General features: G+C 69.8%; 101 protein-coding genes and 1 CRISPR repeat array (2 of these 102 only partly in view). Of the genes, 51 read left to right on the forward strand and 50 right to left on the reverse strand.

The window, feature by feature from the left end:
- Positions 1 to 178: the beginning of a toxin-antitoxin system, toxin component gene (locus tag J7E87_RS23690; protein ID WP_215096622.1), read on the reverse strand. Its footprint begins 353 nt before the window's first position; 178 of the gene's 531 nt are visible here — the first part of the coding sequence; the start codon lies at positions 176 to 178; its stop codon lies off the left edge, out of view.
- A gap of 93 nt (positions 179 to 271) precedes the next feature.
- On the reverse strand, positions 272 to 904 hold the full coding sequence (locus J7E87_RS23695) for a helix-turn-helix transcriptional regulator (RefSeq protein WP_215096502.1): 633 nt from the start codon (positions 902 to 904) through the stop codon (positions 272 to 274).
- 371 nt (positions 905 to 1,275) lie between these two features.
- On the opposite strand from J7E87_RS23695, the gene J7E87_RS23700 reads away from it, so the two are divergent.
- The 3 genes from J7E87_RS23700 (at position 1,276) to metK (ending at position 5,364) form a co-directional block, all read left to right on the forward strand.
- Positions 1,276 to 2,223 (forward strand): transcriptional regulator, encoded by a 948-nt coding sequence (locus J7E87_RS23700; protein ID WP_308313048.1) that lies wholly within the window; start codon positions 1,276 to 1,278, stop codon positions 2,221 to 2,223.
- Between the two features lie 105 nt (positions 2,224 to 2,328).
- Positions 2,329 to 3,813: a M20/M25/M40 family metallo-hydrolase gene (locus J7E87_RS23705; protein WP_215096504.1), complete on the forward strand. Its 1,485-nt coding sequence runs from the start codon at positions 2,329 to 2,331 to the stop codon at positions 3,811 to 3,813.
- Between the two features lie 339 nt (positions 3,814 to 4,152).
- Positions 4,153 to 5,364 carry a methionine adenosyltransferase gene (gene metK / locus J7E87_RS23710; protein WP_215096505.1) on the forward strand — a complete coding sequence of 404 codons (1,212 nt, stop codon included), beginning with the start codon at positions 4,153 to 4,155 and terminating at the stop codon, positions 5,362 to 5,364.
- A gap of 156 nt (positions 5,365 to 5,520) precedes the next feature.
- On the opposite strand, the gene J7E87_RS23715 is transcribed toward metK, so the two are convergent.
- From J7E87_RS23715 to J7E87_RS23725, 3 genes are all read right to left on the reverse strand, one after another.
- A complete protein-coding gene (locus J7E87_RS23715) occupies positions 5,521 to 5,814 on the reverse strand; it encodes a hypothetical protein (protein ID WP_215096506.1) in 294 nt (97 codons plus the stop codon).
- A gap of 65 nt (positions 5,815 to 5,879) precedes the next feature.
- Positions 5,880 to 6,308, reverse strand: a complete 429-nt coding sequence (locus J7E87_RS23720; protein ID WP_215096507.1) for a hypothetical protein — start codon at positions 6,306 to 6,308, stop codon at positions 5,880 to 5,882.
- Positions 6,302 to 6,892, reverse strand: a complete 591-nt coding sequence (locus J7E87_RS23725) for an ATP-binding protein (protein ID WP_308313049.1) — start codon at positions 6,890 to 6,892, stop codon at positions 6,302 to 6,304. The genes J7E87_RS23720 and J7E87_RS23725 overlap by 7 nt, the downstream gene beginning before the upstream one ends.
- A 124-nt stretch (positions 6,893 to 7,016) precedes the next feature.
- Here J7E87_RS23725 and J7E87_RS23730 point away from each other — a divergent pair, with 124 nt between their 5' ends.
- Together J7E87_RS23730 and J7E87_RS23735 are read left to right on the forward strand one after the other, a co-directional pair.
- Positions 7,017 to 7,877, forward strand: a complete 861-nt coding sequence (locus tag J7E87_RS23730; RefSeq protein ID WP_215096509.1) for a helix-turn-helix transcriptional regulator — start codon at positions 7,017 to 7,019, stop codon at positions 7,875 to 7,877.
- Positions 7,878 to 8,114 carry a DUF397 domain-containing protein gene (locus J7E87_RS23735; RefSeq protein ID WP_175296981.1) on the forward strand — a complete coding sequence of 79 codons (237 nt, stop codon included), beginning with the start codon at positions 7,878 to 7,880 and terminating at the stop codon, positions 8,112 to 8,114. It begins immediately after the preceding gene.
- Between the two features lie 22 nt (positions 8,115 to 8,136).
- On the opposite strand, the gene J7E87_RS23740 is transcribed toward J7E87_RS23735, so the two are convergent.
- Complete coding sequence (locus J7E87_RS23740; RefSeq protein WP_215096510.1) at positions 8,137 to 10,050, reverse strand: M64 family metallopeptidase; 1,914 nt, start codon at positions 10,048 to 10,050, stop codon at positions 8,137 to 8,139.
- A 162-nt stretch (positions 10,051 to 10,212) separates the two neighbouring features.
- On the reverse strand, positions 10,213 to 11,619 hold the full coding sequence (locus J7E87_RS23745) for a glycosyltransferase family 87 protein (protein ID WP_215096511.1): 1,407 nt from the start codon (positions 11,617 to 11,619) through the stop codon (positions 10,213 to 10,215).
- 162 nt (positions 11,620 to 11,781) lie between these two features.
- Between J7E87_RS23745 and J7E87_RS23750 the strand changes: the two genes are divergently transcribed.
- From J7E87_RS23750 to J7E87_RS23760, 3 genes are all read left to right on the forward strand, one after another.
- Positions 11,782 to 12,936, forward strand: coding sequence for a molybdopterin-dependent oxidoreductase (locus tag J7E87_RS23750; protein WP_215096623.1), 1,155 nt, complete (start codon positions 11,782 to 11,784; stop codon positions 12,934 to 12,936).
- Entirely contained in the window at positions 12,936 to 13,325 is a 390-nt protein-coding gene (locus J7E87_RS23755; protein ID WP_215096512.1) for a hypothetical protein, read from the forward strand. Before J7E87_RS23750 ends, J7E87_RS23755 begins: the two co-directional genes overlap by 1 nt.
- A 110-nt stretch (positions 13,326 to 13,435) precedes the next feature.
- Positions 13,436 to 13,957, forward strand: a complete 522-nt coding sequence (locus J7E87_RS23760; RefSeq protein ID WP_215096513.1) for a hypothetical protein — start codon at positions 13,436 to 13,438, stop codon at positions 13,955 to 13,957.
- On the opposite strand, the gene J7E87_RS23765 is transcribed toward J7E87_RS23760, so the two are convergent.
- Complete coding sequence (locus J7E87_RS23765; RefSeq protein WP_215096514.1) at positions 13,954 to 14,514, reverse strand: GNAT family N-acetyltransferase; 561 nt, start codon at positions 14,512 to 14,514, stop codon at positions 13,954 to 13,956. The two genes, J7E87_RS23760 and J7E87_RS23765, sit on opposite strands and share 4 nt — an antisense overlap.
- Before the next feature lie 22 nt (positions 14,515 to 14,536).
- Positions 14,537 to 15,886: a hypothetical protein gene (locus J7E87_RS23770; RefSeq protein ID WP_251017889.1), complete on the reverse strand. Its 1,350-nt coding sequence runs from the start codon at positions 15,884 to 15,886 to the stop codon at positions 14,537 to 14,539.
- Between the two features lie 338 nt (positions 15,887 to 16,224).
- On the opposite strand from J7E87_RS23770, the gene J7E87_RS35960 reads away from it, so the two are divergent.
- From J7E87_RS35960 to cas2e (J7E87_RS23805), 7 genes are all read left to right on the forward strand, one after another.
- Positions 16,225 to 16,641, forward strand: coding sequence for an ATP-binding protein (locus tag J7E87_RS35960; protein ID WP_308313056.1), 417 nt, complete (start codon positions 16,225 to 16,227; stop codon positions 16,639 to 16,641).
- A gap of 403 nt (positions 16,642 to 17,044) precedes the next feature.
- Positions 17,045 to 17,248, forward strand: coding sequence for a DUF5999 family protein (locus tag J7E87_RS23780; RefSeq protein WP_215096516.1), 204 nt, complete (start codon positions 17,045 to 17,047; stop codon positions 17,246 to 17,248).
- Between the two features lie 916 nt (positions 17,249 to 18,164).
- Positions 18,165 to 18,584 (forward strand): hypothetical protein, encoded by a 420-nt coding sequence (locus J7E87_RS23785; RefSeq protein WP_215096517.1) that lies wholly within the window; start codon positions 18,165 to 18,167, stop codon positions 18,582 to 18,584.
- Between the two features lie 88 nt (positions 18,585 to 18,672).
- Positions 18,673 to 19,500 (forward strand): hypothetical protein, encoded by an 828-nt coding sequence (locus J7E87_RS23790; protein ID WP_215096518.1) that lies wholly within the window; start codon positions 18,673 to 18,675, stop codon positions 19,498 to 19,500.
- Positions 19,463 to 20,272 (forward strand): type I-E CRISPR-associated protein Cas6/Cse3/CasE, encoded by an 810-nt coding sequence (locus J7E87_RS23795; protein ID WP_251017890.1) that lies wholly within the window; start codon positions 19,463 to 19,465, stop codon positions 20,270 to 20,272. The genes J7E87_RS23790 and J7E87_RS23795 overlap by 38 nt, the downstream gene beginning before the upstream one ends.
- A gap of 4 nt (positions 20,273 to 20,276) precedes the next feature.
- The gene (cas1e, locus tag J7E87_RS23800) at positions 20,277 to 21,245 is read left to right on the forward strand and encodes a type I-E CRISPR-associated endonuclease Cas1e (protein ID WP_215096626.1); all 969 of its coding nucleotides are present in this window, start codon (positions 20,277 to 20,279) and stop codon (positions 21,243 to 21,245) included.
- Positions 21,242 to 21,592: a type I-E CRISPR-associated endoribonuclease Cas2e gene (gene cas2e, locus J7E87_RS23805; protein ID WP_215096519.1), complete on the forward strand. Its 351-nt coding sequence runs from the start codon at positions 21,242 to 21,244 to the stop codon at positions 21,590 to 21,592. The genes cas1e and cas2e (J7E87_RS23805) overlap by 4 nt, the downstream gene beginning before the upstream one ends.
- 758 nt (positions 21,593 to 22,350) lie before the next feature.
- On the opposite strand, the gene J7E87_RS23810 is transcribed toward cas2e (J7E87_RS23805), so the two are convergent.
- From J7E87_RS23810 to J7E87_RS23830, 5 genes are all read right to left on the reverse strand, one after another.
- Positions 22,351 to 22,509 carry a hypothetical protein gene (locus tag J7E87_RS23810; RefSeq protein ID WP_215096520.1) on the reverse strand — a complete coding sequence of 53 codons (159 nt, stop codon included), beginning with the start codon at positions 22,507 to 22,509 and terminating at the stop codon, positions 22,351 to 22,353.
- A 651-nt stretch (positions 22,510 to 23,160) separates the two neighbouring features.
- Positions 23,161 to 23,595, reverse strand: a complete 435-nt coding sequence (locus J7E87_RS23815) for a hypothetical protein (protein WP_215096521.1) — start codon at positions 23,593 to 23,595, stop codon at positions 23,161 to 23,163.
- A gap of 3 nt (positions 23,596 to 23,598) precedes the next feature.
- A complete protein-coding gene (locus J7E87_RS23820) occupies positions 23,599 to 27,285 on the reverse strand; it encodes an ALF repeat-containing protein (RefSeq protein WP_251017891.1) in 3,687 nt (1,228 codons plus the stop codon).
- A gap of 294 nt (positions 27,286 to 27,579) precedes the next feature.
- On the reverse strand, positions 27,580 to 29,136 hold the full coding sequence (locus J7E87_RS23825) for a trypsin-like serine protease (RefSeq protein WP_308313050.1): 1,557 nt from the start codon (positions 29,134 to 29,136) through the stop codon (positions 27,580 to 27,582).
- 621 nt (positions 29,137 to 29,757) lie between these two features.
- On the reverse strand, positions 29,758 to 30,276 hold the full coding sequence (locus J7E87_RS23830) for a hypothetical protein (protein WP_251017892.1): 519 nt from the start codon (positions 30,274 to 30,276) through the stop codon (positions 29,758 to 29,760).
- A gap of 571 nt (positions 30,277 to 30,847) precedes the next feature.
- Between J7E87_RS23830 and cas2e (J7E87_RS23835) the strand changes: the two genes are divergently transcribed.
- Positions 30,848 to 31,198, forward strand: a complete 351-nt coding sequence (gene cas2e / locus J7E87_RS23835; protein ID WP_215096629.1) for a type I-E CRISPR-associated endoribonuclease Cas2e — start codon at positions 30,848 to 30,850, stop codon at positions 31,196 to 31,198.
- A 93-nt stretch (positions 31,199 to 31,291) separates the two neighbouring features.
- A CRISPR array of direct repeats spans positions 31,292 to 32,005; the repeat unit is 28 nt; unit sequence CTGCTCCCCGCGCCCGCGGGGATGGTCC.
- Between the two features lie 283 nt (positions 32,006 to 32,288).
- Here the strand turns inward: cas2e (J7E87_RS23835) and J7E87_RS23840 are convergent.
- From J7E87_RS23840 to J7E87_RS23855, 4 genes are all read right to left on the reverse strand, one after another.
- On the reverse strand, positions 32,289 to 32,936 hold the full coding sequence (locus J7E87_RS23840) for a methyltransferase domain-containing protein (RefSeq protein WP_215096523.1): 648 nt from the start codon (positions 32,934 to 32,936) through the stop codon (positions 32,289 to 32,291).
- Entirely contained in the window at positions 32,933 to 33,679 is a 747-nt protein-coding gene (locus tag J7E87_RS23845; protein WP_215096630.1) for a DUF2064 domain-containing protein, read from the reverse strand. The genes J7E87_RS23840 and J7E87_RS23845 overlap by 4 nt, the downstream gene beginning before the upstream one ends.
- A 227-nt stretch (positions 33,680 to 33,906) precedes the next feature.
- Positions 33,907 to 34,596, reverse strand: a complete 690-nt coding sequence (locus J7E87_RS23850) for a glycosyltransferase family 2 protein (protein WP_308313051.1) — start codon at positions 34,594 to 34,596, stop codon at positions 33,907 to 33,909.
- Entirely contained in the window at positions 34,593 to 35,648 is a 1,056-nt protein-coding gene (locus tag J7E87_RS23855; RefSeq protein WP_215096524.1) for an NAD(P)-dependent oxidoreductase, read from the reverse strand. Before J7E87_RS23855 ends, J7E87_RS23850 begins: the two co-directional genes overlap by 4 nt.
- A gap of 215 nt (positions 35,649 to 35,863) precedes the next feature.
- Between J7E87_RS23855 and J7E87_RS23860 the strand changes: the two genes are divergently transcribed.
- Positions 35,864 to 39,178 (forward strand): NACHT domain-containing NTPase, encoded by a 3,315-nt coding sequence (locus tag J7E87_RS23860; RefSeq protein ID WP_215096525.1) that lies wholly within the window; start codon positions 35,864 to 35,866, stop codon positions 39,176 to 39,178.
- Between the two features lie 24 nt (positions 39,179 to 39,202).
- On the opposite strand, the gene J7E87_RS23865 is transcribed toward J7E87_RS23860, so the two are convergent.
- Positions 39,203 to 40,993, reverse strand: a complete 1,791-nt coding sequence (locus tag J7E87_RS23865; RefSeq protein ID WP_215096526.1) for an FAD-dependent oxidoreductase — start codon at positions 40,991 to 40,993, stop codon at positions 39,203 to 39,205.
- 113 nt (positions 40,994 to 41,106) lie between these two features.
- Here J7E87_RS23865 and J7E87_RS23870 point away from each other — a divergent pair, with 113 nt between their 5' ends.
- Positions 41,107 to 41,541: a YchJ family protein gene (locus J7E87_RS23870; RefSeq protein WP_215096527.1), complete on the forward strand. Its 435-nt coding sequence runs from the start codon at positions 41,107 to 41,109 to the stop codon at positions 41,539 to 41,541.
- A gap of 184 nt (positions 41,542 to 41,725) precedes the next feature.
- Here J7E87_RS23870 and J7E87_RS23875 read toward each other — a convergent pair whose 3' ends face one another.
- Both J7E87_RS23875 and J7E87_RS23880 read right to left on the reverse strand, forming a co-directional pair.
- A complete protein-coding gene (locus tag J7E87_RS23875) occupies positions 41,726 to 41,986 on the reverse strand; it encodes a hypothetical protein (protein WP_215096528.1) in 261 nt (86 codons plus the stop codon).
- Between the two features lie 601 nt (positions 41,987 to 42,587).
- The gene (locus J7E87_RS23880; protein ID WP_215096529.1) at positions 42,588 to 43,649 is read right to left on the reverse strand and encodes an ATP-dependent DNA ligase; all 1,062 of its coding nucleotides are present in this window, start codon (positions 43,647 to 43,649) and stop codon (positions 42,588 to 42,590) included.
- A 55-nt stretch (positions 43,650 to 43,704) separates the two neighbouring features.
- On the opposite strand from J7E87_RS23880, the gene ligD reads away from it, so the two are divergent.
- Positions 43,705 to 44,718, forward strand: a complete 1,014-nt coding sequence (gene ligD, locus J7E87_RS23885; RefSeq protein ID WP_215096530.1) for a non-homologous end-joining DNA ligase — start codon at positions 43,705 to 43,707, stop codon at positions 44,716 to 44,718.
- 47 nt (positions 44,719 to 44,765) lie between these two features.
- Here the strand turns inward: ligD and J7E87_RS23890 are convergent, their stop codons facing one another.
- Together J7E87_RS23890 and J7E87_RS23895 are read right to left on the reverse strand one after the other, a co-directional pair.
- The gene (locus tag J7E87_RS23890; protein ID WP_215096632.1) at positions 44,766 to 46,910 is read right to left on the reverse strand and encodes an OmpL47-type beta-barrel domain-containing protein; all 2,145 of its coding nucleotides are present in this window, start codon (positions 46,908 to 46,910) and stop codon (positions 44,766 to 44,768) included.
- Between the two features lie 56 nt (positions 46,911 to 46,966).
- Positions 46,967 to 49,450 carry a ThuA domain-containing protein gene (locus tag J7E87_RS23895; RefSeq protein ID WP_215096531.1) on the reverse strand — a complete coding sequence of 828 codons (2,484 nt, stop codon included), beginning with the start codon at positions 49,448 to 49,450 and terminating at the stop codon, positions 46,967 to 46,969.
- A gap of 197 nt (positions 49,451 to 49,647) precedes the next feature.
- Between J7E87_RS23895 and J7E87_RS23900 the strand changes: the two genes are divergently transcribed.
- The 4 genes from J7E87_RS23900 to J7E87_RS23915 all read left to right on the forward strand — a co-directional run bounded on the left by J7E87_RS23900 (position 49,648) and on the right by J7E87_RS23915 (position 55,692).
- On the forward strand, positions 49,648 to 50,643 hold the full coding sequence (locus J7E87_RS23900; RefSeq protein WP_215096532.1) for a multicopper oxidase domain-containing protein: 996 nt from the start codon (positions 49,648 to 49,650) through the stop codon (positions 50,641 to 50,643).
- A 131-nt stretch (positions 50,644 to 50,774) separates the two neighbouring features.
- Complete coding sequence (locus J7E87_RS23905; protein ID WP_215096533.1) at positions 50,775 to 51,569, forward strand: VOC family protein; 795 nt, start codon at positions 50,775 to 50,777, stop codon at positions 51,567 to 51,569.
- A gap of 93 nt (positions 51,570 to 51,662) precedes the next feature.
- A complete protein-coding gene (locus J7E87_RS23910) occupies positions 51,663 to 51,908 on the forward strand; it encodes a WhiB family transcriptional regulator (RefSeq protein ID WP_215096534.1) in 246 nt (81 codons plus the stop codon).
- Between the two features lie 355 nt (positions 51,909 to 52,263).
- Entirely contained in the window at positions 52,264 to 55,692 is a 3,429-nt protein-coding gene (locus J7E87_RS23915; RefSeq protein WP_251017894.1) for a hypothetical protein, read from the forward strand.
- Positions 55,693 to 55,721: 29 nt separating this feature from the next.
- Here J7E87_RS23915 and J7E87_RS23920 read toward each other — a convergent pair whose 3' ends face one another.
- The 3 genes from J7E87_RS23920 to J7E87_RS23930 all read right to left on the reverse strand — a co-directional run bounded on the left by J7E87_RS23920 (position 55,722) and on the right by J7E87_RS23930 (position 59,540).
- Positions 55,722 to 56,696 carry an acyl-ACP desaturase gene (locus J7E87_RS23920; RefSeq protein ID WP_215096535.1) on the reverse strand — a complete coding sequence of 325 codons (975 nt, stop codon included), beginning with the start codon at positions 56,694 to 56,696 and terminating at the stop codon, positions 55,722 to 55,724.
- A 117-nt stretch (positions 56,697 to 56,813) separates the two neighbouring features.
- Positions 56,814 to 57,590, reverse strand: coding sequence for a dimethylargininase (gene ddaH / locus J7E87_RS23925; protein ID WP_215096536.1), 777 nt, complete (start codon positions 57,588 to 57,590; stop codon positions 56,814 to 56,816).
- 306 nt (positions 57,591 to 57,896) lie between these two features.
- Positions 57,897 to 59,540, reverse strand: a complete 1,644-nt coding sequence (locus tag J7E87_RS23930) for an ABC-F family ATP-binding cassette domain-containing protein (RefSeq protein ID WP_215096537.1) — start codon at positions 59,538 to 59,540, stop codon at positions 57,897 to 57,899.
- Positions 59,541 to 59,832: 292 nt separating this feature from the next.
- On the opposite strand from J7E87_RS23930, the gene J7E87_RS23935 reads away from it, so the two are divergent.
- The gene (locus J7E87_RS23935; protein WP_215096538.1) at positions 59,833 to 60,510 is read left to right on the forward strand and encodes a GPP34 family phosphoprotein; all 678 of its coding nucleotides are present in this window, start codon (positions 59,833 to 59,835) and stop codon (positions 60,508 to 60,510) included.
- A gap of 57 nt (positions 60,511 to 60,567) precedes the next feature.
- Here the strand turns inward: J7E87_RS23935 and J7E87_RS23940 are convergent, their stop codons facing one another.
- The gene (locus J7E87_RS23940) at positions 60,568 to 60,984 is read right to left on the reverse strand and encodes an SsgA family sporulation/cell division regulator (protein WP_215096539.1); all 417 of its coding nucleotides are present in this window, start codon (positions 60,982 to 60,984) and stop codon (positions 60,568 to 60,570) included.
- A gap of 98 nt (positions 60,985 to 61,082) precedes the next feature.
- Positions 61,083 to 61,496 (reverse strand): (4Fe-4S)-binding protein, encoded by a 414-nt coding sequence (locus J7E87_RS23945; RefSeq protein WP_215096540.1) that lies wholly within the window; start codon positions 61,494 to 61,496, stop codon positions 61,083 to 61,085.
- Positions 61,497 to 61,649: 153 nt separating this feature from the next.
- On the opposite strand from J7E87_RS23945, the gene J7E87_RS23950 reads away from it, so the two are divergent.
- The 5 genes from J7E87_RS23950 (at position 61,650) to J7E87_RS23970 (ending at position 66,429) form a co-directional block, all read left to right on the forward strand.
- Entirely contained in the window at positions 61,650 to 63,266 is a 1,617-nt protein-coding gene (locus J7E87_RS23950; protein ID WP_308313052.1) for an IS1634 family transposase, read from the forward strand.
- A gap of 223 nt (positions 63,267 to 63,489) precedes the next feature.
- Positions 63,490 to 64,002: a hypothetical protein gene (locus J7E87_RS23955; protein ID WP_215096541.1), complete on the forward strand. Its 513-nt coding sequence runs from the start codon at positions 63,490 to 63,492 to the stop codon at positions 64,000 to 64,002.
- A 55-nt stretch (positions 64,003 to 64,057) separates the two neighbouring features.
- On the forward strand, positions 64,058 to 64,561 hold the full coding sequence (locus J7E87_RS23960; protein WP_215096542.1) for a hypothetical protein: 504 nt from the start codon (positions 64,058 to 64,060) through the stop codon (positions 64,559 to 64,561).
- Between the two features lie 20 nt (positions 64,562 to 64,581).
- Entirely contained in the window at positions 64,582 to 65,889 is a 1,308-nt protein-coding gene (locus J7E87_RS23965) for a hypothetical protein (RefSeq protein WP_215096543.1), read from the forward strand.
- Positions 65,890 to 65,931: 42 nt separating this feature from the next.
- Positions 65,932 to 66,429 carry a hypothetical protein gene (locus J7E87_RS23970; RefSeq protein WP_215096544.1) on the forward strand — a complete coding sequence of 166 codons (498 nt, stop codon included), beginning with the start codon at positions 65,932 to 65,934 and terminating at the stop codon, positions 66,427 to 66,429.
- Between the two features lie 24 nt (positions 66,430 to 66,453).
- On the opposite strand, the gene J7E87_RS23975 is transcribed toward J7E87_RS23970, so the two are convergent.
- The 3 genes from J7E87_RS23975 to J7E87_RS23985 all read right to left on the reverse strand — a co-directional run bounded on the left by J7E87_RS23975 (position 66,454) and on the right by J7E87_RS23985 (position 68,537).
- Entirely contained in the window at positions 66,454 to 66,780 is a 327-nt protein-coding gene (locus tag J7E87_RS23975; protein WP_215096545.1) for a DUF4333 domain-containing protein, read from the reverse strand.
- Positions 66,781 to 67,482: 702 nt separating this feature from the next.
- Positions 67,483 to 68,130, reverse strand: coding sequence for a dihydrofolate reductase family protein (locus J7E87_RS23980; protein ID WP_215096635.1), 648 nt, complete (start codon positions 68,128 to 68,130; stop codon positions 67,483 to 67,485).
- A 161-nt stretch (positions 68,131 to 68,291) separates the two neighbouring features.
- The gene (locus J7E87_RS23985) at positions 68,292 to 68,537 is read right to left on the reverse strand and encodes a DUF4277 domain-containing protein (RefSeq protein ID WP_215096546.1); all 246 of its coding nucleotides are present in this window, start codon (positions 68,535 to 68,537) and stop codon (positions 68,292 to 68,294) included.
- Positions 68,538 to 68,742: 205 nt separating this feature from the next.
- Here J7E87_RS23985 and J7E87_RS23990 point away from each other — a divergent pair, with 205 nt between their 5' ends.
- Entirely contained in the window at positions 68,743 to 69,840 is a 1,098-nt protein-coding gene (locus J7E87_RS23990) for an oxidoreductase (protein ID WP_215096547.1), read from the forward strand.
- A gap of 15 nt (positions 69,841 to 69,855) precedes the next feature.
- Here J7E87_RS23990 and J7E87_RS23995 read toward each other — a convergent pair whose 3' ends face one another.
- Positions 69,856 to 70,155 (reverse strand): YciI family protein, encoded by a 300-nt coding sequence (locus J7E87_RS23995; protein WP_215096548.1) that lies wholly within the window; start codon positions 70,153 to 70,155, stop codon positions 69,856 to 69,858.
- 56 nt (positions 70,156 to 70,211) lie between these two features.
- Here J7E87_RS23995 and J7E87_RS24000 point away from each other — a divergent pair, with 56 nt between their 5' ends.
- Both J7E87_RS24000 and mmpA read left to right on the forward strand, forming a co-directional pair.
- Entirely contained in the window at positions 70,212 to 70,904 is a 693-nt protein-coding gene (locus J7E87_RS24000) for an endonuclease V (RefSeq protein WP_215096549.1), read from the forward strand.
- Positions 70,905 to 71,000: 96 nt separating this feature from the next.
- Positions 71,001 to 71,141 (forward strand): morphogenic membrane protein MmpA, encoded by a 141-nt coding sequence (mmpA, locus tag J7E87_RS24005; protein ID WP_215096550.1) that lies wholly within the window; start codon positions 71,001 to 71,003, stop codon positions 71,139 to 71,141.
- A gap of 35 nt (positions 71,142 to 71,176) precedes the next feature.
- Here the strand turns inward: mmpA and J7E87_RS24010 are convergent, their stop codons facing one another.
- Entirely contained in the window at positions 71,177 to 72,376 is a 1,200-nt protein-coding gene (locus J7E87_RS24010; protein WP_215096551.1) for a trans-acting enoyl reductase family protein, read from the reverse strand.
- A gap of 277 nt (positions 72,377 to 72,653) precedes the next feature.
- On the opposite strand from J7E87_RS24010, the gene J7E87_RS24015 reads away from it, so the two are divergent.
- From J7E87_RS24015 to J7E87_RS24030, 4 genes are all read left to right on the forward strand, one after another.
- Positions 72,654 to 73,793, forward strand: coding sequence for a CaiB/BaiF CoA-transferase family protein (locus tag J7E87_RS24015; protein WP_215096552.1), 1,140 nt, complete (start codon positions 72,654 to 72,656; stop codon positions 73,791 to 73,793).
- Positions 73,790 to 74,932, forward strand: coding sequence for an acyl-CoA dehydrogenase family protein (locus J7E87_RS24020; RefSeq protein ID WP_215096553.1), 1,143 nt, complete (start codon positions 73,790 to 73,792; stop codon positions 74,930 to 74,932). The genes J7E87_RS24015 and J7E87_RS24020 overlap by 4 nt, the downstream gene beginning before the upstream one ends.
- Positions 74,933 to 74,954: 22 nt before the next feature.
- Positions 74,955 to 76,169 carry an acetyl-CoA C-acetyltransferase gene (locus tag J7E87_RS24025; RefSeq protein ID WP_215096554.1) on the forward strand — a complete coding sequence of 405 codons (1,215 nt, stop codon included), beginning with the start codon at positions 74,955 to 74,957 and terminating at the stop codon, positions 76,167 to 76,169.
- Positions 76,170 to 76,270: 101 nt separating this feature from the next.
- Positions 76,271 to 78,448, forward strand: coding sequence for a 3-hydroxyacyl-CoA dehydrogenase NAD-binding domain-containing protein (locus tag J7E87_RS24030; protein WP_215096555.1), 2,178 nt, complete (start codon positions 76,271 to 76,273; stop codon positions 78,446 to 78,448).
- Between the two features lie 63 nt (positions 78,449 to 78,511).
- Here J7E87_RS24030 and J7E87_RS24035 read toward each other — a convergent pair whose 3' ends face one another.
- The 4 genes from J7E87_RS24035 to sph form a co-directional block, all read right to left on the reverse strand.
- Positions 78,512 to 79,249: a MerR family transcriptional regulator gene (locus J7E87_RS24035; RefSeq protein ID WP_215096556.1), complete on the reverse strand. Its 738-nt coding sequence runs from the start codon at positions 79,247 to 79,249 to the stop codon at positions 78,512 to 78,514.
- Between the two features lie 252 nt (positions 79,250 to 79,501).
- A complete protein-coding gene (locus J7E87_RS24040; RefSeq protein WP_215096557.1) occupies positions 79,502 to 80,563 on the reverse strand; it encodes a S1 family peptidase in 1,062 nt (353 codons plus the stop codon).
- A gap of 162 nt (positions 80,564 to 80,725) precedes the next feature.
- Positions 80,726 to 81,646 carry a cation diffusion facilitator family transporter gene (locus J7E87_RS24045; protein ID WP_215096558.1) on the reverse strand — a complete coding sequence of 307 codons (921 nt, stop codon included), beginning with the start codon at positions 81,644 to 81,646 and terminating at the stop codon, positions 80,726 to 80,728.
- Between the two features lie 78 nt (positions 81,647 to 81,724).
- On the reverse strand, positions 81,725 to 82,714 hold the full coding sequence (gene sph / locus J7E87_RS24050; RefSeq protein WP_215096559.1) for a sphingomyelin phosphodiesterase: 990 nt from the start codon (positions 82,712 to 82,714) through the stop codon (positions 81,725 to 81,727).
- 216 nt (positions 82,715 to 82,930) lie between these two features.
- Here sph and J7E87_RS24055 point away from each other — a divergent pair, with 216 nt between their 5' ends.
- Positions 82,931 to 83,806: an oxygenase MpaB family protein gene (locus tag J7E87_RS24055; RefSeq protein WP_215096560.1), complete on the forward strand. Its 876-nt coding sequence runs from the start codon at positions 82,931 to 82,933 to the stop codon at positions 83,804 to 83,806.
- Here the strand turns inward: J7E87_RS24055 and J7E87_RS24060 are convergent.
- The 4 genes from J7E87_RS24060 to J7E87_RS24075 form a co-directional block, all read right to left on the reverse strand.
- On the reverse strand, positions 83,778 to 85,178 hold the full coding sequence (locus J7E87_RS24060; protein WP_215096561.1) for a GH1 family beta-glucosidase: 1,401 nt from the start codon (positions 85,176 to 85,178) through the stop codon (positions 83,778 to 83,780). The genes J7E87_RS24055 and J7E87_RS24060 overlap by 29 nt on opposite strands.
- A gap of 47 nt (positions 85,179 to 85,225) precedes the next feature.
- Entirely contained in the window at positions 85,226 to 86,131 is a 906-nt protein-coding gene (locus J7E87_RS24065; protein WP_215096562.1) for a carbohydrate ABC transporter permease, read from the reverse strand.
- Entirely contained in the window at positions 86,128 to 87,084 is a 957-nt protein-coding gene (locus J7E87_RS24070; protein WP_215096563.1) for a carbohydrate ABC transporter permease, read from the reverse strand. The genes J7E87_RS24065 and J7E87_RS24070 overlap by 4 nt, the downstream gene beginning before the upstream one ends.
- Positions 87,085 to 87,231: 147 nt before the next feature.
- Positions 87,232 to 88,536, reverse strand: coding sequence for an ABC transporter substrate-binding protein (locus J7E87_RS24075; RefSeq protein WP_215096564.1), 1,305 nt, complete (start codon positions 88,534 to 88,536; stop codon positions 87,232 to 87,234).
- A gap of 253 nt (positions 88,537 to 88,789) precedes the next feature.
- On the opposite strand from J7E87_RS24075, the gene J7E87_RS24080 reads away from it, so the two are divergent.
- Entirely contained in the window at positions 88,790 to 91,627 is a 2,838-nt protein-coding gene (locus J7E87_RS24080; protein WP_215096565.1) for a glycosyl hydrolase, read from the forward strand.
- A 30-nt stretch (positions 91,628 to 91,657) separates the two neighbouring features.
- On the opposite strand, the gene J7E87_RS24085 is transcribed toward J7E87_RS24080, so the two are convergent.
- Positions 91,658 to 92,698 carry a LacI family DNA-binding transcriptional regulator gene (locus J7E87_RS24085; protein WP_215096566.1) on the reverse strand — a complete coding sequence of 347 codons (1,041 nt, stop codon included), beginning with the start codon at positions 92,696 to 92,698 and terminating at the stop codon, positions 91,658 to 91,660.
- 220 nt (positions 92,699 to 92,918) lie between these two features.
- Positions 92,919 to 94,418, reverse strand: a complete 1,500-nt coding sequence (locus tag J7E87_RS24090) for a M1 family metallopeptidase (RefSeq protein WP_215096567.1) — start codon at positions 94,416 to 94,418, stop codon at positions 92,919 to 92,921.
- 476 nt (positions 94,419 to 94,894) lie between these two features.
- Between J7E87_RS24090 and J7E87_RS24095 the strand changes: the two genes are divergently transcribed.
- From J7E87_RS24095 to J7E87_RS24130, 8 genes are all read left to right on the forward strand, one after another.
- Positions 94,895 to 95,266, forward strand: coding sequence for a hypothetical protein (locus J7E87_RS24095; protein WP_215096568.1), 372 nt, complete (start codon positions 94,895 to 94,897; stop codon positions 95,264 to 95,266).
- Positions 95,267 to 95,277: 11 nt separating this feature from the next.
- The gene (locus J7E87_RS24100) at positions 95,278 to 96,861 is read left to right on the forward strand and encodes a peptidoglycan-binding protein (protein ID WP_215096569.1); all 1,584 of its coding nucleotides are present in this window, start codon (positions 95,278 to 95,280) and stop codon (positions 96,859 to 96,861) included.
- Complete coding sequence (locus J7E87_RS36210; RefSeq protein WP_215096570.1) at positions 96,821 to 97,363, forward strand: protease inhibitor I42 family protein; 543 nt, start codon at positions 96,821 to 96,823, stop codon at positions 97,361 to 97,363. The genes J7E87_RS24100 and J7E87_RS36210 overlap by 41 nt, the downstream gene beginning before the upstream one ends.
- Before the next feature lie 46 nt (positions 97,364 to 97,409).
- On the forward strand, positions 97,410 to 97,823 hold the full coding sequence (locus J7E87_RS24110) for a hypothetical protein (RefSeq protein ID WP_215096571.1): 414 nt from the start codon (positions 97,410 to 97,412) through the stop codon (positions 97,821 to 97,823).
- A 32-nt stretch (positions 97,824 to 97,855) separates the two neighbouring features.
- Positions 97,856 to 98,095, forward strand: coding sequence for a hypothetical protein (locus J7E87_RS24115; protein ID WP_251017897.1), 240 nt, complete (start codon positions 97,856 to 97,858; stop codon positions 98,093 to 98,095).
- 92 nt (positions 98,096 to 98,187) lie between these two features.
- Positions 98,188 to 100,164: a Xaa-Pro dipeptidyl-peptidase gene (locus J7E87_RS24120; RefSeq protein WP_215096572.1), complete on the forward strand. Its 1,977-nt coding sequence runs from the start codon at positions 98,188 to 98,190 to the stop codon at positions 100,162 to 100,164.
- Positions 100,161 to 101,441 carry a M14 family metallocarboxypeptidase gene (locus J7E87_RS24125; RefSeq protein WP_215096573.1) on the forward strand — a complete coding sequence of 427 codons (1,281 nt, stop codon included), beginning with the start codon at positions 100,161 to 100,163 and terminating at the stop codon, positions 101,439 to 101,441. Before J7E87_RS24120 ends, J7E87_RS24125 begins: the two co-directional genes overlap by 4 nt.
- An 81-nt stretch (positions 101,442 to 101,522) precedes the next feature.
- On the forward strand, positions 101,523 to 103,247 hold the full coding sequence (locus J7E87_RS24130; protein ID WP_215096574.1) for a BCCT family transporter: 1,725 nt from the start codon (positions 101,523 to 101,525) through the stop codon (positions 103,245 to 103,247).
- 78 nt (positions 103,248 to 103,325) lie between these two features.
- Here J7E87_RS24130 and J7E87_RS24135 read toward each other — a convergent pair whose 3' ends face one another.
- Positions 103,326 to 104,297 carry an FAD-binding oxidoreductase gene (locus tag J7E87_RS24135; RefSeq protein WP_215096575.1) on the reverse strand — a complete coding sequence of 324 codons (972 nt, stop codon included), beginning with the start codon at positions 104,295 to 104,297 and terminating at the stop codon, positions 103,326 to 103,328.
- 76 nt (positions 104,298 to 104,373) lie between these two features.
- Between J7E87_RS24135 and J7E87_RS24140 the strand changes: the two genes are divergently transcribed.
- From J7E87_RS24140 to J7E87_RS24150, 3 genes are all read left to right on the forward strand, one after another.
- Positions 104,374 to 105,405 carry an oxidoreductase gene (locus tag J7E87_RS24140; protein ID WP_215096576.1) on the forward strand — a complete coding sequence of 344 codons (1,032 nt, stop codon included), beginning with the start codon at positions 104,374 to 104,376 and terminating at the stop codon, positions 105,403 to 105,405.
- Between the two features lie 163 nt (positions 105,406 to 105,568).
- Positions 105,569 to 106,102 carry a TrmH family RNA methyltransferase gene (locus J7E87_RS24145; protein ID WP_215096577.1) on the forward strand — a complete coding sequence of 178 codons (534 nt, stop codon included), beginning with the start codon at positions 105,569 to 105,571 and terminating at the stop codon, positions 106,100 to 106,102.
- Between the two features lie 75 nt (positions 106,103 to 106,177).
- On the forward strand, positions 106,178 to 107,815 hold the full coding sequence (locus J7E87_RS24150) for an ABC-F family ATP-binding cassette domain-containing protein (protein WP_215096578.1): 1,638 nt from the start codon (positions 106,178 to 106,180) through the stop codon (positions 107,813 to 107,815).
- Positions 107,816 to 107,900: 85 nt separating this feature from the next.
- Here J7E87_RS24150 and J7E87_RS24155 read toward each other — a convergent pair whose 3' ends face one another.
- From J7E87_RS24155 to J7E87_RS24165, 4 genes are all read right to left on the reverse strand, one after another.
- A complete protein-coding gene (locus J7E87_RS24155; protein ID WP_215096579.1) occupies positions 107,901 to 110,420 on the reverse strand; it encodes a Tex family protein in 2,520 nt (839 codons plus the stop codon).
- 91 nt (positions 110,421 to 110,511) lie between these two features.
- Complete coding sequence (locus J7E87_RS35375) at positions 110,512 to 110,643, reverse strand: LPFR motif small protein (RefSeq protein WP_251017898.1); 132 nt, start codon at positions 110,641 to 110,643, stop codon at positions 110,512 to 110,514.
- A gap of 61 nt (positions 110,644 to 110,704) precedes the next feature.
- Positions 110,705 to 111,568, reverse strand: a complete 864-nt coding sequence (locus J7E87_RS24160) for a hypothetical protein (protein WP_215096580.1) — start codon at positions 111,566 to 111,568, stop codon at positions 110,705 to 110,707.
- Positions 111,569 to 111,709: 141 nt separating this feature from the next.
- Positions 111,710 to 112,471, reverse strand: coding sequence for an enoyl-CoA hydratase/isomerase family protein (locus J7E87_RS24165; protein WP_215096581.1), 762 nt, complete (start codon positions 112,469 to 112,471; stop codon positions 111,710 to 111,712).
- Positions 112,472 to 112,537: 66 nt separating this feature from the next.
- Between J7E87_RS24165 and J7E87_RS24170 the strand changes: the two genes are divergently transcribed.
- Entirely contained in the window at positions 112,538 to 113,116 is a 579-nt protein-coding gene (locus J7E87_RS24170) for an HdeD family acid-resistance protein (protein ID WP_215096582.1), read from the forward strand.
- 174 nt (positions 113,117 to 113,290) lie between these two features.
- Positions 113,291 to 113,764, forward strand: coding sequence for an ATP-binding protein (locus J7E87_RS24175; protein WP_215096583.1), 474 nt, complete (start codon positions 113,291 to 113,293; stop codon positions 113,762 to 113,764).
- Positions 113,765 to 113,782: 18 nt separating this feature from the next.
- Here J7E87_RS24175 and idi read toward each other — a convergent pair whose 3' ends face one another.
- Positions 113,783 to 114,376, reverse strand: coding sequence for an isopentenyl-diphosphate Delta-isomerase (gene idi / locus J7E87_RS24180; RefSeq protein WP_215096584.1), 594 nt, complete (start codon positions 114,374 to 114,376; stop codon positions 113,783 to 113,785).
- Between the two features lie 143 nt (positions 114,377 to 114,519).
- Positions 114,520 to 115,343 carry the 3' portion of a bifunctional class I SAM-dependent methyltransferase/N-acetyltransferase gene (locus tag J7E87_RS24185; protein WP_215096585.1) on the reverse strand. Its footprint extends 424 nt past the window's final position, so 824 of the gene's 1,248 nt are visible here — the last part of the coding sequence; the start codon falls outside the window, past its right edge; its stop codon occupies positions 114,520 to 114,522.

Genomic DNA, 115,343 nt, shown 5'->3' on the forward strand with positions numbered 1-115,343 from the left:
CCGTCATGTCGAGCCAGAGCCCGCTGGCCGTGCCGGGCGGGAACGTCGCCATGCGGTACCGGACGGGCCGGCCGCGGCGCTTGCTCATTCCGCCGCACAGGGAGGCATAGAGATCGGCGGGCTCGGCCGGGGCGGGCAGATCGATTCCGGCTACCAGCTCGCCGCACAGCCGTCGCATCTCCTTGCCTATGCTCACCGTTCTCCTCTCCCCTTCAGCGGTTGCGTGCACACGCGTGAGTCCAACCCTGTCCTGAAATCAGGGTTCCCTACGTCAAAGTTCGGTCGGCTTGACGCTCTCCAGGAGCATGTCGAGCCACTCGGTGACCTTGTCCCGGTGTTTGTCGGTGGGCAGTTGAGCGGCCCGCCAGGCGATGCCCCGTACGCCATGGTCCTGCAGCAGCCGCTCCAGCGGGTCGCCCTCGCCCGCGTAGTCGTGCAGGAGCCGCTGCTCGGTGCGCTGGAGTGCGCCGTTGAGCGCGTCGGCGTCCTCGGCGGTGAGGAATCCGGCGTGCACCTTGAAGAACCTCTGAATGGCATCGCAGTGCTCCATGGTCGGCCGGCGGTCCCCGTTGATGAGAGCCCCCGCCTGCTGCCGTGACATGCCGGCGCCGTCGGCGATCTCCTGCTGGGTGTACCGGCGGCCGTTGGGCTTCAGCCGGGTCCTGCGCAGCAGGTCGAAGCGTTGCAGAAAGCGCGCCTGGAGGTCGGGTTCACCGGCGGGCCGGCCGTCCAGCAGGGCGGTGACCACGTCGGCGGGAACGCCCGACGCCTCGGAGAGCTGGTGTACGTCGAAGATCTCGCCGTAACTCAGTCCGAGCTTGCCGGCGAGTTCGGCGACGCGGGCGACGGACGCCGCCAGGGGGCCTGTGGCCGTCGGGCCCGGAACCAAGAAGCCGTCTGTCACCAGTAGGTCTCCTAGATCACGCGAGGTCGCTCCGCACACAGTGGGCTGCGGGGAGGTTAACCGTTTCCGGGGAGTAGAGCCAGGTCTTGCCACAGCTGTGGCGCGATTTGAGCGCTCAGCGGCGTGGAATGCCACGATAGTTGACATGGCCGCGTTTGCGGTAGCAGGATCGCCACGCGGTGTGAAGATCCAAAGGGCGCTGCCGCAGCGGGACTTCGAGAAGGGTGGCGTTCTCGATGACACATGAGGCAGGCGTTGAACGGCCTGGTGTCCACGGGCGTCGAGGGTGCGCGGGGACGACCCGTGGCGCGCTCCGGGCGAGGCGGCTCACCGATGTCCTCAGACGGCGCCGGGAGGAACTGGGCCTGAGCGTGGAGGACGTGGCCGCGCGGCTCGACATCAGCACCGTCACGTACGGCAACTGGGAGCGCACACCCGCCCACGACTGGACCGACGAGAAACTCTACGCCCTGGTCGAAGCCCTGGAGATGAGTGACCAGCAAGGTGGCTGGCTCTTCCGCCTCGCCGTCGACCGGGACCCGCCGCAGGCCTGGAACGGGCCCGTCGGATCCTCCATGCCTGCGCCCCCGCTCGGTCCCGCGCGGCCGTCCGGACCGGCTTTCCCGTCCGGCCCCGCGCGCCCGTTCGCGCCCGTCGCCGCGCCCGCTTCGCCGGTGGAGCCTGCCGACCCCTCGGAGCCGGCGGGCCCGGACCACCCGGACCCCGAGACGCAGGCATACCTGCGCGACTACGCCGCGATGATGGACGCCGTGCCGCTGCCCTCGGTGCTCTTCGACCGGCGCTGGGACGTGGCACACGCCAACCCCGCCTTCGAGGCGCTGTTCCACGGGGTCGGACCGCACCCCACGGCGATGCCGGCCCAGAACTTCCTCAGGTTCGTGCTGTTCCATCCGGACGCGGGCGCCGTGCTCGGCGACCGCGAGACGAGCTGGTGCCTGCCTCTGCTGGCGCAGTTGGACGCGGCCACGGCGTGGTACCCCGAGGATCGAGTCCTTCAGGCCATTCGCGACGAAATCGCCGACGACCCGATCATGGACGTCGCCTACCGGTGCGGACTGCCGCACTGGATGCGGGCCATGGGAGCGGCGGCGGTGCACCACGACGGAGCCTTACGTCCGCTGAAACACCCGGATCCGCGCTGGGGACGCACCGAGTGCCGCATCGTCGACGAGACCCCGGCGACCCTTCAGGACTCGGGGTTCACACGGATGACGCTGGTGCTGCGGGAGACCCGGGGCGCCGTGCCGCCCGGTGTGCGGCGCGCCAAGTCGCATCTGAGGGCGGTCTCCAGCGGCTGACCCGGGATCCGGGCGGCGATTGCCGACGAATCGACGGCCGGCGAATCGACGGCCGCGAGGGGACGCTCCCTTGTCAGGAGTTGGCGCGTCCATGACCATTACCTCATGTCGCAGCAGACGCCTGGAAACACCGACGGCCCCGCCGACCCCGCCAACTCCCGAGGCACCGGCCGCAGAACGGTCCTCACGGCCGCGGCCGGAACCGCGGCGCTCGGTTCCGCGCCGGCCGCGGTGGGTGCACCGCCCGCGGTGGCCGCCGCGCAAGCTCCCGGTCGGGAGCGCACCCCCGACCGGGAGCGCCCCGCGACCGCCCAGGCTCCCACCCGTGAACTGCGCGCCCTCCTCGCCGAGATCGACCGCGACCGCATCGAGGCGACCGTGCGCACCCTCGCCTCCTTCGGCACCCGCCACACGCTCTCCAGCCAGGACGACCCGAAGCGGGGAATCGGCGCGGCCCGCGACTGGATCCACGCCGAGCTGAAGCGGTACGCGGCGCGCAGCGGCGGCCGGATGACCGTCGAGCTGCAGAGCTACATCCAGGAGCCGGCGCCGCGCATCCCCGTGGCGACCCGAATCACCAATGTCGTCGCGACCCTGCGCGGCTCCACGGCCCCCGACCGGGTCTACGTCGTCTCCGGGCACTACGACTCACGCGCCACGGACGTCATGGACGCCGTCAGCGACGCGCCCGGCGCCGACGACGACGCCTCCGGAGTCGCCCTCGCCATGGAACTGGCCCGAGTGATGGCAACTCGGCGTCCGGCGGCGACCATCGTCTTCGCGGCCGTCGCCGGCGAGGAGCAGGGCCTGTTCGGCGCGGCCCACATGGCGCAGACGTTCGTGCAGGCCGGCGTAGACCTCCAGGGCATGTTCACCGACGACATCATCGGCAGCCCCACGGCCGACGACGGGACCAGGGACCCGCGCAGCATCCGGCTCTTCGCCGAGGGCGTGCCCACCTCGGAAACCCCCGCACAGGCCGCGACCCGCCGCTCGGTCGGCGGCGAGAACGACTCGCCCTCCCGCCAGCTCGCCCGCTTCGTACGCGACGTGGCCGACAACGACGCGACCGGCATGCATGTCCGCGTCGTCTACCGCCGTGACCGCTATCTGCGCGGCGGCGACCACATCCCGTTCCTCGAACGGGGCTTCCCCGCGGCCCGGTTCACCGAGCCCGCCGAGGACTACGCGCACCAGCACCAGGACGTGAAGGTGCTGGACGGCAAGCAGTACGGGGACCTGCCCGAGTTCTGCGACTTTCGCTACATCGCACGCGTCGCCAAGGTCAACGGCGCGGCCCTGTGGACCCTGGCCCAGGCCCCCGGCACCCCGAAGGGCGCGAAGATCCTCACCAGTGCGCTCACCAACGCCACCGAGCTGGTGTGGGAACGCGGTACGGAGCCCGACCTCGCCGGGTACGAGGTCGTCTGGCGCGAGACCACGGCGCCGGAGTGGACTCATGTCGTCAGCGCCGGTGACACCGCCCGGCACACCGTGGATCTGTCCAAGGACAATGTGTTCTTCGGCGTCCGCGCGGTGAACCGGGCCGGCCTGCGCAGCCCCGTCGCCTTCCCCGCTCCCCAGCGCTGATTCCGGATCGCCGGGTTCGGCAGTGCGCCGAGACTTAGGTGTCACGAGTAACCGGCCCGAACCCCCGTTCCGCGGGGGAGTCGGGGTGGCGATACGGCCCTGGCGGCGTTGAGCTACGCGTCCTCGACTAGGTGCGCCGCGAGCCCGCCGCGGCCGCCGGCGGGGCTCCCTATGGTCCGCGCCGGCTTTCGCCCCGAACGCGGCGCACAGCCGATGGCCGAATGACCGTCGTTTAGCCGCCTTCGAGCCCCCTTGCAGGGCCGAAGCGCAGCCTGACCGCAATACGCGCACCAGGACAGCAGGACAACACGGCCACCACGCCCGGTATTTGGAGGATTTGTGTCCCTTCGCCTGTTCACCTCGGAATCAGTGACCGAGGGCCATCCCGACAAGATCGCTGACCAGATCAGCGACGCGGTCCTCGACGCGCTGCTGGCGCAGGACCCCAAGTCGCGGGTCGCCGTCGAGACGCTGATCACCACCGGCCAGGTCCACCTGGCCGGCGAGGTCAGCACCAATGCGTACGCCGACATCCCGCGGCTGGTCCGCGAGACCGTGCTGAAGATCGGCTACGACTCGTCGGCGAAGGGCTTCGACGGCGCTTCCTGCGGCGTCTCGGTCTCCATCGGCGCGCAGTCGCCGGACATCGCGCAGGGCGTCGACACCGCGTACGAAAAGCGCGTCGAGGGCGACGAGGACGCGCTGCGCGAGCAGGGCGCCGGCGACCAGGGTCTGATGTTCGGCTACGCCTCCGACGAGACGCCCGAGCTGATGCCTCTGCCCATCACGCTCGCCCACCGCCTCGCGAAGCGCCTCACCGAGGTCCGCAAGAACGGGACCGTCCCCTACCTGCGCCCCGACGGCAAGACCCAGGTCACCATCGAGTACGACGGCGACAAGGCCGTCCGCCTCGACACCGTCGTGGTCTCCTCGCAGCACGCCCCGGACATCGACCTGGACTCGCTGCTCATCCCGGACATCCGCGACCGCGTCGTACGCCCGGTGCTCCAGGAGCTCGTCGACGACGGCGTGCAACTGCGCACCGAGGGCTACCGGTTATTGGTCAACCCGACCGGACGGTTCGAGATCGGCGGCCCGATGGGCGACGCCGGCCTCACCGGCCGCAAGATCATCATCGACACCTACGGCGGCATGGCCCGCCACGGCGGCGGCGCCTTCTCCGGCAAGGACCCGTCCAAGGTGGACCGTTCGGCGGCGTACGCGATGCGCTGGGTCGCCAAGAACGTGGTCGCCGCTGGCCTCGCGCACCGTTGCGAAGTGCAGGTCGCATACGCGATCGGCAAGGCGGACCCGGTCGGTCTGTTCGTCGAGACCTTCGGCACGGAGACCGTGCCGGTGCCGCGCATCCAGCTGGCCATCGACCAGATCTTCGACCTGCGCCCGGCGGCCATCATCCGTGACCTCGACCTGTTGCGCCCGATCTACGCGCAGACAGCGGCGTACGGCCACTTCGGCCGCGAACTGCCCGACTTCACCTGGGAGTCCACCGACCGCGCGGAGAAGCTGCGCCAGGCAGCCATCGCCGAGTGAGCGGCGAGTGAGCGCCGAGTGAGCGCCGACTGAGCGGCGGCCGGCCAACGCATCATCACCGCAGGCTCGAGGAGCAGCGACCGTATAGCCGTAACCGGGTCGATCGCAACGGACCGCCTGATGCCCCCGCTTCCCTCCGGCGGGGGCCCGAGGCGTTCAGCGCATGGATGCGACGGCCCACTCGGCGGCGACGGCCACCGCGACACCAACCCCCAGAACCGCGGTGGCCACCCGCGTACGTCCTTGCCGGCTCAGGACCAGCGCGCTGCCGCTGAGGATCAGCGCAATGCCGTAGAAGCCCATGGTCAGCACCGAGTGCGTGCTGCCGAGCCGCAGCACGAGGGTGACGCCCACGGCGATCATGATGACCGCGGAGAGAGCTATCCGTACGCCGCGTGCCTGACGTGGTGTGAGCCCCTGCTGCTCCGGGCTCGAATTGGCTTCTGACATGGTCGGAAGATTAGCCGTCCCGTCCGGGCGCGGAGTGCCGGGGCCGACCTGTTACCCACTCGTGCTCACGCGCCGCGCGCGCTGCCGACGCCGACCGTCCACAGCGGAGCGGTTCCGGTGAGCTGGCAGGCCATCAGATAGAGCGGTATGGGCGGGGTGTAGGGGCTGGTGTTGTCGGGCCGGCGGATGAGGCGGGGATTGGTCGCCGGTACGTATGCCCCGCGGGCGTAGTGCGACGGCAGCGGCCAGGTCAGCTCCAGGTCCGAGCCGGCCGGCACGATCCACCACCACCAGTCGTTGTCGGCGAAGACACAGCCGTTCCGCGGCAGCCGCCCGAGCATGCGGAAGCCGTACCGCGCGGGAACGCCCACGGCGTCGCAGCCCAGATCGGCCGAAAGCGCGGGTGGCACTGCGAGCCGGGTCATCCGGGCCTCGCCGGTCTCGCTGTGGTGGCGGCCGCTCCGCCGGAGGAGCGTCGTCAGGCCCCTCAGCACAGCCTCTCCGGTCCCGGCTCATGGCCCGCCCCGCGGGGAAAGCCCGCCCCGCGCGCAAGGTCCCCTCCGAACAGGTCATCTCGGAAGGGAAGGTCCCCGCCGGACGGAAGCGCCGCCCCGAACGGAAGCTCCGCGTGCGGCCGCTCAGCCTGTGGCAGCTCCGCCCAGACGATGCGGCCGGTGCAGTGCTTCGACTCGTACGCGCCCCAGGCGCTGCTCACGGCCTCGACCAGCAGCAGTCCGCGTCCGCGTTCCTCCTCGACGGCGTGGCAGACGCGCGGGCCGACGGGCGCGGACCCCTGGTCCTGCACGGTGATGCGCAGGCGCTCCGCGCCGTTGAGGAGTTCGCAGGCGACCAGGTGGCCGTCGGTGTGCACCACCGCGTTGGTGACCAGCTCGGAGACGACGAGCATCGCCGTGTCGTGAACATCCCCGCCTATGCCCCAGCAGTGGAGCCGCTCGCGGGCGAGCCTTCTCGCCCTGCCCACGAATTCTGCACGCGCGGGCAGCTCGAATCCGTATCGGTGGTGGTCGGCCCCCGAGCACGGGTCCAGTCGCTGGGCAGTGAGCGCGTCACGGTTCACCGGACCACTCTCCCGCCGCAATGGACACCTTGGCAAGGCCCACTCTGAAATATGCAGAGTGGGCATATTCATCGCTGCGGGGCCGTGGCACACTGCTCGCAACAGCACGTGGGGAGGTCTCGAAGTGAGTGAACCGCGGTCCGCCCCCACCGTGGGGCAGGTCGTTCTCGGCAAGCGCTTGCAGGATCTGCGTGAGCGGGCCGGGTACAGGCGCGAGGAAGCCGCAAAGGTCCTTCGCGTTGCCGCGGGCACCATCCGCCGGATGGAAAACGCCGAGGTCGCGCTGAAGATCCCGTATGTCCAGCTGTTGCTGGAGGCGTACGGGATCACGAACGACGAGGCGCGCGGTTTCATCGAGCTGGCCGAGGAGGCTAATAAGCCCGGCTGGTGGCAGCGCTTTCACGACGTTCTGCCGGGCTGGTTCAGCATGTACGTCAGCCTGGAGGGCGCGGCCGGTCTGATCCGCGCCTATGAGCCGCATTTCGTGCCCGGTCTGCTGCAGACGGAGGACTACGCCCGCGCGATCATGCGCGGCGGAGCCGTCGGCCAGACCGATCCGGCCGACATCGAGCGCCATGTGGCGCTGCGGATGGAACGCCAGGCGCTGCTCACCCGCCCCGACGCACCCAAGCTGTGGGTGATCATGGACGAGACGGTGTTCCGCCGGCCCGTCGGCGGCCCCGGCGTCATGAGAGCGCAGATCGACCGGCTGCTCGAAGGCGCCCAGTTGCCCCATGTCACCCTGCAGATCGCGGAGTTCGCGACCGGACACCACCCCGGCACCTACGGGCCGTTCGTCCTCTTCCGGTTCGCCGTCCCCGAGCTCCCGGACATGGTCTACAGCGAGTACCTCACCGGCGCCGTCTACCTCGACGCGCGCCCCGAGGTCGCTTCGCATCTGGAGGTTCTGGACCGCATGGCGGCTCAGGCCGCGACTGCACAACGCACGAAGGAGATCCTCAAGGATCTCCGCAAGGAGCTGTGAATGGTTTACATATACAACGGCATGCCGGCCGCCGCCCTGGGCAGCGAGGGCTGGCGCAAGCCGTGGAGCGGCGGCAACGGGGGCAACTGCCTGGAGACCATGAAGCTGGCCGACGGCCGGGTCGCGGTGCGCCAGTCCGCGGACCCCGACGGCCCGGCGCTGATCTACACCTCCGGCGAGATCGCCGCGTTCATCGAAGGAGCCAAGTCCGGCCAGGCGGACTTCCTGCTCACCTGACCGGGAACCTGGTCCGCACCTGTCAGCCCGTCGCGGCCCCAGGCGGAAGCAGCGTCGCCAGGAACTTCTCCGGGGCCGAGACATTCCCCGCCGTGTCGATCGTGCGGTACTCGATCGTGTGGGTGCCGTAGTCGGGGGTGGCGTCGTCCCACGGCACCGCGCGGGTCTTGCCGAGCTTGCCGTAGACGAGATCGTCGATGACCGTGCCGCCCGGGGTGAAGCGGTACGGCGCGTCCGCGTCGGTCGGCCAGCCGTAGTACGTCTGCCAGCCGTCGCCGTCCACCCGGAACTGCGACACCACATGGCCGGCCCGGTCGTCGCGGGCAGTCAGCTTCATCGTGAACGGCCCGTTGTAGACGTACTCCACCGGCCTCCCCGGCCGGTGCACCGTGCGCAGCGGCTTGGACAGCGCGTACGCCGCCGTCGCCGCAGCGGCGTCCACCGTCCAGGTCAGCGTGGTCCGCGTGCCGGCGATCCGGGCGCTCAAAGTGTGGGCGCCCGGGCGCAGTCGCAGGGCGCCCAGATCGAGATCGCGGTCGTTGCCCGGGTTGGCCACCGGGCGGCCGTCCAGCGTCCAGCGGACGGCGAGGGTCCGGTCGGCGGGGTGCGTGGTGTCGGCGTGCACGACCGCCGCGGAGCCCACGGGGGACTCGGTGCCGGTGTGGCTGGTGAAGCCGGGCACGACCGGCTCCGGCCCGGTGCTGACGGCCGTGTCCACGGTCCAGGCGACGGTACGGGTCAGCGCCGCGGACGAGCGGATCGCGGGGTCGCGTACGAAAGGCGTCGGATCGGTGACCGTCGCCGTCAGCTCATGTGTGCCGCGGGCGAGTTGGAGCCGGCGCAGATCCAGTGCGCGGTCATCACCGGCGAGCCGCAGCGGACGCCCGTCGATCCGCCATACGACATCGAGCTCGCCGCCCACCGGATGCAGGGTGTCCACACACACCGTCCGGTCGTCGCCGATCGGGGCGGCGTTCGGGGTGTGTCCCTGAACGAGACTCACCTTGGCCGAGATCTTCTGCACCATCACCTCGCGCCCGACCTGGTCGAAGGCGTAGCCGAGGGTCTTCATGATCGAGTGCTTGCTGGGCCGCCAGACGCCCTTGGTGCTGTACATCCCGCCCTCGAACCGGCCGATGACCCCGCCCGACTCGCTCTTCTCACCCAGCCAGCGCCACCACTTGGCGCGCTGCCGCGTCATCTGCTCCTCGGTCAGCAGCGTGTGGTGGGCGGAGCCGGGCTCGCCGCCCTCGTACACTCCGCCCGGGACGCCCCGACCGTAGTAGTCGTACTCGTCCTGCAGGTTGCCCAGCGAGTGCCCTATCTCGTGCGGGGTGATCAGCGAGGACAGCGCATTGCCGCCGGACGCCGTGGCGAAGGTCCCGCCCGCGCCGCCGTATGTGTCGCTGTTGGCGAGCGCCACGATCTGCCGGTTGGCGCTCGCGGATCCGGGCACGAGGTCGGCGAGCGCGGTCGCCGACTCGGTGTCGACGCTGAGGAGGCGCTGCACGCTGTTCGCGTTGCAGCCGCCCCAGAAGCCCATGCCCAGCGCGGTGTCGCGGCGCGGCGACTGAAGTCCCGGGTCGCAGTCCACACCGGACTCGGCGGAGGGGACCTCCACCGCCCACACATTGACGTAACTGCGGTACGAGGCGAACGGCTCGGTGGACCAGAGCACGTTGAGGTGCTTGTCGACATCGGCGCGGAAGGCCGGCATCTCCTCGGCGGTGTAGCCGTCGCCCAGGACGATGATGTTGAAGCGCTTGTCGGCCGGGCCCGTGGTCTGCACGGGCACGACGGTTGCCGCTTCGGTCACCGGCGCCGTCCCCTCCTCGGCGGTGGCGGAGGGGGCGGCGCCCAGCAGGCAGCCGGCCAGCAGCGCGCCCGCGGTGGCGAGCAGCGACATTGTTCGGGGTCGTATGCCGGGTGAGGTCATGAGGCGGGAGCGTACGACCCGGCCCAACGTGGCGTAAAGACAGCAGAGTTGGCCGCTGTGGCCGCAACTGTCGGCCGTGGCGCACCGCGACGCGCAGCGCCTCGGCGAGTTGAAGGTCGTCGCGCCTGATGTTCCTCGACCGGGCGCTGACCCCCGGCGAGGTCATGGCCCAGTACCGGCGGAGCAGGTAGGGAGGGCTTTTCGTTCGTAACCCCGACGCCGAGCACGACGACGCAGTACGCACCCGGCGAGCACCGCGCCGGCCGCGACCGCGTACACGACGGTCCCCACGGTCCGCGGATCGGCGTCCATCATGACGGTGACGTACTTGGCCGCGCCCGCGACTGCGACCGCGAGCCACTCCCACCGCCCGTCCAGGGCCACCAGCGCGACCAGCAGCAGGGCGTACCAGGAGTAGCCCGGAGTCAGCAGCAAAAACGCCGTGCCGGTGACCAGCAGGGCGCCGCTCCATGGGCGTTCGGGATCGCCGCGCCACAGGACGTGCGCGGTGACCGCCAGCATCCCGGCGATCACGGCGGGCAGCGCCCAGTCGTCCGGCAGCACCAGGCGGACCAGCGCGTAGCGATTACTGGCTGAGGGGTCGTCGTACCCCTCCTCCGCCGTATAGCCGCCGAGAAAGCCGAAGACCGAGCTGTCGGAGACGAGGACATAGGGGAGATAGCTCAGCGCGACGACCGCGGCGGCCGGCAGCAGTACGGCCGCCGCGTCCCGCACCCGCCGCACACCCGAGAGCGCGCCGGGCAGCATCACGGCCGGTAGCAGCTTGGTCGCGATCGCCGCGCCCAGCAGCGCCCCGCCCACGATGCGCCGCCGCGCCAGCATGCCGAGGCCAACGACCGCGAGGAGCGCCCCGAGCACATCGGCATGCGCGTTGTTCACCGCCTCGACCGGCACGATCGGACACCAGGCCCAGTACGCCGCACGGCGTGGATCTCCGCGCCGCCGCAGCACCAGCAGCAGCGCGGCGGTGGTGCCCAGCGCCAGCAGCGCGCCGCCCGCCTGAAGGGCCTTGTGCCGCGCCCCGTCGGGTGAGAGGGCGTGGACGACCAGGAAGTACCCCTCCGCCACCGGCGGGTAGATGGTGTGCACCTGCGGCCGGTTGATCCGGGTGCAGTGCACCTCGCCCCCGGGGGCGAGGATCCGTGCCCGGCCGGGGCCCACGCACTGCGCCCCGGTGGGGAACAGCCAGCCGTCGCGCAGCCCGGCGAGCGCCCGATCGGCGGGGGCGTGGTCGTACGGCGAGATCCCGGCCGCCTGCACCCTGCCGTCCCAGGCGTAACGGTAGGAGTCGGTGCTGGTGCGCGGCGGAGCGAGGAGCCCGGTCGCCGCCACCGCGACACCGCCCGCGACGACGAGGGCCACGGCGTGGCGCACCGGGGCCTTGCGGACGGCGACGACCGCGGCGGCGAACAGCGCCCAGCAGGCGGCATACCACCAGGAGAGCCCGAGAGGATCCGTGAAGTAGCCGTCCTTGCGGATCGTCACGGCGAGCACGGCCGTCAGGGCCGCCAGGAGGACGCCGGCGGTGAGAGTACGCGGGTTGATCACAGGCTCAGCGTCGCAGCCGGAGTCGGCGCGGGCCGTGCGCCGCCCCCTGACGTCCGCATTCCGTAAGGTGTCGCATCCCTCCGCGCGGGCCGCCCGGGAGGTCTCATGGAAGACATGAAGCTCCGACCGCCCCGGCTGCCGCGAAAGCACCGGATGCCCAGGATGACCCTGCCGCGACCGCCCCGGCTGCCGACACCGGCACTGCCGACGTTCTCGGGGAAGCTGCACGACGCCCGCACGGCCACCGCTGTCGGCCGCTGGCTGGGCGCGGCGATCGCCGTCTGCTTCGTGACAGGGGTGACCAGCCACTATCTTCAGCACCCGCCGGACTGGCTCGCGAACGTACTGCCGAGCCGGCCGACCTGGGGCTACCGGCTGACCCAGGGCCTGCATGTGGCGAGCGGCATCGCCGCCGTCCCGCTGCTGCTCGCCAAGCTGTGGGCGGTCTACCCGCGGCTGTTCGTGTGGCCCGCGCTGCGGTCGGTGCGGCACGCGCTGGAGCGGCTCTCCGTGGCGGTGCTCGTCGCGGCGGCCGTCTTCCAGCTCTTCACCGGGCTGCTCAACATCGTCCAGTGGTACCCGTGGCCGTTCTCCTTCGTACCGACGCACTTCGCCGTCGCCTGGCTGCTGCTCGGCGCCGTGGTCCTGCATGTGGCGGTCAAGTACCCGGAGATCAGGGCGCATTGGAGCAGACGCTCGCCCGGCACACTGGAACTCCCGGCGGCGGACGGACCCGACCGGCGCTCCCTGCTCACCGGAGTCGCAGCCGCGGTCGGAGCGGTCACGCTGACCACCGTGGGCCAGTCCCTGACCCCGCTCAAAACCTTCGACCTGCTCGCGCCGCGCCACCCGGACCACGGCCCCCAGGGCCTGCCGGTCAACCGCACGGCCGCCGCGGCCGGACTGGCGGGAGTGAGCACGGCCCACTGGCGGCTGACCGTCCTTGGCACGTACTCCTACCAACTCACCCTCGACGAGCTGGCGGCCATGCCCCAGCACACCGTGCCCCTGCCCATCTCCTGCGTCGAGGGCTGGAGCAAGTCGGCCCAGTGGACCGGAGTACGCGTACAGGACCTGCTGGAACGGGCCGGAGCGCGCCCCGACGCGGCGGTACGGGTGGTGTCGCTGGAGCGGCGCGGCACATACCGCGTCATGGAGATGGGCAGCGGCTACACCCGCGATCCGCTCACGCTGCTCGCCCTGCGCCTCAACGGCCATGTGCTCTCGCTGGACCACGGCTTCCCGGCGCGAGTCATCGCCCCGAACCGCCCCGGTGTGCTGCAGACCAAGTGGGTCACCAGGATGGAGGTCATGTGATGCGGATCGTGACGGGCGCACTGGGCCTCGCCCTGATGGCCGTCGGCGCGACGCTGCTGCTGACCGGCGGACAGCTGAAGGACGTGGCGCTGTGGCTGGCGGGCGCGATCGTCCTGCACGACGGGATCATCGCCCCGCTGGTGCTCGGCGTCGGCCTGCTGCTGGCGGCAGTCCCGGCCCGCGGCACGGCTCGCGGGGCGCTGGTGGTGGCCGGCTGTCTGACGGTGATCGCGCTGCCGCCGCTGCTGCGGCCGGGGGCGCCGACCAATCCGTCGGCGCTGCCGCTGGACTACCTGCGCAACTGGCTGCTCCTGCTGGTGGCGGTCGCGGTGGTCGCGGGGCTGGTGCCGGTGGTGCGGTGGCTGCTCCGCAAGGTGCCGCGGCGCTGAACATCTGACGAACGCGTCCGGCCGCCGGTCGATTCCGCATCCTGCGTGGGCATAGTCGATTCGGGGCCCGTCCGGGGCGGGCCACGGTGTCGAGCGCGGGGGACGCGATCATGGTCAGGTTCGTCCACAAGCAGTTGGTGTACGCCGCGGTGGTAACGCTCACGGGGGTGATCGCCGGGGGAGTGGGCGTCGCCGTGAACGACGGCGCGGACCTGGTGGGCTGGTGGGTGGCCGGCGTGCTCGGATGGGGAGTCCTGTGGGGTTTCGCCTCCACGACCAGGCTGATGAACCGCGGTGACCTCCCGCTGTTCGAGGCGGCCGTCCCGATCGCAGACCCCGCTGCCGCCCTGAGGACCCCGTCGGACCCCCGGCGGTGGCTCGGGCAGTTCTACGGGACGATGCTCGGCTGCATGTTCGTGGTGACGACGGCGCTCGCCATTTTCGAACCGCTCGTAGCCGTCTTCCACTTCACATGGGCGATGGACCCGCTGGTACGGGCCGAGCGGGCGGCCCGCTGGGAGCGGCACCACGGGGTACTGCTGTGGCAGGGCCACGTCGAGCAGGAGCGGCAGCCGGTCAGGACCGGCCAGCCGCCCGTGTTCACCACGCCGCGGCAGGGCGCGTTGGCCTAGCTGGACTCCGGTACCCGCAACCATTCGTGATCGAGTACCGAGTGCACTACGGAGTCCCGCCACTTCCCGGCCTTCTGGATGTGCTCCCGAATGACGCCCTCCTCGGTCATGCCCGCGGCGGTCATGGTCCTTGCCGACGCTGCGTTGAGCGGCGAGCGGGCACCCCAGATGCGGTGCAGGTTCAGGTCCTCGAACCCGAGGCCGAGCAGGAGGCGTACGGTCTCGATGCCGTATCCGACGCCCCAGGCGTCCGGACGTATGGCAAAGCCGAAGGTGGCCGCCCGTTGCTGATGGGGGTCCATGGCGATACGGCCGAACCCGATCAGGTCGTTGCTGTCCCGCCTGGCGACCGCGAGGGCGTATTCAGTGCGCGGCGTGGTGGCGGCCGACGCCCTGGAGCGGGCGACGATCTGCTCCACGTCGGTCCGTGTGCGCGGCTCGAATGAGAGGTGCTCTGTCGCCTCCGGGCTTCCGTAGATGGCGAAGACGGCGTCCACGTCGTCGAGGGCGAGCTCGCGGAGCTCGAGGCGCTGACTGCAGCGGCTGACCGGGTGCATGCCGGGGGACTCTACCGGCGGCTCAGCGCGGGAGCGCCGGCCGGGCGGGCTCGTACATTGCGATCTCGGCGCGCAGGTCGCCCGCAACGCGGGCATCGCGGATCGGGGGGCGGCTGAGCGCGGCCTGAACCCGTTGGGCAGAGCGGACGATGCCGTTGTTGCGCAGGCCGGGGCCGAGGTCGAGGACGGGGCGAATCGCTTCAGCGGCACCGTCGACGTCGCCCGAATGGAGCCGGACGAGCGCGAGGTTGCAGTGGGAGCCGGCCTCGTCTCCGAAGGCCCAGCTTGGGTCGCTGCGATTGCTGAATCCCCGTACGGCCTCCTCTGCCTGGGCGGCGAGCTGCGCGTCACCGTGACCGAGCAGGACCTCGGACTCCACCACGTAGTAGAGCTGCTTCGGCTGGGGGTAGGTGAGCAGTCCTCCCAGGGCGTCGACGTCGTCCTCGATCACCCGCTCTCGGAGGGCATCGGCCTGCTGGTTCGCCGCGCGGACTGTCGCCCCGTCGCCGAGAAGTGCCGCTGCCCTCGCTTCAAGGCCTGGGAGCCAAACTCCCACTGTGCCGCGGAGATCGGGTGCCTGGGCGGCAGCCTGGCGCGCGAAGTGCAGTGCGTCCTCCGGCTTGCTCGCCCAGTACGAGATGAGGGACTTGAGCCCGTCGACCAGGGCGATCAAGCCGCTGTGCTCGGCTGCTTGGGCGCAGAAGAAAGCAACGCGGGCTTGCTGCATCGCCACCTTCGACTCGCCCATGTCGTGGGAGCCCTTCGCCATGAGGAAGGACAGCACCGTTGCCATGAAGTTCAGGTCGCGGAGCTGGGACGGTCGAGCGCGCCCGCCCTCGAGGAGCCTGAACGCGTCGTCCTGGGCGGCCGCCAGGTCCTCAATGATCTCCGACAACGGTGTGCGCGGGTACGCCTCGACGATCCGTTTCACTTCATCGCTCAGGAAGCCGAGCGCTTCCTCCCCCACCCGGTCTCGTTCCGCTCCCAGAGCAAAGTCCATTGCGCGCCGTGCAGCCATGACGGACGTCCTTCTCATCTCGTGCAGAGCCATGCCGGACTCGGCAGGACTATTGGTTTCTGGCGTGCTCACCAGAGGGGCGAAGATCGGTGTCGTTCCTTCGGCGACCTCGCTCCACAGCTGTTCGATGCTGTAGCCGAGCATGCGGACCAGGACTCTGCGTGCATCGCGCTGCGGCTGCCGGCTCCCGTAGTACCAGGCTTCGAAGGTGGACGGCGCCGGGGCGAGACTCGCTAATCCGGGTTTCTCTTCGAACTCCGACAGCTCCCGAGCAGCCTCTCTGAAGTGCGGCAGAAAGGCATCAAGGTCACGCCACTCACGCTCATCGAGCAAATGGCGGAATAGCGTGCGCATTTGGTCCTCTTCTCCGTACGTCGAGCAGGTCACTTGCATTGACGGTAAGGCTCCTGCGTTCGCAACCTTCCCTGAACTGACGCTACTTAGTGGTTCCGAGGTGATGCCGAGGAGAAGGCGAGGTTCACGCCAACTCGCGGTGCTCGTTCCGAGGGAGGAGCGGGGGTAGTTCCGGCGGGGAGTGGTTGGCAGGCTCTAAGCGATGCTCGCCGAGAGTGCTGACCCGAACACCCTTCGTGGAACAGGGAGCCCCCGTGAATCCCCAGATCGTCGCCTCCCCGCCGGCCGCCGACGCAGACAACGCGTGTCGTCGACGGGCAGCGGCCGGCCGACGGGTCGTGTCGTTCGAGTGTGTTCGGCGATCCGCCGGCGAGGCACTGCGACCGGAGGATGCTCGCCGCGTCGCCCAGATGCGTCGGCTCGGTTCTGCGTCACTGCGCTACTGGGGTTTCGACACCGTCGCCGAGTCGGCGGAGCTCCTGATCAGTGAGCTCGTCACCAATGCGCTTCAGCACGGCCGCGGCACATCCGTCGGATTCTCGATCTCCTGCGATGGGGCAACCGTGCGCATCGAGGTCGAAGACGACTCTCCCGAACGCCCGATTTACCAGAAGCCCGCCCTGGAGGCGGAGAGCGGCCGAGGCATGTGGCTGGTCACCGAGATCGCCGACGCGTGGGGCACGAGCCCGGACGGAAAGCGAACGTGGTGCGAGCTGGAGGTGCCCACCGACGAGGCCGGGGCTTCGACGCACTAGCTGTGAGGTTCCCCCACCGCCCGCTCCCCCCTCGCCTCCCTTGGAGAACCCATGCTCCCCCACCGCCGCAGCCGCGAAGATCGGTATGAGTGTGAGCAAGTCGGCGACGGCTTGCCTGGGGCACCCTGGCAGCTTCCAGGACCTGCGCGTTCGCCTCGCCACCACACGTGTGCCTCCGCACTGGATCGTCGAATGAGGCGAGCCCTCTCGCGCCTGGCATCTCGCGCAGCACGCGCCTGCTTCTACGGGTACGTCAGCCCCGGGCGTGGCCCACCCTCCTGCCCTTGCCACGGCATGTCCAGACACCCTCTCCGGCCAGTCCCACACCGAACCCCCGCGGGGTTGTGACCGGCCGGAGAAAGCCATTACCCCACCCTCCGCGGATAGTTGAGAGGAAGAGCGCATGTGCCAGCACCAGCCGCCGTGCCCTACAGCGGATGCTCCCGATCGCGAGGCGGCAGTCGTCCGCGCCGGTCAGTGGGAACAGGGCTGGAGCCTCCGATGCAACGGCGTTGTTGCCTTCGAGGACACCGGCGAGCTGCTGCCGGACGGCAGCGTCATCGCGCCGCACCGGCCCACCGACTCTGTGCTCGGGGGCGCGGCATGAGTCGGCAGCCATTGGGCGGCGCGACGGCCTGCGGATCCGCCTCAGCCTCCGACACGAATGACGCCCAAACGAAAGGACCCCGTGAACGCCTTAGTTCTTCCCAAGTTCGTCCCTGCGCTCCTGCGCCAGGGAACTGACCCGCGCGACGCCCCGGACCTCGCGGCGGCCGACATTGTCGGCTGGTTGGTCCCGTTGACCAAACAGGTCGTCAGCCTGCTCGAAAGCGAAAGCCCTGCAACTGATGGCTCTGCATCATCCTTCACGGTTGACGGCCACACGTACCTCCTGGTTGAAGGGCCCGCAGACGATGGGCTCAGCGCATATGTGCGTCTGGTCAGGCGTGGTCACAGCGTGCCTCGGCAGCTCCCGGATACCGCGGTGGTCCTTACCCTGGCTGGGACGGTTGAGCTGGAGATGTATCGGCAACAGCAGGACGTCGATGACCGAAGCCCGCAGTATGTGCGCAGTCTCGGACCAGAGTGCGCGTTCGCCGGCCACGCCGGGACGCTGTGCAGGATGCAGAGCAGCGCGGACGGCATCCAGCTGATCGTGTTTGACGGCCGTCTGACGGAAGTGGGCGCGCCTTTGACCGCTGAGGAGTACCGGTCCGCGGCGCGAGACGTTCACGTCCGGCTCGGCAGTGCGTTGTGGTGCGAGACGCGTGTACGCAGCCGCGACCTGAGCCTCAACTGGCTGGACTCATGGCCGTCGATGGACACCGCCGATGTGCGCACGTCGCACCGGGACGGCAGCGCCCTGCTGGAGCGGCTGGCTGCTGACCGAGGGTTGCTCACCCGCTTGGTCCACGAGATCGAGCACGACCCTGCCCGGCTGGAAGGTAGCCGAGTCACGTTGCTGCTCGACCGTCTGGGCTCTCTACCAGGCACCCGAGCGCGGCTTCGAGGTCCGCCTGAACATGAATCCCCGCCGAGTCAACCAGGGTGTGCCGCACGACCATTCGTACAACTTCGCCACACGGATCCTGACTGGTGGCTACGGGCACATAGTGCGGCGCCGCACGGACACCGGAGAGGGCGAGTTCACCAGCACGGACCTTCTACCCGGCATCGTTGCCATCGAGCGGCCCGGCTCCAGCTACACGCTCGGGCACCCGATGGTGCACCAAGCGGTCATGCTGCCGGGCACCGTCACCCTGTTCGTGCGCGGACCGCGGCTCAAGTCCCGCTCGCACGCCGTCGCTGATCTGATGCCCAGCGTGGGCACTTGGCCGGCGCGCGCCGAACCCGGCAGCGGGCCTCGACACTCCCGGCCCGCCTCGCTGGACGAGTACCGGGCCATGCGCGACGAGCTCGCACGGCAGGGGCTCATCGGGTGACTTCTTTCCCCGCAACTCGGCATAGGCCCGGCAGGCGGCCCGGCAAGCTATGGGGCACAAACCGTAGCCACCGGCGAGGAGCAGCACCATGAGCACTGTCCTGACCACTGATCACCCGGCGTGGGAGGAAACCACCCATGGCACGCGAGTTCGCGCCGTGCGCAGCGGTACCGGCTTGTGGCTGGCCTCCTGGGGGCCGGACGAACTTGAACTCCACTGCATCGAGGGCACGGAGGACGACAAGCCGCGCATCATCACCACGGACCCGTCCACGCTGCCGACCAGCGTGCCCGAGGAGCTCAGCGCCGGGCTCAAGAAGCTCGGCCTGACACGGCGCCTGGCCAACCCGTGGCTCTGGGATGCGATCACCACCGCGATCCTGCGGCAGGTCGTGCGCGCTGGGCAGGCCCGCCGTCTCTACCGCGCCTGGTGCCAGGCCTACGGCACCACCCTGACCACGGCGCACGGCCCGCTGGCGGTGGCACCCGATGCCCAGCAAGTCCTGGACTTGGACGATGACGCGTTCGCGAGCATCGGCGCCAAGTTCCACCGCACTGCCTTGCAGGCCGCTGCCCGCGCCTACCGCCAGCACGAGGACACATGGGTGCGGCCGGCCCCGGCCGACCTCGTCAGCGCTCTGATCAGTGTCACCCGGATCGGCCCGTGGACCGCGTCGGCGGCGGCTGCGGATTTCACCGGCGACTTCACCGTCTACCCGCACGCCGACCTTGCCGTCCGCACCTGGGCTGCACAGGTCGCCCGGGCCTACGCCTGGCCGGATACCGAGAAAGCCTTCAACCCGCACTGGCGCCACCTGGCCGGCCCCGGCGACCGGCACCTGCACACCCTCACCTTGACCACACTCACCTGGGGGGCCCATGCCCGAACCGCTGAGCACACCGGCACACGCCCATGAACTGATTGCCGGCGCTGACCTGAACCGGCCTGTCGACGCTGTGTTCGTCAACGCCCCGTTACGGGACTACGACCAGCGCGCCCGCGTCAACGACTACACCCTTCCCGTTCTCGGACTCGGGTACATCGCCACCTACGCCAAGCAAGAGGGCTTCAACGTCGGGGTGCTGGATGCCGAGGCACACGGTCTCGGCATCCAGCACACCGCTGACATGGTCAACGCGGTGAAACCCCGCTGGGCGGGCTTCAACCTCCTCGCGCCCACCTACGCCTTTTCAGCGCGCATCGCCTCTCTGCTCGCCCCGCAGATCCTGGTGATGGCGGGCGGACACCACGCCAAGGCCGCACCCGATCTGGTCCTTCGCGACTCCCGATTCCGCAACCTCGCCGCACTGGTCATCGGCGAGGGCGAGACGCGCGTGGCCGCGCTCCTGGAAGACGTCCGCCGGCGCGCCGAGCTGCCGAAGGTGATGTGGCGCGAGCCCGACAGCAAGCGGCTCCTGCCTGAGGGGACGACGCACATGAAGCATGAACACCACGGCGACCGGTACGAGTTGAGCGTCCGCGACAGGAGGGATCTGTCCTTCGACAAGTCCCGCGACCAAAATGCCTCGGGGCGACGCCCCGTCAGCCTGGTTACCGTCACCTTCGAAGGCCGCCTCGAGGTCGGCGACCCTGGCGCACTGCGCGGCACCCTCACCCAAGGGCTCGGCCGGGCCAAGGCGTACGGCTGCGGCCTGATGACCCTGGCACCCTTGCCCGGTGGCAGGTGAGCAGGTGACGACGGTCTCGAGGCGCGCAGCCCTCACGCCGCGCCACCTCACCCGCACCAGCGAACGGCTGTCCTTCATCTATCTCGAGCGTTGCACGGTCCACCGGGATGCCAACGCCATAACCGCCGAGGACGCCGACGGCACCACGCACATACCGTCGGCGACCATCGGCACGCTCCTCCTCGGCCCAGGCACCCGTATCACCCACCAGGCGATGAGCGTGCTTGGGGAGACCGGCGCGGCTGTCGCCTGGGTGGGGGAGCAGGGCGTGCGCTATTACGCCAGCGGCCGCGCACTGACCCGCTCGTCGGCACTCGCGGAGGCACAGGCCGTCCAGTGGGCCAACGTCCGCACCCGCATCGCCGTCGCCCGCGCCATGTACCGACTGCGCTTTCCCGACGAGGACCCGGCCGGACTCACCCGACACGAGTTGCTCGGCCGCGAAGGCCGACGAGTCAAGGACTGCTACCGGGCGCAGGCTGCGCGCACCGGAATCCCGTGGCGCGGCCGTAAGTACGCCCCGGGCGACTTTGCCGGCAGTGACTCAGTCAACCAGGCACTCACCGCGGCCGCCCAGTGCATGTACGGCATTGCCCACGCCGTCGTTGCATCCCTGGGGTGCAGTTCCGCACTGGGCTTCGTGCACTCCGGCCATGAGCTGTCGTTTGTTCTGGACATCGCCGATCTCTACAAGACCGAACTGGGCATTCCCCTGGCCTTCGACATCGCGGCGGAGGACCCGGAGGACGTCGGCCCACGTACCCGCCGGGCCCTGCGCGACCGCATCAACGAATTCTCTTTGCTGGACCGTTGTGTCGACGACATCAAGCGCCTCCTCCTTCCGGAGGCCAAGAGCAGTGCTGGGCCCGGTGACCGGGACGTGGTCACGCTCCAGAGCGACGGCGGCATCGAGGTCGCCGCCGGACGCAACTACGGAGACGGCAGCGACGAGGACGAGGCGATGACCTGGTGACCGTGATCGTCCTCACCAACTGCCCTGCGGGGCTACGGGGTTTCCTCACCCGCTGGCTCCTGGAGATCTCCGCGGGAGTGTTCATCGGCAAGCCCTCCGCGAGAATCCGGGACGCCCTGTGGGAGGAAGTGCAGCAGTACGCGGGTCAAGGTCGCGCCCTGCTCGCTCACACGACCAGTAATGAGCAGGGCTTCACCTTCCGGACCCACGACCACGGCTGGAGCCCAGTCGACCATGAAGGCCTGACCCTGATCCGCCGCCCAAACGCCAACCCGACACCCTCGACGACCGCTCCGAAACCGGGCTGGAGCAAGGCGGCCAAACGACGTCGCTTCGGAAGGAGTTGAACGGATACTTTGTCGGCTTTCGTCGAGTTGTCGGAATTGGTGAAAGTACTCCAGGGCGGTGCGCACCCACGCTAAAGACGCAGCTCACGCAGTCTGCTCCCCGCGTCCGCGGGGTTGGTCCCGAGAGTGCCATGGCCGGAATTTGGGCGAGACCCTGCTCCCCGCGTCCGCGGGGTTGGTCCCAAGCGCCTGGACATGAAGAAGGCGAAAGCCCACTGCTCCCCGCGTCCGCGGGGATGGTCCCTCGGCGCCCGCGGCGAGGTAGGCGGCCGCAGCCTGCTCCCCGCGCCCGCGGGGATGGTCCCTGCTGCCAGTCGTCCAGGACCAGCCCGGCCGACTGCTCCCCGCGCCCGCGGGGATGGTCCCTCGCGCCGGTCCCGCGCCGCAGCACCGTCGGTCTGCTCCCCGCGCCCGCGGGGAAGGTCCCTGCCACGGCATCACCCGGCGGGCGGCCAGGTGTACCCCCGCGGCCTTGTGGTCGATGCCTACGCGTCCGCCCGTCAACTTGGCACGGCACAGGCCCTGCTGCCACGCGCAGTACCCCTTACCCACGTCATGGATCAGACCGAGGTACCCGGCTAGCTCGCCGGCCCCGAACACGTCGGCAAAGTTGCGCGCGAGCGCGGCCGTATCTCGCAGATGATCAGCCAGTGCATGGCGGCGGCCCCGTCGATTGGCGCTATAGACAAACATGCGGAGAACAAGCTGCACCGGCGCCTGGCCGCCCCCATCGGAGAGGTGACGGCCAGTGCCTGTGGTTACAGCGTGGATGCCCCACCCTCGCGATGCGCGAGCGACGCCAGCTCGTGAATCAGGCGTTCCAGCGCTGCCATGTAGTGCCTGTAATCCTTGAGGAGATCGGTGTCTTCCTGGCTCTGGGGGCGGATGTCCTCAAGGCTGCGGGCGAGGTTCTCCACAGCCAGGACGAGGGATTCGAGATCCGTACGTCGAGAGTCCCCTCTCCGACCCGTATCGCATAGCCGGCGATATGTCCGTCGAGAGTCAGGAGGTGGGAGTTCCAGTCGCGGAGCTCTTCCGTCCGAGGGTAGTCGGGGTAGCGCAGCGACCTGAAAGCCTCGAGCGCCTCGTGGAAATCTGATTTCCTAGTCATACCAGGTGACTATCTCCCTTGATATAGATGCCTTCTCCACTCACAGGTCGCCCCTTATCTGCCAGCCCTCGGCGCCGCCCCTTAGCTTCCACGGGATGCGGTCTTCCGGCTTCGTCTCATTCCATAAGGCCAGCGCTTCCTTCGTGTACTCGGTAAGACTCCTGCCCTTGTCTATGACATCTTGCACTGTTCTCTGAGCTGTCGAGTTTCGATCCGCAGATCTTGAGAATTATTCAATCCTCTTTCTCTACAAGGCTAGAGAAGACCGTCGGATACACCCCTGCGCGCCTGCGGAGATATGAGGCCAGGGGCTCAATATTGCGAATATACGGGAGAACAGATGGACCGGGACAACGACCTGCCATAACGACTGGTAGGGCCCTGCCTGAGTCGAATAGACTCAGGCAGGGCCCTACCCTCTTTTCAACGCTGATTCAGCGTGGTGTTTCGTGATCCGTCAATGACGATCGAGGCTTGGGAACAGTTCCCTGTCCTCCCAGTCGGGGGAGAATGCTTCCAGCATTCTCTCGAAGTGGCGAGTGAGCCGGATGTCCCTGTTCGCTAGGCAGTCGAGATAACGCTTCTCGACTTCGTCCCTCATCCAGGCCCACTGAAATCTGTCAGCGAAATACTGGACAATCTCTGCAGCCCCGGAAAACTCCTGGTGGGAATCGAGGACGTACAAGATCGCCTGCCTTATTTCGTCTGACTCCTGAAGCGGCTCCACACGATTGGCGAGCTCGTCCAGTACCGGATCTGCTGCGAGCGTGGAGAGTGTCTGATCGAGAGTCGTGGATACCTCACGGAATCCATTGATGAGTAGCGCGTAGACCTCAGATTCTGACATTTCCACTCTCCCTTCTCCGCCAGGCGGTTCGATTATTGACTGCACGCCCTACCATCGCTCCTTGTACGACTTCTCACCCACTTCGAACCCGGCGTCCCGGAATGCCTTCTCGGCGGCTGCCCGAGCCTCCGCCCCCGTCGGCCGGTAGTGGCCCGACTTGTTGTCGATGCTCTTGATCTTCCCCTGCCACAGCTTGAGCTCGCCGCCAACAATGATCTTTCCTCCCTGTGCAAGATCAAGGTGCCCGTAAATACTGCCCAGCCTGGTGACGCGGAGCTCACCGTCCGGCAGGACCACGTAGACGAACTTTCCGGTTGCCTCGAGCAACTCATCCATCTTCGTGAGGGGCACCTTGTTTAGGGGTATGGGGACGTCGTCCGGTTCGAGGTTGTCCCACAGTTTGCACTCACCGGATGAGGCAGCCAAGGTCACCGATGCTCGAGCGCCCTGAGAGCCAGCTGATCGCAGGCCCGCACTCAGCTTCTTCGTGCAGGGCCCCTTCACACCCTTCACCTTGAATTTCAGGGCTGCCGCCGCGAGGCCCTCAAGGCACGATCCATCTGGTTTGGTGAGGCATTTCTCAATCTGATCCGCGCCGATGTACCAGGCGATCAGGCGGTCGAGATACGTGCTGGTGATGCAGCCCATGCCGCCGGCGCCTTCAGATCCGCAGACCAGAATCGTCTCACCTGGCTTCAGCTCCCCGTCCTTGAACAGATCCGTGCGGTACTTGACCAGCCGCTTCTCAAGCGCCGTGCGCAACTCCTGGTCCGTGATCGGCTTGCTGGATTCCTGGAGCTCCTTCTTCACCTGGGCTTTCAGTTCCGCGACCAGTATCTTTGCTGCGACCTCCAGGGCCTCGGTCGCAGCTGTGGCCGCCTCTGCGGCGTCCTTGCCTGCTGCCTTCGCCGACATACTTGCCTCGTTTGCAGACATGTTCGCCTGCGAGGCATACCGTGCGGCAACGCCCACGGAGTGCTGGGCTTGTTCCGCGGAGCGGGCGGCTGACTGGGCGTCTTGCTGGGCCGAAACGGCCGCGTTTCTGGCCGTCTTCGCGGACTCTGCGGCGCGGTCGGCGGACGCGGCCGCCTGATCTGCTGAGGTATCGGCTTTCTGGGCGTAGTCCTTCGCCTGATCGGCAGAAGTCTTGGCCTTGTCTGCCCACTTGAGAGCTTCGGCGGCGTCCGCGCGGGCTTGCGCCGCGACCTTCTGGGCTTCGGCAGCGTCCTTCTGTGCGAGCGCCGCCGACTTGTACGCGGCATTCAGCAAGGTGTTGACCTCGGCGGTATGCGCCGCGGTGTTGGCATCACGCTGCCGGGCCTTGTACAGACCGATCTTCAGGAAGGCGCGCAGTCCGGACGGCGGACCCGACAACACGGCCTGCCCTGCAGCCTTGACCTCGGGACCGCCGGCGCTGAGGGCCTGATTGACCGCTACGCGGTCGTCATCCTCGCGGGCCTTGTACTGACCGGTCTCCAGGAACTGCGCCAAGTCGACCGCGGTACCGTCGAGAGCCTGGCTAGCGGCGGCCTTCACACCCGTGCCGCCTGCGGCCGAGATCTGGGCCACAGTGACCCGGTCGTCATCCTCTTTGCCCGGGTAGGCGCGGGTGCGCAGGAACTCCCGCACTTGGTCGATCGGCTTGTCCAGAACATCCAGGGCAGCCTGCTGCTGTGCGGGGATCTTGGTGGTCGCGGCGATATGCGCCACGCTGGCGCGGTCGTCCTGTTCCAGAGCCACCGTCAGCCTGGTGCGCACAAACCCGGCCACGTCCGCGTCGCTGCCTGCCAAGGCCTGCTCGGCCGCATCTGGCACCCAGGTCCCACCGCTGTTGAGCATGTTCACTGCGGCCTGGCGCCCCTTGGCCGCCGTGACCGTTGGGTCGGATGCCGCTGCGGCTTCCTTCAGCAGTTCCAGAGTCTGCGAGTTGAGCTTCTGGAGGCGGCCTACCTCCCACTGGGCGGCGACTTTGCGAGCCTCGTGGGCGCGGAGGGCCTCTTCGGCCGCCAGAACCGCCTCGTCCTGCTGCTGAGCCAGACGCTCGGCGTCTGCCTTCTGGGCCAGCTTCACCACACCTTCGGCCTGCTTGGCCGCCAACAGCGCGTTGTTGGCGGACGTGGTGGCCGCATTCGCGGCAGCGGTGGCCGCCGCGGCGGCGTCCACCGCCTTGCCCGCTTCATCGGCGGCCTTGTCGGCTGCCGTTGCCGCGGCCTCAGCGTGTACGGCGGCATCATTGGCCGCCAGGCGCGACTGCTTGGCGGCTGCGGCGGCCTCGTTGGCGTTGGTCTGCGTAGCGGCGGCCGCCCTTGTTGCCTGGTCGGCTAGCAATTTGGCCCGCGCTGCTGCTCGCTGAGCTTCGTCACCCTTGGCACCCGCCTCGCCGGCCCATCGGCCGGCATCGGCTGCTGCGGCTGCTGCGGCAGCGGCGTTGACGCCCGCGTTTGCTGCGGCTCCGGCTGCCTTCGCGGCCTCACCGGAGGCGATTTCAGCCAGGCCAGCGGCGGCAGCCGCCTTCTTTGCTCCCTTGGCTGCGTCGCGTGCCTTCTGCGCGGCCTTCCGAGCTTCGGAGGCCTTCGATGCATCGCCAGCTGCCGCGGCGGCGGCATACCTGGCTGAGGATGCTGCGTTCCCCGCCTTGCTGGCGGCATAAGCCGCCTGCGCCGCGGCAGTGGCGGCCACCCGTGCCGCCGCGTTTGCCCCTGCGGCCGCAGCCACGGCCGTGCGGGCGGACTGGGCTGCCCGATCGGCGGCGGCCGCCGCCCGGGATGCTGCCGCCGCTGCCTTGCCAGCCGACGCCTGGGACTTCTTCGCCTCCTCGGCGGCGAGCAGTGCCGCCTCCTTGGCTGCCTTCGTGGCCTTCTCCGCCTTGGCCCCCTCTTCCTTGGCGGTCACGGTCAGTTCCGTCGCCCGCTTTTGGGCGACGTCAGCGAGTCCGGCGAGCTCAGCAACGGTGAGCGTCTCCTGGTCGCGCGCCGCCGCAATCGGCCAGCCGTGGTCCAGAAACTCCTGGATGTCCTCGGCCGTTCCGTCGAGGGCCTGTCCCGCGAGCTTCTTCACGTTCGGGCCGGTTGAACTCATCAGTTGCGAGACGAGAACCCGGTTGTCATCGTTCCGTTCCCGGTACTGGCCCTCGTTGAGGAACGTGCTCCAGTCGTCGGCGGAGCCGTCCAGCGCCTTACCGGCCGCCTCTTTCACTCCCGGACCACCAGTGGCCATGACCTGCGCCACCCTGACCCGCAGATCCTCGTCGTAAGCCGGGACGAACTCATTGTTCAAGAAGCCGTGCAACTGCTCAACGTTGCCGCTCAAGGCAGTGTTGGCCGCCTCGCGGACGCCCGGACCACTAGTGGCCATAATCTGGGCGATCTGCACCCGAAGATCGTCCACCTCAAGAAGCGGCAGGTCCTCGGCCATGAACGTCTGAATTTCCTGGTCCGACCCTGCCAGAGCCGCCTTAGCTGCCTCGCGGACCCCTGGGCCGCCGTACTTCCAGGCTTCCAGCACCTCGGATCTGTAGTAGACCCACGTCTCTTCGTCGGCCGCGGCAGGACGGGGATCGATACCCAGTAGCATCACCAGGGCTATCAGCGTTGCCACGATGCCGCGCCATCCCGGCGCGGCTCGCAATCTGGCATTCAATGCAATTGCTCCTTGTTCGATTGGCAGTCGGTGGAGCTTGCTCAACTTTCCTGCTTCCGCAGGAGTGAGTTCGGAAATTTCGTTTTGTATCCGCATGACGTGGCCAGCCGCTTTGCCTGCCTCAATCGCGCGTTAGGTGGTCTTTCCGCTGCTCGTGAGAATGGTCGGCAACAGGGCAGGTAGGAATTTCACTCAGGCAGTTGGCTGACGGTGCACGCCGCGGTGTCCGGCAGATGCTGACTGCGGTAGCGGAGCACCGACTGCTGGTTCGTCGCGATCGTGATCAGGCGCCCTGGGACACAGGACCACCGGCATGTCCGGTGGTCCTGGAGGTACCTCTCGCTGCCGCACGTTCTGGGGTGCGACAGCGAGGGATAGCTGTGTGTCAGGTCAAGACGTGGTGGACACGGTGGGCCACATGGTCTTGCCGAGGGCGAGGTTCCCGGAGCCGTCACCGGCGTACCAGAAGAAGTTGTTGCTCGTTGTCTGGCGTCCGATGAGGTCGGACTTGCCGTCGCCGTTCACATCGCCGACGTGCACGGCCTTCATTCCGGCCCAGGACTTGTCGGGCCACAGGGAGCTGGCCGCGTCGAGGGTCCCCTTGGCGTTGCCCTTGTAGAGGTGGAGGTTGCCGTCGGTGGCGAGTGCGACGATGTCGTCCCAGCCGTCCTGGTTGAAGTCGCCACCGGCGACGACCTTCTTGGTCCAGGTCTTGTCGGGCCACAGCTGACGCGTGGTGCTGGTCAGGACCCCGTCGGGGCGGCTGGTGTACGCGAGCAGCCCCCCGTCTGCGGCCTGGACCGCCAGGGCGTCGCGGCCCGAGGTGTCCGACTTGAAGCGGGTGACGGGCAGGTCGCCGGTCCAGCTGTTGTCGTGCCACATCTTGCGGCTCTCGCCCAGGGTTCCGGTGTTGCTCGTGCCCGGGTAGAGCAGGAGGGCCTTGGCTCCGGTGATGGCTGCGATGTCGGCCTTGCCGTCGCCGTTGAAGTCACCACCGATGATCTTCTTGACCGTCTTCCAGCCGTTGTCCTTCCACAGGTTGCGGCCGTACTCGAGGGTCCCGTCCGGGCCTGCGTAGAAGGCGTGCAGGCTGCCGTCGGTGAGGACCGCAGCGATGTCGGTGCGGCCGTCGCCGTTGAAGTCGGCAGACGTCATCACGTCGGTGACGGTGGGGAGTTCGTTGGTCAGCCGGGTCTTCTGGATCCAGCTGTTCACGTCGTCGAGGCGGGTGGCAACGGCCCCGGTGCGGGTCTCGCTCTCGCCAAAGCAACCGCCCTGCCAAGAGCGGCTGTTGACGGCGACCAGCTCCGCCTTGCCGCCCTTCTCTCGGAAGGTGGGGCCGCCGGTGTCGCCCTTGCAGATCGCGTCGGTGGCGGACTTGCCGTCGATGTCCAGCGAGGTACTGGCGACGGTGGTCACCGTGAAGGCAGCGGTGTGGAGGTTGTTGGGCAGCCACGCCTCCTTGGTCCGTCCGTAGCCGGCCACCCTCAACTCCTCACCTGGAGCAGGTGCGGTGGTGGCCAGCGCGACCGGGTTGACGCCGGTGACGGGGCTTGCGAGGCGCGCCATGACCAGATCGCGGCCCTCGCGCGGGACGAGCTCCACGACCTCACTCACCACACCGCCCGTGCCTGACAGGTCGGCACGCCCCACGGTGGCGACGGTCTTCAGCTTCGGCCTCCCCGCACCAACCGCACCCGGCTGGGCCGGGTCATCGGCGAAGCAGCTGCTCGCGGTAGCGACCCACTGCGGGGAGACGAGCGCACCGGAACAGGACCGCTTCTGGTCACCGTCCCCGATGTCGAGCTTCGCGGTGAACGCGTACGACGCATCCGAAGCTGGTGCACCGGCGACAGCCTGTGCGGAGGTACCGGTGAGCACACCGGCCGCAGCAACGACGGCTACGAGCACCGCTGTTGATGCTGCACGTGGACGTAATTCAGACACGATTGTTTTCCTTATGCATGAAGTTGACGGGGCGGTGGGACCTATCGCCTGTCGCAGCGCCGCACCAAAGGGCACATCAGGCTGGCTGTCAGTCGACCCAGGGGCCGGCCAGTTCGCCGGGGTGCTGGCCAAACCGAGCGGAGTGACGGTGGTGGCGGGCTGCGAGAGGCGGACCATGACCAGGTCGCGGTCGGCACGGGGGACAAGCTCGACGACCTCGGTGGTGTGCCCTCCGGTACCCGTCAGAGCGCCGCGGCCGATGGTGGCTATGGTCTTCTCCGCGGGCTTGCCTGGTGTGAGTTCGGCAAGCCCGCCGGTGAAGCAGGATGCAGGGGTCAGAACCCACCCGGAATCTACGAGGGCGCGGAGCAGGCACGGTAGGCGTCGCCCTCGCCGATCTCCAACCGTGCCGTGAACGTATAGGCATTGTTCGTGTCAGCGGCGCCGGTGACGGAGCGGATGCGGGCACGGCGGACAGCGCGAGGGGGACCGCGATGAAGGTCGAGGCCAGGGCGGAGAGGGGAGAGGGTCTGAAGGATTGCATGACCTTGGGTTTCCTTGGCACGAGGCTGCCCATCCGCTCAACAGAGCGAACCTATGGACGCTGGGGCTGACCGGGTGCTACTTGGAGGTTCTGATCTCCACGAGCGTGTGCTGAGGGTTTTGCGGATCCAGGCCCTCGCCCACCGAAGTCCAGGTGTTCTTGGTGATGTCGAAGGTCTTCTTCTCGCCGCTACCGACGGTCGTGTCGACTTGGGCCTCATAGCTGTTGCCCTTGACGGAGTAGACCGAAGGGAGCTCGAGAGTCAACCAGCCGGAATTGCCGGTGACCTGGAAGCAGATCCTGTCCTGCTTGCGGGCCGAGACCTCGAGGAACCCAGTGCCACTCGCGCAGTCGACCAGCACGATGTGGCCATCACCGCGCTTCAGGAGGATGTTCCTCTCCGCCAGGATCTTGTCGGCGCCGGGGTAGCTGAAGTCCTCCACGGCGTACGGGGGTATGTCGTCCGCGGCGGCCACCGCAGTGTTTGCGCCGGGGTTGGACCCGCTGGCGGCGCCAGCCGTCAGCGCGACCCACGCCAGGGCGCCGAGTGTCGCTGTGCCGACGCCACGCACTACGAGCCTTTTGCGCTGCAGCATGGACTTAATTGTGGTGCGTGTCTTCATTGCATTCCCACATTCTTTGCTTGGGGTCGCGTTTTCACGCTGTGACTAAAGGCGGGCTTGAGGTTGCAGAGGCTCAAATGAAACACGCTTATTGCGCGGATATAGATATAGGCGACACTTGTTTTTCCATTGTGGATTAAGTCGCAACTAGAAGTGGAGACTCTTCTTTCGTTCACGTAATCTTCGTGTCACTCGCAGCGACCTGTCCACTGATCAAATAGCAATAAATAGGGCATAAGTGGCAGCTAGATTGTGGCCTTTGTCACCCAGTCGGGAGGGTTGTACTACCCACCGTTAAGAAACGGTGACGAACGGAGTCGACACTGTCTCGGCAGCAGCAGTGGCCGTGCGACGGTACGGTTCAATATGAAACTCGAGGATTCGCTATAATCCGGGAAACCTGTAGCGAATAGAGGCCGTATCGATGATTCCATTCCTGTCGCCCGCAATTGATTGCTGCGTGAATCCATATTGGTATGGACCAATTCTCTGCGCGGACCCTGTCCACCCTCAATAGTTCGTGAGTCCTCAACGGCCTTACCTGGTGATCGTGATCGTCCTTACCAACTGCCCTGCGGGGCTGCGGGGTTTCCTCACCCGCTGGCTCCTGGAGATCTCCGCGGGAGTGTTCATCGGCAACCCCTCCGCGAGAATCCGCGACGCCCTGTGGGAGGGAGTGCAGCAGTACGCGGGTCAAGGCCGCGCCCTGCTCACTCACACGACCAGTAATGAGCAGGGCTTCACCTTCCGGACCCACGACCACAGCTGGAGCCCAGTCGACCATGAAGGCCTGACCCTGATCCGCCGCCCAAACGCCAACCTGACACCGTCGACGACCGCTCCGAAAGCGGGCTGGAGCAAGGCGGCCAAACGACGTCGCTTCGGAAGGAGTTGAACGGATACTTTGTCGGCTTTCGTCGAGTTGTCGGAATTGGTGAAAGTACTCCAGGGCGGTGTGCACCCACGCTAAAGACGCAGCTCACGCAGTCTGCTCCCCGCGCCCGCGGGGATGGTCCGGTCGCGCTCCTCCTGGTCGGCGGCGAACGCGGCTGCTCCCCGCGCCCGCGGGGATGGTCCCCGCATCGCCCTCGACGAGGACGCCGACGTCAACTGCTCCCCGCGCCCGCGGGGATGGTCCCGCTGGAGACGCTGCGGGAGAAGGATGCCGAGACTGCTCCCCGCGCCCGCGGGGATGGTCCCGCCAGCAGCCTGGCCACCTCTTGGGTGACGTTCTGCTCCCCGCGCCCGCGGGGATGGTCCCTCCGCACTCAGGCGCCGACCGCGATGCGTGCCCTGCTCCCCGCGCCCGCGGGGATGGTCCCATCACGCGGGCCGGGTCGCTCGCCACGTCGGCCTGCTCCCCGCGCCCGCGGGGATGGTCCTGAAAGTGGCGGCCGGCGGATGGAACGTGACCCCTGCTCCCCGCGCCCGCGGGGATGGTCCCAAGAACGGGGCCACCCGGACCGGGCCTGGTCCCTGCTCCCCGCGCCCGCGGGGATGGTCCACCTCGGCGTTCGTAACGCTGCCCCGGCTGGTCTGCTCCCCGCGCCCGCGGGGATGGTCCCCGCGATCCGCTAGAGAACAGTGACGCCCAGTGCTGCTCCCCGCGCCCGCGGGGATGGTCCCGCGGCTCCGCACCACGGAATCCGAGCGCGTGATCGTCGAGCGCATCCACTGCTCCCCGCGCCCGCGGGGATGGTCCCTGGAGTGCAACACCGTCGAACGGCCGGTCCCGGGACTACCTGCGGCGACGCCTGACCGAGGGCAAGACACGACGTGATTTCATCCGCTGCCTCAAGCGCTACGTCGCACGAGAGATCTACCGGCTCATCGTCCCAGCGAGCACTACGGCTGACCAGGCAGGACGCCCTGGAGTCGCTGCTTGACATCCATCGGGGCATCAAGCGTGGCTACGTCTTCCTCGGCACAGTCATCGCCATAGGGCTCCGCTCGGGATCGACCGACCAGAACCTAGCTGCCGCGGGTTACGCCCGGCGCAGCGCCACGAACGTGCGCCCCGCCACCGCCCACTGGTCCGCCTCGTCCGTCGCCCAACCCGCGAAGCGCGCGTAGTCGAGCAGCGCGGGGGTGCCGACGCGGGCCCAGGGGAAGGCCGAGCCCTGGGCGCTGCCGCCGTCGAAGACGCGTACCTGTACGCGCTCGTCCACATCAAGCGGGGAGGTCTCGGCCAGCAGCACACCGTCGTCGGCAACCAGTTGTGTCACGCGGGCGAGCAGGGCACGCGGGTCCCCGCCGATGCCGATGTTGCCGTCGATGAGCAGGGCGGTGCCCCAACTCCCCTCACGGGGAAGCGGATCGAAGACCGAACGATGCAGCGCGCTGCCGCCCGTCCGCACCGTGCGGGCCACAGCCTCGGGGCTCACATCGATGCCGAGCGTCGGCCGCCCCAGCGCGGCGAGCGCCGCGACCAGGCGGCCGGGGCCGCAGCCGATGTCGAGCACCGTGCCGCGGCAGCGCTCGAGCACCGTCAGATCCGCGGCGTCCGGCGCCGCGCACCACCGCTCCACCTCCAGCGGCAACAGCCAGCCGTCCGGTCGGCGCAGGAAGAGCGGGCCGCGGCCGGAGCGCAGTGCGTCGGTGTACGGATCGGCCTGCCAGGCGGGCGCGGTCATCGCGCCCCCGCCCCGGCGAGCGCGGCAACCGCCGCGGCGAACCGGGTGCCCGGCGCCCCGGCCGCGACAAGGCGCGCGTCCGCCGCGGTGTCGACGTCCCGCAGCACAGGCAGCTCACGCACCGTCAGCCCCGCCCGGACGAGCCGCTGCCGCTGCACGGCTCCGGTCTGCGGCACGGACATCGGCACGCCTAGCAACCGTGTGGGATCCGGCTCGGCCATCCCGAGCGCCCAGAACCCGCCATCGGCGGCCGGCCCGAAAGATGCCTCGCCGTCTCCCAACACCAGTCCGGCGCGGAGATGTTCGGCCGTGATCTGCGGTGTGTCCATCCCCACCAGCAGCGTCGGCCCCTCGCACAGCCCGAAGGCGTGGGCCAGCCGCGCATCGAGCCCGCCCGCACACTGCGGCACGACCTCGAAGCCGTCCGGCAGCCAGTCGCCGGGTACACCGTCGAGTACGAGGACCCGGCGGCGTACGGGAGTGGCCAGCACGATGTCCAAGGTGTCGCGGAGCGCGGCCTCGGCCAGCCGGGCGGCCTCTTCCGGGGAGTACGCGGGACAGAGCCGCGTCTTGACCCGCCCGGGCACGGGAGCCTTGGCGATGACGAGCAGCGTGCCGCGGCTTGCCACCGCTCCGTCGGCCGGCGGCTGCCGCGTGCCCGTGGCACCTCTCGCACCGGTGGTACGCGCCGCGCCCGCCGCACCCCTGGTATCCGCTGCGCCCGTCGCGCCCACGGCACCCATCGCGCCCGTCGGGCCCTCGGCACCCATCGCGCCCGTCGGGCCCTCGGCACCCATCGCGCCCGTCGCGCCCACGGCACTCACCGCACCCGTCGCGCCCGCGCCCGTCGCACTCGTGGTACTCGTCGGGCCGGTCGCGCCCGTGGCACTCGCCGCCTCCGAGGTATCCGTCGCCCCCATCTGGCCAGGCGCACCCGTGGCGCCCGGCGCGCCCGCCGCGCCCCTCGCTGTCATCGCACACCACCCCCCACCCCGCCCGCCCGACGCTCCGACAGCACCGACCGCATGTCCCGGACCGCCTGCCACGTGCCCCGCCACGTGCCCGTCACCTTCGACTTTCCCGATCTCGGCAGATACGGGACGTCCACCTCCGTCACCCGCCAGCCCGCGTCCGCCGCGCGGACCACCATCTGGAGCGGGTAGCCGCTGCGGCGGTCGGTCAGGTCCAGGGCCAGCAGGTCTTCGCGGCGTGCCGCCCGCATCGGGCCCAGGTCGTGGAGCCGCAGGCCCGTGCGCCGGCGCAGCATCCGGGACAGGGCCAGATTCCCGGCCCGGGCGTGCGGCGGCCACGCACCCCGGCCCTGCGGCCGTCGGCGGCCCAGCACCAAGTTGCTTTTCCCGTCCGCGACTTGGCGTACGAAACCGGTCAGCAGCCCCGGATCCAGCGAGGCGTCGCAGTCGCAGAAGCACACATACTCCGCCTCGGCGGCCAGCAGCCCCGCATGGCACGCGGCGCCGAAGCCGCGTCGCTCCTCGTGCACCACCGTCGCGCCCAGCCCGCGGGCGATCCGGTCCGAGCCGTCCGTCGAACCGTTGTCCACGACGATCGCGCGCCACCCGGGCGGGATCCGCTCCAGCACCCACGGCAGGGCCTCGGCCTCGTCCAGACATGGCAGGACGACGTCCACGTCCGCGGTCACGACGCCGCACCCCGCAGCCCGCTCGTGGCGAACTCCGCCATTCCCTCCGCGAATCCGACCTGCGCCTTCCAGCCGAGGTCGGTCCTCAGCCGCCGCGAGTCCGCGGTGATGTGCCGTACATCGCCCAGCCGGAACTCCCCGGTGACCACCGGCGCGGGACCGCCGTGCGCCGAGGCCAGGGCGGCCGCCATCTCGCCGACCGTGTGGGGCGTGCCGCTGCCCGTGTTGTACGCGGTGAGCACGCCCGGCTCCCTGCCGCGCACCGCCTCCAGTGCGATGGCATTCGCGTCCGCGACGTCCCGTACATGGACGAAGTCCCGCCGCTGCCGCCCGTCCTCGAAGACCCGCGGCGCCTCGCCCCGTTCGAGCGCGGACCGGAAGAACGAGGCCACGCCCGCGTACGGGGTGTCCCGGGGCATCCCCGGCCCGTACACATTGTGGTAGCGCAGGGCGACGGCCCGACCGCCGCTCGCCCTGGCCCAGGCCGCGGCCAGATGCTCCTGCGCCAGCTTCGTCGTCGCGTACACATTGCGCGGATCAGTCGGCGCGTCCTCGCCCACCAGCCCCGGGGCCAACTCCGCCCCGCACTTGGGGCACAGCGGCTCGAAGCGCCCGGCCGCGAGATCAGCGGCGGCGCGCGGGCCGGGCCGAACCCGGCCGTGGCGCGGGCAGTCGTAGCGCCCCTCGCCGTATACGACCATCGAGCCGGCCAGCACGAGGTTCGCGACCCCCGCCTCGGCCATCGCCGCCAGCAGCACGGCCGTACCGAGATCGTTGCAGCCGACGTAATCCGGTGCGTCCGCGAAGTCCTTGCCGAGCCCGACCATCGCCGCCTGGTGGCAGACCGCGTCCACGCCGCGCAGCGCCCGCGCCGTCACCACCCGGTCCCGTACGTCCGCCAGGATCCACTCCGCGTCGGGCAGCGGTGGAGGTTCCGGGTGGGCCGCCGGGAGCAGGGCGTCGAGTACGACCGGGTCATGGCCGCCCGCGGCGAGGGCCGCGACGACCTGCGAGCCGATGAAGCCCGCGCCTCCTGTGACGAGTACACGCATACTGGCGACGCTACGGCTCAAGGCCCCGCTGATCGTCGTCGCGCGCCGTGCCGTCACATGTCCGTAAGGACTTCGGCCGTACGGAGTCCTCGTACCGCTGCGCCAGGTCTCCCGGGCACACCGGTCCGCCCCGTATGTGACCACTTTCCGCCGCCGGGCGGCGAGCCGCGTGGTAGACCGGACGGGGACGGGGCGGAAGATGACCAGGGGGATCGGTGCGGGGACGACAACTGCTCAGCTACAGCGACGCGGTGGCGATTCTCACCGGCGACAGCGCGGGTCTGGCGGCGGCCGACCGGGCGCTCGGCGGGGCCCTGTCGATGGCGACGGGCGGGATCAGCGACGCGGTGCTGAACGTGTTCGACGCGCAGGGGCGGATCCTGCGGCTCGGGCGTGATCTGACGTCGGGGCTCCGGGGGAGTCTGGGGTCGGCGGACCGCGCGTCGCGGACGGAGCGGCTCGCGGCGGCGCACACGGTGCTTGTGGTCACCGCCTTCTTCGAGGCGCTGGGCGAGGTGGAACTGCCTTTCCGGCTGCAGGAGGTGGAGCTCACCAGGCGCGAGCAGATCCGAATCGCCGGGGGAGACGACGAGGGGCAGGCCTTCGTTCAGGCACTGCTCGGCACCGGGGCGCCGCAGCCCGCCCCTCACCTGCCGTACGAGCGTGTCCTGGTGGACCTCCACAGCTGGTACGCCGAGCTCACCGGGCGACTGCTGTGGTTCGTCCAGGGGCTGGCCGTGTGGGACCGGCTGAACGAGGCGCAGCGCGAGGAGACCGGTCGGGCGCCCGTCGGGCTGCCCCGGCTCGCCATCGGGCGCTACGAGGAGCTTTACGCGCAACTCGCCCAGGAAGTACCGGAGTTCGGTTTCTGGTCCGGCCAGATCGAGCACCAGGCCACCCGCGTCTCCGTTCGCCACGCGCTCACCGGCATCGAGACCGCCCTCGCCGGACTGAGCGACCTCCGCCCGTTCAGCCACGCCGCCGCGGCCCTGGCCACCGGGTACCAGGCCGCTCTGCCCCGGCCGATCCTCTCCGAGGGGCAGGCTCCCTCCGGCATCTGCCTGCCCACCCTCGGCGCGGGATACGTCGACCCCGACTTCCGGGTACGCGCGGTACTCGAAGGCGCTCAGACTCCGGCCCAGGAGGGGTGGTGGGAGCCCGAGCCCGTACGGTCCGACCTCACCGAGTATCTGGCGGGCGTCCTCACCTCGGTGGCGTCGACCACCGCTCCGTTGGTCGTCCTCGGCCAGCCCGGCGCCGGAAAGTCCGTACTGACCAAGATCCTCAGCGCCCGGCTGCCCGCGGCCGGCTATCTGCCCGTACGGATCGTCCTGCGTGAAGTGCCCGCGGACGCCGACATCCAGGAGCAGATCGAGCATGCCGTCCGGGCCGCGACCGGAGAGCGGGTCTCCTGGCCGGAGCTGGTGCGGGCGGCGGACGGTGCCGTGCCTGTGCTGCTCTTCGACGGCTTCGACGAACTGCTGCAGGCCACCGGCGTCAGCCAGTCCGACTACCTGGTGCGGGTCGCACGCTTCCAGGAGCGCGAGGCGGACCAGGGGCGCCCGGTGTTCGCGCTGGTGACCAGCCGGACCGCCGTCGCCGACCGGGCGCGTTACCCGGAAGGGTCGGTGGCCCTGCGGCTCGAACCCTTCCGGCAGCCGCAGATCGAGCGCTGGCTCGACCTGTGGAACCGCCTCAACAGGCCTTACCTCACCGAGCGCGGTCTGCGACCGCTGCCGGCCGCCGTGGCCGTCCGTCACCAGGTGCTCGCCTCGCAGCCCCTTCTGCTGTTGATGCTCGCGCTGTACGACGCCGCCGCAAACGGCCTGCAACGCGGAGCCGGCGACGATGAACCCATCGGCGAGGCAGAGTTGTACGAGGAGCTGCTGGCGTCCTTCGCCGTACGCGAGGTCGGCAAGTCGGCCACGGCGTGGCGGGAGGGAGAGCTGGCGCAGCGCGCCGAGCAGGAGCTGCAACGGCTGTCCCTGATCTCCTTCGGCATGCTCAACCGGCACCGCCAGTGGATCACCACGGCCGAGGCGGAGCAGGACCTGACAGCGCTTCTCGGCCGCCCTGATCCCGTACGGGACGGATTCCGCGCGCCCCTGGACCAGGGGGAGATCGCGCTCGGCCGGTTCTTCTTCGTCCAGCGTGCCCAGGCGCTCCGCGACGAGCAGCGCCTGACGACCTACGAATTCCTGCACGCCACGTTCGGCGAGTACCTCGCCGCCCGCCTCGCCGTGCAGCTGCTCGAAGGGCTGCTCGACCAGCGCCCGGCACTCTCCGTCGGCCGGGCAAGTGTCGACGACGACCTGCTGTACGTGCTGCTGTCCTACGCGCCGCTCTCGTCCCGCCAGATGCTCCGCTTCGTCGGCGCCCGGATCCGGCGGATCGCCCCGGAGGACCGGCAACGGCTCGGCGAGCTCCTCATCACCGTCATGGCGGACCACCGAAACCGCACCGAGCACCGGTTCGCCGATTACCGGCCGGCCATCCGGGCCACTTCGTCGCGTCACGGCCTGTACTCCGCGAACCTGCTGATGCTGACGCTCCTGGTCACCGGCGGGGTCAAGGCGAGCGTGCTGTTCCCCGACGATGACAAGCCGGCGGTGATCTGGCACCGGCGTGTACTGCTGTGGCGGGCGGCCTTCTCCGAACCGGAGTGGACGGACTTCGCGCTGGCCCTCAGCATCCGTCATACCTGGGACGGAGACCGGCGGGAACTCGACATCCGACCGGTGCACGACCTCGTCGACTCCCCGGAACCAGTGGACGCCTACTGGCTGTACGGCCGCCCGCCGGGCAACGAGGACCGCGGCAGGAGGGTCAGCTGGGCCCGGCCCTACCCGGACCAGATCCGCCACAAGATGGCGGTGTCGGGCGGCACCAACGACTCCGTCGTCCTGCACGCCGTGGACCCTGTCTTCGTCTGGCTGGCCCCCGCCGTCACGACCTTCGTGGGCACCCCGGAGGGTACCGCCACCTCGATCGCCCACGGTCTGACGTCGCTGTGGCTCGCGAGCGGCATCGGCGTCCCCGACACCGAACTCGTGGCCCGGTACGAACACTGCGCCACGTTCATCGAACCGTGGAGCGGTCTCGGCGACGAGACCCTGCGCCGCGTGATCCGGCTCGTGTTCGGGCAACTGATCACCGATGCCGCCCGGCTTCCGGCCGATGTCGTGCACGAGGTGCTGAACGCACCCGATCCGGGGCGGCTCGACACGACCTGCCTGGAGCTGAAGGCGCGGGCCGCCCTGACGGCCCTGGCGGCCAACGCCACCGCCGAGCTCCAGCTGTGCGCGCAGGAATCCCTCGACGCCCTGACGGTCGCCTACCCTGCCCGGGTGCTGGCCCTGTGGTCCGAGAGCCGGCGCCATGGAGGGGCACAGACACAGCTCGACCGGGCGGTCTCCCGGCTGCTGGCCGATACCCCGGCCGACGGTCTGAGTGCCGTCCCGGCCGAACTCCTCGACCGGGCACGCCGGTTCGTCGACAACCTCGAGCCTCAGCCGCCCGGCTCCGCCTGACGCCTCACCCCAGATCGCGCCAGATCACCCCAGATCGAACGCGTTGCGCAGCCCCAGCCGGTAGCGAGTGCGGTCATGACGCTTCATCAGCTCGACCTCGGGGGCGCGGAAAAGCGGCTTCACCGTGCACCGGGCCGCCGGTGAACCGGCCCGGTCCAGAAGGGCGTTGACGGCCGCGCGGGCGGAGGCATTGGCGCCCTCCATCGTCGCCAGGTCGATGTCGACGGCCACATAGTCCCCGGCCAGAAAGAAGTTGGGGATCCGGGTGGCGGCCTCGGGGCGATGGTGGAAAGTCCCGACCGGGTGGATCAGGAGTTCGTCGTCATTGGTCGGATTGGGGGTGCCGAGGCCGTCCACGCCCGGGTCGAGGAACCAGGAGTGCAGCGCGCTGTCCTTGAGCACCGTGCGGCCCGTGTCGTTCACGGCCGCCTTGAGCTGGGCCCACACCTCCCGTGCGACCTCCGTACGGGTGCACTGCTTGGCGGTCTTCCCGTACAGGATGCCGGTCCTGTCCCACTCGGAGATGTCGACCGACAGGCAGTCCACCGCGACGCCGTCGCCGTAGTCGGCCGGGAAATCGCGGGCGGGCCAGTGCTCGGCCTGCTGAATGGCCGTCAGGGACCAGGGTGAGTCGATGCAGTTGAGGTGGCCGTGCAGCAGCGACGCGCGCTCGGTGAGATAGAACTGAATCCCCGTCATCCAGTCCGTCTGAAGTTTGTCGCATCGCCCCAGCTGTGGGTCCGCCGCGCGCAGCTCGGCGCCCCAGGTCCGCCGGGCATGCTCCACCGGCATCGCGGAGACGTAGTGGTCGGCGGTCACCGACCGGCGTACGCCCTGCGGGTCCTCGATCACCGCGGCGGTGACCCGGCCGGCGCCGTACTTCACCTCCCGTACCGTCCAGCCGATACGGAACTCCACTCCCAGTCTCCTCAGATGGCCGGCCCAGGGGTCGATCCACGCCTCGTTGGTGGGGGCGTTGAGGATCCGGTCGAGCGGTCCGTCGGCGCCCCGGCCGAGCGCGTTGAAGACGAACGCTTCGAGCAGGGTGGCGACCGTACGGGTGCTGGCCTCCTCGGCCTTGGTCGCGACGATGTTCCGGGTGAGCCCGACGGCGAGGATGCGCCGGTAGTCGTGACTCATCCGCTCGGCCCGGATGAACTCCCACCAGGGTGTGCGCTCCCACGTCCCGTCGCGCCGCTCGTCGCAGCTGGTGAGGAAGACCAGACCCCGGTTCACGAAGTACGCCGTCTCATGGGCCGGAATGCCCCGCATCGTGTCGAGCGCGGCGGTCAGCGCGCGACGGATCTCGTCGAGGGTGAGGTCGGCAGGCTTGTGCCCCGGCCAGGGCAGCGGGATCCGTAAGTCTTCGCGCCCGGTGCGGGAGAAGGACATCTCGGACGGTGCCACCAGGTTGTCCCAGACGCCGTTGGCGTTTCCCGGGAACGGGATGCGCCGCATCGTGTCCGGCAGGTTGTGGTAGATGCCGGGGATGAAGCGGAAGCCGTGCTCGGCGGGCAGCGGCCGGCGGCCGCCTCTTGCACTGCCGGGGACGTCCATACTCCGGGCCTTCCCGCCCAGCGCTCTGCGCTCGTAGACGGTGACCTTGAAGCCGCGTTCCGCCAGCTCGTGCGCGGCGGTGAGTCCGGCGACCCCGCCGCCGAGTACGGCGACCGACTGCGCCACCGGGGAGCCGCCGTCCGCCGTGCCCCCGGGGCCTGCGGCCGCGGCCGTGCCGGCCGTGGCCAGCGCTGCCGTGCCGCCGACCGCGGCGGCCCCCGCCATGAAGGTGCGTCGTGTGCTGCCCACCCGGTCCATCCCCACCCCTTACCGACGGTAACTGCCTCGTACGGCGCAGGAGCTTACGGAGATCCCCCATGGCCCGGAAGCCACGCGTGGGCCCATTCGTTCAATGGCTGGAAAATGGACCCATGTCCCGACGCAGCTCCCGACCCGGGCGCGACCACGCCCCCGCCCTCACCGACACCTCGCCCTGCCCCTGCGGGCTGCCCGCCACCTACGGGGAGTGCTGCGGCCGCTTCCACTCGGGCGAGCACGCGGCCCCCACCGCCGAGCTGCTGATGCGCTCCCGCTACAGCGCCTTCGTCGCCCAGGACGCCGCGTATCTACTGCGCACCTGGCACCCGGCGACCCGGCCGCCGCACCTCGAAATCGACCCCGGCATGCACTGGAAGGGTCTGGAGATCCTTGGGACCACGGACGGCAGCTCCTTCCACTCCTCCGGAACGGTCACCTTCCGCGCCCGCTACCGGCACCACGGCAAGCGTGGCGAAGTGCACGAGCGCAGCAGCTTCGAACGGCACGGCGGCGCGTGGGTGTACGTCGACGGCGTCTTCCTGGAGTGAGCGCGGGCGGGCACATCGCCCCGGGCCGGACACGTATGGCGGCGATCGGGGCGGGTCACGGCGGCGTGAATTCCATCTCCGGCGGATTCCCGCCCGCCCGCGCGCCCGCCCGCCAGTCAGCCAGCCGGTCGGTACTTACGATGCTTACGTCATGGCCATGGGTTCGTCCGTAGGGTCGGACCCGTCAGTGGGCGCGCCGCCACGGCTTGAGGATCAGCAGCGGGTTGTAGGCGGCCAGTGCCTTGTTGGCCAGGGCCAGCGCGGACAGCGCGTGCTCCCGGTCCGCCCGGTCCTCGGCGCACAGCGGGCCGCGGAACCGGTAGATCTCACGTGCCGCGCACTCGGCGTCGACCTCCGCCTGCAGGACGTCGATCGGCATGCAGGACCCGATCAGCGCGGCGACGCCATCGGGGATCGGTACGGGGATCAGGGGCGACGCGGTCACGTGTAATCCTTCTCTGCTTCTCTGCTTCTCTGCTTCTCTGCGGGCGCCGGCGGTCGGCGGCCACCCCTCCATACGTACCGGACGAGCTTCCGTGTTCGTCGGCGGGGATGTCTCTGTGCGGCAACCGTTTCGGATCACCCGTTGGTGCTGAGGTCCCGTCAACTCCCCGCGCGCGAGCGCGAACAGGAGCCGACCATGGGCTTGCGCAAGGATCTGTGGAGGGCGAAACAGCGCGGCGGTCCCGCCGCGGCGTGTCCCGGTCGACATCGTCAGGTACAACGGCGCCGTGCGAGAAGCGCGCACTGCGTGGCTCGCCCGGCCGGCCGCCTCCGGCAGCACCGCCGACATACCTTACGCGAATGCGCACCAGGCCCCCGCATCCGCCCATCCTGAGGCGCGCGGTGGTGACGGACAGTGGCGGACCGTCACCACCGCCGCACTCGCGACCGAAGTGACCGCCACCACAAGGCGCTTGATCGTCACGGGCCTCGAACCCGGCGGCCAGGTCGCGATCATGGCGGGCGGGTCGCGATCATGGCGGCCGGGTCGCGATCACGTCGTACATCCGCCACCGGCGGCTGACGCCTCGGGGGCCGCCACCTCAGGGAGCCAGCACCTCCGACAGGTCGTACCGCACCGGCTCCTCCAACTGCGTATAGGTGCAGTCGGCGGGCTCGCGATCCGGCCGCCACCGGCGGAACTGGGCGGTGTGCCGGAACCGGTCGCCCTCCATGTGGTCGTATGCCACCTCGACCACCCGCTCGGGCCGAATCGCCACCCACGAAAGATCCTTCTTGCCCGTCCAGCGGCTCTGCGCGCCGGGCAGCCGGGCGGTCTCATGGGCGGTCTCGTCCGTCCATGCCGCCCAGGGGTGGGCGTCGGGGGGATCCATCCGCAGCGGCTCCAGCTCCTCGATCAGCTCCTCGCGCCGTTTCATGGAGAAGGCGGCACAGACGCCGACGTGCTGGAGCGCGCCCGAGTCGTCGTACAGGCCGAGGAGCAGCGAGCCGACGACCGGGCCGCTCTTGTGGAAGCGGTAGCCGGCCACGACGGCGTCCGCCGTGCGTTCGTGCTTGATCTTGAACATCAGGCGGGCATCGGGCCGGTACGGCAGGTCCAGCGGCTTGGCGATGATCCCGTCGAGTCCCGCGCCCTCGTACCGCTCGAACCACTCCTGGGCGAGGACGGCGTCGGTGGTGGCGGGCGCGAGATGTACGGGTGGCCGGGCGCCGGCGAGCGCGTCGGCGAGCAGGGCGCGGCGCTCGGCGAGCGGGGCGTCGAGCAGGGCCTCGTCACCGAGGGCGAGCAGGTCGAAGGCGACGAAGCTGGCGGGGGTCTGCTCGGCGAGCAGCCTCACCCGGGAATCGGCCGGGTGGATGCGCTCGGTGAGCCGGTCGAAGTCGAGGCGTCCCTCATGCGCGATGACGATCTCGCCGTCGACGACACAGCGGCCGGGAAGGTTGGCCGCCAGTTCGGCCGCCAGCTCGGGGAAGTAGCGGGTGAGCGGTTTGCCGGTCCTGGAGCCGATGACCACCTCGTCGCCGTCGCGGTGGACGATCGCCCGGAAGCCGTCCCATTTCGCCTCGTACTGCATGCCCGGCGGGATCTTCTTCACGGGCTTGGCCAGCATCGGCTTCACGGGTGGCATCACGGGCAGATCCATGCTCCAGATTCTGCACGATATGCGGCATATCCGCGCTCGGCCTACCGTGGCGCACATGGGTGCAGCGGTGGAACTGGAAGCCGGCGGGCGTGCCGTGCGGCTGTCGAGTCCGGACAAGGTCTACTTTCCCGAGCGTGGCTTCACCAAGATGGACGTGGCCCGCTACTACCTGGCCGTGGGGGAGGGGATCACCCGCGCCCTGCGCAACCGCCCCACCACCCTCGAGCGCTACCCCGACGGCGTCGGCGGCGAGTCCTTCTTCCAGAAGCGCGCGCCCAAGAACCTCCCCGACTGGATCCCCACGGCCCATATCTCCTTCCCCAGCGGCCGCTCGGCCGACGAGATCTGCCCCACCGAGGTCGCCGCCGTGATCTGGGCCGCGAACCTCGGCTGTCTGACCTTCCACCCCTGGCCGGTACGGAGGGACGGCGTCGACCACCCCGACGAGCTGCGCATCGACCTGGACCCGCAGCCCGGCACCGACTTCGCCGACGCGGTCAGGGCCGCGCACGAGCTGCGCGTCATCCTCGACGAGCACGGACTGCGCGGCTGGCCCAAGACCTCGGGCGGCCGCGGTCTCCATGTGTTCGTGCCCATCGAACCGCGTTGGGACTTCACCCGGGTACGGCGCGCGGCCATCGCCGTCGGCCGCGAACTGGAAAGGCGCATGGAGGGCAGGGTGACCATCGCCTGGTGGAAGGAGGAGCGCGGCGCGCGGATCTTCGTGGACTACAACCAGACCGCCCGCGACCGGACCATCGCCTCCGCCTACTCCGTACGCCCCCACCCGCACGCGCCGGTCTCGGCGCCGCTGCGCTGGGACGAGATCGACGACGTGTCGCCGCTCGACTTCGACATCGCCACCATGCCCGGGCGCTATGCCGAACTGGGCGATGTGCACGCGGACATGGACGATTACGCCTTCTCCCTGGACAGCCTGCTGGAACTGGCGGCGAAGGACGAACGCGACCATGATCTGGGCGACCTGCCCTACCCGCCGGACTATCCCAAGATGCCGGGCGAGCCGAAGCGGGTGCAGCCGAGCCGCGCGAAGAAGCCCCCTTCCTAGGCGGGGGAAGGGGGCCTTCGTCGGTCAAGGACCGGCAGGGGCCGGTGTTACAGCTCCTTGATCCGGATGTTGCGGTACGAGATCACATCCGTCGTGCCGTGGACCTGGAGCCCGATGTAGCCGGAGGAGTACCGCCGGCCGTCCGTGCCCGGGTCGTCGCCGCGCGGCGGGACGAAATCCTGGCCGCCGGTGTTGTCGAACTCGTTGATCAGGACGCCGTTGCGGTAGACCGAGTAGTGCTGGTCGACCACCCGGATCTCGTAGTCGTTCCAGGCGCCCTTCGGTGTCACACCAGCGCCGCCCAGTCCGACGCGGTCGAAGCCGTAGATCGAGCCGGTCTTGTACATGTCGCCGTCGGGCCGGTCCAGGACCTGGACCTCATGGCCGTACTTGATGGCGACCCACTCGGGACGCGGCTCCTCGGGGTTGTTGTGGACGTAGGGGAAGCGTACGAAGACGCCGCTGTTGGCGTTGCCCGTGCCCGGAGCGTCGTCCCGCCACTGCAGCTTCAGCGAGAAGTCCCCGTACTGCCGCTGCGGGAACCACAGCATGCCCAGGCCGCCCTTGGTGGTGCCGCTGGTCATCGACCCGTCGGCGCCCAGGCCGAACGAACCGCCGCCCACATGCTGCCACTTGCCGAACGACGCCTGCGTGCCGTCGAACAGATCGCGGTAGCCGGTGTTCTGCCCCGGCTTGCCGATGCCGGACTGCTTGGCCGCCCGGTAGATCTTCTTGTGCTCGCGCTGGTCGATGACGCCGTCCGCGAGGAGCTTGTCGAGGACGCTGTCCACGTGCTTGAGGAACAGCGCGTGCGAGGACCAGTCCTTCTCGTCCTCGATCAGCTCGTTGATGGTGCAGCGGCTGCGCGTGATGCGGTTGGGCACGCCCGTGTCGACCGTGCCGACGATCACCGTCAACCGCTCGTCGAACTCGGGGCAGTTGGGCGCGGGCACCCCGCCGCCCTCCGCGATCGTGAACGTCACCTGCTGGGCCTGTGAGGTGTTGCCCGCCTTGTCGGTCGCCCGGTGCAGCACGGTGTGGAAGCCCACTCGGTCGACGATGACGGGAGTGGTGTACGCGAGGTACGGGCCGCCGTCGAGGGAGTACTCGGCCTTGTCGACCCCCGAGTCCGCGTCGGTCGCGGTGATGGTCACCTTGGCGCTGGTGATGTACGCGCCGTCGGAGTTCTTCTCACCGCTGACCGTCGCCGAGGTCACCGGCGGGGTCTTGTCCTCGGCGGGCGGCATGACGACCGTGAAGTCCACGGCCTTCTCGGTGGCCGCGTTCCCGGCCTTGTCGGTCGCCCGGTAGCGGACCTTGTGTGTGCCCGCCTCGTGCACCATCACCGGGGCGGTGTACGGCTGCCAGGCGCCTGCCGCACCGATCGCGTACTCAATGGTGTTGACGCCAGAGCCGGTGTCGGACGCGGTCACGGTGACCGTGGCCATCCCGAGATACTGGCCCTGCTCGTTCTTCTCACCGCTGACTGTCGCCGAGGTCTCCGGCGGCGTCTTGTCGTCGGTCGGCGGGGCGACGACCGCGAAGTCGACCGCCTTCTCGGCCGCGACGTTCCCCGCCTTGTCACCGGCCCGGTAGCGGATCTTGTGCGTGCCGACCTCGTCCACCACGACGGGCACGGTGTACGGCTGCCAGGGGCCGTCTGCCCCGACCGCGTATTCGATCTTGTCCACGCCCGATCCCGCGTCGGTCGCCGACACGGTCACGGTGGCCTGACCGACGTATGCACCGTCGGCGTTCTTGTCGCCGTCGACCTTCGCGGTCGTGTCGGGCGCGGTGGTGTCCTCGCCGCCGCCCTCGGTGACGGTCAGGATGCCCTGCATCGCACTGTGACCGGGGATGGTGCAGTGGAAGCGGTACCGGCCGGGGGTGAGTGTGACCTCGGCGGTGTGCTTGCCGCCCTGGTCGTCACTGGGATTGGCGAGGATGTTCAGCGGTACGTCGTGGTTGTACTCGGGATCGGAGACGTCGAAGGTCAGCGTGTGCGGCATCCCCATGGTGTTGCCGGTCGCCGCGCTGTTCTCGAACACGATCGTCGTCCTGCCCGCCACCGCGGTGGTGGGGAAGGACGCGTACTTCTCGATCGAGTCGCCGGCCGTCCAGGTGAGGACCTGGTCGGCGACCCGGTCCTCGCTCTGGCCGTACGCGACCGCGGACGTCAGCCCCAGGACCATCGTCACCGCGGCCAGCAGGGCCGTCCAGAAACTCGCCGTTCTGTGCCTGAGGTGCCTCACCGCGCCGCCTTCCGTGCCAGCTTGTCGGCGGACGGCGTGGCCTCGCCGCCCTTGTATGTCACGTGCCACAGGGCCGACTTGGGGTCGGAGGTGAAGAAACCGCGCCCGTAGTCCAGGACATAGAGCGAGCCGTCCGGCGCGAACTTCCAGTCCATGAGGTTGCGGATGCCGGCGGTGCCGCCCGGGATGATCTTCTTCAGGGATTCGGCGTGCACCGGGATGCCGCCCTTGCCCACGGTCTTCGGGTCGGTCAGCACCGCGTGCCGCGGCTGGTCGCCGTCGTAGAAGTCACCGACGAACCACTTGCCGTCCCAGTACGACGGCCACTTCTCGGCGCTGGTGTTCGCCGCGTCGTAGCGGTAGACCGGACCGTTCATGGTCGCCTGGCCGCCGCCCTTGAGCCACGGCATCAGCAGCTTCTGCTCCTCCGCCTTGTAGCTCGGGACGCCGTTGGCGTCGCGCGGATAGTCCACGCCGCCGCCCTGCGGCGAGTACCAGATGGTGTTGGAGGTGATTGGCGGCAGATTCACCAGGCCGTCGTTGTTGGGCGACTCGTTCTTCGGGGCGTCGCAGTTGTACCAGCCGAGCGGCTTGCTCGGATCGGGCAGATTGCGGTCGCGGTAGGGCTGCTTGTTGCCCATGCAGTACGGCCAGCCGTGGTTGCCCGGCTTGGTGATGGCGGCGAAGGTGTCGTACTTCGCCGGGCCCCAGGTCGTCGATGGCGCGCCCGCGTCCGGGCCGACCCAGCCCGCGTAAAGGATGTCCGTCGACTTGTCGATGAAGATACGCGCGGGATTGCGCACGCCCATCACGTAGATCTCGCCGCGGGTCTTGCCCCCGCCTTCGTCGGGTTCCGTGCCCGTGAAGAGGTTGCCTGCCGGGAGTGTGTACGTTCCGTCGTCCTCGGGGTGGATCCGCAGGATCTTGCCATTGAGGTTGTTGGTGTTGCCCGCGGTGCGGCGGGCGTCGGCGAAGGACAGCCCCTTGAAGTTCGGCTCCGGGTTGTTGCCGGAGTAACCACCGCTGAAACCGGAGGAGTTGTTGTCACCGGTGGCGATGTAGAGATTCTGCTTCGAGTCCCAGGCCATGCCGCCGCCCGCGTGGCAGCAGCTGTGGATCTGCACAGGCCACTTGAGCAGCACCTTCTCGCTCGCCAGGTCCAGCTTGTCGGTGGCCGGGTCGAGCGTGAAGCGGGAGACGCGGCGCTCGGCCATATGCGTGTCACGGTTGATCCGCGAGTGCGGTGTGTAGTGCAGATACACCCAGCCGTTGGTCATGAAGTCGGGATCCAGCTCGATGCCGAGCAGCCCCTCCTCGACCTTGATCAGCTCATCGCCGCCGCCCTTGTTGCCGAAGATCGTGAGGGCTCCGGCGAGGGTGACCTTCTTGGTCTTGGGGTCGTAGACGTGGATCTCGCCCTGGCCCTTGCCGATGTCGGGGTTGTTCCAGTCCGTGACGACGGGCCTGCTGGAGTCGGCGCCGCCGCGCCCGATGTAGAGCACCCGGCCGTCGGGAGCGGTGACCAGGCCGTGCGGCTCGCCGATCTGGTCGTTGTGCCCCGGCTGGTTGGGCTGGGTGACGCGCTCGGCGGTGTAGTTGGCGTTGATGGTCGCCTTGCAGTCGGCGCGCGAGAGGCGGGTGGTCCAGGCGAGCGCGCCGCGCAGATGGTCGCGGAAGTCGGTCTCGGCGAAGCTGTCGACCGTACCGCCCATGCCGGTGTAGAAGGAGCGGCCGCCGTCGTAGTCACGGCACCAGGAGACGGGATGGTCCCAGCCGTTGGCGCCGGCGGCCGGCTTGTACGAGTTCTCCTTGACGCGGGCCACGGTGTGCACGCTGCCGGACGGGTTCGCCGCCCAGTTGAACCACTTGTCGGGCCGCTTCCACTGGAGCGGAAGCGACTTGGTGGCCGGATGCTGACGGTCGCCGACCTCGACGACCGCGCGCTGGACCGTGCTCGGCGCGCCGGCCGGCCGGGCGCCGATCAGCCCGGTGAACCAGTCGGAGTACGGCTCGGTGCGCGCCGCGTCATGGACGCCCAGGAAGCCTCCGCCGGCCTCCAGATACGTCTCGAGCCCGGCCTCCTGCTCGGGGTCGAGCACATCGCCGCCACCCGTCAGGAAGACGATCGCGTTGTACCTGCCGAGTTTGGTGGCATTGGTGAACACGGAGGCGTCGTCGGTGGCTTCGGTCTTGAACCGGCCCGCGGCCGGACCGGTCTGCCCGATGGTCTCGATCGCCGCGATACCGGCGTTGACGGTCGGCGACTCGTCGGTGGCGGAGGCGTGGAAGACGAGGACCCGTACATTCTGGCCGCCGGGAGGCGATGGCAGGGACAACGTTGTCGAAGGCGGTTCCGGATAGGGCCTGGCCGCGGCGACATCGCCGCCGCCGAGCAGGGACACGGTCAGTGCGCCGACCCCAAGGGCCGCCGCCAGACCGCTGCTTCGGGATCTCGACCTGTGATGTGGTGCGCGCTGCATGTGGTCACCCACCCCTCTTTGGTCACAACAACAGCCTCGGAAACTAGACCCCTTTTCGTGGTTCGCCAATAGGTAAGACCGCAATGGCACGAACTTTGTCCTGACTGTGGATAAACGAAGATCACCGGGCTACCGTGTGGGCGTTCCCGGGGTCACCTGTGCCCCGTCAATCTCCGTACAGAACTGGGGAGTTCGGCATGGACAGACGGAGCTTCAACCGGCGGCTGCTGGCGGGAAGCGCGGTCGCGGCGACGGGTCTGACATCGTTGTCGCCGGCTTCGGTCTCGAGTGCGAACAGTGCCACGTCGGCGGCGGACGCACCGAAGACCGCCCCGTCCGGCGGCCGGATACGCCATCTCAGGTTGTACGCGGAGAGGTTGCCGGACGGTCAGATGGGCTACGGCGTGGAGAAGGGCAAGGCGTCGGTCCCCGGCCCGCTGATCGAACTGGTCGAAGGGGACACCCTGCACATCGAGTTCGAGAACGCGATGGACGTGCCGGTGAGCCTGCACGCCCACGGTGTGGACTACGACATCGCCAACGACGGCACGAAGCTCAGCAAGAGCCATGTCGAACCCGGCGCCACCCGGACGTACACCTGGCGCACCCACACTCCGGGCAAACGCGCGGACGGCACATGGCGCGCGGGCAGCGCGGGGTACTGGCACTACCACGACCACGTGGTCGGCACGGACCACGGCACGGGCGGGATCCGCAAGGGCCTCTACGGCCCGGTGGTGGTCCGCAGAAGGGGCGACATCCTCCCGGACAAGCAGTTCACCATCGTCTTCAACGAAATGACGATCAACAACAAGCCGGCGAACGCGAGCCCCGACTTCCGGGCCACGGTGGGTGATCGAGTCGAGATCATCATGATCACGCACGGCGAGTACTACCACACGTTCCATATGCACGGTCACCGCTGGGCGGACAACAGAACGGGCCTGCTGGACGGCCCGGCCGACGTCAGCCGCGTGATCGACAACAAGATCACGGGCCCGGCGGACTCGTTCGGCTTCCAGATCATCGCGGGCGAGCATGTGGGGGCGGGGGCCTGGATGTACCACTGCCATGTCCAGAGCCATTCGGACATGGGGATGGCGGGGCTGTTCCTGGTCGCGAAGCCGGACGGGACGATCCCGGGGTACGAGCCGCATCATCCGGACCACCCGGCGGCCGCCCACGACCACTAGAGCCCGGAGCGGCGGCGGTCAGGCGCGGCTGAATTCGCCCGGTCGCGGTGGGCGTGTACTGGATGCGCGAGTGCCGGATCGGTAGCAGACTCGGGGACCTCAGACAGCGGGATCCCCCTAAGGAGCGCACCATGCTCACCACCCGTTTTGTCACAGGCTCCCCGAACTGGATCGACCTCGGCACGCCCGATCTCGACGCGGCGACTGCTTTCTACGGCGGCCTGTTCGGCTGGACCTTCCAGTCGGCGGGTCCCGAGGCCGGCGGATACGGCATGTACCAAGTGGACGGCAAGACTGCCGCGGGCGCCATGACGGTCACTCCTGAGCAGGGCGGTCCGGGCTGGACCCTCTACTTCCAGTCGCCCGACGCCGACGCCACGGCGAAGGCGGTCCAGCAGGGCGGCGGCGCGGCGCTGTTCGAGCCGATGGACGTCTTCGACATGGGCCGCATGGCGGTCTTCGCCGATCCGGCGGGCGCGGCCTTCGCGACCTGGCAGCCGGGCCGGATCAAGGGCCTGGACGTCGTCAACGACCCCAACACGCTGTGCTGGGCGGAGCTGTACACCGACGAACCGCGCGCGGGCCTCGACTTCTACCGCGGGGTGTTCGGCTGGGAGACATCGACGATGCCGCTCCCGGACGGTACGGGCTCGTACACGATGCTGAACCCCACGGGCGCGGGCGCGGAAGCGATGTTCGGCGGCATCGTCCCCCTGGCCTCGGACCCGGTGGAGACAGAGGGTTCCTACTGGCTGCCGTACTTCGAGGTCGCGGACTGCGACGCGACCGTGGCCAAGGCGCAGCAGCTGGGCGGCAAGGTCAGGATGGCCCCGGTCGACATGGAGGGCGTGGGCCGCTTCGCGAAACTGGCGGACCCGGCGGGGGCGCGTTTCGCGCTGATGCAGGGAGTCCAGCAGGACGACTGATGGGTTTCGACAGCGGTGGCCGGGGGCGGTGTGCGTGGGGTCGTTGATGCTTCATTGACCCGGCGTTTATCGGCACCGGGGAATGTGTCCCCCATGCCGATCAACACCACCACCGACCAAGAACTCTCCTGGCAGGAGACCGCGCTGTGTGCCCAGACGGGCCCGGAATTCTTCTTCCCCGCCCCTGGCTCCTCGACCCGCGAGGCCAAGCGGTTGTGCGGGGCGTGCGAGGGGCGAGTGGCGTGCCTGGAGTACGCGCTGGCTCATGACGAACGATTTGGGGTGTGGGGCGGGCTGTCGGAGAAGGAGCGGTACCGCCTCAAGCGTGCGCAGGGCTGAGCCTGACGGGGGGCGGTGAGGGGCGCGGACGGACGGTAGTTGCCGTCGGTGCTGTCCGTGCCGCCCAGAGCGCGGACGGTGGGCGAGCGTGCCCACGCCGAGAGCCCTCCCCGATCGACTCAGCCGCAGAAATGCGGATGCACTCGGGGTCGCGCCGGCCACGTCACAGCCGGCCGGCGCTCGGGGCGGGAGTCGCCCGAACAGGATCCCCGGCAAGGCCCGGCCGTAGCTGAGCTCCAGGCGCGCCGGAAACCGGAAGCGGACCAGGCTGGTTCGGCGCCGGCCGCCCTCCCCCCTCCCCGTCGCACTCCGGCGATGGCGCCCGCCGCGACGGCTCAGCAGGCACAATCCCCCCATGGCTCACACCCCCCTGCACCAGGCAGACCGCCTGCTGGACGCGCTCGATCCCCTTCCCTACCCGCTGCGTATGAGTGAACTCGCCGCGAGGGCCAGGGAGATCAACCCGGCCGAGCTGCGACCGCTGCTCGACGAACTCGATGAGCGCGGAGCCTATGAGCGCGGTCTCGCCGTCGTCGTGGCAGCCGTGGGCGGGGACGCCCAGTGGGTCGGAGCTCGGCTCGCGGACCCGGACTCGTTCGTCCGCGGCCAGGCCTTGCGGGTGGCCACGAGTCTCGGCGTGTCCGACGACGCCTTCGTCGCCGCCCTCGACGACGCCCCCGCCGCCGTACGCAAGCAGCTGCTGCACGCGATAGTCGCCGCACGCCGCTCCGCGCTCGCCGACCGTGTCATCGACCGGATCCGGGAGAGCTGGGGCGACGTCGAGGCGGCCCGGCTGCTGCCGGGGTGCGCAGCCGGGACCGTCGAGCGGCTTCTGCCCGCCCTGTTCCACGCCGTACGCGGCTGGACGAGGCTCGGCTCCCGCCATCCCCGCGCTCTCCTCGAGGCGGCGGAGCGTGAACTGTCCGCGCTCCCCGAGGCGCTGCGCGACGGCTGGTGGCAGCGGTACGCCATCGCCGTCGCCTCCCTCACCACTGCCGAACCGCTGCGCGTCCTCGATCTGCTCATGCGGTACGGACCCGCGGCCCTGCCCGTCCGGCTGCGCCCGGGTATCCCGGCGCTGACCAGGGCCGACCCGGCACGCGTGGTCCGCATGCTGCTCGCCCCCGAGGGCCACGCCACCCGCCGCGGCGTAGCGCTGCGTCCGGCCGTCCTGCGGCACCTGACACGTCACGCACCTCAGGAGCTGCTCGTCGAGCTGGGCCGGGTCATGACCGCCCACCACGACGAGTACGCCCGGCTCGTGAAAGCCCACCCGCCGGCCCGCCGCGGAGCCTTCCACGAGGCCGTACTGGCGGAGCGCGGGCCCGAGGCCGCGACCGTGAACGCCGAGCTTCTCGACGTGCTGCCCCGCAGTTGCCTGGCGGGGGAGGCGCGCCGGTCGGCGGACCGGGCCAAGGAGCGCGGAGCGAGCTGGAGTTCGGTGCTGCTTGCCGAGTCCTATCTGCCCGTCGCGCAGGCGCGCGAGCAACTTGTCGCGGCCACGCACCGTGCGTCGGCGCAGGATCGTGCCGAGGCCTGGCCGCTGCTGATCCGCAATGCCGGGCGCTCCGGCGACCCCGAGGCCGTCACCGCCGTACTGCACGAGATGTCCCGGCTGCGCAATGAGCAGGACCCGGTGCGCTCGGCCGCGATGCACGCGCTCGCCGACACCCCGCCCGCCCTGTTCACCGAGGACGCGGAGCCGCACCTCGATCGCGTGGCCACCGACGCCGTGGCAGCCCGCGACTCCTCCCCGGACACCCGCCAGGCGCTGAGCCGTCTCGCCATCGCCGTGCTGCGCGAGCATGCGGCAACCGGCCGAAGGAAGTTGGTGAACTGGGCGCTGCGCACCCTCGTACGGATCTCGGGAAGCACCGGCGGCGCCGATCTCGGCCGGCTGGACCGCACCCTGCGCCGCGGTCAGGAGCACGCGGTCTTCGAGGCGCTGCGCCCCTGGATAGAGGCGGGCGCGGAGAAGGCCGACTTCAGCCTCACCTTCGCACTCGCCCGCGCGGTCGGCCGGCGCGCGGCCGGAATGCCGGAGTTGCAGGATCTGCTCTGGCAGGCCGTCCGGTTCGGCGGCAACTCCACCGCGCAGACCGCGGTCGCACTCTGGCTCGAACCCGCCGCCGGACGTGATCCGCGCGTGGAGCGGCTACTCGGCAACGAGCCCTCGGCGGCCGTACTCCCCGCTGTTGTAGGGGTGTTGAGTACCCGTCGCACCGATCTGCTCGACCGGCTGCTGGGCGACACCGCGCCGTACGGGCGTTTTCTCACCAAGGGCAGTCACTGGACCGTGCCGGTGGACGTCGATGTCCGCCGCTGGACCGCACGTCAACAGCGTGCGGCCGCACGCCAGTTGGAGCGCGCGGCGCGCGACTCATCGCTTCCGTTGTACGCGCGTGCGTCCGCTCTCATATCGGCTGCGCGGATCCCGGACGAGGGCGCCGACGTGGCGCGACGCTGGACAGGGTCGCCGGAGGTGGTGCTCGCGGAGGCGGCCATCGGAGCGCTGGCCCGGACCGACCGGCCCGCCGACGTGCTTGCCGAACTGCTCGCCCACGCCGGCGGCGACCGGGCGCGCGTCGCCGTGTACGCGGCCACCCGCGCATCCCGGTACGCAAGGCCGTCACAACTCGGCGCGCTGCTGAGCGGCGTACTGGCGCCCGACGCCGCCAAGGTGACCGGCCGAAAGGAGGCCGTACGGCTGGCGGCCACCCGGCTGCCGCTGCCCGAGGCGGCCGGCCTGCTGGCCGACACGTACGCCGCGCGGGATCAGCACCGGGATGTGCGGGCCGCGTGTGTGGCCTTCGCCGCCCCGCTGCTCGGCGACGAACGGACCTGGCAGATGCTCAACGAAGCGGCGGCCGGTGACCCGGTGCTGCGTACCGGCGTGCTCCGGGTGCTGCCGATGGATCTGCCGGAACCGGACCGGCCGCGCTACGCCCGCCTGGTCCGCAAGGTGTGCGACACCGAGAACCCCGAGAACCCCGAGAACCCCGAGAACAGCGAGAACACCGAGAACACGGCGCTCGCCGGCCTCGCGTACGAGGCGGTCGCGCGCTGGGTGCCCTGGTCGCCCGATGCCTCGGCGGTCCTGGTGGCCGCGGTCACCCAGCTGGACAAGCGGCAGTCGTGGCGCTCCGCAGTGGACGGGCTCGCCGCGGCCGCGCCTTCCGGCCCGGAAGCGGGCCGTGCCGTGGAGCGCGCACTTCAGGCGCTGGTCACGGCCGATACGGAGGCATTGGAAGACATTTGCGACGCGGGGACGGACCGGGACCGGCCCGCCCGCCGCCGTATCGAATACCTCGTAGCCAGGCTCTCCGGGGAGTCCGTGTCGCGGCCCGGCGCGCTGCGCCCGGTGCTGACGGCTGCCGCGGAGCTGCTGGCACGCCACGATGCCTTCGTCGCGCAGGCCGCGGCCCTGCTGGTGGAATCCCTTGACCTGAACGCGGAACCGGCAGAGCTGCACGCTGCTTTCGGCCGGCTGGTCAGCCTCCATGACGGGCGGCCCGCACTGGCCGTGCGCACCGCCGACGTACTGGAGAAGCGGATCGGCGGCAGGCAGCGGCCCGGCGACACCGGGACGCTGCTCTCCGCCGCCGGGCGGCTCGCCGACTCCGGCGGCCGTACGGAAGGTCTCCTCGCCGTCGCGGTCGTCGCGGCCGGCGGCTCACGCATTTCGTGGACCGAGCCCTGGCGGGTACAGCTGCGAAAGCTGCGCCGGCATACGGACGCGGACGTACGCGACGCGGCCCTGGCAAGGGTGACGACGTACGAATGACGTGAGGGCCGGGGGAGCGGCCGGGACGGTCAGCCTGCCGCCCGCGCCGCCATCCGCGCCTTGCGCGCCGCGAGCTTCTCGTCGAACTTGCTCGCCTCGGAGTCCAGCCCGCCCATGTACAGGCCGAGCTCCTCCTGCGCCTTCAGGCCCTCCGGGCCCAGACCGTCGATGTCGAGCACCTTGAGGAAGCGCAGCACCGGCTGGAGCACGTCGTCGTGGTGGATCCGCATGTTGTAGATCTCGCCGATCGCCATCTGCGCGGCGGCCCGCTCGAAGCCCGGCATGCCGTGTCCCGGCATCCGGAAGTCGACCACGACGTCGCGCACGGCCTGCATCGTCAGATCGGGGGCGATCTCGAAGGCCGCGCCCAGCAGATTCCGGTAGAAGACCATGTGCAGGTTCTCGTCGGTCGCGATCCGCGCCAGCATCCGGTCGCAGACCGGATCGCCCGACTGGTGGCCGGTGTTGCGGTGCGAGACGCGCGTGGCGAGCTCCTGGAAGGCGACGTACGCGACCGAGTGCAGCATCGAGTGGCGGTTGTCGGACTCGAAGCCCTCCGCCATGTGTGCCATCCGAAACTGCTCCAACTTGTCCGGGTCGACAGCGCGCGAGGTGAGCAGGTAGTCGCGCATCACGATGCCGTGCCGGCCCTCCTCCGCGGTCCAGCGGTGCACCCAGGTGCCCCAGGCGCCGTCGCGGCCGAAGAGGCTGGCGATCTCGTGGTGATAGCTGGGGAGGTTGTCCTCGGTCAGCAGGTTCACGACCAGCGCGATCTTGCCGATGTCGGTGACCTTGGACTGCTCGGGCTCCCAGGCCTGGCCGTCCTCGAAGAAGCCGGGAAAGTTGCGTCCGTCGGTGAACGGGACGTACTCGTGCGGCATCCAGTCCTTGGCAACCTTGAGATGGCGGTTCAGTTCCTTCTCCACCACCTCTTCCAGCGCGTACAGCAGCCGGGCGTCAGTCCACGCTTCCGAGCCGCCGAGTTGGGGAGAGGTGATCGTCACTGGTACTCCTGGGGGACGGGGATAGCTACCTACGTATTCGTAGGTTACGAGACCGTAGGTTAAAGGTGCAGTAAGCCGTGGGCCAAGCCCGGATCCCCGATGTCCGGTTACGTTCCGTTATGCGTACAGGTCGCGGAGGCGTACGGAGAGGCAGGTCACGCAGCCTTCGAGCTTCTCGAACTCACTGATGTCCACCGTCACCGGCTGATAGCCGAGATCCGTGAACAGCTCCGCCGTCTTCGGCGCGCTCGCGGCCATCAGCAGCTTCCCGCCGCCGAGCAGCACCACATGCGCGCCCGACTCCTCCGGCACCGGGAGGTGGCGGGGGAAGACGGAGGGGGTGTCGACCAGCGGGGGGTAGCCGATGACGGTGGAGTCCGGCAGGGCGGTCACCGCCGACTTCAGATGCAGCACCTTGCTCACGGGCACAGGCACGACGCGGGCGCCCAGCGGCTCGAAGGCGGCGCGCAGCTGCTGCACCCCCGCGGCGTTGGTCCGGCCGCCCCGGCCCACATAGATCGTGTCGCCGATCTTGAGGACGTCGCCGCCGTCCAGGGTGCCCGGCTCCCACACCCAGTTCACCGAGCAGCCGAGCCGGGCGACGGCCTCCTCGACCGCTGTCGTCTCCGGCCGACGGGACTCGGCGCCAGGGCGGGCGATCAGCGCGACATTGCGGAACATCACCACGGTGTCCTCGATGAACACGCTGTCCGGGCAGTCGTCGGCCGGCTCCGTCTCGGCGGTCTCCCAGCCGTGCTCACGCAGGGTCTCCGCGTACGTCTCCCACTGCTGGAGCGCCAGATCGGCGTCGACCGGGGAGCGCTCGATATGGGTGACCAGGCCCTCGGCGAGGCGGGGGCCTGGACGGCGGATCAGGGCTTTCCTGCTGGGCACGGGGGGTTCTCCAGGGGGTCTGCGGTCCGGTCGCGCCCATCATGACCTGCCGCCCTGGGGGGATGGAATCCCTGGTGCGACGCGCGTGCGGCGCGCGTGCCAACGCGCGGGGGCACGGACAGCGAAGCGGGCGGCGCCAGGACGCCGGCACGCGTTCCCGTGGCGACCCGCACCGCGACCGACCCTGCCACCCGCCCTGCGACCTGTCCTGCCACCCGCCCCGCGGCCTGCCCTGCGGCCTGTCCCGCGACCAGCCCTGTGCCCGCCCTGCGGCCTGCCCTGCGAACCGGACCGCGACCCGCACGTTCACGCCATCGGCAGCTCACCGTCCCGTACCTCGTCCGCGGTGATGTCACGGAGTTCGCCGTCCAGCAGCAGCCAGCGCGTGATGCCGATCGACTCCAGGAACGGCACATCGTGACTCGCCACGATCAGCGCCCCCTCGTACGACTCCAGTGCCGCCGTCAGCTTCCGCACGCTCGCCATGTCCAGATTGTTCGTCGGCTCGTCGAGCATCAGCAGTTGCGGCGCCGGCTCGGCGAGCAGCAGCGCGGCGAGCGCCGCGCGGAACCGCTCCCCGCCCGACAGCGTCCCGGCGAGCTGGTCGGCGCGCCCGCCCCGGAACAGGAAGCGCGCCAGTCGCGCCCTGATCCGGTTGTTGGTGGCGTCCGGAGCGAACCGCGACACGTTCTCCACCAGGCTCAGCCCGTCGTCCAGCACATCCAGCCGCTGCGGCAGAAAGCGCAGCGGGACCTCGGCCGCTGCCTCACCGGCGACCGGTGCCAGCTCGCCGGTGATCGTGCGCAGCAGAGTCGTCTTGCCCGCTCCATTGCGGCCGACCAGCGCGATCCGCTCGGGGCCGCGGACCTCGAACTCTCCCTTCACCTCCGCTCCGTAGCGCAGCCGCAGCTCGCTCAGCCGCAGTACGCCCCGGCCCGGATGGACCTTGGTGTACGGCAGCTCGATACGGATCTCGTCGTCGTCCCGGACCGCCTCGGCGGCCTCGTCGAGCCGCTCCTTCGCCTCGGCAAGCTTCTCGGTGTGCATGATGCGGTGCTTGCCCGCCGACACCTGGGCCGCGCGTTTGCGCGCGCCCATGACGATCTTCGGCTCACGCTTGGCCTCCCACATCTTCTGCCCGTATCGCTTGCGGCGGGCCAACTTGGCGTGGGCGTCGGTCAGGTCACGCTTCTGCCGCTGTACGTCGGCCTCGGCGACGCGCACCATGCGCTCCGCGGCCTCCTGCTCGACGGCGAGCGCCTCCTCGTACGCGGAGAAGTTGCCGCCGTACCATGTGACCTCCCCGTCGCGCAGATCGGCGATCTGGTCGACCAGCTCGAGCAGTTCACGGTCGTGGCTGACCACGACCATCACGCCGGACCAGGCGGCGACCGCCTCGTACAGGCGTCTGCGGGCGTACAGATCGAGATTGTTGGTCGGCTCGTCGAGCAGCAGCACATCCGGCCCGGCCAGCAGCAGGGCCGCCAGCCGCAGCAGGACGCCCTCGCCGCCCGACACCTCGCCGATGGTCCGGTCGAGGCCGATATGGCCCAGCCCGAGCTGGTCGAGGGTGGCGCTCGCCCGCTCCTCGACGTCCCAGTCGTCGCCGACCGCCATGAAGTGCTCCTCGCTCGGATCGCCCGCTTCGATGGCGTGCAGCGCGACGCGCGTTCCGGCGATGCCCAGCACTTGGTCGACCCGCAATGCGGTGTCGAGCGCCAGGTTCTGCGGCAGGTATCCGACCTCGCCCGCGGTACGGACCGTTCCGCCCGCCGGCGTCAGTTCACCGGCGATCAGCCTGAGCAGCGTTGATTTTCCTGATCCGTTGAGTCCGATCAGGCCGGTTCTGCCCGGGCCCACCGCAAGTTGGAAATCGTCGAAAACCCTGGTGCCGTCCGGCCAGGCGAAGGCGAGGGAGGAGCAGGTGATATTGGTGGGGACAGTAGACATACGGGTCTCCCGGTTGCGTCGAAAAGGGCTTGGGCAACGGTTGGAGACACCGCAGCGCGGGCGACGGCCGCCGGAACAGGAAAGAAATGGGGCCCGGTCGGGGGACGGCTCGAACGCCGAGGTCGCACGCGAAGCGCACAGCATGCTTGAGGAAGCTGTGACGCACGGTGTCTCAAGACCTCAGACGAGCAACGTCCTACTCCGATCGACGACAACAGGACCGCTCCAGACGGTACGAGGGGGCTCTGGCGGCGTCAACGAATTATCGTGAGCGGGACAAGGAGGCGTCGCCGTGCCCAATGGATCGCTGTCGCTCCCCGCCCGGCTCTACGTTCTGGCCTGGGACACCGAGCGGATGACGCTCACCGGCGCCTGGCAGGTCGCCCATCTTCTACGGGCCGGAGCCCTCGCCGAGCTTGCCCAGCGCGGCTTGCTCGCCGACGACGACGGGGTGGCGGTGCCCGTCGGCGACAGCCGCACCGGCGACCCGGCACTCGACGGACTCCTTGAGCTGATCGAGGAGTCCAGGCCCCGCAAGTGGAAGCGCTGGGTGACGTTCCACCCCACATACACGCTCGAAGCGGTACGCACCCAACTGGCCGTGGCCGGCTATCTCCGCACGCGGCGCAGGCGGGTGCTCGGCGTCTTCCCCTCCGCGGAGTACGAACTGGACCGCCCGGACCTCGTGAAGTCGCTGCGCGACGAGGCGCGGAGCGTGCTTCTTGGCCCTCAGCCGGCCGCCGAGGTCTCCGACCGGGACGCGGCCCTCGTCGCGCTCGCCGCCGCGGCGGAGCTGCGCACGCTCGCAACCGGCAAGGAGCGAGGGCTCTACAGGAACCGGATCGAGGCGTTGACGGACCGCGGCGGCGCGTCCGTACCCGTACTGCGGAAGGTCATCGAGGAGGTGCGGACGGCGGTGATCGTCGCCGCGACATCGGAATCCGGCGCCAGGACGACCGGCGAGAACTGACGCCCCGCTGGGCCGTACGGTGACACCGGCCTCATACGGTGACACCAGCCTCAGAACTCAGCAGGCGTCGCGCAGCAGCTCGGCCAGATTGTGGTCGAGATCCAGGTAGTGATGCTCGCGGCCGGTGGGGACCATGGCCTGGACGCGTCTGAGGAAGCGGCGCAGCTCGCCGGTGCGGATATGCACGATCGCCACGCCCTCCGGGGCGTGGAACTCCACCACCGTGCGGTCGTAGCCGTAGGGCCTGACCCGTACGTCGCCGACGCCGACCGGTGTGTCGATGCCCGCCGCGAGCAGCTCACGCGAGAACGCCCAGGACACTTCGTTGCCCTCCAGCGTCGCCGAGGGCGGGAAGGCCATGCGTACGGCGAAGGGATCCTCGCGGTCGTACCGCAGTGTTGCCGGAACGGACTCCATCTGGGGCGCGGAGGCGACCAGGCGGGCCTGCACGGCCTGCTCGATGACGGTGGACAAGGCCTGCTCCTTCTTGCACAGCTCGCTGACGTCTCGCTGACACCTGAAGAGACGACAGACAGACGGAATCCGTGCATCGGGAGAGAGCGTGACGTGCGTCACCGTTCGGCGCAGGGCCCCGAATGGTCGCAATACGGTTCGTTGCCGCTCGCGCCGCAGCCGCAGAGCGTCACTCGCGTCTCGTGCCGGTCGCCCTGCGCGGTGCGGATGTGGAGATCGCCGCGCATGACGAGCTGCCCGGCGTGTGTCCGGCTGACGGTGGTCGGCCGGTCGGGCTCCTCGGCGGGGCCGCCGGAGAGCCGGTACCGCAGTGCGCCGGACGGGCAGCGGCGCACCACTTCGGCGACGCGGTCGGCGGCGGCGCCGTCGGGCTGCACCCAGGGCCGCCGGTCGAGGTCGAAGACCTGCGGGAGACCCCGTACGCACTCGGCCGCGTGCAGACAGCGCCGTGGCTCGAAGGTGACGGTGGCCTCGCGGGCTTCGTACGCCTTGGGCTCCTTGGGCTGGGACATGGGGCCAGCCTAGGCCCGTATTTCGCGGGTCGCTGATTCGGCTGGAGAGCGGGGCCGGGCAGTGTCCGGCACGGGCCCGTCAACGTTGGTCCGGGTGTGTCGATGACTTCCCGGTCCCCGCGGCCACGGACGGAACGCCCCCGTATGGAGTGCGTGATCGAGTCCGTGGTGACCAAGCGTTTGGGCGCTCTGCCCGTCGCTGCCGAGTTTCTGCGCCGGCTGGATGTTGCGGGGATCGTCGATGCCCTTTGCCCGCCCGATCCCCGGGCGGAGCTGACGCACGGCCAGGTGATCGAAGTGCTGGTGACCAACCGGCTGACCGCTCCGGCGCCGCTGTTCAGGGTCGGGGACTGGGCCCGCAGCTGGGCGGTGGCGGAGGTCTTCGGCGTCGAGGCCGACCTGCTGGGTGACGACCGCCTGGCGCGTGCTCTGGACGCCATCGCTCCGCACCTGGACCGGCTTGCCGGCAGCGTCGGGGCGGCCGCGATCGCCGGCTTCGGCATCGATGTGGCCCGCATCCACTGGGATATGACGAGCATGTCCGTGCACGGCGCCTACCCCGAGGCCGGGCAGGACGAGGACTACCCGGTGGTCAAGTTCGGGCATCCCAAGGACCGGCGGGTGGACTTGAAGCAGGTCCAGGCCGGCATCGGGGTGGCCGCCTACGGCGGCGTCCCGGTCTTCTCCCGCGTCCTTTCCGGCGGCGCCGGGGAGGTCTCCCAGGTCGTCGGCGCGATACAGGCCCTCAAGGCACTCGCCGGCGAGCGACGCCTGCTGATGGTCGCGGACTCCAAGCTGTACTCATGGGGCAACATCGGTGCGCTGCTGGCCGCCGAGGTGGACTTCATCGCGCCGGTACCGGCGTCCAGGATCGGCGACGAGTTCTGGGCCGGCCTGGACCTCCAGCAGGCCGCGCCGGTGGACTACACCGCCGAGCGGGAGGAGCACCTGCCGCCCGAGCAGCGCGGGCACTACCGCGTCCTTCAGGACATTCAGCGCATCCCCGGGCCACGCAAGCGCGATCCGGTGCTACAAGTGCGCCGGATCCTGGTGCACTCCACCGGTAACGCCGCCGGCCAGCGCCAAGCGCGCACCAAGCGGCTGGCCAAGGCCACAGCCGAACTGGAGAAGGTGCAGCGCGGGGCCGGTGGCCGCTACTACAACGCGGCTGAGAAGCTCGCCGCCCGGGTCGGGGTAATCGCCAAGACCCGCAGGGTCGCCTCCTGCCTGCGCACCGAGATCGGCACCGACGAGGAGGGCCGGCCGACCCTGGCCTGGCACTTCGATGAGCAGGTGCTGGCCGCGGAGGCGGCGGCCGACGGCTGGTACGCGCTGATCACCTCCCGCCCGATCGAGCAGGCCACACCCGCCCAAGTCCTGCTGGACTACAAGGGACAGGGCGACGCCGAGCGCCGCTACGGCGACTTCAAGGGGCCGCTGGCGGTCACCCCGGTGTTCGTCCAGCACAACCGGCGCGTCGCCGCCCTCGTCCAGGTGATCTGCCTGGCCCTGCTGGTGTTCTGCCTGATCGAGCGGCAGGTACGGCAGGCGCTGGAACGCGATGGAGACGGCACGATGCCCGGGATCTACCCGGGCCGCCGCCGAGTGCGGCCCACGGGCCGGATGATCCTGCATCACCTCGGTGAGCTCCAGCTACGCATCCGCGGGGCCACCGACCCGCCCACCCTCATCCTCAGCCAGGTCGTCCAGGTCGACCTCCTCGATCTGCTGGGGCTCGACGTGCGGCGTCCACGCTGGCTGCAGACCTGACGCTGTTGCACCCCGCTGGCCGGAGAGCTGGCCGACCTGCCTCCCGCGAGCCCAGTTGGCCGGCATGCCGGGCAAGACGCACGTGATGCTGGTCTCGCACGGCAAGTGGCTGGGCGGGAGGGTGAACGCTTTCCTGGACAAGAAGGACTGATCGACTGCCAGGGACGTTCCGATACAGGGGCCCACCTTGTGTCGAGAAGTTGCGGGCTCATAGATTGGCTTGATGGGCTTGATGGACAAACTGCGTGGCACGAAACGACCGCCCCGGGGCGTGGAGCCGTGTCCCGCGGAGGACGTCGTAGCTGCGCTGCTGGGACTGAACGGCCCGGACGTTCCGTGGGTCGTGCGCGACGGCACGGACGAGGGAGCGGACTTTGTAGCGGAGTGGCGGGTTGAGGAACCAACTTGGCAGTCGTTCTTCGCAAGCCGACAGGTGAACCGCACCCTCAGGATTCGGCTGCTGCTGATCCCGAAGCTCCACGAGGTGCAGGCCATCGAAGAACAGTGGGCGGTCAGCTGGGCCGCTGGGCCGGCCTCGGCATCCCTCTCCCGCGAATGGGGCCGGGGGCCGGGGCGGCGGGTCACCAAGACGTGGACGATCGGGCGCGGCTCCGACGGCCGTCTGCAGGCCACTGAGTCGTACCACTTCGACAGCAACGACATGAAGCGTCCGGTGCAGAACGCCGTACTCGAGGCGGGCTGGACGTGGCGCGGCGTACTGTCCAAGAGTTTCTGACCGGAGATCCGGGTTCCTGCACCTGCCGGCGACCCGTGGAAGAACGGGGGCAGGCATGGCGTCCGACGAGAGCGCGCCACACGTCCAGCTGAACCAGCTCGACGGCGGGGGAGGGTACGCGCCGGTCGGTGGCCCGGGCGGCGGAGGCAACTCCAACCTGGCGTCCACGAAGAGCGGCAAGAGGAAAGCCGCCAACCACATCGAAACCGACCTGGCGCCGGCCACTAAGAAGGCGGGCGCCCTCGCCGACTCCGACACCGGCGGCGTGACCGGCGTCGTGCAGGGTCCGGGCATCCCGACGAACCCGTCGATCAACCCCAGCGCCGCGGGCAGTCCCTCGGCCGGCGGCGGTGCGTTCGCCGACTGGTCGCTGCAGAGCGGGCTGACGGAGGCGCACTCGGCGTGGGAGAGCCAGGTCAGGAACCTGCTGAACCGGCTCACTTCGGAACGGGACGCGCTGCGAGCGACGAACAACATCCTCCACGGAAACGACGGCGATACGGGTCTGCAGCTCCAGGGTGTGAAGACCCCGCACAGCAAGCTCAGCGACCTGTATTGAGCCCGGCCAAGGGGGCCTTTATGACGCTCACCTATCACGACATCATGACCGCGGATCTCTCGCGGCTGTCGGGTGCCTCGAAGTCCTGGAAGAAGATGGGTGATCGCTTCGGCGCGCTGCAGATCAATTACAACGACCATGTGCGGGGCCTGTCCGACGGCACGTGGCGCGGGGTGGCCTTCGAGGCCTACGGCACGGCGTCGAGCAACACTCACTTCGAGTTCGGTGCGGCGAAGAATGAGGCCCACGCCATTTCGTCGATCCTGGACGACGCCCATACGCAGCTGACCAGCTCCAGGAAGGCGTTGTCGGACTACGTCGACGATCTGCTTGCCAAGGGCTACAAGGTGAGCGCTGCGGGCGAGGTCACCTTCGAGGCTGCCAGCCCGGAGGAGAAGCGGGGACTGGTCCAGTCAGGCAGCTGGTCGACCGTCATGGACAACGTCGCAAAGGCCAACGCCGCGATCAAGAAGTCCGTCAAGGACATCAACGACTTCGACGCGGGTATCAAGATCGCCCTCGAAGCGGCGGTCGTGGAGCGGCAGAACAAGGGCGCACCGGGCGGCTTCAACGCTGACGCCAAGGACGTGATCCCGAAGGCCCCACCGAAGGACGAAAAGGCCGGCACGAAGACCGACGGCGGCTGGAATGCCGACGGTAAGTCCAAGGCCACCGGCCCGGACGCCGGATTCTCCGCCACCGGCCCGGCTTATGGCAAAGAAGGCATGCTAAAGGCGTACGGCGACCTCTTCCATGTCACTGCGGAAGGTGAGGTGACCAACGGAGACTTCAAACTCTCCGGGGTCGCCGATGGCTACGGGGGTGCGAGGGCGACGGGGACCGCAGGCTTCTCGCAGACCGGTGCAAGCGCCAGTGTCGAGGCGTCCGCTGGAGTGCGCGCGTTGGCCGAGGGGCGTGCCGGGAACGACTTCGGCAGTGTTTACGCCCGGGGAACCGGATTCGCCGGGGCCGAGGCCGGTGCTGATTTCGGTCTCGGTGCGGACGGGTTCAACGCCGAAGTGAAAGCCTTCGCCGGTGCTAAAGCAGGTGGCGCCCCCGGCGTTGAGGCCGGCGGAATCGGCATCGGCGTGACGGGAGAGGCCTGGGCCGGCGCGGGCGTTGAGGGCGACCTGATCTTCGGGGAGAGGAACGGCGACGGTAAATTCCACATCGGCGCTGAGTTGGGCGCTGCACCGGGGCTCGGTGGAAAGTTGGGTATGGAATTCACCGTCGACCCGGGCAAGGTGGTCGACACTGCCAAGGATGCCGGCGGCGCGCTGAAGGATCTGGGCGGCGATGTCGTAGGCGGGGTCAAGAGTCTGTTCTGAAAAACGTACGGGGAGGCACTACTCCCGGAAGGAAGGCTAGTGATGTCCGCGAGATTGCCGGTGCCCATCGAATTCCAACTCCCGGAAGGGTGGAGCGCCGCAGACCCCGAACAGGCCGACGCGTCCGGCGTGGCCTTCGCCGCGCTGCACCCGGAGCTCGACGACGGGTTCGCGGCCAACATCACCATCGACGGCGAGTATCGTCCGGACGAGGCGCCGCTGGCCGAGATCGCCGATGGGTCGGTGCAGCGGATGCGCGAGATCGCCGACTCGGTGGCGGTGGCCAACCGCAAGGAGATCGGCTCCGCCGACGCCCCCGGCCTGACGCAGACCATGACGTTCGCGGCGGAAGCGGGGGGCGTACGCCGCGCCCTCGTCCAGATCCAGGTCTATCTCGCCATGCTCGATGTCCACGACCCCGCCAAGCGCGCGGTGATCCGCCTGGCCCTGACTGCTACCCCGGCTCAGCTCGACAACGTCCTCGGCGACTTCAGGCAGTTCGTGGAAACAGTCCGACCCGACACGGGGCGGACGTCTTAGGCGCTCTCGGCGCCTCGGTGCGCCTCACATCGGCTTGTCGTCGACCTTGATGTCGAAGTCGACCTTGTTGTCGCTCTTGACGCGCTTGGTGGTGACCGTGAGTCCGAAGCGGGTGCCGTCGTCGGCAGTAAGGGTGCACCGGGTGTGCGCGCCCTTCTCCGCCTTCAGCTCTTTGGGGCATTCGACCTTTTTGGGGGATTGGCCGACCTGCTTCGTCAGGGCATCGTCAACCTGCTTCTCCAGTTCCTTCGTCCCCACGGAGTCAGTGGACGACCCGGCACTGAAGCTGCAGGCGACAAGGGCCAGCGAGCCGATGGCCGTTGCCGCTGCAATGCGGATGAATCCGCGCACGATTTCCCCTCACTTTCGATATCAGCGCGCCAGGCTACCAGTGCTTTCCGGCACCGCGTCCATGGCCCGCGATGAGCCGCGTGGGCGCGGGCTCTGCGGCCCGCTTACTCGCCCTCTGCCGTCACTGCACCGCCCGCCGCTCCGCCGCAGCCGCGATACACGCGTCCACGCCGCCGTGTCCGTGTCCTCATTCGCTGTCATGTCACATAGGGTGACATTCGGCTCAGCAAACTCGACTGCAAACCCCGCCGGCGCGAGCACCTGCTCGAGATCGAGGTCCCCGCGCTCGTCGTCCACGGCCGCCGCGACCGGTTCTTCCCCGTCGGCAACGGCGAGGCGATCGCCCGCGAGATCCCCGGGGCACGGCTGCTCGTCCTCAAGGAGGCCGCTATCGCGATCCCCGATGCGGCGGTCGGCGAGGTCGCCGAGGCGATGCTCACGCTCGGATAGAGGACGGTGGGTGCCGTCGATCCATGGCCCGTAAACCCACGGCTTCTGCCGTCAGCGCTCCACGTCGAACGTCGTAGTCAGCACGGAAGTGCGGCCACATGCAACTGGAGTATTCCCGACCACACGACCCCACCAGCAAGATCACGAACAGCACCCGCAGCGACCCGCGAAATGCGGGGCTAGGACGCCGCTGGGCGGCGGTCATGCCGCGGGCGCCGGTGACGGAACCCGCGCCGGCCGGCTGGTCCGGCCTCACTTCCGCCAGAACAGGTGGTGCGTCACGCCGCTCTGGCTGGGCACGACGTCCTGGTGGAACCGGTCGAGCAGCTCATCGGGGGACTCCCACAGCCGGGCCCCGGAGCCGAGCTTTGGCGGCAAGACCGCCACATGCAGGGTGTCGACGAGGTCGGCCTCGAGGAACTGCCGGATGATCGTGGCCCCACCGCCAAGCCGGACGTCCTGGCCCTGCGCCGCCTCCTTCGCCTGGGCGAGCACCGCGGCCGGGTCGCCGTCGACGAAGTGGAACGTGGTGTCGGAGAGCGTGAACGACGGGCGCTTGTGGTGCGTCATGACGAACACCGGCGTGTGGAACGGGGGCTCGTCACCCCACCACCCCTGCCACTCCTGGTCCTGCCAGGGCCCGCGCTGCGGCCCGAACTTGTTGCGGCCCATGATCTCGGCGCCGATGTTGCGGGCGTAGTCCCGCGTGAAGTAGTCGTCCAGACCTCGGCTGCCACCGGGTTCGGAGCGGTTGATGGGTGGGTGGTCGGTGGCAATGGCCCAGGCGAACATGTTCCCCGGATCGGCATGGCCGAACGGCTTCTCGAGGCTCTGGCCCTCGCCGGCGCCGAACCCGTCGCTCGAGACGGTGAAGTTCTGGACCCGCAGCAACTGGCTGATGTCGCTCCTCCTGCTTCGCGCTTTCTGATCATTTGACGAACGGTAGACCGGCCGGGCCGGGAAAACTCATCGCCGCATCGTGCAGTTCTCATCGAGCTCCCGCAGCCGCGCGCCGGGCGACGACTCCCCGGTGGTCGTCCCCCGGCGCGGCCGCGTACGGCTCACCGGGCGAGCGTCCAGCGGGAGCGGCGGGTCTTCCGGCCCTTGCTTTCGCCGCGGGCGGCCGCGGCCTGGCGGGCCAGCTCCCGGTTGGTCACCAGCACTTCGATCACCTGGCCGTGCGTCAGCTCCGCCCGGGGATCGGGCGGGCAAAGGGCATCGACGATCCCCGCAACATCCAGCCGGCGCAGAAACTCGGCAGCGACGGGCTGAGCGCCCAAACGCTTGGTCACCACGGACTCGATCACGCACTCCATACGGGGGCGTTCCGTCCGTGGCCGCGGGGACCGGGAAGTCATCGACACACCCGGACCAACGTTGACAGGCCCGTGCCGGACACTGCCCGGCCCCGCTCTCCAGCCGAATCAGCGACCCGCGAAATACGGGCCTAGGAACGCGGGCCAGCGGCCGCACTCTGGACGGGGTCGGGCGGGTGGGCTAGCTTCCAGCGCCATGACGTCCATGGGGAAGACGAGACGAACGGTGTCGGTGGGACTGTGCGCGGCGGCGGTGGCCGCGGCGCTGGCCGCACCGGCGCAGGCGGCCGAGCGGACCGGTAGCGATGTGGACAGCAGGAAAGGGCCGAGCTGGAACCTGAAGGACACCGGCGCCGACGTACGGTTCAGGGGCCTCGCGGCGGTCAGCCGCAAGGCCGCCTGGGTCGCGGGCTCGAAGGGTACGGTGCTGCGCACCGCGGACGGCGGCGGAAGCTGGCGGAACGTCTCCCCGCCGGGTGCGGGCGAGCTGGAGTTCCGCGACATCGAGGCATTCGACAACCGCCGCGCGGTGGTGCTGGCCATCGGGGAGGGCGAGGCGTCCAGGGTCTTTCGCACCGAGGACGGCGGGGCGAGCTGGACCGAGTCCTTCCGCAACACCGACCCGAAGGCCTTCTACGACTGCGTCACCTTCTTCGACAGCCGGCACGGCCTCGCCATGAGCGATCCGGTGGACGGCAAGTACCGCATCCTGTCCACCGGCGACGGCGGAAAGTCGTGGAAGGTACTGCCGAACGCCGGGATGCCGGCGGCGCTGCCGGGCGAGGCAGGCTTCGCGGCCAGCGGTCAGTGCCTGGTCAGCTCCGGGCCGAAGGACGTCTGGCTGGCGACCGGCGGCGGCGCCACGGCGCGCGTGCTGCACTCCGCCGACCGCGGTCTGAACTGGACCGCCGCCGAATCGACCGTCCCGGCCGGGGATCCGGCGCGTGGCGTCTTCGGGCTCGCCTTCCGTGACCGGTCCCATGGCATCGCGGTGGGCGGCGACTACCGCGCGGGCCAGGCCTCCCCGAACGCCGGAGCGGTCAGCGGGGACGGCGGCCGCAGCTGGCAGCAGTCGAAGACACCGCCTCCGGCCTACCGATCCGGCGTGGCCTGGCTGCCGCACGGCGGGTCGGCCGCGCTCGCCGTCGGACCGACCGGGACCGACCTGACGCTCGACGGAGGCCGCAGCTGGCGCACGGTCGACACCGGTTCGTACGACACGGTCGACTGCACGACCGACTTCGGGTGCTGGGCATCGGGCGAGAAGGGCCGCGTCGCCCGGCTGGAGTTCTAGGAGTTCCAGACCGCCCTACAAGGGCAACTGCTGCTTGTACGGGGCGAGTTCGGGCGCGGTCTTCGTCGCGATGAACTCCGTGATCCGGTACACGCACACACCGCCGACCGTGAAGGGGTCGGCCGCCGCGATCTGCTCGATCCGCGCGCGGTCGTCCCCGACGGCCAGGATCACCCCGCCGTCGCGCGGGTTCTTGCGGCCCGACGCGATGAACACGCCCTCCTCGTACAGCGCGTCCAGCCAGGCCACATGTGCCTCGAGGAGCTCGTCCACGCGCTCGACCGGTGCGGTGTAGGTCAATTCCAGTACGAACATGATCGTCAGGCTACGGCACCTCGATATCGAGCCGCGGTCATAGGGTGGGCGGCATCATGAAGATCATCGAGACGCCCGCAGACTGGCCCGCCGACGAGAGTGCGGCCCGGGCCGTCCAGGACGAACTGCGCACCCGCGTCGTCCTGGACGAGCCGGGTCCGTGGCCGGGTGCGGGCCTGGTGACCGGCGTCGATGTGGCGTACGACGACGAGCACGATGTCGTCGCCGCGGCGGCCGTCGTCCTGGAAGCGGCGACACTCACGGTCGTCGAGGAGGCCACCGCGGTGGGCCGGGTCGCCTTCCCCTACGTGCCCGGGCTGCTGGCCTTCCGGGAGATCCCGGCCGTGCTCGCCGCCCTGGAGTCCCTCACCCGCAACCCCGGTCTCGTCGTCTGCGACGGCTACGGCCGGGCGCACCCCCGCCGGTTCGGGCTCGCCAGCCATCTCGGCGTGCTGACCGGGCTACCGGTCATCGGCGTCGCCAAGAACCCCTTCACCTTCAGCTATGGCGAACTGGGGCCGCGACGGGGCGACTTCGCGGCGCTGCGCGCGGAGGACGGTGAGGAGGTCGGCCGGGCGCTGCGCACCCAGGACGGCGTCAAGCCGGTCTTCGTCTCCGTCGGCCACCGCACGACGCTCGACAACGCCTGCGCGCACACCCTGCGCCTCGCGGCCGACTACCGGCTGCCCGAGAGCACACGGCTGGCCGACCGGCTGTGCCGGCGCGCCCTGGCGGAGGCGACCGCGTAGGCGCCGGCAGCGAAGCGAGTACCTGGGTACCGGCGCCCGCGCACTGAGTATCCGAGCGGATGCCGGGAGCCGGGCGCGATCGGCATCCTCCCTGGCATGACGACCCACATGGCGCACAGCGCAACCGAGATCACCCCCCACCCCGTCGAGCGCATCGTGACAGCCGTGCTCAGCCTGGCCGCCCTCGTGGGTTTCGGCTGGGTGGGGTCGATGGTCTACACGGCGCTGTCCGGCTGACCTTCCCGCCCCTGATCGGCCGGCTCCCGGGCTCCTCAGCGCGTGGCGGCCACCCGGAACCGGATGCCGGCCGCCCGCAGCCGCTCGATGAGCGCATCACCCATCGCGACCGTCGTGGTGACCTGCCCCGCGGTGCCGGGGAGGTCGTCGAAGGCCAGGCACAGCGCCGACTCGGCGAGCATCTTCGCCGTCTCGTCGTAGCCCGGATCGCCGCCCGAAACCTCCGTGAACACCGTGCGGCCGCCGCCCTCGCCCACGAAACGCACCGAGAACCAGCTCTTCGCCCTGCGCCGCTCGTCCGGACCCTCACCCGGCTTGATCCGGTCCGACAACCAGCGCCTGGCAGGCGGCAGTTGGGCCAGACCCAAGAGCGCGCCCACGGCCGCCGTACCACCTGCCGCCATCGGAAGCGTGCGGACCGCCGCGTAGTGCCGGTAGCGGAAGTCCGGGCCGTACCGCGGCAGTGCCCGCGCCGAGCGCGCCACGATCTGCGGGTCCATCGTCGGCAGCGGCAGCGCCCACGCGCCGGTCTCCCGGCTGAACCGCGGCCCGCCGAGCGGGGCCCGCGCCCGCCGTCCCACCAGCCTTGGCTCGTGCAGCCGCCGGTCGTGCGCTGCCCGCAGCATCTGCCGGCCGCGGCTCATCGCGGTGAGCGCGGAGGCAAACGTCCCGCCGGAGAAGGTGCCGTTGGAGCTCACGAACCCGTCGACGCGCAGCGGCACGTCCTCGGGAAGGTGCTGGACGGTGAAGTACGCGCCCAGGTCGTGCGGCACGGAGTCGAAGCCGCAGGCGTGGATGAGCCGCGCCCCGGTCTCCCGGGCCCGCGCGTCATGGCGTACGTACATCAGGTCCACGAACTCGGCCTCGCCGGTCAGGTCGGCATAGTCGGTGCCCGCCTCCGCGCAGGCGGCCACCAGCGGCTCGCCGTACCTGAGGTAGGGGCCGACGGTCGTTGCCACCACATGGGTGGACTCGGCGAGTTCGCGCAGCGCGTCGGGGTCGTCCGCGTCCGCCTCGATCAGCGGCAGCTCGGCGCAGCCGGGATGCTCGGCGGCCAGGCGCTCGCGCAGCCGCTCCAGCTTCTGCCGGCTGCGGCCCGCGACGGCCCAGCGGCATCCGTCGGGCGCATGCGCCGCGAGGTATTCCGCGGTGAGCACGCCGACGAAGCCCGTCGCTCCGTAGAGCACGATGTCGTACGGGCGCTGCGCGCGACCGGTCCCGTTCTGCCTGTTCAATGGCCCCTCCGCCGTTGCCCCCGCGGTCGTGTGGTGGCTGAGGCTAGCGTGCGAACGGGGTCGGGAAGAAGATGCGTTTCCCATCGGTAACCTGCCCGGCCGCGCGGCCGGGCCCTCCGCCGCGCCGGTCCGGCCGCGGCGATCCGGGCGCGCCGCCGCACGGGAGTAGGCTGCGCACAATTCTAAGCGCTTGCTCGGCTCGGGGCCTTGTGCCGAGTGGAACGCGTTCTTACCATCACTGGTGTTACATCAGTTGTGTCACAGTGCTGGGGGCTTGATGGCAGCGATGGGCAAAGGCCCGCTGGCCGGAGTGCGAGTGGTCGAACTGGCGGGCATCGGGCCCGGTCCGTTCGCCGCCATGCTCCTGGCCGACCTGGGCGCCGATGTCGTACGGGTCGACCGGCCCGGCGGCTCGGGGCTGAGCATCGATCCGGCGTACGACCTCACCAACCGCAACAAACGCTCCGTACTGATCGACCTCAAGGCGGCGGACGGCCCCGGCCAGGTCCTCGATCTGGCCGAGCGGGCCGACGTACTGATCGAGGGCTACCGGCCCGGCGTCGCCGAACGGCTCGGCGTCGGGCCGCAGCAGTGCCTCGCCCGCAATCCGAGCCTGGTGTACGGGCGGATGACAGGCTGGGGCCAGGAGGGACCGCTCGCCCAGCGCGCCGGACACGACATCGCGTACATCGCCGTCACCGGCACCCTCGGCATGATCGGCAAGCCCGACGAGCCGCCGGCGGTCCCGGCCAACCTCGTCGGCGACTACGCCGGCGGCTCGCTCTACCTTGTCGTCGGAGTGCTCGCGGCCCTGCAGCACGCCCGCAGCGAGGGCGGGTCCGGCCAGGTCGTGGACGCGGCGATCGTCGACGGGGCCGCCCATCTCGCCACGATGATCCACGGGATGATGGCGGCCGGCGGCTGGCAGGACCGGCGCGGGGCGAATCTGCTCGACGGGGGCTGCCCCTTCTACGGCAACTACGAGACCGCCGACGGCCAGTACATGGCCGTCGGCGCACTGGAGCAGCAGTTCTACAACGAGTTCATCGAACTGCTCGGCATCAAGGACGAGGTACCGGCTCGTAAGGACTTCGCCCGCTGGGACGAGCTGCGCGCGGCCGTCGCCGCCCGCTTCAAGACCGGGACGCGCGAGGAGTGGACGGCCGTCTTCGAGGGCTCGGACGCCTGCGTCGCCCCGGTGCTCTCGTTGCGGGAAGCCCCCTCGCACCCGCATCTCGCGGCCCGCGGAACCTTCGTCGACCACGGCGGACTCACCCAGCCCGCGCCGGCGCCCCGTTTCTCCGCCACACCCGGCTCCGTGTACCGGAGCCCCGCCCGGCCGGGCGCCGACACCGCGGAAGTGGCGCGCGACTGGGACCTGCCCGGCCTCGAACCCGCCAAGGAGGAGGACCGATGAAGCGTCAGATTTTCACCGCCGAGCAGGACGCGTTCCGCGAGACCGTGCGCACCTTTCTCGCCAAGGAGGTCCTGCCGCATTACGAGCAGTGGGAGAAGGACGGCATCGTCAGCCGGGGCGCCTGGCTGGCCGCGGGGAAGCAGGGCCTGCTCGGACTCGCCGTGCCCGAGGAGTACGGAGGCGGCGGTAACGCAGACTTCCGCTACAGCGCCGTCCTGGCCGAGGAGTTCACCCGGGCGGGCGCGGCCGGGCTCGCGATCGGACTGCACAACGACATCATCGGCCCCTACCTCACCGGCCTCGCGACCGATGAGCAGAAGCGGCGCTGGCTGCCCGGCTTCTGCAGCGGCGAGATCATCACCGCCATCGCGATGACCGAGCCGGGCGCGGGCTCCGACCTCCAGGGCATCCGCACCGCCGCCGAGGACCATGGCGATCACTGGATCCTCAACGGCTCCAAGACCTTCATCTCCAACGGCATCCTCGCCGACCTGGTGGTCGTCGTCGCCAAGACCACCCCCGAGGGCGGAGCCAAGGGCCTCTCGCTGCTGGTCGTCGAACGCGGCATGGACGGCTTCGAGCGCGGCCGCAACCTCGACAAGATCGGCCAGAAGTCCCAGGACACGGCCGAGCTGTTCTTCAACGACGTACGCGTCCCCAAGGAGAATCTGCTCGGCGAGCTGAATGGCGCCTTCGTCCATCTGATGACGAATCTCGCGCAGGAGCGGATGGGCATCGCGGTCTCCGGGATCGCCGGGGCAGAGTATCTGCTCGAAATCACCACCCAGTACGTCAAGGAGCGCGAGGCCTTCGGGCGGCCGCTCTCCAAGCTTCAGCACATCCGCTTCGAGATCGCCGAAATGGCCACCGAATGCGCCGTCACCCGTTCGTTCCTCGACCGCTGCATTGTGGATCACTCGAACGGGGAACTGGACGCAGTACACGCGTCGATGGCCAAATGGTGGGCCACCGAACTGCAAAAGCGTGTCGCCGACCGCTGCCTGCAATTGCACGGCGGCTACGGGTATATGACGGAATACCGCGTCGCCAAGGCTTTCACGGATGGCCGTATCCAGACGATCTACGGCGGTACGACCGAGATCATGAAGGAAATCATCGGCCGTTCACTTCTCGCCTGACCCTCATTGAAAGGCTGCTGTCTTGAGTACCGAAGCGTATGTGTACGACGCGATCCGCACCCCGCGCGGACGCGGCAAGGCCAATGGCGCCCTGCACGGCACCAAGCCGATCGACCTCGTGGTCGGTCTGATCCACGAAATCCGCGACCGTTTCCCGGGCCTCGACCCGGCGGCGATCGACGACATCGTCCTCGGCGTCGTGGGCCCCGTCGGGGACCAGGGCTCCGACATCGCCCGTATCTCGGCCATCGCCGCCGGGCTGCCCGACACGGTCGCGGGCGTACAGGAGAACCGCTTCTGCGCCTCGGGGCTCGAGGCCGTCAACATGGCCGCGATGAAGGTCCGTTCGGGCTGGGAGGATCTGGTCCTCGCGGGCGGCGTCGAGTCGATGTCGCGGGTGCCGATGGCCTCCGACGGCGGCGCCTGGTTCGCCGACCCCATGACCAACTACGAGACGGGCTTCGTCCCGCAGGGCATCGGCGCCGACCTCATCGCCACCATCGAGGGCTTCTCCCGCCGGGATGTCGACGAGTACGCCGCGCTCTCCCAGGAGCGGGCCGCCGACGCCTGGAAGGACGGCCGCTTCGACCGCTCCGTCGTCCCGGTCCGCGACCGTAACGGCCTGGTCGTCCTCGACCACGACGAGCACGTGCGCCCCGGCACCACCGCGGACACCCTCGCCGCGCTCAAGCCCTCGTTCGCGGGCATCGGCGAGATGGGCGGCTTCGACGCGGTGGCGCTGCAGAAGTACCACTGGGTGGAGAAGATCGACCACGTGCACCACGCGGGCAACTCCTCCGGCATCGTCGACGGTGCGGCGCTCGTCGCGATCGGCACGAAGGAGGTCGGCGAGCGGTACGGACTGACCCCGCGCGCCCGGATCGTCTCCGCCGCGGTCTCCGGCTCCGAGCCGACCATCATGCTCACCGGCCCGGCGCCCGCCACCCGCAAGGCGCTCGCCAAGGCCGGGCTGACGATCGACGACATCGACCTCGTCGAGATCAACGAGGCGTTCGCCGGTGTCGTCCTGCGCTTCGCCCGCGACATGGACCTGCCGCTGGACAAGATCAATGTCAACGGCGGCGCGATCGCCCTGGGCCACCCGCTCGGCGCCACGGGAGCGATGATCCTCGGCACCGTCATCGACGAACTGGAGCGCCAGGACAAGCGGTACGGCCTGGTCACACTCTGCGTCGGCGGCGGCATGGGCATCGCGACGGTGGTCGAGCGCCTGTAGCCGTACGGCCCCGGCGCACCGTCCACAAGGGCGCGCATGCGCGGCGGCCGCCTCGCGACCTTCCGGGCCCCGGCCCGATCAGACCTCATGGAGACTTCGCAATGACCGAGAGCACCACCATCCGCTGGGAGCGGAGCGACGACGGCGTCGTCACCCTCGTCCTCGACGACCCCAACCAGTCCGCCAACACGATGAACCAGGCCTTCAAGGACTCCATCGCGGCGATCGCCGAGCGCGCGGAGGCCGAGAAGGACTCCATCCGCGGCATCATCTTCACCTCCGCCAAGAAGACCTTCTTCGCGGGCGGCGACCTCAAGGACATGATCAAGGTCGGTCCGGAGAGCGCCGAGCAGGTCTTCGACACCGGCATGGCCATCAAGCACGCCCTGCGCACGATCGAGACCCTCGGCAAGCCCGTCGTCGCCGCGATCAACGGCGCGGCGCTGGGCGGCGGTTACGAGATCGCCCTCGCCTGCCACCACCGCGTCGCCCTCGACGCGCCCGGCTCCAAGATCGGCCTGCCCGAGGTCACCCTCGGCCTGCTGCCGGCGGGCGGCGGCGTCACCCGTACCGTACGGCTGATGGGCATCGCGGACGCGCTGCTGAAGGTGCTGCTGCAGGGTACGCAGTACTCGCCCCAGCGGGCCCTGGAAAACGGTCTGGTCCACGAAGTGGCCGCCACCACCGACGAGATGCTCGCCAAGGCGCACGCCTTCATCGACGCCAACCCCGAGTCCCAGCAGCCCTGGGACGTCAAGGGCTACAAGATCCCCGGCGGCACCCCGTCGAACCCGCGGTTCGCCGCCAACCTCCCCGCCTTCCCCGCGAATCTGAAGAAGCAGACCGCCGGGGCCCCCTATCCCGCCCCGCGCAATATCCTCGCGGCGGCCGTCGAGGGTTCCCAGGTCGACTTCGAGACCGCCCAGACGATCGAGGCGCGGTACTTCACCGAGCTGGTCACCGGCCGGATCGCCAAGAACATGATCCAGGCCTTCTTCTTCGACCTGCAGGCGGTCAACTCCGGCGCCAACCGACCCGCGGGCATCGAGCCGCGCCCGGTCCGCAAGGTCGCCGTACTCGGCGCGGGGATGATGGGCGCGGGCATCGCGTACTCCTGCGCCCGCGCGGGCATCGAGGTGGTGCTCAAGGACGTGTCCCTGGACGCGGCCGAGAAGGGCAAGGGCTACTCCGAGCAGCTGCTCGCGAAGGCGCTCGCCCGGGGCCGTACGACCGAGGCCAAGCGGGACGCGCTGCTCGCCCGCATCACGCCGACCGCGGAACCCGCCGATCTCGCGGGCTGCGACGCAGTGATCGAGGCGGTGTTCGAGGACACCGCACTCAAGCAGAAGGTGTTCCAGGAGATCCAGGACGTCATCGAGCCGGACGCGCTGCTGTGCTCCAACACCTCGACCCTGCCCATCACCGTGCTCGCCGAAGGCGTGTCCCGGCCCGTCGACTTCGTTGGGCTGCACTTCTTCTCGCCCGTCGACAAGATGCCGCTCGTCGAGATCATCAAGGGTGAGCGCACCGGCGACGAGGCGCTGGCCCGCGCCTTCGACCTGGTCCGCCAGATCAACAAGACGCCGATCGTCGTCAATGACTCGCGCGGCTTCTTCACCTCGCGCGTGATCGGCCAGTTCATCAACGAGGGCGTGGCGATGATCGGCGAGGGCGCCGACCCCGCCTCGGTCGAGCAGGCCGCCGCGCAGGCCGGGTACCCGGCGAAGGTGCTCTCGCTGATGGACGAGCTGACGCTCACCCTGCCGCGCAAGATCCGCAACGAGACGAAGCGCGCGACCGAGGAGGCCGGCGGCACCTGGTCCGGGCACCCGGCGGACGCCGTGATCGACCGGATGGTCGACGAGTTCGGTCGCACGGGCCGCAGCGGCGGGGCGGGCTTCTACGAGTACGGCGACGACGGCAAGCGGTCCGGCCTGTGGCCGGGCCTGCGCGAGCACTTCACGCGCTCGGATGTGGACGTGCCCTTCGAGGACATGAAGGAGCGGATGCTCTTCTCGGAGGCCCTGGACTCGGTCCGCTGCCTTCAGGAGAACGTGCTGACGTCGGTCGCCGACGCCAACATCGGTTCCATCATGGGCATCGGCTTCCCGGCCTGGACGGGTGGCGTGCTGCAGTACATCAATGGCTATGAGGGCGGTCTGCCCGGTTTCGTGGCGCGCGCCCGGGAACTCGCCGGGCGCTACGGCGACCGCTTCGACCCGCCGGCGCTGCTGATCGAGAAGGCGGAGCGGGGCGAGAAGTTCGGCGACGAGGCCTGACCTCGCGGGCCGGGGCCGCGTTCACCGCCGAGTGGTACGACCGCGCCGTACCACTCGGCGGGGCTACTCCGTGGCGAACGCGGCCCGCAGCTCCTCCTTCAGCGACCGCTGGAAGGCGGTCACCAGCGCCTGCACCACCATCGGCTGCATATGGGCGGACAGCGACTTCATCGCCGCTACCTGCTCGGGGTCCGACTCCCGCTCCCGGTACGGGTTCCAGACCTCGTCCCGGAACAGCCGGGTGAGTTCGTGCGCGGCGGAGCGGGTGTGCTCCAGCAGGACGGTACGGGCGGCGAGGATCGTCTCGTGCGCGATCGGCACGTCCAGCAGCTGCACACCGAGCCGCAGCAGGCCGGGGTCGAGCCGGTAGCCGTCGGGGTCGTCCGCGCCGCCCGCGCGCTCGAGGACGCCCATCGCCGAGAGCCGGTCTATGTCCTCCTCGCTCAACGGCCGCCCGGCACGGCGCTCCAAGTCGCTGTGGGACGCCTCCTCGGCCGAATCCGGTACCCAGGAGGCCACCAGCGCACGGTGGACGGCGAGATCGTGCGCGCTCAGATCCTCGGGCAGCTGCTCCAGGTAGCGCTCGATCGCGGCGAGGGTCATGCCCTGGTGCTGAAGCTCCTCGATGAGGGCCAGCCGGGACAGGTGACCGGGGCCGTAGTGCCCGACCCGCCGCGGCCCGATGGCCGGGGGAGGCAGCAGTCCGCGCGTGCTGTAGAAGCGAACGGTCCGCACGGTGACACCGGCCCGCGCGGCCAGCTCGTCGACGGTGAGCGTCGGCTCCTCGGTGTCGGTCGCCATGGGTGCGCCTCACTTTCTCCTCACGCGGTGCAACAGTATTGCTGTCTCACCACTGTTGTGAAAGTGCCCTGCGGCTCCGGACGCGCAGGCGGGCGCTGACTGTGCCATCGGCTCCCCGGCTCCCCGGCTGTCGGCCCCGGCGGCGGCCGCGAGTGCGGTGCCGGCCCGGGTCGGTCCGGTGGGCGGCGATGGCGGCTGAACAGCACGGCGGGCGTGCCCACTTGGTGGGCACGCCCGCCTCGCCGCCGCTCCTCAGTACAGGTCCACCCCGTAGGCGCTGAGCGCTTCCTTCACCGGCTGGTGGATCGCCGAGCCCTCGGTGCCGGAGCAGCCGGCGCTGCCCGAGTGGATGCCCAGAGCGGTCGAGCCCGCGAAGTGGGCGCCGCCGCTGTCGCCGCCCGCCGAGCAAACGGTGGTGCGGACCATGTTGTAGACCGGCCCCTCGCCGTAGTTGACGGTGACGTTCACCGCCGTGACGGTGCCGCTGGTCACGTGGGACGTCGAGCCGCTCTTCTTGATGGCCTGACCGACGATGGCGTCCGCCGCGGACGTGATGTCCTGGTGGCCGCCGTCGTAGAGGTTGACGTCCCCGGCGGGCTGCGTGCCGTCCGTGTACCGGACGATGCCGTAGTCGTCGGTCGGGAAGCTGGTGCCCTCGCGGGTCCCGATGACCGTGCCCCTGGACGTCGCCGACCAGCTCGAGGCCCCGTCGGTGCAGTGGCCCGCCGTAAGGAAGTAGCGGGTCGTACCCTTCGAGACGTTGAAGGCTGCGGAGCAGCGGAAGCCGCTGCCGTGGATCGCGTCTCCGCCGAGCACTTCCTGCTTGAGGACTCCGGGCACACGCTTGATCCGCACGGCGCCCCCGAGACCCGCGGCCACCGTCCTCAGCAGCGCCATCGAGCCCGCGGAGACGGTCCGGTCGGCCTCGACCGCGACCTGGTTCGTCGACGGGTCGATGCCCCATGAAGTGCCGGTGATCTTCGCCCGGACCTCCAGCGTGGCCATGGCGGATTCAAGCTCTGCCGTGCTGTGCTCGACGATCTTCGCGCGCGCGCCGACGGCCCGGACCTGGTCGGCCGCGGCCTCATCGGTGACGGTGACGACCAGTTCGCCCGTCTCGGCGTCGAGATACGAACCGGCGGTGCGGTCGCCGAGCGCCCGTTCGAGGGTGCTGTGCAGTTGGTACTGCATCGCCGAGGGCGTGACGCCCGGATGTGGTTCCGGGGCGGCCGCGGCGGTGCCCGGGCCCAGACCGGCGGCGGGCAGGGCGAGAACGACGGAAAGGCATATGCGCGCGCGGAGCGTGCGTCTCATGGGGGGCTTCTCCTTCGTACGAGTCCGTAGTGGGGGTGCCGAGAAGCAGTTTGGACTGGACCAGTCCGGCGTGCGGGACTCGATGCTGCATGGCCCTGTCATGCGGAAAGGGGCGCGGGAACGCCGGAGCACCCGTTCGGCGGAAGGGGGTCGAGGGGGGTGTCAGGGATGGATCTGGACCGTGGCCGCGGTCAGCCGGCGGACCCCGTGAAGCAGCGCGTGCTCCGCGGCCAGCGCCACGGCGTGCGCCTGCGCCACCGTCAGCTCGGGGTCGACAACGATTGACGTCTCGGCCCGCAGATCGTGCCCGAGCCAGCGCATTCGTACGTCCCCCACGGCCCGTACGCCCTCGACATCACCGAGCGCGTGCTCGGCCTGGTCGACCAGCGCCGGGTCGACCGCGTCCATCAGCCGGTGCCAGACCTCGCGCGCCGCCCCGCGCAGCACCAGTGCGATCGCCCCCGTGATCGCGAGCCCGATCAGCGGATCGGCCCACCGCCATCCGAGTGCTGCTCCGGCAGCACCCAGCAGTACGGCCAGAGAGGTGAAACCGTCACTGCGAGCGTGCAGTCCGTCGGCGACCAGCGCGGCCGATCCGATCCTGCGGCCGGTACGGATCCGGGCCACTGCCACCCATTCGTTGCCGGCGAAACCCACCAGACCGGCCGCGGCCACTGCCGCCAAATGGCTGACCTCCTGCGGCTCGAACAGCCGCCGCAGCGCCTCGTACCCGGTAAAGACCGCGGACGCCGCGATCACCAGCACCACGAAGACGCCCGCCAGATCCTCCGCCCGCCCGAAGCCGTAGGTGTAGCGGCGGGTGGCCGCCCGCCGGCCGAGTACGAAGGCGAGGGCGAGCGGCAGCGCGGTGAGCGCGTCGGCGGCGTTGTGGACGGTGTCGCCGAGCAGTGCCACCGACCCCGACGCGGCCGCGATCACCGCCTGGACGGCTGTCGTGGCGGCGAGCACACCGAAGGAGAACCACAGCGTCCGCAGCCCCTGCGCCGACCCTTCGAGGGCGGCGTCGACGCGCTCATGAGCGTGGTGATGGTGGTGACCATGAACGTGCCCGTGACCGGTCATGGTCACCACCGTGACACACCAACTCCCTTGCAGCCACTGCCGAAAAGCGGCCTCTGACCAGCTGCGAAGGGCTTGCGACTACTGTCCGGACGCGACGAGCGGGTAGTGGTCGGAGAGGTTGGTGTAGGTGTAGCTCGTGCCCCAGCTGGAGACCGTCCAGGGCGCGCTCTGCTCCTTGATCACTTCATTGGTCCAGCCGGCCGGCTTCGTGTGCCCGGCGCGGTGCAGGACGTAGTCGAGGTCCTCGCTCGGGTCGTCCGGGTAGCGATCGGACGCGATCGAGTTCTGCTCGGTGTCGAAGGAGTACGGGTGTCCGGTGCGGGCGTCCGCACCCACCAGGCCCGCGTCGGCGAGCATCGTGGCGTACTCCGGCGTCCGCGAGTCGACGTTGAAGTCGCCCGCGACCAGCACCTGTTCGGAGGCCGGGATGTTCTTGCCGTCCAGGAAGGCATCGATCGCCTTGAACTGGCGGCTGCGCATCAGCGCCGCCTCGCCCGCGCCGCATCCGGAGTCGGTGGACTGCGCATGCGTACCCACCACATGCACCTTCGCGCCGTCGACGTTCAACACCGCATAGACGAAGCCCTTGTTGGACCACCAGTCCGCCCCGCAGGCGTCCTTGTAGACGAACTGCTCCTTGCGGACGATCGGCCACTTGCTGAGCACCGTGACCCCGCCGTCCTCGGGCGTGGTGGCCGAGTACGACCCGCCGGTCGCGTCCCAGCCGGTCTTGCTGCGCCCCATCACCGGGGTCTGGTACGGATACTGGGCGGCGGCCTTCTGCATCAGCGCGCCCGACGAGGAGTTGTCGAAGGCTTCCTGGAGCACGACGACGTCGTTGCCCTGGAAGAACGACGTCGCGGGAATCGCCGCGGCCCGGTGGTCCTGTCCCCAGTTGGGGTACAGCGTCTTGCTGAACAGGAAGGCGTTGTACGTCAGCACCTTCAGGGACGGCGTCGTGGCCGCCGTGGCGGCGGAAGCCGTCGGAGCCGTCCCGGTGAGGACGGCCGCGGCGAGCGCGGTGGAAAGAGCTGCGCCAGGGATACGGCGGAGCGCGGAGTGCGGCACAAAGACTCCCGGATGTGGTGGGGGTAGACCGGCGACGCACATCAAAGCAGCCGGAGTTACCACCTGGTAATGGCCAGGAGCCCACTTTCTTTACGCAACGCAACGATCTCACCAAACACTGGTCCGGTCTTCGCCTTCCTGCCCGGCACGGGCCGCTTCCTGCCCGGCACGGGCCGCGCAATGCCCGCTCGACCCCCGGAAAGTTACGATGGTGAAATGACCGGGCCCGCGGCTGACCCCGTACCTCCACCGCCCGGCGGAGTGCTCTGGACCCTCGCCGGTGACATCCGCGGTCTGCTGATGCTGCCCGCCGCACTCACCCTGCAGGTCGCCCACCCCGCCGTCGGCGCCGGAGTCGACGAGCACTCCGTCTTCCGCACCGACCCCTGGGGCCGCGGCGAGCGTTCGCTGCGCTCGCTCCAGCTGTGGGTGTACGGCGGCGAAGCGGCGGCCGAGGAGGGACGCAGGCTCCGGGCGCTGCACAAGACCATCCAGGGCACGGACGCCCACGGCCGCAGGTACCACGCGCTCGAGCCCGCCTACTACTCCTGGGTTCACGCCACCGGCTTTCCCGTCTACCAGCACGCGCTGCGCTATCTGGCGCGCCCGCTCACCGAGGCCCAGGAGCGCAAGCTCTACGCAGAGTGGCTCCAGGTCGGGCGGATCCTCGGCATCCACGACAGGGACATGCCGCAGACGATCGAGGAGTTCTGGCCCTACTACCGCAAGGTGCTCGCCGACGAGTTGGAGGCGACCGTCGTCGTACGCGAACTGATCGCCACCGACCCGGCGATACCGCCGCCCGACCGCGGGCCGCTGGTTCTCACAGTGCTGCTCAGGGCCGCGTGGCCGGTGCTGCTGCCCGCGTTCGCCCGCTTCCGCCGCTTCATGACCATCGGGCTGATGCCGCCCGACGCGCGTGAGGCGATCGGCCTGGAGTGGACGGACGAACAGGAGCGCAGACTGCGCGCGTTCGCCCGGGTCGTACGGGCCGTGGTTCCCGTACTCCCCGAGCGACTGCGGTACCTCCCGCTCGCGCGCGAGGCGCGGCGGGCCGCCCGGATCAGCCGGTCAGACCGCCCCGGGCGATGACGTCCCCGTACCAGCGTGCACTGTCCTTGAAGGTACGGCGCTGGGTCGCGAAGTCGACATGGACGACGCCGAACCGCTTGCTGTAGCCGTACGCCCACTCGAAGTTGTCGAGCAGCGACCAGAGGAAGTAGCCGCGCACATCCGCGCCGGCCCCGATCGCGCGGTGCACCGCCGACAGATGGGCCCGCAGGTACTCCACCCGCTCGGGGTCGTGGACCTCGCCGGACGGGTCTGCGTAGTCGTCGTAAGCGGCACCGTTCTCGGTGATCACCAGCGGCACGCCCGGCAGGTCGTCGCGCAGCCGGGTCAGCAGCTCGTACAGACCGTCGGCGTCCACCGGCCAGTCCATCGCGGTGCGCGGGCCGGGCGCGGGCAGGAAGCGCACATGCTCCTCCGCACCGGCCCACGGGGACGGCGAGGTGGAGGAGCCAGCGCCGACGACGGTGGGGGAGTAGTAGTTGATGCCCAGCGAGTCGATCGGCGTGGAGACGACCTCCAGATCGCCGTCCTGGACAAAGGCCCAGTCGGTCACCGCGGCCGTGTCACGGACCAGGTCCTGCGGAATCCGGCCGTGGAACACCGGATCGAGGAAGATCCGGTTCCCCACGGCGTCGATCCGGCGCGCGGCGTCCACGTCGGCTTCGGAACCGGTGAGCGGACGCACCGCGTGCAGATTGAGCGTCAGCGAGATCTCGGATGTCGAGGGCAGGGCGCCGTGCAGTACCTGAGCCGCCAGGCCGTGCGCCAGGTTGAAGTGGTGGGCCGCGCGCAGGGAGGCACTCGCGCTGGTGCGGCCCGGCGCGTGCACCCCCGAGCCGTAGCCGAGAAACGCCGCACACCACGGCTCGTTCAGGGTGGTCCAGGTCGCCACCCGGTCACCGAGCGCATCCGCCATGATCCTGGCGTAGTCGCCGAACCGGTCGGCGGTCTCGCGCTGTGGCCAGCCGCCCGCGTCCTCCAACTCCTGCGGCAGATCCCAGTGGTAGAGCGTGGCGACGGGCCGGATGCCCGCCCCGAGGAGTTCGTCGGTGAGCCGGCGGTAGAAGTCCAGGCCCTTTTGTACGGCGGGACCGCGCCCGGTCGGCTGCACCCGTGGCCAGGCTACCGAGAACCGGTAGTCGGTGACGCCCAACTGCTTCATCAGCGCGACGTCCTCGCGCATCCGGTGGTAGTGGTCGGCGGCGATGTCGCCGGAGTCACCGTTGCGGACCTTGCCCGGCGTGCGGCAGAAGGTGTCCCAGATGGACGGCGTACGGCCGTCCTCGGTGGCGGCGCCCTCGATCTGGTACGCGGCGGTGGCGGTGCCCCAGCGGAAACCGGCCGGGAACCGGAGCTCCGTCGTCGTCTCCGGGCGTGCGTCGACAGCGGTCATGAGGTGGGACTCCCAGGAAATAGAGATGGAGCGGCGGGGGGACGAGGTCAGCCCTTGACGGCGCCCTGCATGATGCCGCCGACGATCTGCCGGCCGAGCAGACCGAAGACCAGCAGCACGGGAAGGGTGCCGAGCAGCGTGCCGGCCATGATCACGGACTGGTCGTGGACATAGCCGCCGCCCAGCTGGCGCAGCGCCACCTGCACGGTCGGCTCCTGCGAGGAGAGCGCGACGATCGGCCAGAAGAAGTCGTTCCACGCGGCCATGAAGGTCAGCATGCCGAGCACGGCCATACCGGGCCGGGCGATGGGCACCACGATCGACCAGAAGATCCGCGCGGTGGACGCACCGTCGACCCGCGCCGCCTCGATCAGCTCGTCCGGCAGCGACTGCACCAGGTACTGCCGCATGAAGAACACGCCGAAGGCGGAGACCAGACCGGGCAGGATCACGGCCTGCAGCTGATTCACCCAACCCAACTCGGCGATCAGCATGAACAACGGGATCACACCGAGCTGCGGCGGGATCATCATCGTCCCCACCGTGATCGCAAGCAGCGCGCCCCGGCCACGGAAGCGCAGCTTGGCGAAGGCGAAACCGGCGAGTGTGCAGCACAGCACTGTGCCGATGGTGATCGAGCCGGAGACGATGAGGGAGTTGAGGAGGGCCTTGCCGATATCGGCCTCCTCCATCACCGCTTCGAAGTTATGGATCAGATTCGACCCCGGCAGCAGCGTCGGCGGCACCTTCGCCAGATCGGCGTTGGAGCGGCTGGCGGCGACGATGGTCCAGTAGAACGGGAACGCCGAGATCAGGACGGCGACGATCAGGATCGCGTACGCGAGCTTGCCGCCCTGCATGGTGCGGCCGGCCCGGTTCCTCCTCGGGCGCCCGGGCTCCGGTCGTGGGCCCGCGGCAGGCGGCTTCGTCGGCGGGACGGCGAGCGCGGTCATCGGCCGGCCTCCTTGCGGGAACGGCGGTGCGCGATCAGGGCGTTGACCCCGACCAGCACCAGGATCAGCAGGAACATCACCCAGGCGATGGCGGCGGCCCGGCCCAGATGGAAGAAGCCCCAGCCCTGCTCGTACATATAGAGGCCGAGCGTTTGGTACTGGTGCGAGATGCCGCCCGAGATGGAGCCTTCGAACAGCAATGGCTCACCGAACAGCTGCGTTGCGCCGATCGTCGAGACGACGACCGTGAACAGGATCGTCGGACGCAGCCCCGGCAGCGTGACATGGATGAACTGCCGCCAGCGGGAGGCCCCGTCCATCGCGGCGGCCTCGTACAGCTCGCTCGGGATGGACTGCATGCCCGCCAGATAGATCAGCGCGTTGTAGCCGGTCCAGCGCCAGACGACGATGGTGGATACGGCGATCTGCGATGCGACCGTGCCGGCCTGCCAGTCCACCGGACCGAAACCGACAAGCCCCAGCACATAGTTGATCAGCCCGAAGTCGCGGCCGAAGAGCTGCGCGAAGACCAGCGTCGCGGCGGCGACCGAGGTGGCGTACGGCAGCAGCATCGCCGTACGCAGGAAAGTCCGGCCGCGCAGCCGGTAGTTGAGCAGATGGGCCAGCCCGAGCGCCATCACCAGCTGCGGGACGGTGGACAGCACCCCGATCGTGAACGTGTTGCGCAGCGCGGTCCAGAAGATCTCGTCGCCGAACAGCGCGGTGTAGTTGCCAAGGCCCCGCCACTCCATCTCGCCGGGCGTCTGCAGCTCGACCCGGTAGAGCGAGACGAAGGCCGTGTAGATCAGCGGGAAGAGCCCGAAGGCGGCGAACAGCGTGAAGAACGGGGCGACAAAGGCGTACGGCGAGAGCGTGCGCCAGGTCCGGTACGCGGCCGACGGCCGGGCCCCCGGTTGCGGGGAGACCGGCTTCGCGGTGGCGGTGAGGGTCACGGTTCGGCCCTTCGAGGAGTTGATGGGGGAAGCTGCGAAGACCAGAAGCCGCGGGCCGGTCCGGCCGGGTGCCGAGGACCGGCCCGCGAGCACTGAGCGGTGCCGGGGAAGTTCGGGTGGCACCCGCGCTTCCCCGGCACCGCCGCGTCAGCCGGTCGCGTTCTCCACGTTCTTCTTCGCGGTCGACCACGCCTTGTCGGGCGAGGTGCCCTTGCGCTCCACCTCGCTCAGCGCGTTGGTGATCTGGTCGGCCACGCTCTTGTCGTGGACGCCGAGCACCTGGACCGGCGCGGCCTTGGCGGCGTCACCGAAGATCTGGCCGATCGGGGCGTCGGAGAAGTACGGGTCCTTGGCCGCCGCGACCTTGGCGATGGCGCCGGTGGAGGAGGGGAAGTTGCCCTGCTTGGTGAAGAGCTTCGCCTGCTGCTCGGGGGCGGTGAGCCACTGGATCAGCTCGTACGCCTCCTTCTTGTGCTTGGCCGCGCGGGGGATCGAGAGATACGAGCCGCCCCAGTTGCCCGCCCCGGCGGGCAGTTTGGCGATGTCCCACTTGCCCTTGCCCGCGTCACCGGCCTGGCCCTTGATGTAGCCGAGCATCCAGGCGGGGCAGGGCATGGTCGCGAAGGAGCCGGCGGAGAACGCCTGGTTCCACTGCGGTGACCACTGGTCGAGCCTGGCGCTCAGGCCTGCCTGCGCCGCCTCGGTGGAGGCGTCCCAGGCGGCCTTGATCGCCGGGTTGTCCTCGTAGATCAGCTTTCCGGAGGCGTCGTGGTACAGCTCCTTCTGCTGGCCGACCATGATCGCGTAGATGCTGCCGACGCTGTCCACCCAGGCGCTCTTGGCCGGGGCCTTCTTCTTGTACTCCTTACCCAGCGCCAGATAGCTGTCCCAGGTGGACCACTTGGCGGCCAGCTGAGTGCGGTCGGTGGGCAGCCCGGCCTGCTTGAAGAGGTCGGTGCGGTAGCACATGGCCTCCGGGCCGACATCCGTGCCCAGGCCCACGATCTGGCCGTCCTTGCCGGTGGCCGCCGACCACTTGGCCTCGGCGAACTGGTCCTTCAGCTTGTCAGCGCCGTACTTCTTCAGGTCCTCGAACTTGTCGGCCTGCTGCTGGGTGACGGCGGCGATCCGGCCCACCTCGATGCCCTGCACATCGGCGAGGCCGCCACCGCCCGCGAGCCGGGTCTGCAGCGACTTCCAGTAGTCCTGCTCGTCCTCGGTGTCGCTCTGCTTGATCTTGATGTTCGGGTGGAGCTTCTCGTACTCCGCGTAGAGCCCGGCCTCCTTGTAGCCGAAGGATCCGAAGAGGTCGACGGTGAGCGTGACCTTGCCGCCGGCGCTGTCGGACGCGCCGTCCGACGATCCGGATCCACAGGCGGCGAGCAGTGCCCCGGCGAGCGCGACCGCACCCAGGCGGACAGTGGCCCTTTTGGCGGCTCGGGCGATGGGCATGAGAAGCCTCCCTTGGCTTCGGTGGAGCGAGACCGCTGGTTGAGAGCGCTCTCAAAGATGCGTCTGGAGAGTGCCCCGGAGGCGGACATCCCGTCAAGTCCCGAAGGCATAACGGCTTGGACTCATCGCCAACCCCCGCCAACTACCGCCTGTGTCTCAACTATTGACACCTCTGTTTCAGGAGTTTTACGTTCCTTGACATCTGAGAGCGCTCTCGGCCGCCCCTTCCCGTGATGACTTCGAGGTGCCGTCCATGCCAGCCACTCGCACCGGACCAGCTGCCGCGCTGGTGCTGGTCTTCGCCCTGGCCGCCTTCGGCCTGGGCCCGGCCGCCACCCCGGCGGTGGCCGCCACCCCGGCGGTGGCCGCCACCCCGGCGGTGGCCGCCACCCCGGCGGTGGCCGCCACCATCCCCGTAGGCTCTGGCAGTTACTCCGACACCCGCCCCGCAGGTACGTCGGGCCCGACCACCAACACCGGCGCGCCGGTCACTCCCAAGGTCACCCCCGCCGCGAAGGACAAGCCCGTCCCCACCAACGACTGGTGGTCGTCCCTCGCCTTCCAGCGATACGGCGACAACCCGTACTCCACCCCCATGTACGGCCACCCGCTCACCTACCAGGCCACCGCCGGCGGGCTCGAAGTCGGCTACCCCACAACGCCCGCGGTCGTCGGCGAGGGCCGCCAGTACGAGTACGCCCACAAGCGCGACCTCACCCTCGGCCTCACCGGTCTCAACTCACCGGACACCAAGGCCGACGACTGGTCCGACTGGACCGTGACCCCCTACTGGTCGGACGGCACACGCACGCTGCGCGCCACCATCGGCCACGGCCTGCCGTTCGTATACGCCAACGGCTCCGGCGGCAACGCACAGATCACCACCGCCGCCGCGCCCGCCGTCTTCGCCGACCAGGGCAATGTCCTCGGCATCACCGTCGCGGGCCACCACTACGCCCTCTTCGCGCCCGGCGGCAGCGACTGGACGGTCTCCGGCTCCACCGTCACAGCGGGCCTCGGCGCCAAGGACTACTTCTCGCTCGCCGTACTGCCCTCCGCCGACGCGCTCGCGACGTACAAGAAGTACGCGTACAGCTTCGTCACCGGCTCCAAGGCGACCTGGAGCTACACCGGCGGCACCGTGCAGAGCACCTACAGCCTGACCACCGAGGCAAAGGAAGGCGCCGAACGCGGCACGCTCCAGGCCCTCTACCGCCATCAGTGGCTGCACACCGCCGACCCGCTGACCGCGTACACATACGTCTCACCGCGCGGCACCATGAAGGTTCGCGAGGCGGCCTCCTTCAGCACCAGCCAGAAGGCGTCCGCGGTGCTGCCCGGGCTGCCGAAGTCGAACGGCGTCGACACGGCACGGCTGAAGGGCTATCTCGACCAGGTCGCGAACGACCCCGATCCCTTCTCCGGCTACACCGACACCTACTGGACCGGCAAGGCGCTCGGCCGCCTCGCCCAACTGGTGCCCGCCGCCGACCAGATCGGCGAGAGCGCCACCCGCGACAAGCTTCTCGGCCTGATCAAGGGCCGTCTGCAGGACTGGTTCACGGCGGGCGGAGCGAACGAGTTCTCGTACGACAAGGACTGGAAGACGCTCACCGGCTACCCCGCCTCGTACGGCAGCGACACCGAGCTCAACGACCACCACTTCCACTACAGCTACTACGTCTACGCGGCCGCGGTCGTCGCCCAGTACGACCCGGCCTGGGCCGCCGACTCCGCCTGGGGCGGCATGGTCAAGACCCTGGTACGGGACGCGGCCAACCCCAGCCGGACGGACACCGCCTTCCCCTTCCTGCGCGGCTTCGACGTGTACGCGGGTCACAGCTGGGCCTCCGGGCACCAGGGATTCGCCGCCGGCAACAACCAGGAGTCGTCGTCGGAGTCCACCAACCTCAGCGCGGGCCTCGTGCTGTGGGGCTCGGCCACCGGTGACACCGCGCTGCGCGACCTCGGGACGTATCTGCTGACCACCGAGTCGGAGGCGATCGCCCAGTACTGGTTCGACGCCGACGAGCAGGTCTTCCCGTCCTCCTTCGGCCATGACACGGCCGGCATGGTCTGGGGCAGCGGCGCCGCGTACGCCACCTGGTGGACAGCCAACCCGGAGGAGATCCACGGCATCAACGTCCTCCCGGTGACCGGCGGTTCACTCCACCTGGGCGGCGAGAAGGCGGCCATCCGGCGCAATATCGCCGAGATGGAACGGGAGAACGGCGGCCCGGCCGTCGAATGGCGCGACATCCTCTGGGAGTTCCAGTCGCTCGCCGACCCGGCGGCGGCGAAGGCCAAGTGGGACGCGGGCAACGCGGGCTACACCCCCGAGCAGGGCGAGTCCAAGGCGCACACCTACCACTGGATCAGCACGCTCGACGCGCTCGGCGCCCCCGACGCCACGGTGACCGGGGACATTCCGAGCTCCGCGGTCTTCACCAAGGGCACGGCACGGACCTACGCCGCGCACAACTACGGCGCTACGGCCCGTACGGTGACCTTCTCCGACGGCAAGACGCTCACCGTCCCGGCGCGCTCGACGGCGACCGGCACGGGGACCGGTGGAGGCGACCCGGATCCCGATCCTGATCCGGATCCGCCCACGGGCAACACCTTCCAGCTCCGTACGGGAGGGGTGCTCACCACCGCGACGGGCGGCACGGCGGGCAGCGACACGATCGCGTCGGCGGGCGGCGCCAACCACGACGGCACTGTGCACCAGCCGCTCGTCTACGAGATCAGATCTGTCAACGGCACGCTGACGCCTGGCGCCGCGACCGCGTTCCGCCTTCAGCTGGACGCGGGCACAACCGTCGGCCTCGGCCAGCAGGCCCGTATCAGCTACGACCTCACGGGCGACGGCACCTTCGACCGGAGCGAGACCTACCACTATTTCGCGACCGATCCGGTGGCGGGCTGGGAGGAGTACGCGCAGTCCCGCGGTCTGAAGTCGGCGACCGGAAGTCTCGGTGATCTCAAGGGCGGCACCGTACGACTGGAGGTGTGGAGCGCCATCGGCAACGGCACCGCGAAGCTCCAGACCGGCACGGACAAGTCGGTGGTCGTCATTCCGTTCAGCTGACCGCGCGGTGGGCGGCGGGCAACGGCCCTCTCAGGCCGAGGCCCGCCGCACCAGCGTGGTCGGAGTGATCACCGAGGCGGGAGCGCCGGCCCCGGGCTCGCCCTCGTTCAGCACGCGCATCAGCAGGCGGACCATCAACCGGCCCATTCCCTCAATGTCCTGACGGACCGTCGTCAGCGCGGGGTCGGTCGTCTCCACCACCGACGCCATGTCGTCGAAGCCGACCAGCGCCACATCCTGCGGCACCCGCCGCCCCCGCTCGCGCAGCGTCCGCAGCGCTCCCGAGGCCATCAGGTCGTTGGCGGCGAACACGGCGTCCAGGTCGGGGCGGCGGTCCAGCAGTTCGGCCATCGCGCGGGCGCCGCTGTCCGCGGTGAAGTCGCCCTGGCGGACCAGCTCCGGGTCGGCGTCCAGCAGGACGTCTCGGTAGCCGTCGATCCGGTCCAGCGCGGAGGTCTGGTCGCGGGGGCCCGCGATGTGCGCGATGTGCCGGCGCCCCAGGGAGACCAGGTGACGTACGGCTTCCCGGGCGCCGCCGCGGTTGTCGCAGTCGACATAGGGGACGGCGAGCTCGGAGGCGGCGCCGGGCCAGCCCGGACGGCCGCCGAAGACGGTGGGCACCTGCACCCGGCGGATGATGGCGGGCAGTTCGTCGTCGTTGTGCAGCGAGAAGGCCAGTGCGCCGTCGACATGGCCGCCGCCGAGATACCGGGCGATCCGGTCGTAGTCGCCGGGCCCCTCCACCCACAGCAGTACCAGCTGGGAGTCGTACGCAGTCAGCTCGCGGCTGATGCCGCGCACCTGCTGTTCGAAGAAGGGGTCCGAGAAGATCCGGAACTCCGGCTCGGCGATGATCACGGCGACCGCGCCGTTGCGCCGGGTGACCAGGGTGCGGGCCGCCTGATTCGGTACGTATCCGAGCTCCTCGACCGCCTGGCGCACCTTGTCGACCAACGGGGGGCGAACCCCCGCGCCGCCGTTGACGACCCGTGACGCCGTGGCCCGGGAGACACCGGCGCGGGCGGCGACGGCTTCCAGGGTGGGGCGGGACCCCGTGGTCTGCTCGGGCAAGGCGGGCGCTCCTCAACTGCTTCAGTCAGCCGCGTCGAACGACAGCGGGGGAGAGCGCTGCCAGGTACAGGATATCCGGTCCCGGCGATCTTCAGAGAGCGCTCCCACCCCGGCCTGCCAGGGGGCCTGCCCGGGCAGCCCGTAGCCGACCCGGGACCGGGAGCGCCGCCGTCCCGGACAGGGACGGCGGCGCCTCGCGACTACGCTTCGCGACTGCGGCTCAGTGATGGTCGCGCTCGTGAATCGTGTTCGTGGCGGCGATCTTCTTCCACGACTTCGGCTGGGCGTGCTTGCCGTCGGCCTTCGCGATCCGGGCACCCGCCGCGGCCGGAGCGCCAGGCTTCGACGGCTGGTAGAGCCACGTGTCGAACAGATCGGCCAGCGGCTTGCCGGAGACCTTCTCGGCGTACTTCACAAAGTCGCCGACCTTGGCGTTGCCGTAGGCGTGGTCGGTCGGCCAGCCCTTGAGGATCGCGAAGAAGTCCTTGTCGCCGACCTCGCCCCGCAGCGCCTGGAGCGCCAGCGCGCCCCGGTCGTAGATGGCGATGTCGAACTGCTTGTCCGGGCCCGGGTCACCGGGCTTGACCGTCCAGAAGGCGTCATCGGCCGGGTGCTGGGCATAGACCCAGTCCGCGAGCTCCTGCGCGGTGCCCTCGCTCTCCTTCTCCGACCAGAGCCACTGGCTGTAGCGGGCAAAGCCTTCGTTGACCCAGATGTCCTTCCAGCCGTCGACGGAGACACTGTCGCCGTACCACTGGTGGGCCAGCTCATGGACGACCACGGAGACATTCGCGCCATTCGCGAACTGCCGCGGGCTGTAGAACGGACGGGTCTGCGTCTCCAGCGCATAGCCGCTGGTCACATTGGGGACGTAGCCGCCCAGAGCGTTGAAGGGGTACGGTCCGAAGACCTCGGTCAGCCACTCGGCGACCTCACCGGTCCGCTCGACGCTCGCCCGCGCCGCCCCCGCGTTGTCGCCGAGATCCTTGCTGTACGCATTGAGGATCGGCAGCCCGTCGGCCGTCTTGTCGGTGGTGATGTCGAACTTCCCGACGGCGAGCGTGGCGAGATACGACGCCTGCGGCTTGTTGGAGCGCCAGTTGTAGCGGGTCCAGCCCAGTCTCGAACTCTGTGACTGCAGGACACCGTTGCTGATCGCCTGAGTCCCGTCGGGCACCAGGACCGAGATGTCGTACGTGGCCTTGTCCAGCGGGTGGTCGTTGCTCGGGAACCACCACACGGCCGAGTCCGGCTCCTGGGCGGCGACTCCGCCGTCCGGAGTACGGTGCCAGGCCGTGTACCCGCCGATGTTCAGCTCGGAGGGCTTGCCCGCGTAGCGGACGACCACTGAGAGGGGCTTGCCCTTCTCCAGCGGCGCGGTCGGAGTGATGACCAGCTCCTGGTCACCCTCCTTCTTGAACTGCGCCTTCTTGTTGTTGACCCGCACCTCGCTGACGTCAAGACCGAAGTCGAGGTTGAAACGGCTCAGGTTCTGCGTGGCGGTGGCCAGGATCGTCGCCGTGCCCGCGAGCAGATCGGTGGCGGGCTGGTACTTCAGCCGCAGGTCGTAGTGGGATGTGTCGTATCCGCCGTTTCCGCTGGCCGGGTAGTAGGGGTCGCCAATGCCCGGGGCGCCCGGCGAGGAGTCGGCGGCCGATGCCGGGATCGCCAGCAGCAGTGAGGCCGCCAGCCCGCCCGGGACGATGAGTCTGCGGTGCACGGATGCTCCAAGTCGTCGGAATTGGTGATCTCTTGAACCCTATTCAGACCCGGCGCCCGCAGTCATGAGCGCAGCTCGGCCTTTCATGTGATCGCCATTCGGCCGGCATGCGACTGCAGCCCTCACCGACACTGCAGCCTCACCGATAGAGACGGACTACTCGCATACCTCCGTGGCGAACTGGTGTCGGCGCGGGATGACCCCGAAGCCCCCGGTGCCCCGGCTGCTGGCCCAAGCTCTTGGGGAACGGCTGGGGCGGCCAGTCAATCTCGCGGAAATCGGCATGGGCGAGGCGGAGACAATCGCTCCGATGGGGTTGGATTTCTCGCGAGATCCCGCCGACGCCGTCCGCGTCGCCACTTCGTTCTGAAGCCATGTGGAGGAGGTGTGCGTGACGGAAGACGCATGATCGTTTGTATGTACAGTGCGTGTTAGCCTGCTCGCGGTCATGATCGAATGCATACGGGGGAGGCGCGGTGGGCTCGGACGGCTACCAGGTCAAGGCAGGTATGACCGGCCTGGCCCAGCAACTCGACAAGGCCGGCACGGACATGGACGGCGTCAGCTCGGCAGTCAAGTGCCGCACGAGGTACTCGTACGGCGATGTCGGCGGCGATGACGCCGCGTCGGCCCTGAACTCGTTCGTCAAGGCCTGGGAGGCAGAGGCCAAGACACTGGCGTCGGCGTTGCACGAGCTCGGTGGCAAGGTGCAGTTGTCCAAGGCGACCTACCGCGGCACCGACGGACTGGTGAAGACGCACGTGGACAGCGTCCCCAACGGCGGCACGGGCAGCCGCACCGACACATCGGCGCAGGGCGGGCGCACCTCGGCCCTGTCGAGCTACTGAGGAACGGGCCGGTGTCCTTCTTCTCCTCCCCCCTCCACTCCCCTTCCTTCCGCCTCGCATGGCTCGCCGGGCTGTCCAAGAAGATGCTCGGCGCCGGGAGCAAGAACGAGCTCCTCGACCTGATCGACAACGCCCTCTCGGTGGCCGAACCGGGCGGCGACCAGGGCGTGCTGGAGGGCCTGGCAAGGCTCTACCACGGCCAGGTCGGCGAGGTCGGCGGCGTCTTCGACCAGGTCGACCGGGTGGGCCGCAGAGGTCTTCCGGAGGTGTGGGTCGGCGACACGAGCGTCCTCGCCTCCGACGCGGTGAACGCCGCCGGGCGGTCGGTGAGTCAGATGAGCGAGGCGTTCCAGGAGGGCGCGACGGTGCTGCTGACGCTGGCCGACGCGATCGGCGCCGCACAGCGCAAGGACGAGCAGGGCCGCGGACAGTTGCTGGAGCAGAGGAAGACGCTCGGCGGCAAGGACGGTTTCTTCGACGACCTGCACGAGAACGACGGGGAGGAGTGGGACCGCAAGAACGCCGCCCACTTCGGCTCCTACGCGGTCGACCTGATGCACGCCGCCGTCTCCGACGCGCAGGAGGCCACCCGCGTCGCGGCCCGGGACCTGAACAAGTGGGCCGCCGAGGCACGGGCCGGGAAGATGGAGACCAGCGAACTCACCGCCGTCGACAAGCTGATGCTTGCCGACACCGGCGTCGCGGGTGCCGACACCGAGCTGAACGAGATCCTCACGGCCGACGACCTGGCGCGCGCGTCGACGCGTATGGACCTGCTGAGTCTCGGTGACGAGACGGCCATGGAGCGGATGCTGGCGAAGTCGGACACCCCGCAGGAGCGGGCCTACCTGATGAAGGCCCTGGCCGCCGGTCACAGCGTCGACGAGATCGGGAAGTTCCAGGACAAGATCCACGGCAAGGACCCCGACTGGCTGCGCCGGCACCTCACTCCGGTGGTCACCGCCGCGGACAGCATGAACGACGAAGGCCTGGCGCCGGACGGCTCGAACAACAACAAGGACTACGCCACGTTCCACGGCCAGCGGTGGGTCCAGGGCGGCGACGGCTCCGAGGGCACCTGCGTGGCCTCGTCCACCGTCACGTCCCGCGCCATGGTCGACCCCCTCTACGCGCTCGACCTCACCGGCGGCGCCGACGGGCAGCAGGACGACCCCAACGCCTTCAAGCAGCGCTTGGTGGCCGAACAGCACCGGCTGCACACCGAAGGCGACGGCGGCGAGAACTGGGGCGGCATGGGGCCGGACGGGCAGGAACGGATCAACGACACCACCGTCGGCAGTGCCACCGGCACTGACTACGAGCGCCAGGACCTGAACAGCGCCGCCGAACGCAGGGCGGTCCTCACCGAAGTCGAGAAGTCGGTGGCGCAGGGGCACCCGGTGCCTGTCGACGTCTCGGGCGAGAAGGGCGCCCACGCGATGACCATCATCGCCCAGGAGGGTGACATGCTTCAGGTGTACAACCCCTGGGGCTCGACCACCTGGGTCAGCGAGGACGACTTCATCAACGGCCACATGGGCAAGGCTTCCAAAAGTGAACTCCCCAACGCGTACAGCGTCTATCTTCCGCGGTAGCAGGGGCGGTGCCGCGATCGCGGCGGCCGCACTCCTCGCTCTCGCCACGGGCTGCGGCTCGGGCACCGACGAACCGGCCGGCGGCTCCACGAGCCATCCCACGAGCACCGCGAGCCGCCCGGTGAAGGACACCAGCATCACTGCCGAGCCAGGCGAGCGCTTCACGCTCACCGTCGACCAGAACGCCTCCACCCGCGAGTACTGGTATCTGGTCGACCCCGAGCCCGACAGCTCCGTGCTGGTCAGCCGCGGCCAGGACTACGCCTCGGACTCCGGCGACGAGCCGGTGGCCGGTGCAGGCGGCCGGCTCACCTTCACCTTCGAGGCCAAGGGCAAGGGGACCACCCGGTTCACGCTGCTGCACTGCACTTTCACCACCTGTCAGGGCAACACCTCCACCCTGCCCCCCGAGACGACTGGACCCTCCGCCACCCCGACCACGGAGGCGACCACCCCCTCCCAGGCACCCGAGCGCATCACCTACACCGTCACCGTCGACTGAGCCGCAGCGGACAAGTGGGATGAGACGAGACACCCGAGGCCCCGCCATGAACGAAGACGCCCCGTACCCGCCGGACCGCACGGACGACGAGCTGGCCCGGCTCGACATCACCGTCCTGCTGCGTTACGGCCTCGCCGCTGAGCCCGGCACCCGGCGCACCGCCCTGTTCGGCGACGGCGCCGCGGCCGCAGCCGTCATCCTCGACCGCCTCGGCACCGAGCCGCGCTCGGTTGCCTTCCTCGCCGACACGGTGCGCGCCGGCGGACTCGCCCGTGCCGCGGAGCTGCCCGATCCCCTGCCCCGCCGGGAGGCGGCCGTCCTCGTACGGGAGTGGCTGCGGGCCGGCACCGAACTCGTGGGCGGGACCGCCGCCGACGACACCGCGGCCACCTGGCTGCGCGCCGTCGCGACCATCATCGAACTGAAGCAGCTGACCCGGGCGCGGGGCCGGAGTACGTGATCTGAGTAGCCGATCCGAGTACGGCGGCGGGTGTGACGCGCCGCGATCTCGACCACGGCCTCGAACTCGGCAATCGCAGCGTCGACATCCTCGCCCGCCTCCAGTCCACCCGCGCCAAGGACTACGTCCGCGAGTTCAACAGGCCCTGGCCCCCTGGCGGCGCGAGCCGGCCGTTCGCGAGTTCGTCCACCGCACCCGTGCCGAACTCGGCGTCGTCGCCCAACAGAATGAGCGAGATCTTGCGCAACCGCGTCGTGCAGGCCCTGCGCTGACGAGAGTGGCGGTCGAGTCGCCTCCGCCGAGATCGGTTGGGGCACCCGAATGCCCTCTGTTGCACAGGAGTTGACCGGAGTACCTTCCGCCCATGCCGACACATGCGCGGGGCACCCGCCTGACGAGCAGATCGCTGGTGGCGGCGGCCTCGGCCGCCCTGATGGCCATGACCCTGGCCCCGACAGGCGCCCAGAGCGCGCCCGTACGGGAGAGCAGACCCGTCTACTCGTACGACAACGCGATCCGTGAGTCCGTATGGGTGGACACCCGGATCGACGCGGACGGCGACGGCCGGACCGATCGGGTCGCCGTCGACATCGTCCGGCCGCGTGAACCCGCGCGGCAGGGCCGGAAGATCCCCGTGATCATGGACGCCAGTCCGTACTACTCCTGCTGCGGACGCGGCAACGAGAGCCAGAAGAAGACCTACGACGCGAATGGCAACCCCGTCCAGTTCCCGCTCTTCTACGACAACTTCTTCGTCCCGCGCGGGTACGCCTTCGTCGCCGTCGACCTGGCGGGCACCAACCGCTCCGACGGCTGCGTCGACGTCGGCGGCCGCTCCGACATCCAGTCCGCCAAGGCCGTGGTCGACTGGCTGAACGGCCGCGGCCGCGGATACACCACCCGCACCGGCGACGAGCGTGCCCGGGCCGGCTGGAGCACCGGAAACACCGGCATGATCGGCAAGAGTTACGACGGCACGATCGCCAACGGCGTCGCCGCCACCGGAGTCGAGGGGCTCAAGACGATCGTTCCGATCGGCGCCATCTCCTCCTGGTACGACTACTACTTCGCCAAGGGCGCCCCGCTCTACAACTCGGGCCCCGAATGGCTCTCCGACTACGTCGAGAGCCCCGACGCCCGCGCCCGCTGCCAGGCCGTCCAGCAGCGTCTGGTCGACGAGGCGCCCCGCAACGGTGATCTGACCCGGCTGTGGAACGAGCGCGACTACGTTCCCGACGCGGAGAACGTCGAGGCCAGCGTCTTCGCCGTGCACGGCATGCAGGACCTCAACGTCCGCTCCAAGCACCTCGGCCAGTGGTGGGACGCCCTCGCAGACGAGGGCGTGGAGCGCAAGGTCTGGCTCTCGCAGACCGGGCACGTCGACCCGTTCGACTTCCGCCGCGCCGAGTGGGTCAGCACCCTGCACCGCTGGTTCGACCACTACCTCCTCGGCTACGACAACGGCATCGACCGCGAGCCGATGGCCGACATCGAGCGCGCCCCCGACCAGTGGTCCACCGACCGCGTCTGGCCGCCCCGGTCCACCGACACCACCAGCCTCCGCCCGGACAAGGGCGCGGCGGCGGGCGTCGGAACCCTGAGTCTGGAGCCGGCACGCCCGGGCGTGACCGAGACCTTCACCGACGACCCGACGCTCGACGAGACCGACTGGGCCTCCCAGATCGACCGGTCGACATCCTCCAAGGCCGGGTTCATCACCAAGCCCTTCGGCCGTGACCTGCGGCTGTCCGGCTCCTCCAGGGTGAGCATCACTGCCACACCGTCCACCACCAGCGCCCATCTCTCCGCCGTCCTCGTCGACCTCGGCCCCGACACCATCCGCGACTACGCGGCGGCCGGCGAAGGCATCACCACCCTTGCCGAACGCAGCTGCTGGGGCGCGAGCACCCCGGGCGACAGCTCCTGCTTCAAGGAGACCAAGGCCCGCACGGCAGCCGTCGACTACACGGTCTTCAGCCGCGGCTGGGCGGACCTCGGCAACTACGCCTCTGACGCGAAGGGCCGCCCGCTGACCCCCGGCACGGCGTACACCATCACCCTCGATCTGCACGCGAGTGACCATGTCGTCCCGGCCGGGCACCGGCTCGCCCTGATCGTCGGCGGCACGGACAGGGACCTCATCGACCCGCCCGCGAGCACCCCGGCGCTCACCCTCGATCTGGCCCGTACATCGGCGAAGCTGCCGATCGTCGGCGGCGCCGCCGCCTTCGTACGCGCCACCGCGGGGTCCACCGAGTACCTCACCCCGCGCGAAGCCCGGCTCAGCGGTGTGGCCGAGCCGCGTCCCATCCGCCCGATCCCTGGAGGCGACAGCCGATGACGTCCCGTATCCGCATGCTGGCCATGACAGCCACCGCGGCAGCGCTTGCCGTGCCGCTGGTCACGGCGCCGGCCGAGGCGGCGCACAGCGTGCCCCGCACCGGCTTCGAGACCAGCCAGGGCGCGCGCTGGACCAGCCAGCCGGAGGAGCAGACGTTTCTGGCCGCCGTCGACCGCGGCAGCGACCGGGTCTCAGTCGGCCGGATCGGCACCACGAAGCAGGGCCGGCCCCTCCAGCTCGTACGCATCGGCGCTCAGCACGCCGCGAACACAGTCCTGCTGATCTGTACTCAGCACGGCGACGAGCCCTCGGGCCGCGACGCCTGCCTCAGCACGATCCGCGATCTCGCCTACGCCAGGGACGGCGAAACCCGCCGACTGCTGTCCCGTACGAGAATCCTCGTCGTCCCCACCGCCAACCCGGACGGACGGGCCGCGGACACCCGGGGCAACTCAGACGGGGTCGACATCAACCGCGACCACATCGCCCTGAAGACCGCCGAGGCCAGGGCGATGGCAACCGTCATCCGCGACCAACGCCCTGACGTCGTCTACGACCTGCACGAGTACGGCGCCACCCCGCCGTACTACGACAAGGACCTCTTCGACCTCTGGCCGCGCAACCTCAACACCGACGCCAAGGTCCACCAGGAGTCGCAGAACCTCTCCGCACGCCATGTCCGCCCGGCCGCGCACGACAGCGGCTTCAGCACCGGCACCTATGGCATCTGGACCGACCCGGTCACCGGCGACCCCATCAAGCAGACAGCGGGTGACGGCCAGGAGCGCATCCTGCGCAATGCCTCGGGCGTCAAGAACGCCCTGGGCCTGCTCATCGAGAGCCGGGTCGACCCCCTCACCGAGGAGGAGAAGGCCGACCCGGCGCTGAACAACCGGCGCCGGGTCGACAGCCAACTGGCCGCTCTGGACGGCCTGCTGACCTTCGCCGACGAACGGCGCGGCCGGATCGAGGCGGCGACCGCGGCCGCGAGGCTGGCCGGCTTCAGGGACCGCGGTCCGGTCTATCTGGGCGGCGCCGACAACGACCCCGCGACGGCCGAGGAGACCCTTGAGGATCCGCCCTGCGGCTACCGCCTCGACGCGGCGCAGTACGCGGATGTGGGGGACGAGCTGACGCTGCACGGCGTCGTGTCGAGGCCGGACGGGGACGGGGCGTTCGTACCGCTGCGCCAGTCCCAGCGCGCACTGATTCCGCTTCTTCTCGATTCCCGTGCGACATACCACCTCACAGCGGGACAGCCGTTCACTGCCTGTTGAGGGCGGTGGCGTGCATGACTTGTGGTATCGGGTAGCCGAGGAGCGAAAGCAGGTTCCGCCAAACCGTGAGGGGTGCCACTCGTGTCGCAAGACGAAACGCAACCGGGAGACCGGGGAGAGCGGCCGGTGACGGCAGATCTCCCCGCCCATCCTCATGAGACCGAGCGCGCCAGGACCGACCGGCTGGTCTTCGGCGTCACTGCCGTCCTCACCATCGCCTTCGTGGTGTGGGGCGCCGTTGCCACCGAATCTCTCGAGAGCGTCTCCAGCAGGATGCTGAGCGGGCTGATCCACAACGGCGGTTGGGCGTTCGTGCTTGCCGCATCCGGCTTTGTGGTCTTCGCGCTCTGGCTCGCCATCAGCCGCTACGGCAAGATCCCGCTCGGGCAGGAGGGCGAGGGCCCGGAGTTCAGGACGGTGTCCTGGGTCGCCATGATGTTCAGCGCGGGCATGGGCATCGGCCTGATGTTCTACGGAGTGGCCGAGCCGCTCGCCCACTTCACCAAGCCGCCGCCCGGCACCGCCCCCGCCGACTCGGCGGAAGCGATGCAGACGGCCATGGCCACCACGCTCTTCCACTGGACCCTGCACCCCTGGGCGATCTACGCCGTCGTCGGACTCGCCATCGCCTACAGCAGCTACCGCCGCCGCAGGCGACAGACCGTCAGCGCGGTCTTCGTGCCGCTCATCGGCGAGAAGCACGCCTACGGCGCACCCGGCCGGGTCATCGACATCCTCGCGATCTTCGCGACGCTCTTCGGCTCGGCGGCCTCGCTCGGCCTCGGCACCCTGCAGATCGGCAGCGGCTTCCAGGAGCTGGGCTGGATGGAGAAGGTCAGCACCGGTCTGCTCGTCGGCATCATCGCGGTGCTGACCGTGGCGTTCGTCGCGTCCGCGGTCTCCGGCATCGAGAAGGGCATCCAGTGGCTGTCCAACATCAATATGGTGCTGGCGCTGCTGCTCGTCGTCTTCGTCTTCGCCGCCGGGCCGACCATCCTCATCCTCGATCTGCTGCCGACGTCGATCTTCGCCTACTTCGGTGATCTGCCACAGCTCGCCGGCCGCACCGAGGCCAGCGGCGGCGAGGGCGTCGCCGACTGGCTGGGCAGCTGGACGGTCTTCTACTGGGCCTGGTGGATCTCCTGGACCCCGTTCGTCGGGATGTTCATCGCCAGGATCAGCCGGGGGCGCACGATCCGTCAGTTCGTCGGCGGGGTCATCCTGGTGCCGAGCACCGTCAGCCTGGTGTGGTTCGCGGTCTTCGGCGGTACGGCCATGAAGCTGCAGGAACAGGGGAAGCTCCGTGGCGAGACGACGCCGGAGGGCCAGCTCTTCGGCGTGCTGCAGCAGTATCCGATTGCCACGGCCATGAGCCTGCTGGTGATGATCCTGGTCGCCATCTTCTTCGTGTCGGGCGCGGACGCCGCGTCCATCGTGATGGGGACGCTTTCGCAGCAGGGCTCGTTCGAACCCAGCAGGCTGGTGGTCGTCTTCTGGGGCATGGTGACAGGTGCCGTCGCGGCGATCATGCTGCTCATCGGGAACGGAAAGGGCGACGCACTGGCGGGACTGCAGAATCTGACGATCCTGGTGGCCGCGCCGTTCGTGATCGTCATGGTGGGCATGTGCATGGCGCTGATGCGGGATCTGCGCCACGACCCGCTGATCGTGCGCGGCGAGATCGGGGTCGAGGCTGTGGGGTCGGCGGTGATCGCGGGCCACAAGAATTACGACGGCGACTTCGAGATCCGGATCGGGCCGGGCGAGGGGCCGGAGGACGACCAGAAACCGATGGGAACCCGTTGATCAATTCGGCTGAGGTTACCGGTTGGTCCCGGCTCACGGTGTCGCCCGCTCCGTCACGACCGGGGCGGGCGGTGCCGCTCAGGGCGCCGGGTCCGCCCGGCGCACCAGGCGGGCCGCCGCCTGGGCGCAGCCCCAGGCGACCGTCACCCCGGCGCCGCCATGGCCGTAGTTGTGGACCAGAACACCGCCGCCCGGCAGCGGCTCGGCCTCGATGCGTACCCCTTGCGGCCTCGCAGGGCGCAGCGCCGCCCGGTGTCCGAGGATCCGCGCCCCCGCGATCTCGGGACGGATCCGCGCACAACGCGCCACGATCTGCTCGGCCGTCGCCGGATCGGGCGTGAGGCGCCAGTCGTCGTCCTCCGCGGTGCCGCCCAGAATCAGCCTCCCGGGCTGCGGAAAGAAGTACGTCGTTGTGGCCGAGGCGTGGTCGGCCGCGGTGAACCACTCCTCGATGCCCGGGTTCTCCACCAGCACCAACTGCCCCCGTACCGGGCGCAGTTGATCATCCAAGGCCAACTCGCGCGCGCCGAGCCCGGTGCAGTTGACCACGACCCGCGCCCGCTTCGCCGCCTGTGCGAAGGAGTTGACCGTACGCAGCTCAACCGTGCCGCCCGCGGCCTCGAAGCGCCGCCGCAGCCAGCCCCGATGAACGGGCATGTCGATCAGCGGGATCCGGGCCCACGGCCCGCCGGCGTATCCGTCGGGCAGCTCATCGGCCTCCGCCTCGCGCAACCCCCCCACCTGCGTGGCCCACGGCCCCAGATCCGCCGGCCGTACATCGGCGTGTATGCCCGCGACCAGCCGGACACCGGTCTCCTCGGGGCGGGCGGCGAGCTTCTCGTACACCCGCAGCGACGCGAGCGACCAGTCGCCGACCAGCTCCTGCGGCTCGATGCGGTACGGCCACCACAGCGCGCCCGCCACCGCCGATGTCGTCTCCTCCGCGGGCTCCCGCGTCCACATGTGTACGCCACGGCCACTCTCCGCGAGCACGACCGCGGTCGTCAGCCCGACGACCCCGCCGCCCACCACCAACACATCGCCGCTCATGCCGGGACGGTAGCCGAATGTCCGTTGCCGCGGCCGGCCGTGCTCAGAACACTGCACAGGTGGGGATACTCAGGATATGTCTGCCGTGTACGCGACCTTCGGGCTGGCGCCGGCGATGCGCGCCGGGGGAGTCCGCGCCGATGGTGGCCACCAAGTGCACCGGGACTTCATGGACTTCATCGTCGACGGGCGGCCGCTGCTCTTCCAGCTCGCCGACCTCGACGCCGTCTCGCCGCTGGCCTCCGACGTGCCCCCGGCGATCTTCACCGCGCAGGTGCGCACGCTGCTGCTGGAGGCGCGGGCGCCACTGGCGGGAGGCCGCTGTGTGATCTACGGCTGCCCCGAGTGCGAGGACATCCGGTGCGGAGCGGTGACGGCAGTCATCGAGCGCGACGAGGACGACTTCGTGTGGCGGGACTTCGCCTGGCAGACATCCGGGACGGCTGACCTGGAACTCAACGGCTACCACGGGATAGGGCCGTTCCGCTTCCGCGGCGACGCCTACCGCGCCGAGCTGGAACGCCTGCTGCTGGACGGCGACGGGGACGCGGCGCCGGTCCGCCGCCGGGTCCTGCTGATCGGTGCGCGGGTCGCGGTACTGGCCAGGCTGGCCGCGGCCCTGCGGACCATCGGCATCGGTGCGGACATCACCCACCGCGCCACGGGGGTCCCGGCGGAGGAACTGCGCACCTATGGCGCGGTCGCGTTCGGCCGCGCGGTCACGACGCAGGAGCGCGCGGCCGTGCGCGCGGAGTTCGAGGCGGCGGGCCTGGAGGTGGCTTACGTGGACGGCCTCGCCCCGATCGTCCCACTGCTGGTCGCCCAGATAGAACACGCCCTGGACTGCACGCCGTTGGAGCGCCGCAGACTGAGCCGGCTGACAACGACCCCCGGCACGGCGGACGTCGAGGTGACCACGCCGTGCCGGGTGCGACTGATGGCGTACCGCCTGGACCGGCTGCACCGGACGCATACGCGGGAGGTGTTCGACGGCGCGCTGGAGCCGGGTGAGCACCGAATTCCGGTGGACGGCCGGGCGGCGAAGGGGCAATCCTTCGTTGTGGCGCGCACCTTGGGGAGCGTGCTGGTCGCACCGATGGTGCACTGACGCCGACGATGGCCCGGGCGAGCCGCCAATCGCCTCGCATGATGCATCGAGTAAACCGGATCCTTGCCTACCGCAGACCCGCCCCGGGTGGACGCAACCGGAGCCTTGCCGATCGCGGACCCGCCCCGGGTGGACGAAGGCGTCAGCGAGCGCCCTGGACGCGATGAGCGGCCGCAAGCACGGGCCCGCCATTCGGACCCGTACCCGCGAGGAACTACGCCGCACCCGTCGCCCGCGCGCCCACTCCTGCTGGGACCACCTCTACGCCGCGCCCCTCTGGCCGCTCCACGGCGCCAACCTGGGCACCCTCGCCCGTACCTGTGACGCCGTCGGCGCCTGCCTCACCGTGCCGCGCTTTCCCTGGGTGCCCGAGGCCCTGGCCCGCGGTAACACCCTGCGCAAACCGCTCTGTGTCCACTGGACGGGAGACCCGCTGAACTGGCTGGCCAAGCAGCGGGAGCGGGGCGCCCGGATCGTCGGGGTGGAGCTCGCCGACGAGGCGATCAGGCTCGCCGATCTGCCTGCCGCACGGCAGCCCACCGTCATGGTCCTCGGCCATGAACAGCACGGCATCCCGCCCGAGGCGCTCGACCTGCTCGACGAGTGCGTCGAGATCCCGATGCTCGGCACGGGAGCGAGCCTCAATGTGGCGGTTGCCGGCTCGCTGGGCCTCTACCGTCTGGCTGGCCTCCTGTGACCCGGCCGGGGGGGGGCTTACGGGCACGGTCCCCGAAACACCCCCCATGCCCACGCGGCTAGGATCGGCCCCCTCATGACTGCAACCCTCGTCGCCAAAGATCTCGCCGCCGGACACGGCGACCGCTCGCTCTTCTCCGGGCTCGACCTTGTCGTCGCCCCCGGCGATGTGATCGGCCTCGTCGGTGCCAACGGCGCCGGCAAATCGACCCTGCTGCGCCTCCTCGCCGGACTCGACCGGCCCGAGCAGGGCGAGCTGAAGCTCTCGCCGCCCGCCGCCACCGTCGGCCATCTCCCTCAGGAGCCCGAGCGCCGGGCGGGTGAGACCGTACGGGACTTCCTCGCCCGCCGGACCGGCGTCGCCGCCGCTCAGCGCGCCATGGACGAGGCGACCCAGGCGCTCGTCGAAGGCGCGCCCGGCGCCGACGACGCCTACGCCGACAGCCTGGAGCGCTGGCTCGCCCTGGGCGGCGCGGACCTCGACGAGCGCGCCGGCGAGGTCGCCGACTCGCTGGGCCTCACCATCGGGCTCGACCTGCCGATGACCGCGCTCTCCGGCGGCCAGGCCGCCCGCGCCGGCCTCGCCTCGCTGCTTCTTTCGCGGTACGACGTCTTCCTGCTCGACGAGCCGACCAACGACCTCGACCTGGACGGCCTGGACCGGCTTGAGACGTTCGTCCAGGGCCTGCGGGCCGGCACGGTCGTTGTCAGCCACGATCGCGAGTTCCTGACCCGCACGGTCACCAAGGTCCTCGAACTCGATCTCGCGCAGCAGGAGATCACCCTGTACGGCGGCGGATATGCCGCATATCTCGAGGAGCGGGACACCGCACGCCGGCACGCCCGCGAGGACTTCGACGAGTACGCCGACAAGAAGTCGGCGCTCCAAGGCCGTGCCCAGATGCAGCGTTCCTGGATGGACAAGGGCGTCAAGAACGCCCGCCGCAAGGCGACCGACAGCGACAAGCTCGGCCGTAAGTTCCGCAGCGAGGCGAGCGAGAAGCAGGCCGCGAAGGCCCGCCAGACGCAGCGCATGATCGAACGCCTCGACACCGTGGAGGAGCCCCGCAAGGAGTGGGAGCTGCGCATGGAGATCGCTTCCGCGCCGCGCTCAGGCTCGGTCGTCGCGACCCTCCGCGACGCCGAGATCCTCCGCGGCGACTTCACCTTCGGCCCGGCCTCGCTCCAGATCGACTGGGCCGACCGGGTCGCCATCACCGGCGCCAACGGTGCGGGCAAGTCCACACTGCTCGCCGCCCTCCTCGGGCGGCTCGCCCTCGACGCGGGCCACGCCACGCTCGGCTCCGGCGTGGTGGTCGGCGAGGTCGATCAGGTCCGCGGTCTGTTCTACGGCACCGAGACCCTGCTCGACGCCTTCTGCGCGGCCGTCCCCGACACCGAACCGGCCGAAGTCCGCACCCTGCTGGCCAAGTTCGGCCTCAAGGCGGACCATGTGCTGCGCCCGGCGACCACGCTCTCCCCGGGCGAACGCACCCGCGCAGCGCTGGCGCTGCTGCAGGGCCGCGGCGTCAATCTCCTCGTACTCGACGAGCCGACGAACCACCTCGACCTGCCGGCGATCGAGCAGCTCGAGTCCGCGCTGGAGACGTACACCGGCACGCTGCTGCTGGTCACGCATGACCGCCGGATGCTCGACGCGGTCCACACCACGCGCCGTATCGAGGTTTCCGCGGGCAAGGTGACAGAGGCCTGAGGCCCGACGCTCAACGCAGCCGCATGCGTGGGCACCCGCGCGAGGGGCCCCGTCGCCGGCCGGCGACGGGGCTCATCTGCGTTTCTCAGCGGCGCCGCTCGGGATCCGCGAGACCGGCCCGCCGCAGCGCGTCCGCCATCGCGCTGTTGGCCGGCGGCGGAGCCTGGCGGTCGCCGCCACGGTTCCCGCCGCGGTCTGCACCCCGGTCGCCGCCACGGTTCCCGCCGCGGTCTGCACCCCGGTCGCCGCCACGGTTCCCGCCGCGGTCTGCACCCCGGTCACCGCCGCGGTCACCGCCGCGGTCACCGCCGCGGTCGCCTCCGCGACTGCCCTGCTGACGGCGCTGCTGCGGCGGACGGCCGCCGCGCTCACCCTTCTCCCGCTGTCGCGGGCCCGCGCCGCCCTCTTCCTTGGGCGCGGCCTCGTCCTCCAGCCGCAGCGTCAGCGCGATCCGCTTGCGCGGGATGTCGACGTCGAGAACCTTCACCTTCACCACGTCGCCCGGCTTCACCACGTCCCGCGGGTCCTTGACGAACGTCTTCGACATCGCCGACACATGGACCAGGCCGTCCTGGTGGACGCCTACGTCCACGAAAGCCCCGAAGGCGGCGACATTGGTCACCACGCCCTCCAGCACCATCCCCGGCGCCAGGTCGCCGATCTTCTCCACGCCCTCCTTGAAGGTGGCCGTCTTGAACGCCGGCCGCGGATCGCGTCCAGGCTTTTCCAGCTCCCGCAGAATGTCCGTCACCGTCGGCAGACCGAACGTCTCGTCCACATAGTCGGCCGGCTTCAGGGACCGCAGCACCGGCGCGTTCCCGATCAGTGAAGCGACCGCCTCGCCCGCCGTCTTCACCATGCGCCGCACCACCGGATACGCCTCCGGGTGCACGCTGGAGGCGTCCAGCGGGTCTTCCCCGCCCCGGATCCGCAGGAAGCCCGCGCACTGCTCGTACGCCTTCGGGCCGAGCCGCGCCACATCCTTGAGGGCGCGGCGGGAGCGGAACGGACCGTTCGAGTCGCGGTGCGCGACGATGTTCTCGGCGAGCCCGGTGCCGATGCCCGATACCCGTGAAAGCAGCGGCGCGGAGGCGGTGTTGACGTCCACGCCGACGCCGTTCACACAGTCCTCGACGACCGTGTCCAGCGACCGGGACAGCTTCACCTCGGACAGATCGTGCTGGTATTGGCCGACCCCGATCGACTTCGGGTCGATCTTCACGAGTTCGGCCAGCGGGTCCTGGAGGCGGCGAGCGATGGAGACGGCGCCGCGCAGCGACACATCCATGTCGGGCAGCTCCTGCGAGGCGAACGCGGACGCGGAGTACACCGATGCGCCCGCCTCCGAGACCATCACCTTGGTGAGGTTCAACTCCGGGTGCTTCGCGCACAGTTCACCGGCGAGCTTGTCGGTCTCCCGCGATGCCGTGCCGTTGCCGATCGCGATCAGATCGACGGAGTGCTCCTTGGCGAGCCGCGCCAGTTTCGCCAGTGACTCGTCCCACCTGTTCGCCGGGACGTGCGGGTGGATGACGTCCGTGGCGACGACCTTGCCGGTCGAGTCGACGACAGCGACCTTCACGCCCGTACGGAAACCGGGGTCGAGCCCCAGCGTCGCCCGCGTGCCCGCCGGCGCGGCCAGCAGCAGATCCCGCAGATTCGCCGCGAAGACCCGGACCGCCTCGTCCTCCGCCGCCGTACGCAGCCGCAGCCGCAGGTCGATCCCCAGATGCACCAGGATCCGCGTCCGCCAGGCCCAACGCACCGTGTCAACGAGCCACTTGTCGCCCGGGCGCCCGCGGTCGGCGACGTCGAAGCGCCGGGCGATCATCCCCTCGTACGCCGAAGGGCCCGGCTGCTCGCCCGGCTCCTCCGGCTCGAGCACCAGGTCGAGGATTTCCTCCTTCTCGCCACGGAACATGGCGAGCACCCGGTGAGAGGGCAGCTCAGTGAACGGCTGCGCGAAGTCGAAGTAGTCCGCGAACTTCGCGCCCGGCCCCTCTTTGGCGTCGCCTTTGCCCTCGCGCACCTTCGCGGCCAGCCGGCCGCGCGTCCACATCCGCTCGCGCAGCTCGCCGATCAGGTCGGCATCCTCGGAGAAACGCTCCGTCAGGATCGCCCGCGCGCCGTCCAGCGCGGCGGCGGCGTCCGCGACCCCCTTGTCGGCGTCGACGAAGGCCGCCGCGGCGGCGAGCGGCTCCGCCGACGGGTCGCCGAGCAGCCCGTCGGCGAGCGGCTCAAGACCTGCCTCGCGTGCGATCTGCGCCTTGGTGCGCCGCTTCGGCTTGAACGGCAGGTAGATGTCCTCAAGGCGCGCCTTGGTGTCGGCGGCCCGGATCCGGGCCGCCAGCGCCTCGTCCAGTTTGCCCTGCTCGCGCACGGACTCCAGGATCGCGGTCCGCCGTTCCTCCAGCTCCCGCAGGTAGCGCAGCCGCTCCTCGAGCGTGCGCAGCTGCGCGTCGTCGAGCATCTCGGTCGCTTCCTTGCGGTAGCGCGCGATGAACGGCACGGTCGACCCGCCGTCGAGCAGCTCGACGGCCGCCCTCACCTGCCGCTCGCGTACGCCGAGCTCCTCGGCGATCCTGCCTTCGATGGACGTCGTCACGGTTCCCCGACTCGCCTTCTCATGCTGGCTGTGCTGGCTGTGCTTGAGAGTGCATTGTGCCGGGTGGCCGGGTGCCGTGTCGCCCGGCGGCTCAGCCGTGGCGCGTCCGGCCGCCGCGCGAGGCTCCGCCGAAGAGCCGGGCCAGTGCACGGAAGGGCAGTGTGACCACTGTGGCGATCGCGGAGCCGATCTGCCGGAGTACGTCTGCGATGGCGCTGAACAAGGGAACCTCCAGTGACTGGTGACTGTCACGGCTCGGGTACCCCGCGGGACCTCGGTAAACGTCAGCCCTTGCCGGTCAGGTCCGCAGGGAAGGCGCCGGAGGCCACCGCGGTCGTCAGGAGGCCGCGCGCCAGCTCGGTCAGCCGCTCGACTTCCTCCGCTCCCAGGTGCTCGTACGGGGCGAGGTCGATACGGTCCGTGTGCTCCTCCAGCTCCGCTCGCAGCCGTACGCCGTCCTCGGTCAACTCGCCCGCGGCGTCCAGGAGCCCACGCCCCCGGAGCCGACCCTCGGCGGCCTCCCAGTCGGCGCGCCGCCAGCCGCGCGTGCCCAGGATCCAGCGCGGAGCCATGCCCTTGCCGGTGGCTGTGTGGCTCACCAGCGCCTCGAGGGGGTCGAGCCCCGCCGAGAGCAGCGCCGTGAGGTGGCCGTCGCCGCGGTGCTCGCGCAGCAGGGTCGCGGCATGCCAGTAGGCGAGATGCGGCTCCTCGGGCACCGGCAGGTCGGCGTGCGCGGCGTACAGCGGCCGGGCGTGGCGTGTGCACGCCTCGGCGGCGCGCAGCGCGAGCCGCGCCGCTTCCGCCAGCTCCTTCGACGCGATGACCTCCTCGCCCAGCAGCCTCCGCAGCGTGCTGTCGACGGCGCGCAGCCGGGCCTCCAGCACCGCCTCGGGAGAGGCGATGTCCCATACGGCCGGCAGATGCCGGGCGACCAGCTCATGGCTGAAGTTGTAGAAGGCCGCGGTGACCGTGCCCGGCCCGACGGCGCCCATCGCCGCGCCGCGACCGGCGAAGTAGGCGGCCCTCGCGTCCTCGATGCCGAGCTGCGCGAGTTCGTCGGTGAAGTCGGGCGAGAAGTAGACCGTCGAGTGCAGCGGGTTGAGGGCATTGTGGCAGCGGCGTCCCGCGCGCGGAGGCAGAGAGATCATACCCGGCACGTTACCGACTGGTCGGTACGCTGTGAAGAGCGGGGGCCGGACGGTACGACCCGCAGCCGCCGTACGACGCGGGCTCGCCGCAGACGGCGCCTGCCGAGATCGTCGCGCACTGGCGCGGCCAGGCGCAGACGCTCACACAGTCCAGGTGAAACGGGGCGCCCTGCGCTCCAGGAAGGCGGCGATCCCTTCCGCGGGGTCGCCGCTGGCGCGCGCCTGCTCCGCCCAGTGGGCGTCCCGGTCGGTGTGGCCCGTCGCGAACTCCTTCGCGGCGGCCTGGGTCAGCTGTGAGCGCGAGGCGACGATCCTGGTGAACTCCGCCGTGCGCTTGCCCAGTTCGCCCGCCGGCAGCACCTCGTCCACCAGACTGGTGCGCAGCGCCCGGTCCGTGTCGATCAACTCTCCCGAGAAGAGCAGATACTTCGCGGCGGCGGGGCCCACCAGAGAGACCAGCCGCCGCGTCGTAGAGGCCGGATAGACGATCCCGAGCTTCGCCGGAGTGACTCCGAACAGCGCGCCTTCCTCCGCGAACCGCAGATCGCAGGCCGCGGCGAGCTGGCAGCCGCCGCCCACGCAGTAGCCGCGGACGGCGGCGAGCGTCGGTTTCGGGAACGCGGCGAGCGCCTCCTCCGCGCGTACGGCAAGGGTCTGCGGATTCTCGCCGGGCTCACGCAGTGAGGAGATGTCGGCCCCGGCGCAGAAGGTCGCGCCTTCGCCGGTCAGCACCAGCGCACGTACCGCCGTGTCCGCCGCCAGCCGCGCGAGCAGGTCGGGAAGCGCCCGCCACATCCCCGCGGTCATGGCATTGCACTTGGCGGGATTGCTGATGACAACGGTGGCGACCCCGTCAGCGACGGTATGGGTCAACTGCGGCTGCGACCGCTCCCTCGGCTCCATGCGCCGGATGCTATCCGCCGGACCCGAACCTATGATCAAGAAGGGGGTCTCGGCAAGGAGGCAGCGATGGCCGATACCACCCAGGACGTCAAGAAGCTGAGCCGCAGTTTCGCCCGGCTGGTGGTGCTGGGCGCGATTCTCGTCATCGGCGGTGTCGTCGGCCTCATCTACACCGGTGTCGCGACCCTCACCTCGATGCTGCTCTTCGGCTGGCTACTGCTGATCGGCGGCGTGGTCGGCCTGCTGAACGCGGTCCAGTGGCGGAAAAGCAACTACTTCTGGCTGGGTGTGGTGGTCGCCGCACTGAACATCGCGGCCGGAGTGGTCGTCCTGCGCCACCCGGAGGGCACGGCGCAGACGCTGACCATGTTCGCCGCCCTGCTGTTCCTGACCGGTGGCCTCTTCCGGCTGGTGGGCAGCGTGGTGGTGCGTGGCCCGCAGTTCGGCTGGACGCTGGTGCAGGGAGCCTTCGGTCTGCTGCTGGGCATTCTGGTCCTCGTGGACTGGCCGGAAAGCAGCCGTTACGTCCTGGGCGTCTTCTTCTCGCTGGCCCTGCTCTTCGACGGCCTCGGTCTGATCGCCATCGGGATCGGCGGCCGGCAGGTCGTCAGTATGGTCGCGGAGCCGGAGAACCGACCAGAATGAGATGAGGAACAGTCGAACAACTGACGCTGTCATACGCACACGGTCAGAAAGCGTCGATAGAGGCTGAATTCTGTTCAGCAGACCGGTCCGGACCAACCGACTCCCAACACTTATTACTCGATGGTCAGTGGCAGTCGAGCCAGTGGCAGGCGAGCCGAGGGTGGGTGCCGGACTATGGAGAGCCGCGGGAGCGTCCCGGCCCGGCCGCTGCCTTACGAGGGTGTCTGGCGTTTCATCGCTCCTGCCCTCGATGTGTCCGTCCCGCAGGCCCGGCACGCCGTAAGGGATCTGCTGAACCGCCAGGGCGTGCCCGTCGAGGACGATCTCGTCCAGGGGCTGCTGCTGATCGTCTCCGAACTGGTCACCAACGCCGTGCGGCACGCGGCCCTGCTCTCGCCCGAGATCGCCGTAGAGGTCGCCATAGGCGCGGAGTGGATCCGGGTGTCCGTGGAGGACAACCACCCCTATCGGCCCAAGGCGCTGGAGGCGGACTACGGGCAGACCGGCGGTCGCGGTCTGCTGCTCGTGCGCGAGATCACCCTCGAAGCCGGCGGATCCTGCGACGTCGAGCACACCGCGAGCGGCGGCAAGATCATTTGGGCCGCGCTGCCACTGAAGGCGACCGGCGCCACCGTCCCGCTCCAGTAGGGCGCTGCGCCGTCCGTCTCACCAGCCGCCGGAGGGGCCTGTGAGCTCCTTGATCGCCGGGCGGGCCGCATCCAGCACCGTCATGAACCACGCCGAGAACGGCGCCTCGGCATGCCGGTCCATCAGTTCCTTCGGCGTTACGAAGACCGTCTCGCCGACCTCCTCCGGGTCCGGCCGCGGCGGAGCCTGCACCAGACCCACGAAGAGGTGGTTGTACTCCTGCTCCACCAGCCCCGAGTCCGGGTCCGGGTGGTTGTAGCGGACCGTGCCCGCCTCGGCCAGCAGCGAGGGCGAGACCCCGAGCTCCTCGTGCGTACGCCGGGCGGCCGCCGCGAAGGGGGCCTCACCCGGGAACGGGTGGCCGCAGCAGGTGTTCGACCAGACGCCGGGGGAGTGGTACTTGCCCAGCGCGCGGCGCTGCAGCAGCAGCCGCCCGTGCTCGTCGAAGAGGAAGACGGAGAACGCCCGGTGCAGCTGCCCGGGCGCCTGGTGGGCGGAGAGCTTCTCCGCGGTGCCGATGGTATTGCCGTGCTCGTCGACCAGCTCGAGCATGATCGCTTGGGGGGCGCCGTTCGACGAGCTGCTCGCCGCGGTGGCTGGTGAGATCGACATAACCATCCTTCGCATCGGTCCTCGGCCCTCGGGGGCCTGCCCAGTCTGCCGTACAAAAGCGGCTTGTCCGCACTTCGGCAGCCTGGGCATGTCCCCCCGCCGCGTCGGCCGGCGGCGGGGGGAACATTACTCACCAGAAATCATCAGACACCGAACGCCGCCGGATAGTGGATCGTGCCCTGCGGCACCCCCCGGGAACCGTCCAGCACGAGGACCAGCATGGCCTCGTCGGGCACCTCGAAAGCCGGCCTGATTCCGTACCGTGAAGCAGGCTCGAAGCCGAACCTCGGGTAGTACCCGGGATGCCCGAGGACCAGTACGAGCCGCTCCTGGCGGATCCTCGCCACATCGAGCACGGCCCGGACGACCGCCTGCCCCGCGCCGCCCCGCTGGTGCCCGGGAGTCACCGCGACGGGAGCCAGCGCCACCGCGGGCACGTCCCCGATGTGGCAGCGGGTGAGCAGTGCGTACGCCGCGACCGAGCCGTCCGCCGCCTCGGCGACGTACGACATCCCGGGCAGCCACGCGTCGCCGTCCGCGCGCAGAGCGTCCACCAGGCCCGCCTCCTCGGCGGTCGGGAAGGCCGCCGCGTTGACGGCGCGCACGGCCGGGATGTCGGCCGCCCTCTCCGGCCTGGTGTGCCAGCGCGGGTCGGCGGGCCGCAGGACATAGCCGGTGTAGCCGTACTCCGCCGCGTGGTCACGGCGCATCGCGATCTCCGCCCGGGTGGCGGCGAGCGCCTGTGCCATGCCCGGGGCCGAGGAGTCCGCGGCGTCGGCCCGCTCGCATAGCGGGCCGTAGTACTCATCCCAGTCGCTGTCGGGCTGCCGGTGCACCCCGAGGACGGAGTAGCCCGCCGCCACGGCCGCGGAGACGTTCTCGGCGTTCGTACGCAGCGCATAGTGCTGGTCCCAGAAGGCGCGGGCTTCGGCCGAGGGAGCCCCGGCCGTCCACTCGCACTCCGTGA

The organism is Streptomyces sp. ISL-1 (assembly GCF_018614585.1).
Taxonomy (GTDB): domain Bacteria; phylum Actinomycetota; class Actinomycetes; order Streptomycetales; family Streptomycetaceae; genus Streptomyces; species Streptomyces maoxianensis.

Bases quoted from the DNA above. Each gene is read 5' to 3' on its own strand.
- J7E87_RS24040 (WP_215096557.1), bottom strand. From the start codon at position 80,563: ATGAGACGCACGCTCCGCGCGCGCATATGCCTTTCCGTCGTTCTCGCC.
- J7E87_RS23880 (WP_215096529.1), bottom strand. From the start codon at position 43,649: ATGGATCTGCCCGTGATGCCACCCGTGAAGCCGATGCTGGCCAAGCCC.
- J7E87_RS23865 (WP_215096526.1), bottom strand. From the start codon at position 40,993: ATGGACCGGGTGGGCAGCACACGACGCACCTTCATGGCGGGGGCCGCC.
- J7E87_RS24135 (WP_215096575.1), bottom strand. From the start codon at position 104,297: ATGAGCGGCGATGTGTTGGTGGTGGGCGGCGGGGTCGTCGGGCTGACG.
- J7E87_RS23840 (WP_215096523.1), bottom strand. From the start codon at position 32,936: ATGACCGCGCCCGCCTGGCAGGCCGATCCGTACACCGACGCACTGCGC.
- J7E87_RS24080 (WP_215096565.1), top strand. From the start codon at position 88,790: ATGCCAGCCACTCGCACCGGACCAGCTGCCGCGCTGGTGCTGGTCTTC.
- J7E87_RS23770 (WP_251017889.1), bottom strand. From the start codon at position 15,886: ATGCGCACGCTATTCCGCCATTTGCTCGATGAGCGTGAGTGGCGTGAC.
- J7E87_RS23965 (WP_215096543.1), top strand. From the start codon at position 64,582: ATGACGCTCACCTATCACGACATCATGACCGCGGATCTCTCGCGGCTG.
- J7E87_RS23970 (WP_215096544.1), top strand. From the start codon at position 65,932: ATGTCCGCGAGATTGCCGGTGCCCATCGAATTCCAACTCCCGGAAGGG.
- J7E87_RS24065 (WP_215096562.1), bottom strand. From the start codon at position 86,131: ATGACCGCGCTCGCCGTCCCGCCGACGAAGCCGCCTGCCGCGGGCCCA.
- J7E87_RS24055 (WP_215096560.1), top strand. From the start codon at position 82,931: ATGACCGGGCCCGCGGCTGACCCCGTACCTCCACCGCCCGGCGGAGTG.
- J7E87_RS23910 (WP_215096534.1), top strand. From the start codon at position 51,663: ATGCCGATCAACACCACCACCGACCAAGAACTCTCCTGGCAGGAGACC.
- J7E87_RS23855 (WP_215096524.1), bottom strand. From the start codon at position 35,648: ATGCGTGTACTCGTCACAGGAGGCGCGGGCTTCATCGGCTCGCAGGTC.
- mmpA (WP_215096550.1), top strand. From the start codon at position 71,001: ATGACGACCCACATGGCGCACAGCGCAACCGAGATCACCCCCCACCCC.
- J7E87_RS24035 (WP_215096556.1), bottom strand. From the start codon at position 79,249: ATGGCGACCGACACCGAGGAGCCGACGCTCACCGTCGACGAGCTGGCC.
- J7E87_RS23870 (WP_215096527.1), top strand. From the start codon at position 41,107: ATGTCCCGACGCAGCTCCCGACCCGGGCGCGACCACGCCCCCGCCCTC.
- J7E87_RS24170 (WP_215096582.1), top strand. From the start codon at position 112,538: ATGGCCGATACCACCCAGGACGTCAAGAAGCTGAGCCGCAGTTTCGCC.
- J7E87_RS24110 (WP_215096571.1), top strand. From the start codon at position 97,410: ATGAACGAAGACGCCCCGTACCCGCCGGACCGCACGGACGACGAGCTG.
- J7E87_RS24060 (WP_215096561.1), bottom strand. From the start codon at position 85,178: ATGACCGCTGTCGACGCACGCCCGGAGACGACGACGGAGCTCCGGTTC.
- J7E87_RS24150 (WP_215096578.1), top strand. From the start codon at position 106,178: ATGACTGCAACCCTCGTCGCCAAAGATCTCGCCGCCGGACACGGCGAC.
- J7E87_RS23930 (WP_215096537.1), bottom strand. From the start codon at position 59,540: ATGTCTACTGTCCCCACCAATATCACCTGCTCCTCCCTCGCCTTCGCC.
- J7E87_RS23995 (WP_215096548.1), bottom strand. From the start codon at position 70,155: ATGTTCGTACTGGAATTGACCTACACCGCACCGGTCGAGCGCGTGGAC.
- J7E87_RS23795 (WP_251017890.1), top strand. From the start codon at position 19,463: ATGCCCGAACCGCTGAGCACACCGGCACACGCCCATGAACTGATTGCC.
- J7E87_RS24125 (WP_215096573.1), top strand. From the start codon at position 100,161: ATGACGTCCCGTATCCGCATGCTGGCCATGACAGCCACCGCGGCAGCG.
- J7E87_RS23820 (WP_251017891.1), bottom strand. From the start codon at position 27,285: ATGCGGATACAAAACGAAATTTCCGAACTCACTCCTGCGGAAGCAGGA.
- J7E87_RS24120 (WP_215096572.1), top strand. From the start codon at position 98,188: ATGCCGACACATGCGCGGGGCACCCGCCTGACGAGCAGATCGCTGGTG.
- J7E87_RS24165 (WP_215096581.1), bottom strand. From the start codon at position 112,471: ATGGAGCCGAGGGAGCGGTCGCAGCCGCAGTTGACCCATACCGTCGCT.
- J7E87_RS24145 (WP_215096577.1), top strand. From the start codon at position 105,569: ATGAGCGGCCGCAAGCACGGGCCCGCCATTCGGACCCGTACCCGCGAG.
- J7E87_RS23760 (WP_215096513.1), top strand. From the start codon at position 13,436: ATGGTCAGGTTCGTCCACAAGCAGTTGGTGTACGCCGCGGTGGTAACG.
- J7E87_RS23755 (WP_215096512.1), top strand. From the start codon at position 12,936: ATGCGGATCGTGACGGGCGCACTGGGCCTCGCCCTGATGGCCGTCGGC.
- J7E87_RS23955 (WP_215096541.1), top strand. From the start codon at position 63,490: ATGGGCTTGATGGACAAACTGCGTGGCACGAAACGACCGCCCCGGGGC.
- J7E87_RS24140 (WP_215096576.1), top strand. From the start codon at position 104,374: ATGTCTGCCGTGTACGCGACCTTCGGGCTGGCGCCGGCGATGCGCGCC.
- J7E87_RS23845 (WP_215096630.1), bottom strand. From the start codon at position 33,679: ATGGGTGCCGTGGGCGCGACGGGCGCAGCGGATACCAGGGGTGCGGCG.
- J7E87_RS23735 (WP_175296981.1), top strand. From the start codon at position 7,878: ATGGTTTACATATACAACGGCATGCCGGCCGCCGCCCTGGGCAGCGAG.
- J7E87_RS24020 (WP_215096553.1), top strand. From the start codon at position 73,790: ATGAAGCGTCAGATTTTCACCGCCGAGCAGGACGCGTTCCGCGAGACC.
- J7E87_RS23890 (WP_215096632.1), bottom strand. From the start codon at position 46,910: ATGGTCCTGGGGCTGACGTCCGCGGTCGCGTACGGCCAGAGCGAGGAC.
- J7E87_RS23705 (WP_215096504.1), top strand. From the start codon at position 2,329: ATGTCGCAGCAGACGCCTGGAAACACCGACGGCCCCGCCGACCCCGCC.
- J7E87_RS23905 (WP_215096533.1), top strand. From the start codon at position 50,775: ATGCTCACCACCCGTTTTGTCACAGGCTCCCCGAACTGGATCGACCTC.
- J7E87_RS24030 (WP_215096555.1), top strand. From the start codon at position 76,271: ATGACCGAGAGCACCACCATCCGCTGGGAGCGGAGCGACGACGGCGTC.
- J7E87_RS23960 (WP_215096542.1), top strand. From the start codon at position 64,058: ATGGCGTCCGACGAGAGCGCGCCACACGTCCAGCTGAACCAGCTCGAC.
- J7E87_RS24000 (WP_215096549.1), top strand. From the start codon at position 70,212: ATGAAGATCATCGAGACGCCCGCAGACTGGCCCGCCGACGAGAGTGCG.
- J7E87_RS23765 (WP_215096514.1), bottom strand. From the start codon at position 14,514: ATGCACCCGGTCAGCCGCTGCAGTCAGCGCCTCGAGCTCCGCGAGCTC.
- J7E87_RS23750 (WP_215096623.1), top strand. From the start codon at position 11,782: ATGACCCTGCCGCGACCGCCCCGGCTGCCGACACCGGCACTGCCGACG.
- J7E87_RS23780 (WP_215096516.1), top strand. From the start codon at position 17,045: ATGTGCCAGCACCAGCCGCCGTGCCCTACAGCGGATGCTCCCGATCGC.
- J7E87_RS24045 (WP_215096558.1), bottom strand. From the start codon at position 81,646: ATGACCGGTCACGGGCACGTTCATGGTCACCACCATCACCACGCTCAT.
- J7E87_RS23990 (WP_215096547.1), top strand. From the start codon at position 68,743: ATGACGTCCATGGGGAAGACGAGACGAACGGTGTCGGTGGGACTGTGC.
- J7E87_RS23900 (WP_215096532.1), top strand. From the start codon at position 49,648: ATGGACAGACGGAGCTTCAACCGGCGGCTGCTGGCGGGAAGCGCGGTC.
- J7E87_RS23915 (WP_251017894.1), top strand. From the start codon at position 52,264: ATGGCTCACACCCCCCTGCACCAGGCAGACCGCCTGCTGGACGCGCTC.
- J7E87_RS23945 (WP_215096540.1), bottom strand. From the start codon at position 61,496: ATGTCCCAGCCCAAGGAGCCCAAGGCGTACGAAGCCCGCGAGGCCACC.
- J7E87_RS23740 (WP_215096510.1), bottom strand. From the start codon at position 10,050: ATGACCTCACCCGGCATACGACCCCGAACAATGTCGCTGCTCGCCACC.
- J7E87_RS24160 (WP_215096580.1), bottom strand. From the start codon at position 111,568: ATGATCTCTCTGCCTCCGCGCGCGGGACGCCGCTGCCACAATGCCCTC.
- J7E87_RS23715 (WP_215096506.1), bottom strand. From the start codon at position 5,814: ATGTCAGAAGCCAATTCGAGCCCGGAGCAGCAGGGGCTCACACCACGT.
- idi (WP_215096584.1), bottom strand. From the start codon at position 114,376: ATGTCGATCTCACCAGCCACCGCGGCGAGCAGCTCGTCGAACGGCGCC.
- J7E87_RS24075 (WP_215096564.1), bottom strand. From the start codon at position 88,536: ATGCCCATCGCCCGAGCCGCCAAAAGGGCCACTGTCCGCCTGGGTGCG.
- J7E87_RS23895 (WP_215096531.1), bottom strand. From the start codon at position 49,450: ATGCAGCGCGCACCACATCACAGGTCGAGATCCCGAAGCAGCGGTCTG.
- J7E87_RS24015 (WP_215096552.1), top strand. From the start codon at position 72,654: ATGGCAGCGATGGGCAAAGGCCCGCTGGCCGGAGTGCGAGTGGTCGAA.
- J7E87_RS23790 (WP_215096518.1), top strand. From the start codon at position 18,673: ATGAGCACTGTCCTGACCACTGATCACCCGGCGTGGGAGGAAACCACC.
- J7E87_RS23785 (WP_215096517.1), top strand. From the start codon at position 18,165: ATGAATCCCCGCCGAGTCAACCAGGGTGTGCCGCACGACCATTCGTAC.
- ligD (WP_215096530.1), top strand. From the start codon at position 43,705: ATGGGTGCAGCGGTGGAACTGGAAGCCGGCGGGCGTGCCGTGCGGCTG.
- J7E87_RS24175 (WP_215096583.1), top strand. From the start codon at position 113,291: ATGGAGAGCCGCGGGAGCGTCCCGGCCCGGCCGCTGCCTTACGAGGGT.
- J7E87_RS23830 (WP_251017892.1), bottom strand. From the start codon at position 30,276: ATGCTGCAGCGCAAAAGGCTCGTAGTGCGTGGCGTCGGCACAGCGACA.